Below are 110,925 nucleotides of genomic sequence, written 5' to 3'. Positions count from 1 at the left end.
GATCCCGCTCAGTCCGCCGCGGGGGGCTCCGGCTCGGCGAGGGGCTCCGTCTCGGCGGTGAGGATCGCGTCGACCAGGATGGGCGCGGTCAGCTCGACCTGCCACTCGCGGGCCCCGAGGGCGCGCAGCTGGTCGGCGACCGCGGGGGCGAGCGTCGCCTCGTCCCGGGAGCGCGGCGGCGTCCAGAGGGTGCGGCGCAGGTAGTCGGGGGTGAGCAGGTTCTCCACCGGCAGGTGGTGCTCCTCCGCGAGCGCCGACATGGCCGCGCGGGCCAGGGCCAGGCGGCGCGCCGCGACCGGGTCCTTCTCGGCCCAGGCGCGGGGCAGCGGCGGGCCGTCGCCGCGCGGCGAACGGGTCGGCAGGTCCTTCTCGTCCAGCGCGGCGGCCTCCTGCAGCGCGGCCACCCACCGGGCGGCGTAGCGCTCGGCGCCGCGGCCGTGGAAGCCCTTGGTCGCCAGCAGCGTGGCCCGGTCGGTCGGCAGCGCCTGCGCCGCGGCGACGATCGCAGAGTCGGGGAGGATGCGGCCGGGGGTGACGTCGCGGTGCTCGGCGATCTCGTCGCGGGTCTCCCACAGGGCCCGCACGGCGCCGAGGGCCCGCCGGCCGCGGACCCGGTGGAGGCCCGACGTACGACGCCACGCCTCGACCCGCTCGGCCTGCACGAAGCTGCGCAGCGCGTCGAACTCCTGGCGTGCCCACTCGGCCTTGCCGGTCGCCTCGAGCTCGGCCTCGAGCAGCGCCTTGAGCTCCACGAGGACCTCGACGTCGAGGGCGGCATACTCCAGCCACGGCTCCGGGAGCGGCCGGGTCGACCAGTCGACCGCCGAGTGCTCCTTGGCGAGACGGGCGCCGAGGAGGCTCTCGACCAGCGTCGCGAGGCCCACGCGGGGGTAGCCGAGCAGCCGGCCGGCCAGCTCGGTGTCGAACAGCTCGGTGGGCACCAGGCCGACCTCGGCAAGGCAGGGCAGGTCCTGGGTCGCGGCGTGCAGGATCCACTCGGTGCCCTCGAGCGCCTCCTGGAGCTGCGGGAGGATCACGAACGGGATCGGGTCGACCAGGAACGTGCCCGAGCCCTCCCGGCGCAGCTGGATCAGGTAGGCACGGGAGGAGTAGCGGTAGCCCGAGGCGCGCTCGGCGTCGATGGCGACCGGGCCGGTGCCGGCGACCAGCCGCTCGCACACCTCGGCGAGCCCCTCCGGGGTCTCGACGATGCGGGGCAGGCCGTCGCGCAGCGTCAGCAGCGGTCGCTCGGGTGCGGGGGGCGGCGCGGGCGTCTCGTCGGGAATCTCGTCGGGCGTCTCGGCGGGGGTCGGATCGGGGGGTGCAGAGGTCATGTCAGCGTCCCGAGCCCCGCTGTCCGCGGCGGCTCGGCATCACGGTGACACCCTCGGGCACCGGCGGCAGGCCCACGGCGGTGCAGAGCAGCTCGCCCCACGCCTCGACGTGCGGGGCCAGGTCGAGCGGGGCCAGGTCGTCGGGGACCAGCGGCGTCCAGGACGCCCGGATCTCGATCTGGGCGGTCCCGCCCTCGTCGGACATGCCGCCGAAGCTCTCGGTCGCGACCCGGGTGACCGTGCCGGAGGCCGCGGCGTACGACGCCCCGTGCGCCTCGAGCGCCTCGGTCAGCCAGGACCAGCCCACCGCAGCGAGCATCGGGTCGGTGATCAGCTCGAGGTCGATCTCGGCGCGGGCGTAGGCGACGCACCGGAAGCTGCCCTCCCAGGCGTCGTTGCCCGCGGGGTCGTGCAGCAGGATGATCCGGCCGGTCCCGACGTCGGTGTCGTCGACGGTGACGTCGGCGGAGAGCGCGGAGGCGTACGGCGCGATCCGCTGCGGCGCCGGCATCTCCTCGCAGAAGATCTCCGGGCGCAGCCGCGCGGCGTGCATGGTCGCCACCGCATCGCGGAACTCCGCGGGTGCCGCACCCGCACCCGTGCTCGGGTGCGTCTCCTGACCGACGACCATGGGGTCACAGTAGGTCGATCCTCCGATCCCGATGTGCGAACACGCCGGTTGACCTGCGAGGCTTCGCCCGTGAACGCCGATCCACGCCTCACCGACAGCGCTTTCCTGAGGGCCGTGCGGGGCGAGCCGGTGCCGCACACGCCGGTGTGGTTCATGCGCCAGGCGGGCCGCTCGCTGCCGGAGTACCTCGCGGTCCGTGAGGGCGTCGGCATGCTCGAGTCCTGCATGGACCCGGCCCTGGTCGTCGAGATCACCCTGCAGCCGGTCCGCCGCTACGGCGTCGACGCGGCCATCTTCTTCTCCGACATCGTGCTGCCCCTCAAGGCGGTCGACGTCGACCTCGACATCGTGCCCGGCGTCGGCCCGGTCGTCGCCCACCCGGTGCGGACGCTCGCGGACGTCGAGGCGATCCCGGACCTGACGCCCGAGCACGTGCCGTTCATCACCGAGGCGGTCCGCGGCCTGGTCGCCGAGCTCGGTGGCACGCCGCTGATCGGGTTCGCGGGCGCGCCGTTCACGGTCGCGTCGTACCTCGTCGAGGGCGGGCCCTCCAAGGAGCACGCGAAGACCAAGGCGATGATGTTCGGCGCCCCCGACGTGTGGGACGCGCTGCTGCGCAAGATCGCCGGCATCTCCGCGGCCTACCTCGAGGTGCAGGTCGCCGCGGGCGCCTCGGCCGTGCAGCTGTTCGACTCGTGGGCCGGTGCGCTGACTCCCGCTGACTACCGCGACCACGTCATGCCGCACTCCGCGCACGTGCTCGAGCGGGCCGGGGCGCTGGGCGTGCCGCGCATCCACTTCGGTGTCGGTACGTCGAACCTGCTCGGCCTCATGGGCGAGGCCGGCGCCGACGTGGTCGGCGTCGACTGGCGCACCCCGCTCGCGCACGCGATCCCGCTGGTGGGTGACCGGGCGGTGCAGGGCAACCTCGACCCGACGCTGGTCTTCGCGCCCACCGAGGTCATGACCGCCCGGGCCGCCGAGATCATCGAGGCCGGCCGGGCCGCCCGGGGCCACGTGTTCAACCTCGGCCACGGCGTCATCCCCTCCACCGACCCCGACCAGCTCAAGCGGCTCACGGAGTTCGTCCAGTCCTACCCCGTCTGAGGTCCCGGGGCGGTACTCCCTGACGATCGGGCCCCGTGGGAGCGCTCCCGAGGGGCCCGTTCGTCAGGGACTATCCCTCCGACGGCTCCGGGGCCGGATGCGGGCGACGACGACGGGTGGCCCGCAGGACGAGCAGGGTCGGGACGCCGAGGACGAGCAGCAGGACCATCCACGGCAGCAGGGCGCCGACCAGGGTGGCCATCGCGACGGCGAACGTCGCCAGGCCGTGCCAGCCGGCCGACAGCCCGGCGAGGAAGCCGGTGTCGTCGTCCTTCGGTTTGGTGGCCTTCTTCTCCGGGATCTGGTCGACGCTGACGACGATCGTGGACAGCGAGGTCTGGCTCTGCAGGTACGCCGCCTGCCGCTCGAGCGAGTCGAGGTCGGCCTGCCGGCGGGAGAGCTGGGCCTCGATGGCCATGATGTCGCGGATGCTCTGGGCCCGGTCGAAGAGCACGGTGATCCGCTCGATGCTCCGGCGCTGCACCTTGATCCGGGTCTGGGTGTCGATCAGCTTGGTGGTGACGTCCTCCTCGCTGGTGTTCGCCGACTCCAGCTCCGCGCCCTCGATGGTCTTGAGCTCCGTCATCGCGTCGTCGAAGTCTGCCGCGGGGATCCGCAGCACCATCCGGGTGTACGCCGGCGCCCCGGCGTCGTCGGTCGTGGTCTTCTCCTCGGTCACCGAGCCCCCGTGGGCATCCACGACGCCCTGCACCTCGAACTGGGTCTTGCCGACGTCGTCGGCCCGCAGCGCGACGTTGCCCTTCTTGATCAGTGCCTGCTGCGGGTCGGCCGGGTCCGGCTGCTCCGCTGTCGACAGGAGGTCGGCGCCGTCGCGCACCTCGAAGCCCGAGCGGTCGCTGTCGGCGACGTTGCCCTCGGCCTGGGCAGGGGCGGGTGCGCCGGCGACCGAGCCGCTCGAGTCGCCACCGGAGTCGCCGTTGCCGTCACCGGAGCATCCGGTGACGGCGACCGCCAGCACGAGGAGAGCGGGGACCAGGGTGCGGACCGGGGTGAGCCTCATACCGGCTGGGACGGCAGACCCGGCCGATCGGTTCCCGGGTCCTCTGGGAGACTCGCGGGGTGAGCAGGATCGTGGTCGTGGGTGCCGGCATCGCAGGTCTGAGCGCGGCACGTGACCTGGTCGCCGCGGGCCACGACGTGGTCGTGCTCGAGTCGTCCTCGCGCGTCGGCGGCAAGCTGCGGCGCGACGAGGTCGCCGGCGTCACGGTCGACGTGGGCGCGGAGGCGATGCTCAACCGCCGCCCCGAGGGGGTTGGGCTGGCCCGTGAGCTCGGCCTCCCGATCGAGCACCCCACGGTGGCCTCCTCGCGGATCTGGACCCGCGGCGAGCTGCGGCCGCTGCCGCGCTCGCTGATGGGGGTGCCGCTCGACGTGCGCGAGCTGGAGTACTCCGGAGTGCTCTCCCGCGAGGGCCTCGCCCGGGTGCGGGAGGAGCCGACGCTCTGGCCTGAGCGGGTCGACGACGACATCTCCGTCGGCGAGCTGGTCGACCGCCGGTTCGGGCCCGAGGTCACCGACCGGCTCGTCGAGCCGTTGCTCGGGGGCGTGTACGCCGGGCACGCGCGGCTGATCTCGGCCCGCGCGTCGGTGCCGCAGCTGCTGACCTACGCCTCGCGCGGCTCGATCCTCGAGCAGGCCGGTGCGATCCCCACGACCTACGCCGGCCCGGTGTTCGCCGGCGTCCCCGGCGGCATGGGCCTGCTGCCCGAGTCGCTCGCCGCCGGGCTGGACGTCCGCACCGGCGCGACCGTCCGCGAGCTGGTCCGCACCGCCACCGGCTTCGCGCTGACGGTCGGGCCGACCACCGCCCCCGAGATGGTCGAGGCGGACGCGGTCGTGCTCGCGACCCCGGCGGCGCCGACCGCCCGGCTCCTCGGCTCGGTCGCCCCGGTCGCCGCCGCCGAGCTGGCGGCCGTCGAGTCGGCCTCGATGGTCGTGGTCACGTTCGCGTTCCGCGGGGACGACGTACCGGACCTGGCGGCGACGGAGTCCTCGGGCTTCCTGGTCCCCGCCGTCGAGGGCCACCGGGTCAAGGCAGCGACGTTCTCGTTCGCCAAGTGGGGCTGGGTCCGCGAGGCCGGCGACGGGCTGCTGCTCCTGCGCACCTCGCTCGGCCGGCACCGCGAGGAGCTCGCGCTGCAGGCCACCGACGAGGAGCTGGTCGCGTGGTCGCTCGAGGACCTCGGCGCGGCCGTGGGTCTCACGGCCGTCCCGGTCGACACCCACGTGCAGCGCTGGGGCGGCGGGCTCCCGCAGTACGCCGTCGGCCACCTCGACCGCGTCGCCCGCATCCGCGCGGCCGTGGCCGAGGTCCCCGGCCTGGCCGTCTGCGGCGCGGCGTACGACGGCGTCGGCATCCCCGCGGTGATCGCCTCCGCCCACCGCGCCGCCGCTGCGGTAGTCCCTGACGATCGGGCCCTCCCCGAGCCGGGTTAGGGGCCCGATCGTCAGGGACTACCGTTCCGGGCCGCCCCGGGAGCGCGCGCAGGTCGTTGGCACAATGGGGGGCATGAGCACCAAGGCGCAGAAGGCCCGGGAGATCAACGAGACCATCCGCTACACGATGTGGTCGGTCTTCCGGCTGGCCCAGCCCCTGGGCTCTGCCGACTCCGGGGCGGACCGCGCCGCCGAGGGTGCCGAGGTCGAGAAGCTCTTCGCCGAGCTCGCCGAGGCCGACGTGGTCGTGCGCGGCGTCTACGACGTCGCCGGCCTGCGCGCCGACGCCGACCTGATGGTCTGGTGGCACGCCACCACCTCCGAGGAGCTCCAGGACGCCTACCACCGCTTCCGCCGCACCGCCCTCGGTCGCCGGCTGGCCCCGGTCTGGTCGCAGATGGCGCTGCACCGGCCCGCGGAGTTCAACAAGAGCCACGTGCCGGCGTTCCTCAGCGACGAGGAGCCCAAGAAGCACGTGTGCGTCTACCCGTTCATCCGCTCCTACGAGTGGTACCTCCTCGAGGACTCCGAGCGGCGCCGGATGCTCGCCGAGCACGGCAAGATGGCCCGCGACTACGCCGACGTCCGCGCCAACACCGTCGCGAGCTTCGCGCTCGGCGACTACGAGTGGCTGCTGGCCTTCGAGGCCGACGAGCTCCACCGCATCGTCGACCTGATGCGGCACCTGCGCGCCTCCGACGCACGCCGGCACGTCCGCGAGGAGGTGCCGTTCTACACCGGCGCGCTCGTCGGCGTCGCCGACCTGGTCGACCGCCTGCCCTGACCCGGACGGCGCCGCGGAACCGGTACGACGGGCGGCCCGTCGTACCGGCATGAGGACCCTGCTCGCCGCGGTCGCCCTCTTCCTGGTCGCCCCGCTCCTGGGGGCCTGCGGGGACGACGGCGACACCACGGCCACCGACCCCGGCGCCCACGGCGACCCGACAGCCGCGGCGACGCCCACCGCGATCCCGGCCGCCCGGGGCACCGTGCACACCCGCGGACTCGCGACCGTGATGGACCGGGGCGAGGGCGGCCCCGAGCTCTGCCTGGGCCCGGTTGCGGAGTCGTGGCCGCCGCAGTGCGGCGGGCCGGCGATCGACGGCTGGGACTGGGCCGACCGGCACGGCGTGTTCGAGCGTCAGGGGGAGATCCGGTGGGGGCAGTTCCTCGTCACGGGCACCTGGGACGGCACCACCTTCGGCTACCACGACGCGATCCCCGCAGCGCTCTACGACCCGATGCCGACCGAGCAGGTGACCTACCCGCCGCCCGCGGTCGAGCACACGCCGGCCGAGCTCGAGGACATCGCCGGGGAGGTCGGTGACCTCCCCGGCGCCCAGGGTGCGTACGCCGACGCCGGGCACGTGCTGGTCGACGTGGTCTACGACGACGGCTCGCTGCAGGCCTGGGCCGACGACACCTACGGCAAGGACGTCGTGATCGTCCGGCCGGCGCTGCTCGACCAGTAGTCGCTCAGCGCACCGGGTGGTTCGCGACGAAGACCCCCGCCGGGTCGACGGCGGCGCGGACCTCGCGGAGCCGCTCCCACCGTTCGCCGTACACCGTGCCCAGGTCGGCGCGGGTCTCGACGAAGGTCAGCACCCGGGTGCCCGTGCTCCACGGCTCCAGCGCCGCGCACAGGGCGCGCGCGTCCGCGCGGCCGCGCTCGGCGGCCTCGGGGAACGGCGCCATCGCCACGCACAGCAGCGCGAACGCCCCCTCGACATACGACGTGACGCCGCCGCCCTCGACCGGCCGGCCCAGCGCGCCGCCGAGCTGGCGCAGCTCGCCGAACAGCAGCGACGAGGTGGATCCGGGACCTACCTCGGCGAGGAAGGCCGCGATCGCCTCCTCCGGCAGGCCGCTGAGCACCGCGTGGTCGCCCACCGCCGGGACCGGGGCGGGCGGGTCCATGTGCACCGCCAGCATCCCGGCCGCGGGGATCCGCCCGAACGTGTCCATCTCGGGCGCGAGCGCGCGGAGCGGGGCGAGCAGCTCGGCGGCGCGGTCGTCGTCCTCGAGCACCGCGCCGTCGACCACGACGATCTGGCGGCCGCTGAGGAACGGCGGCAGGTCCGGCAACGGCGGGAAGCTCATCACCCGCACCGCGGTGGTGACCGAGTCCGGGGTCTCGGCCGCCCACGCCGCCCAGGCACGGACCACCTCGGGTGCCCGGTCGCGCGGCCAGAGCAGCATGCCGGCGTACACGTCGGCGTACGGCAGCAGGTCGATCTCGAGCGCGACGACCACGCCGAGGTTGCCGCTGCCGCCGCGCAGCGCCCAGAACAGGTCGGCGTTCTCGTCGGCGGTGGCGCGCACGACCTCGCCGTCGGCGGTGACGACCTCGGCGGACCGGATGCTGTTGGCCGCCAGACCGTGGGCGCGGCCGTAGAACGACATCCCACCGCCCAGGGCGTATCCGGCGACGGCCACGTCACCGGCGCTGCCGTGCAGCGCGGTCAGGCCGTGCGGTGCGGTCGCGGCGACGACGTCCTGCCACCGCGTGCCGCCGAGCACCCGGGCGGTGCGCGCGTCGGGGTCGACGGTGACGCCGGTCAGCTCGGAGAGCCGGACCAGGACGACGTCGTCGAGCGCCGACGCGCCGAGCGCCGCGGCGCCGTGGCCGGTGCTCTGCGGCGCCACACGGAGCCCGGCCGCGGCTGCGGCGCGGACGACGGCGGCGACCTCGGCGTCGGAGTGCGGCACCGCGACCGCGGCGGGTCGCTGGTCGACCGCGAGGTTCCAGGGGGTGCGGGCGGCGTCGTACCCGGCGTCGCCGGGCAGGTGGACCCGGCCTTCACACAGGCCGCGGAGCGTTTCGGCGGGCATGGTCGGGGAGGTGGTCATGACGGTCGTTCCTTCGTGACGGTGGTGTGGTGCGAGCCCGGTGGACTCGGGGGGCCGGCCGTCCAGCGCGGATCGCGCGCCGACACAACAGCCAGGTACGCCGCGACCGGGGCGCGACCCGGTCCAGGACCGTGAGCGCGGCGCGGGGCGTTGCCTCGTGGTCGGTCGTGCCCCGGGATCGTGATGACGCCGCAACCCTCACGCGTCGAGGGTCGGGCAGGCCAGGCCGTCCTGTCGGCCGATTTTCCGCCGCGTCACCTGGTGGTCTGGTCCACCCCGAAACGGGGCGGGGCCCCCCGCGTGCTGGCCCTGGATCGTCGAGGCACCAGGAATGGCTGTCTGGGAGCGCTCCCAACAGCCATTTCTGGTGCCTCGACGGTCGCCCACCCGCCGACCCCGGTCAGCTCTGGTCGACCGGCTCCAGCGTCAGGCTGATCGAGTTGATGCAGTAGCGGTCACCGGTGGGGGTGCCGTAGCCGTCGGGGAACACGTGGCCCAGGTGCGAGCCGCAGTTGGCACAGCGCACCTCGACCCGCTTCATCCCGTGGGAGGTGTCCTCGATGTACTCGATGGTGTCGCTCAGCGGCTGGTAGAACGACGGCCAGCCGCAGCCGGAGTGGAACTTCGTGTCGGACTCGAAGAGCTTGGCCTGGCATGCCTTGCAGCGGTAGATGCCGGTGGTCTCGGTGTCGGTGTACTCGCCGGTGAACGCCCGCTCGGTGCCGGCCTCGCGGAGTACGGCGTACTCCTCCGGCGAGAGCTCCGCGCGCCACTCCTCGTCGGACTTCTCCACGTTGTAGGCCATGGGGCCAACGGTAGTCGGCCGCGGCAACACGATCGCCGGGTGTCGACGTCACGGGCGACCCACGTCACCCCTAGGGGCGTTGACTCATTCGGAGAACAATTGTTCACTGAAACGCATGGCCGGAGCGACGACGATCCCGTGGAGCCGCCTGCGGGGCGCAGGCGACAAGCTCACAACCCCCCTGCACCCCGACGACTACCTGCGCCTGCTCAACCCGCTGTGGAGCGAGCGCGAGCTGCGCGGCCGGGTCGAGGAGGTCATCCCCGAGACCGACGACGCCGCCACGCTGGTGATCCGTCCCGGCTGGGGCTGGCGCTACGACCACCGGCCGGGGCAGTACGTCGGCATCGGCGTCCAGGTCGACGGCAAGTTCCAGTGGCGGTCCTACTCGGTCAGCTCGCCGCCGCGACGCAAGGGCCGCACGATCTCGATCACCGTGCGGGCGATGCCCGAGGGCAAGCTCTCCGCGCACCTGGTCAACGGCCTCGCGCCGGGCACCATCGTGCGGCTCGCACTGCCCGACGGCGACTTCGTGCTGCCGGACCCGCCGCCCGCCAAGATGCTGTTCCTGGTCGGAGGCAGCGGCGTCACCCCGGTGATGGCCATGCTGCGCACGATGGACCGGCGCGCCCAGAAGAACGGCAGAGCCCTCCCCGACGTCGTCATGCACTACTCCTCGCCGACCCCGGAGCGGATGATCTTCCGTGACGAGCTCGACGACCTCGAGGCCCGGCACGAGTCGCTGACCGTGCACCGGCTGCACACCGACCTCGACGGCATGCTCGACCTCGCCGACGCCGAGCGCGGCCTCGACGGGATCTGCCCCGACTGGCGCGAGCGCGAGACCTGGGCCTGCGGTCCCGGGCCGATGCTCGACGCGATCACCGAGCACTACCGGGCCGCCGGCCTCGAGGACCGCCTGCACCTCGAACGGTTCTCCCTCGAGCTCGGCGGCGAGGGCGGCGAGGGCGGCACCATCACGTTCCGCAACTCCGGCAAGACCATCGAGGCCGACGGGGCGACCACCGTCCTCGAGGCGGGGGAGGAGGCGGGTGTCGGTATGCCGTACGGCTGCCGGATGGGCATCTGCCACACCTGCACCCTGACCCTCGTCTCCGGCACCGTGCGCGACCTGCGCAGCGGCGCGGAGTTCGGCCAGCCCAACGAGCGTGTGCAGACCTGTGTCACCGCCGCGGTCGGCGACTGCACGCTCGACATCTGACCACTGACCCGCAGACCCACCGACGAAGGGACCGACATGGCCATCTCGGACGTCAAGGAGTACACCCACCTCACCGAGGAGGAGGTGGAGCAGATCGGCCGCGAGCTCGACGCGATCCGGGCCGAGATCGAGGACTCGCGCGGCGCCAAGGACGCGGCGTACATCAACCGGCTGATCAAGATCCAGCGCGGCCTCGCGGCTGCCGGCCGCGTCACGCTGCTCGCCTCGAGCGCGACCGGCAAGGCCAAGAAGCCCGCCTGGGTCGCCGGAGCGGCACTGCTCGGGGTGGCCAAGATCCTCGAGAACATGGAGATCGGCCACAACGTCATGCACGGCCAGTGGGACTGGATGAACGACCCCGAGATCCACTCCTCCAACTGGGAGTGGGACACCGCGCAGCCGGCCGAGCAGTGGAAGCACAGCCACAACTACATCCACCACCAGTTCACCAACGTGCTCGGCTACGACAACGACATCGGCTACGGCATCCTCCGGATGGCCCGCGAGCAGAAGTGGCACCCGGTCTACCTCGGACAGCCGATCTACAACGCGCTGCTGGCGAGCCTGTTCCAGTGGGGCGTCGCGCTGCACGACCTCGACCTGGAGCGGATCCGCAAGGGCCAGAAGGACCCGAAGGAGATGAAGCGGCAGCTGCGCCAGATCGCGCGCAAGGGCCGCAACCAGATCCTCAAGGACTACGTGGTCTACCCGGCGTTGTCGGGCAAGGGCTGGAAGTCCACGCTGACCGCGAACATGACCGCCAACCTGGCCCGCAACCTGTGGGCCTACGTGATCATCTTCTGCGGCCACTTCCCCGACGGGGCCCTGCACTTCACCGAGGAGGAGATCGAGGACGAGACCCGCTCGGAGTGGTACCTGCGCCAGATCCTCGGCGCCGCCAACTTCAACGGCGGCCCGCTGCTGCACATCATGAGCGGCAACCTCGGCTTCCAGATCGAGCACCACCTGTTCCCCGACCTGCCCAGCAACCGGTACGCCGACATCGCCGTCCGGGTGCGGGCGCTGTGCGAGAAGTACGACATCCCGTACACGACCGGTCCGCTCTACCAGCAGTACGGCCAGGCGCTGCGCACGATCATCAAGCTCTCGCTGCCCAACTCGATGACCTCCAGCGACCAGCCTCCCCCTATGACTGAGCCTCCCACTCCGGCCCACGACCGCAAGCGCCGCTCCGACGACGAGCGCCCGCCCCGACGCCGCGAGCTCGGCGGGTGGATGAGGAGCGCGTCGTGATCGCGGTCGCCGACGGGCGCGTCCCCGACGTCACCGCCGGCCGGTGGGTGACGCAGTGCGCGCTGAGCCGCATCTGCGGCTCGTGCGCGGAGTCCCTGGGACGCCCGGTGGCGTTCCTCGGCACGCCCGCCGAGGTGGCGCGCAACGCGTTCCACCTCCCGCCGATGCACGTCGCGTGCGCCGAGGACCTGCGGCGTACGCCGGATGCCGACCCGACCTGGCAGCTGACGCTGACCGCGGGCTTCGAGTTCGTGCGCCCGGCGCGCGAGGACGAGGACCGGCGCCCGACGTTCCAGCCCAACTCGCTGCTCTGAGGGCAGAAGTAGGAGCCCCGCTGCCGCCTTCTCGGACCCACCCGGGGGAGGCGGGCTCGAGCGCGCGGCAGCGGGGCTCTGCGGTGGCCGCATGTTTCACCGGCGTCCGGATCAGGCTTGGTCCGTGCGACCGATGACCTCACCTTCGGTCGGGCTCGACGGCACCTGAGGACTGGACCAGACCACTTGTCGGCACGCCCCGGCGTCCGGCGTCCAGCCGAGCTCGGTTCCCGGCGCACCGCGTGCGGACGGGGAGCCCCGAGGTCACCTGAGGGACGAGCGGGAGGGCCCTCCGGGTAGGCCCCGATGTGGCGTGAGGGCGTGCGCGGGCACCGTGGACGGGTGCCGATCGCCCGCCGCCGCCTCGTCCTCTGCGCCGCCACGCTGCTGGCCTGCGCACCGTACCTCGTCCTCAAGATCGCCTGGCTGGCCGGGAGCTCCGTCGGCATGGCCTCCGGGGCGGCCGGGGCGGAGATGCACGACCATCGGTACGTCGTCGGCAACCTCGTCACCGTCGCGATGGACCTGGCCGCGGTCGCACTGGTGCTGGCGCTGACCTTCCCGTGGGGCCGGCGGGTCCCCGGCTGGCTGCTCGCCGGGCCGGTCTGGGTCGCCGCCGGGCTGCTGGCACCGATCGCGGTGGGGTTGCCCGTCGGCCTCGTGCTCCAGGCGCTCGTCGGTGGCGCTCCGGCACCGGGGGACAACGGCCTCGCGGGCTGGGTCTACGCCGTGGTCTACGGCGGCTTCGTGCTGCAAGGGGTGGGGATCCTGGGGGCGTTCTGGTGGCACGCGAGCGAACGATGGCCGGCGTGGTGGCGGGCCGGCCGGCTGCCCGCGCGCCCGGCGACGATCGCCGCGACGGTCGCCGCCGTCGGGTTCGGCGGGCTGCACCTGGCGTGGGCCGTCGCCGGCAGCGCCGCGGCCGCACCGGGCGGGTTCGAGACCGCGGCCCAGCGGGCCTACCTGGGCGCCACCGGCGTGCTGATCCTCGCGGGGGTGGTGCTCGACCGGGCCGCGATCGCCTGGGTCGGAACCGCGGTGACGGTCTTCGCCGGGCCGACGAAGATCCTGCTCGCCCACGACGGGCGACCCGGCGCCGTCGTACTGGCGACCGGACTGCTCGGGACCGTCGCCGGCCTGTGGCTGGTGTGCTCGCTGGTGCGCTCCTCGGTCCGTTCGCCGCGCGCGGTCCTGCCCTAAGGTCGGTCCATGGCGAAGGTGAGTGCTGCCGAGGTCCAGGCGGGCGGTCGTGCCGTCCGCGTCTCGAGCCCCGACCGGGTCATCTACGAGTCGACCGAGCGCACGCCCGAGGTCACCAAGCTGATGGTCGCGGAGTACTTCGCGAGCGTCGAGGACGGGCTGATGCGGGCGCTGCGCGAGCGCCCGACCGCGCTGGAGCGCTGGACCTCCGGGGTGCGCGAGGGGATGAGGCTGGCGACGGGTCCGCAGGACAAGGACGCCGACGCGTTCTACCAGAAGCGGGTGCCGAAGGGCGCTCCCGACTACCTCGAGACCGTGCAGGTCACCTTCCCGTCCGGGCGTACGGCGGACGAGATCTGCCCCACCGAGATCGCGGTCCCGGTGTGGTGCGCGCACATGGGCACGCTGGTCTTCCACCCGTGGCCGGTGCGCCGTGCCGACGTGGACCACCCCGACGAGCTGCGCATCGACCTCGACCCGCAGCCCGGCACGACGTTCTCCGACGCCGTCCGGGTCGCCGGCGTCGCCCGCGAGCTCCTCGAGGAGCTCGGCCTCGTCGGCTACCCGAAGACCTCCGGCAACCGGGGGGTGCACATCTACGTGCGGATCAAGCCGGAGTGGGAGTTCACCGACGTGCGGCACGCCGCGATCGGGCTCGGCCGCGAGCTGGCCAGGCGCGACGACGGGGTGACCATGGACTGGTGGAAGGAGGAGCGCGGGGAGCGGATCTTCGTCGACTTCAACCAGAACAACCGCGACCGGACGATCGCCTCGGCGTACTCCCTGCGCCCGCTCCCGGGCGCACCCGTCTCCACGCCGGTCACCTGGGACGAGCTCGCCGGCATCACCGACCCCCGCGAGTACAACCTCTTCACGGTCCCCGACCGGGTCGCCGACGGCGACCCGTGGGCGAGCATCGACGACACCGCCTTCTCCCTCGACCCGCTGCTGCGGCTCTGGGAGGAGCTGCCCGGCGGAGAGATGAACTTCCCGCCGGACTACCCCAAGATGCCCGGCGAGCCGCCGCGGGTGCAGCCGAGCAAGAAGGTCGCGGCGCACTGGGACGAGGACGGCAACCGCATCGAGTCCTGACCTCCGGTGCCCCATCGGGTGCCCTCCGGATGCCCGTTCGGGCACGTTTGGTACAGGCGGACCCGGGGAATCTCGTCCCCTGTCGGGGATGAGAGGAGAGGGAACCGATGTCCGAGCCTGCGCGACCTATCTCGGTGGTAGTGCTGTCAGATCAACCCGTGATCGCCGCCGGGGTGGAGCGACTGCTCGAGCCCTATGCAAACCGCGTCGTGGTCGTGGACGACTCGTCCGCCGATGACGACGCGATCGTGCTGTACGACGTGTTCGGCCTCTACGTCGGGAAGGAGGAGGACTTCGAACGCGTGGTGAAGAAGCACCCCGACCGCGTGCTGGCGATGTCGCGCGTGCTCCAGCCGGGCCTGACCGCCCGGGCCCTCGACCTCGGGGCGGTCGCGTCGGTGTCCGTCGGCCTCGAGGCCCCCGACCTCGTCGCCGCGATCGAGGCCTTCGCCGCCGGACACCTCCAGGACGGCTCGCAGGCCGACCTCGACAACCAGGCGGACCGGCGCCGCCAGCTGGGCCGGGACGTCGACCTGACCCCCCGCGAGCAGGAGGTCCTCGGGCTGATCGTCCGGGGCCGGTCGAACGAGGAGCTCGCCGCCGAGCTCTACCTGAGCATCAACACCGTGAAGACGTTGATCCGGTCGATCTACCGCAAGATCGACGTCACCAGCCGCGCCCAGGCCGTCGCCTGGGGTGTCGAGCACGGCTTCCCGACCGGGGCCGAGTCGGCCGGGCCGTAGGGGCCGGCGGGCCTCGTGCGGCGCCTGCACGCGGCGGGGGAGCCCACCAGCGCGGTGCTCCGGGAGCTCCCGCGGGGCGCGAGGGCGTTACCCGTCGGCCGGTTCGCCGCCGGCCCACCCACGCTCGAGTGGATCCGCTTCCACATGCTCGCGGAGGACGCCCGGCATGCCGGCCACCGGCTGCGGACACGTGAAAGGCCCGCCCCGCCTTCGTGGCTGAGCCACGCGCGCGGAGCGGGCCTTGCGGACCGACCGATGGCGCTCCCCCCAGCGCGCCGGGCGGATCCCCACGTTCCGCTCGATCGGTCCACATGTCGCGACCGGTGGCCCATCTCCCCACAGATCCCGGGCCCCCGGTGCCGGCGGGTCGCCCTGCCGACAACCACAACACTAGGACCGGGTTCTCCACGCCCGGGTCACACCAGATCCACAGGACGGACAGAGAACACCCACGCGTTAGCCTCAGCCCGTGCTCCTCGCCTTCGACACCGCCACCCCGCTCGTCACGGTGGCGCTCCACGACGGCGCCGACGTCGTCGTCGAGCTCCGCGCCGACCGGCCGATGAAGCACGCCGAGCAGCTGGCGCCGCTGATCGAGCGGGCGCTGGCCGAGGCCGGTGTCGTCCGCCAGGACCTCACGGCGATCGCGGCCGGGGTCGGGCCGGGGCCGTTCACCGGCCTGCGCGTCGGCCTCGTCACGGCCCGGACCCTGGCGTTCGTCCTCGACATCCCGGTGTACGGCGTGTGCTCGCTCGACGTGCTCGCCGTCGAGGCGGTCGACTCCCGTGCGGTGTCCGGCCCGTTCGTCGTGGCCACCGACGCCCGGCGCAAGGAGGTCTACCTGGCGCGGTACGACGCCGACGGGGCCCGCCTCGACGGGCCGGTCGTCGGCAAGCCGGCCGACCTCGCCACCCAGGATCAGGTCGTCGGGGAGGGGGGCGCGCTCTACCCCGACTCGTTCCCGCACCGCACCGGCCCGGCGGCGCCGAGCGCCGGGTGGCTGGCGCGGGTCGTCGCGGAGGAGCGTGCCGAGCTGATGGACCCCGAGCCGCTCTACCTGCGGCGCCCCGACGCGATGACCCCGCACGCGCCGAAGCGCGTGTCGTGACCGTCCGACCCGCCGGGCCCGACGACGTACCGGCCATCGCCGCCCTCGAGCGCGACTGCCTGGGGGCGGACGCGTGGTCGGAGGGGCTGGTCGCGGAGGGCGTGGCCGGCACCCTGCCGACGATCAGCTACCTGGTCGCCGAGGCGGGCGGGCGGGTCGTCGGGCACGCGACCGCGAGCGTCGTCGAGGACATCGCCGAGCTCCAGCGGATCGCGGTCGATCCGGGACGGCGCCGGCTCGGGCTGGCCAGCGCGCTGCTCGAGGCGGTGGTGGACCTCGCCCGGGCCGGTGGCGCCGACCGGCTGCTGCTCGAGGTGCGGGAGGACAACGCGGGCGCGCTCGCGTTCTACGCCGCCCGCGGCTTCGTCGAGGTGGACCGGCGCCGCCGCTACTACCGCGACGGCGCGACCGCCGTGGTGATGCGCCGCAGCCTCGTCCGAGGCTGCGGCGCATCCGCCTGAACCCGTCAGGTCACGGCAGGTAGTACGTCGGGTTCGGCAGCTTGACGGCCCGGTCGGACGAGCCGCCGATCAGGTCGCTGAACTGGTCGCCGAAGTTCGCGACGATGTGCAGCCCGAGCTTGTCCTGGACGTACTTCCGGGTCGACGCCTTGTAGTCGATCGTCGAGTAGCCGTCCTTGCCGTCGAGCGTGGGGTCGACGTACGCCGGCGGCGTGTCGGTGCTCGTCCACTTCGTGAAGTAGTACGCCGACTTGAACAGCGGGTTGCCCTGGGCGTCGTGGTAGTAGCGGGCCAGGTTGTCCAGCGTCGCGAGCCGCTGGCCGTTGTTGCGGCCGGTCAGACCGACGACCTTGCAGCCGGCCCTGGCGGCGGCCGCGACGACCCGGGGCATCCGCGGCGTGGCCGGGAAGCGACCCTCCTGCACCCAGGTGTTCTGCAGGGCGGGGTCGAAGTTGAAGTGCATCGCCGCGTCCTCCATGTCGTAGGTCATCAGCGTGGTGTCATCCGCATCGAAGACGACCGCGGGACGCTGGTGGCGCTTGACGCCCTTGGTGCAGATGGTGGTCAACCGGTGCCGCCACTTCGTGGCGACGCGGGTCATCTGGGAGATGTAGGGCGAGGCGTCCTTGCTGGCGATGCCACCGGTGGCGCCGTAGTAGGCGCGGATCGCGCCCTTGACGTTGTCGATGTTGGGGATCTTGTCGCCGGGCGTCGTGAGCCCGCTCGAGCCGTCGGCGGCCATGTCGAACGACGTGGGCAGCGCGAGGTCGGCGTCGCCGGCCGGAGCGCCCTTGATGTCGGGACTCGGCAGGTAGTACGTCGGGTTGGGCAGCTTCACGCTGTTCAGCGCGTGCCCGCCCTGGAGGTCGGAGTACTGGTCGCCGATGTTGAGGGCGATCGTGTAGCCGAGGGACTCGATGTGGGCGCGGGTGCCGGACTTGTACTCGACGGTGTTGCACTTGGCCGGGTCGTCGTTCGGGTCGACGCTGGCATGGCAGTCGAGGTACGCCGGAGGCGTGGCGGGCTTGGTGTAGAAGTTGTCGGCGTCGAACTCGTCGTAGCCGACCTTGGTGAGGTTGTCGAGCGTCGCCTGCTCCTGGGCCTCGCCCCGGCCGGTGATGCCGAAGACGTGGTAGCCGCGCCGTTGGACCTCGTTGACGAAGTCGACCATCCCGGGGGTCGCCGGGAACTTGCCGGGTAGCACCCACTCGTCGTTCTGGACCTTGGGGTCGAAGTTGAAGTGCATCGCCCCGTCCTCCATGTCGTAGGTCCACAGTGTGGTGTCGTCGGCGTCGAAGACGACCGCGAGGTCGGCCGCGGGCGCGGGATCGGGGAGCCGGGCGAGGATGGCCTGCTCGATGCCGGTGATCTCGGTGATGTAGGGCGAGCTGGCCTTGTCGGCGATGCCGGCGCTGGAGGCGTTGTAGTACTTGCGGATCGTCGACTTGACCGAGTCGATGTTGGGGATCGCCTCCCCGTTGGGGGCGGGCGCCGGGGCGGTGCCGTCGGGGTTGAGCGGCTTCAGCACGAAGTGCGTGCGGGGGGTCAGGGTGGAGTCGTCGGTGCGGGCGTCGGCCGTGGCCGCCGTCCCCACCAGGAGGGTGATCGCCGAGGCTGCCGTGACGAGGGCGCGGGCCCGGGAGCGTCCCGAGTTTCGCATGCGTGCTCCTTGAGGTGCGAGGTGGACCGGCTCAAGGTACGCCCGGCCAGGGACGCTGGGAAGATGCCCTTATGGGTGGAGCCGGGCCCCCTTGACGACCTTGTCCACGGCGTTGCGCGGTGCGTGCACGGCCAGCCCGACCAGGTCCAGGTCGTCGCGCGCGACCGCCCGCACCGCGGCGCGGTTGTCCTCGTCGTTGCCGGTGCGGAACAGGTCGGAGGTGAAGACGCCGACGGTCAGCTCGCGCCGCAGCGCCCGGGTGTGCGCCTCGCGCAGCGTGGCGGCATCGCCCTCGAAGACGAGGATCGGCTGGCCCAGCATCGCGAGGTACGCCGTACCGTCCGCGTCGGCGTAGGGCTCCCCGACCAGCTGCGGCCAGGCGGCGGTCACGCCGCTGACCAGGAACGCGGCCGTGTTGAGCCGCTGCCACGGGGCCAGGTCGTCGCGGAGTAGCACGGCGATCTTGGTGTCGTTTGCCATGGGCTGATCGTCGGCCGTCCGGGTGAGGCCGGTCTTGTACGTTCTTTGCATGGTGACGGGCATGGCACCACGGCCGACGATCCGTGCCTGGCGGCCGCCGGTCGCCGGCGTCGCCGAGGTCCTGCACGCGCACTTCCCCGAGCACGCGTACCCGTCGCACACCCACGACACCTGGACGCTCCTGCTCGTCGACACCGGCACGGTCCGCTACGACCTGGAGCGGCACCAGCACGGTGCGCTCGGCGACCGGGTCACGCTGCTGCCGCCGCACGTGCCGCACGACGGCCGGTCGGTGGAGCCGACCGGCTTCCGCAAGCGCGTGGTCTACCTGGAGGAGCAGACGATCGACCTCGGCCTGGTGGGTGCGGCCGTCGACCACCCCGGGTGGGCGGAGGCGGGGCTGCGCCGGCAGGTGCACGAGCTGCACGGATCGCTTGACCAGCCCGGCGACGCGTTCGAGGCCGAGGTGCGGCTGGCGCTGGTCGTCGATGCGCTCGAGCAGCGGCTCGCCGGGACCGAGCCGCCCGCCGTACGCCGTGACCGGCCGCTGGCGTACCGGCTGCGCGACCTCCTCGACGCGCGGGTGACCGACGGGCTGACTCTGCCCGAGGCGTCCCGTGTGCTCGGCGCGCACCCGACCCACCTGGTGCGGGCGTTCAGCGGCGAGTTCGGCATCCCGCCGCACCGCTATCTCACCGGGCGGCGCCTCGACCGGGCCCGCCGGCTGCTGCTGGCGGGTGAGCGGGCCGCCGACGTCGCCGCGATCGTGGGCTTCCACGACCAGGCGCACCTGACCCGGCACTTCCGGCGGCTGCTGGGGGTGACGCCGGCGGCGTACGCCCGGTCGGCACAATGAGCAGGTGAGCAGCGAACGCAACGTGCCCCTGGTGCTGGGCATCGAGACCTCGTGCGACGAGACCGGTGTCGGCATCGTGCGCGGCCACACCCTGCTCGCGGACGCCGTGGCCAGCAGCGTCGACGAGCACGCCCGCTTCGGCGGCGTGGTGCCCGAGGTCGCCAGCCGGGCGCACCTCGAGGCGATGGTCCCGACGATCGAGCGGGCCTGCGAGACCGCGGGCATCCGCCTGTACGACGTCGACGCGATCGCCGTCACCAGCGGCCCCGGCCTCGCCGGAGCGCTGATGGTGGGCGTCGCGGCCGCCAAGGCGCTCGCCATCGGGCTCGGCAAGCCGATCTACGGCGTCAACCACCTGGCGGCGCACGTCGCCGTCGACCAGCTCGAGCACGGCCCGCTGCCCGAGCCGTGCCTGGCGATGCTGGTCAGCGGCGGCCACTCCAGCCTGCTGCGGGTCGAGGACGTGACCACCGGGGTCGACCCGATGGGCGCCACCATCGACGACGCGGCGGGGGAGGCGTTCGACAAGGTCGCCCGGCTGCTCGGCCTGCCGTTCCCCGGTGGCCCGCACATCGACCGCGCCGCCCGCGAGGGCAACAGCGCCTACGTCGACTTCCCGCGCGGCCTGACCAGCCGACGCGACCTCGAGCGGCACCGCTTCGACTTCTCGTTCTCCGGTCTCAAGACCGCGGTCGCGCGCTGGGTCGAGGCGCGCGAGCGGTCCGGGGAGCCGGTGCCGGTCAACGACGTCGCCGCGAGCTTCCAGGAGGCGGTGTGCGACGTGCTCACGCGCAAGGCGATCGACGCGGCCGTCAGCGAGGGCATCGAGGACATCCTCATCGGCGGCGGCGTCGCGGCGAACTCCCGCCTGCGCGCGATGGCCGAGGAGCGCGCTGCCGCGAAGGGCATCCGCGTCCGGGTGCCCCGGCCCGGCCTGTGCACCGACAACGGCGCGATGGTCGCCGCCCTCGGTGCCGAGATGGTCGCCCGCGGCCGCACCCCGTCCGCGCTCGACCTCCCCGCCGACTCCTCGCTGCCCGTCACCGACGTCCTGGTCTGACTGTCCGTCTGGGGTAGTCCCTGACGATCGGGCCCCGGATCTCGCCCGGAAGGGGCCCGTTCGTCAGGGAGTATCCCGGTGGTGGTCCCCCGGGACGTCGGCCAGAGCGTGGGGCGCCTGCTCGTCGCCGTGGCCGGGCCACCAGGCGGTGTGCCCGATCAGCGCGGTCAGGGCGGGGGTGAAGAACATCGCCATCACGAACGCCGCCACGAAGATGCCGAATGACAGGGCGAAGCCCATCGAGACGATCAGCGTGTTGCCGCCCAGCATCAGCGAGGCGAACGTGCCGGCGAGGATCACGCCCGCCGCGGCGATCGTGGGCCCGGCGTGCTTGACCGCCTCCGCGGCCGCGGTGTGGGGATCCTTGCCCTCGCGCGCCTCCTCGCGCAGGCGCGCGATCATCAGGATGTTGTAGTCCGTGCCGAGGGCGGTGACGAACAGGTAGATGTAGATCGGCAGCATGAAGATCAGGCCCTCGTGGCCGAGGACGTGCTGGAACATCACCACCGTGGCACCCAGGGTGGCCGCGAACCCCAGACCGACCGCCGCCATCAGGTACCACGGCGCGACCAGGCTGCGCAGCAGCAGCCCGAGGATCAGCATGATGATGAGGGCGGCGACCGGGAAGACCACGGAGTAGTCGCGGGCCATCGCCTTCTGGAGGTCGGCGAAGACCGACGGCGTACCGCCCACGTAGGCCTCCGTGCCGTCGGGCGCCGAGTCGTGGGCGGTGTCGCGCACCGGCCCCTTGACGTCGTTGAGCGCGGCGTCGGAGGCCGGGTCGTGGTCGAGCACGACGCTGAACTGCGCCGCGGTGCCGTCCTTCGAGACCTCGGCCGGGTAGACCTGCGTCACGCCCTGCGCGGCCTCCAGGTCGGAGCGGTAGGTCTCCAGTGCGGACTCGTCGAGCGGACCGTCGTCGGAGACCAGCACCACGGGGACCGGCTCGCTGGCGCCGGCGGCGAAGTGCTTCTGGAAGACCTCCAGGCCCTGGGTCGACTCGACGTCCTTGGGCAGGCTGGAGTTGAAGTCGAACGACGGGTTGAAGCTGAGCGCGAACGCCGCGAGCGCCACCATGACGGCTCCTGAGGCGAGCGCGAAGCGTCCGGGGCGTCGGCCGAGCGCGGCGCCGACCCGGCCGAACCGCGCCCCCTCGGGCTCGTGGCGCCACTTCCTCGACGGCCAGAACAGCGCCCGGCCGAGCACCGTGACCACGGCCGGGACGAGGGTGAGGGCGGCGAGCAGGGTGACCGCGACGGCGATCGCCAGCGCCGGCCCGATGGCCCGGAACAGGCTCAGCGAGCTCAGCAGCAGCGCCAGGAACGCGACGATGACGGCGCCGCCGGCCGACGCGATGGCCTCGCCTGCGCGCTCGAGGGCGTGCACGACCGACGGCCGGGTCTCCTCGCCCTGCCGGCGGCGCTCGCGGTAGCGGAACAGGAAGAACAGGATGTAGTCGGTGCCGATGCCGTAGAGCACCACGACGAGGATCGTCTGGATCGAGGAGTCCGCCTTGAGCCCGAACGCCTCGTTGGCCCACCCGATCAGCCCGGTGGCCACCGAGGACGCCAACGTGACGACCAGGATCGGCATCAGGCAGATGACCACGCTGCGGAAGATCACCGCGAGCAGGACGACGATCAGCACGACCGTCGCGATGGCGACGATCGCCAGCGTCCGGTCGCCCTCCTCCTGGGAGTCCAGGCTCTGGGGGACCGACCCGGTCGTGAGGACCTCGAGGTCCGAGCCCTCCATCAGGGGCTCGAGCTCCTTGCGCAGGTCCTTGCCGTCCTCGATGGCCTGGTCGTCGAAGCCGGTGGCGTTGTCGGCGAGGCCGATGATGCCGATCTGGACGAGGCCGTCCTGGGAGACGTTGGGGTTGCCCTCGGGGTCGGTGGTGGCGACCTGCTGCACGAAGGTCTTCTCGTTGAGCTTCGGCCCGAGCTCCTGCGCGACCTTGGCGACCGCCGCCTGGTCGTCGGCCGTGAGCTCGCCGCGGTCCTTGCGTTCGAAGACCAGGATCGCGCCCGGTGTCGTGGCGCCCGGGAACTTGTCGTCCTGGATCTTCGCGGCCCGGATCGACTCGTAGTGGTCGGGCAGGAAGTCCGACTCGTCCGAGGTCGTCTGCAGGGCTGGAGCGAACGCGATCACGAGTCCGGCGAGCAGCAGCCACGCCGCAATGACGAACCAGGCACGACGGGACACGAAGCGACCAAGGGCGGCGAACACGATTCCTGACCCTAGCCACGACGGGCGCTCCGATGCCTCCGACTTAAGTAGGCCTCTCTCACCCCGAGAAGAGGTACGCCGCGGACTCGGGGTTGATGCCCGGCCCCTGTGGGACGACCACCTGCGGGTCGTCCCAGCCGAGGCCGACGCGGACCACGCTCCAGGTGTTCGTCTTCCAGTTCGCCTCGGCGACGAGGACGTGTGTCGCGTCCGCCCAGCCGGCCCGGCTGATCACGTCGCCCTTCCCGGTGGACTCGAAGGAGCCCACCGGCTGGAGGTCCAGGTCGAGGATCGTGCCCTCGCCGAACATGTTGTTGTCGCCGCGCAGGCTGAGCACGTGCTGCCCGTCCGGGGAGAACTGCAGGCCCGAGACGTCGCAGGAGCGCGCCACCATCCGGCCGGCTTCGGGGTCGTACAGGCCCTCGCAGCCGTACATCTCGTTGTCGGTCGTGGGGATGAACGTGACCGCCCAGAGATCACCGTCCGGGCTCACGTCGATCACCCGGAACGGTTCGCTGGTCGTGAGGGGCTCGGTGCCTCCCGGCGTCAGGACCTCGGTCGTCGTCGTGTGGTCGCCGACGAGCAAGTGCTCGGCGTCGAGCACGGCGTCGATGCCGCCTGCGGCCTCACCGGGCATCGGGATGCCCGGCAGCGTGCGCGGCTCCGCCGACCCGCTGGCGAGCACGCGGACCGTGAGGTCCTTCGCGACCCAGGCGACCGCGTCGTCGAGGGCGCTCATCGTGATGATGTTGGCGCCCGCGGGGTACGTCGCCTGGACGGTGCCGTCCGCGGCGTAGACGCGGACGGCGTACGGCTGCTGCAGGGCCATCACGATCCGGCCGTCGGTGAGGACCCCCAGCTGCGAGACGTCCGCGTTGGCGACGTCCACCGACACGGTGTCCCCGTCGGGGCGGGTCAGGACCCCGTCGTGGAGCACGGATACTCCCGGCGCGGCGGGCGGCGCCGGTGCCGGGTCGGGACCCTGCGACCGGGGCGACCCGCCGGTCAGCACGGTCGGCACCAGGATCGCCACGGCGACGGCCGCAGCGACGGCTCCGGCGGCAGCAGCGCGGCGGCGCCGGCGGATGCCGTGCGCCTTGCTGCGCACGGACTCGAAGGTGAGCGGCGCACCGTGTGCCCCGTCGAACGCCTGGTCCGCGCGGCGCTCCAGCTCCCGGACGAAGCTCTCCTCGGTCATCGCTCCTCCTCCCGGTGGGTGGGGTTCAGGTCGGCGGGCGTTCGCTCGCGCAGTGCGGCGAGCGCCCGGCTGGTCTGGGACTTCACCGTGCCGACCGAGATGCCGAGCACGTCGGCGGTCTCGGCCTCGGTGAGCTGCTCGTAGTAGCGCAGCACCACCACGGCCCGCGCCTTGCGCGGGAGCGTCTGGACGACCTCCCACACGGCGGCGCCGACCCCCTCGTCGTACACGTCGTGGAACGGCGTCCCCTCGGGGACCGTGTCCGTGGGCGCCTCGCGGCGCTTCCAGCCGCGGCGCCACAGCGAGTTGTTCTCGTTGACCATGATCCGGCGCACGTAGGCGTCCACCGAGTCACGGTCACGCACCTTGTCCCACGCCAGGTAGAGCTTGGCCAGCGAGGTCTGGAGGAGGTCCTCCGCCTGGTGCTGGTCGCCCGTCAGCAGGTACGCGGTCCGGAGCAGCCGGCCCTGGCGGGCCTGGAGGTACGCCGTGAAGTCGGCGTCCCGCTCCGTCATCGTGGCTCCTCGAACTTCTGTCAGCACACACCCGAGACGCGATCGCCTGCGAGAGGGTTGCAATTCTGCACGCCCCGACCCCTGGTGATGGTCCCTGTCGACCGTGCCGTTCGGCCCTGGGCCCGGCGCGCCGATGGCTGGCAGCGTGCGTCGGGGAGTGACCTGACCACCCCGACCAGACACCGCGAGGAGCGCCTGTGCCGGCAACGACGACGTCCATCATCCAGGGCGGGATGGGGGTCGGCGTGTCCTCTTGGCAGCTCGCCCGCGCCGTCGCCCGGGCCGGCCAGCTCGGCGTGGTCTCCGGCGTCGCGCTCGACGCGACCGTGGCCCGCCGCCTCCAGGACGGAGACCCCGACGGGCACGTACGGCGTGCCCTCGCCGCGTTCCCCGACCAGGCGATGGCCGCGCGGGTGCTCGACCGCTACTTCCTCGCCGGCGGCCGCGAGCCGGGCCGCCCCTACCGGCCGACCCCGAAGCTCGCGTTGCGGCCCAGCCGCCACTCCCAGGAGCTCGCCGTCGTCGGCAACTTCGTCGAGGTCTGGCTCGCGAAGGAGGGCCACGGCGGCACCGTCGGCATCAACTACCTCGAGAAGATCCAGCTGGCGACCCCGGCCGCCGCGCTCGGCGCGATGCTCGCCGGCGTCGACGTCGTGCTGATGGGCGCCGGCGTGCCCCGCGAGACCCCTCAGCTGCTCACCGACCTCGCCGACGGACGGGTCGGCGGGGTGGGCGTGGACGTCGCCGGCGCGCCCGAGCGGTACCGCGTGGAGGTCGACCCGGTCGACCTGCTCGGGTCGAACCTGCCGCCGCTGACGCGGCCGCGCTTCCTCGCGATCGTCTCCGCCACCGTCCTGGCCGCGTACCTCGCCCGGGACGACTCGACCCGTCCCGACGGCTTCGTGATCGAGGGTCCGGTCGCCGGCGGGCACAACGCACCGCCGCGCGGCACCATGACGCTCGACGAGGACGGTGAGCCGGTGTACGGCGCCCGCGACGCGGTCGCCCTCGACAAGGTCGCGGCCCTCGGGCTGCCGTTCTGGCTGGCCGGGGCGTACGGCACCCCGGACGGCCTGGCCGCCGCCCGTGAGCTCGGCGCCGCGGGCGTCCAGGTCGGCACGCTGTTCGCGCTCGCGAGCGAGTCCGGGCTGCGTCCCGACCTCCTGGACCGGCTGCGCGGCGGGCTCGGCTCCGGGACGCTGCAGGTCCGCACCGGCGTGCGGACCTCGCCGACCGGCTTCCCGTTCAAGGTCGCCGAGCTCGACGGCACACTCGCCGACCCCGAGGTCTACGAGGCGCGTGACCGGCTGTGCGACCTCGGCTACCTGCGCACGCCGTACCTCACCCGGGCCGGCCGGGTCGGCTACCGGTGCCCCGGGGAGCCGGAGGACGCGTACGTGCGCAAGGGCGGCGACCTGGCGGACACGGTGGGCCGGATGTGCCTGTGCAACTCGCTCACCGCCGACATCGGGCTCGGGCAGACCCGTCCGGACGGCTACCAGGAGCCGGACCTGGTCACGCTGGGTGGTGACCTGGGCGGCCCGCGGCGGCTGCTCGAGCGGCACCCCGCGGGCTGGACGGCCGCCCAGGCGGTGGCCTGGCTCGAGGACCGGTGAAGAGGCGGTTCGGGCGCAGGGACGGCGCGACCAGGCATCCTGGGCGCATGACCCTTGCTGTCCCGCACGCCGGCGCCTCGCCGGACGCCTGGTTCCGGCGCCGTCCGCCCCTGACCTGGGCGGTCGTCGTGGCTCTGTTCGCGGGCATCTTCGCGCTGCGACTCTCCGGCGGCACCGTCGAGGACGCGTACTCCATGCTCTACGTCTTCCCGGTCGCGCTGGTCGCGGTCGCGTTCGGCCGTCGCGCGGGGACCGCGGCCGGCGTCGTCGCCGTGGCGCTGATCGTCGTGTGGGCGGTGACCCGCGACGTGGGGCTGGACCCGCTCGGGTGGGCGTCTCGGGTGCTGCCGATCCTGCTGCTCGGGCTCCTGGTCGGCGACGCGACCGACCGGGTCCGGCGGACCGAGTCCGAGCGCCGGCGGCTCGAGAGCGCCGCGCTGCTGCACCGGGACGCGATCGAGATCAACGACTCCCTGGTGCAGGGGATGGTCGCGGCCAAGTGGTCTCTCGAGGCCGGCAACCTGGACGCGGGACTGAGCACCCTCAACGCCACGATCACCCAGGCCCACGAGCTGGTGTCCGGGCTGATCCGACAGGCCGGCATGGGCGGACGGACCGAGCAGCTGCCTCCGCGCGAGTAGCTCCCGCAGTTCTCCCGCCCCTGCTCGACGGGTGCCCGCCTACGGTGGCATGGTCACCCCACGTCCGGCGAGAGGAAGCAGCATGCAGCAGGTCAAGGCCGTGGTCGCCCACGGCTTGGGACAGCCCGTCGAGGTCACCACGATCAACGTCCCGGACCCCGGTCCCGGCGAGGCGGTCGTGAAGGTGCAGGCGTGCGGGGTCTGCCACACCGACCTGCACTACCGCGAGGGCGGCATCAACGACGAGTTCCCGTTCCTGCTCGGCCACGAGGCCGCCGGCATCGTCGAGGCGGTCGGGCCCGACGTCACGTCGGTCGCGCCGGGCGACTTCGTGATCCTCAACTGGCGCGCGGTGTGCGGCGACTGCCGGGCCTGCCGGCGCGGCGCGCCGTGGTACTGCTTCGCCACCCACAACGCCACCCAGAGGATGACCCTCGCCGAGGGGCCCGACGCCGGGACTGAGCTCTCGCCCGCGCTGGGCATCGGCGCGTTCGCCGAGAAGACGCTCGTCGCCGCCGGCCAGTGCACCAAGGTCGACCCCTCCGCGCGGGCCGCGGCCGTCGGCCTGCTCGGCTGCGGCGTGATGGCCGGCATCGGTGCCGCGATCAACACCGGCGGGGTCACCCGCGGCACGTCCGTCGCCGTGATCGGCTGCGGTGGCGTCGGCGTCGCCGCGATCGCCGGCTCGGCGCTCGCCGGGGCGTTCCCGATCATCGCCGTCGACATCGACGCCAAGAAGCTCGAGGCCGCCCGGCGGCTCGGCGCCACGCACCTGGTCGACTCCAGCGGCACCGACCCGGTCGCCGCGATCCAGGAGCTCACCGGCGGCTTCGGTGCCGACGTGGTCATCGAGGCCGTGGGACGCCCCGAGACCTGGAAGCAGGCGTTCTACGCGCGCGACCTGGCCGGCACCGTGGTGCTCGTCGGCGTACCCACCCCGGACATGAAGGTCACTGACCTCCCGCTGATCGACGTCTTCGGCCGGGGCGGGTCGCTCAAGTCGAGCTGGTACGGCGACTGCCTGCCCAGCCGCGACTTCCCGATGCTCGTCGACCTCTACCAGCAGGGCCGCCTCGACCTCGACGCGTTCGTCACCGAGGAGATCGGCCTCGACGACGTGGAGGCGGCGTTCGAGCGCATGCACCACGGCGACGTGCTGCGCTCGGTGGTGATCCTCTGATGGCGGCGCGGGTCGACCACGGTGTCTCCTCCGGGACCTTCAGCCTCGACGGCGAGACGTTCGAGGTCGAGAACAACATCTGGGTCGTCGGCGACGACACCGAGTGCGTGGTGATCGACGCCCCGCACGACGTGGCCGACATCCTCGCGGTCGTGGGGGACCGCACGGTCAAGGCGATCGTGTGCACCCACGCCCACGACGACCATGTCCGGGTCGCCCCGGCACTGCGGGAGGAGGTCGTCGCGCCGATCATGCTGCACCCGGCGGACCGCCCGCTCTGGGAGCTCACCCACACCCGCTACCTCTGGGACCTCGACCTCGAGGACGGGCTCGAGATCCCGGTCGGCGGGACCTCCCTGCGGGTCCTGCACACCCCCGGCCACGCTCCGGGAGCGGTCTGCCTGTACGCCGCGGACCTCGGCTGCGTCTTCACCGGGGACACCCTGTTCCAGGGGGGTCCCGGTGCGACGGGACGCTCGTACTCCGACCCCGACCTGATCGTCGAGTCGATCCGCTCGTCGCTGTTCGCGCTGCCCGACGACACCGTCGTCCACCCCGGCCACGGGGCGGACACGACCATCGGTGCTGAGCTCTCGGGACTCGGGACCTGACCCGGCTTGGGACAGGTCCCGGGATCCGGTCGCCAAAGGTCCCGCAGATCGGGACCGATTGACCTCCTAGTCCGAGGACTCCGGCCCTGATTCGTTCAGGGTTCAAGTTCTTACGGTGGTGACACCAAAGCAGATGTGGCGGAGACACCGCCCCGAAACTAGGAGTCACCACGATGCGATCTGCATTCGACAAGCTCATCTCGTGGACGGGCCTGGCCCTCGCCGCCGTCCTTCTCATCGCAGGTGGCCTGCTCACCTGGGCGAACACCTTCATCGGCAACCAGGTCCACGACCAGTTCGCGATGCAGGACATCGTCATGCCGGAGGGCGAGGCTCTCGCCAGCCTGCCCAAGGCCGACGCCGACGCCCTCAAGGAGTTCGCCGGCAGCCCGCTCGACAGCGGCCCCGAGGCCCAGGCCTTCGCCGACCACTACATCCTCGCCCACATGAACGCCTCCTCGGAGGAGCTCGCCGGAGAGGTCATGTCCTACTCCGAGGTGAGCGGCAAGGCCCGCGCCCTCGCCGCCGCACTGGCCGAGAACCCCAACCCGACCCAGGCCGAGCAGGACGAGGTCGCCGCTTGGTCCGGCCTGAAGGCGACGCTGCTCGACGGCAACACGCTGCGCGGCCTGCTCCTCTACGGCTACGCGTTCGCCACCATCGGCACCATCGCCGGCATCGCCGCCATCGTCTCCTTCGTCGGAGCGGGCATCCTGCTGGTCCTGTTCGCCCTCGGTATCTGGCACGCCCGCAAGGTCGAGAAGACCGCTCCGGTCGGCGCCCGCGCCGCCGTCGCCTGATCGTCCTCGAGGACTGACTCAGTCGCCACACACCATCTCCCGGGAGCCCCCGTCGGCTCCCGGGAGATGGCTTATTTGCGCCTGGTTCGGGTCGTCCGCCTCAGCGCGGTCCATGCATCGCCGAGAGGCGGACGACCCGTCAATCAGAAGGGTCTGACGAGCAGCGCGACGCCGTGGCCGGCGACCCGGGTGAGCACGATCGTGGCCTCCTGGTCGCCGGAGAGGTCGAGGCGCTTGCGCAGCTGCTCGGGCACCACGTCGACGCCGCGCTTCTTGATCGTGAGCCGGCCGATCCGTCGCTCGCGCAGCGCCGCGCGGAGCGCCTTCTCGCGGTACGGCAGCTCCTCGAGCACCTCGTACCCCTTGGCGAACGGGGTGCGGAACGAGGCGTCGGAGGCGACGTACGCGATGTGCTCGTCCACCAGCCGTCCGCCGACGCCCGCCGCCACGGCGGTCACCAGACCGGCCCGGATCACGGCGCCGTCGGGCTCGTAGAGGAACGCACCCACGGGGCCGACCTCGGCGCCCGGGTCGTCTTCGTCGGTGAGCGTCGCGAGGCCGCCGTCGCCGATCACGGTCGCGCGGCGCTCCGTGGTCGCGAGCCGGCCCGACCAGAGCGCGGCCTCCTTGACGTCGCCGTGGTCGCTGACCCACTCCGCCTCGACGCCGGCCGGGACCAGGTCGTGGGGGATGCCCGGGGCGACCTTCACGCACGCGTCGCGGGTCAGCAGCGCCTCGACGAACGGCCACGGCGGGGTCCACCCGTCGACGTCGAAGACCCGGCCGCGGGCGGACCGGCGGGCCGGGTCGGCGAAGGCCACGTCGAACGGCGTCGTGTCGAGCGTGGTCGCGTCGGCGACCATCACCGCGCCGGCGAGGCCCAGCGCGTCGAGGTTGGCCTGCGCCACGGCCACGCGGACGTGGTCCAGGTCGACGCCGGCGGCGGTGAGCCCGGCGCGGGAGGCCGCGACGAGGTCGCCGCCGATCCCGCACCCGAGGTCGACCATGGTCGTGGCGGACGAGGCGACCAGCCGCGCGGCCCGGTGGGCGGCGACCCGCTGCCGGGTCGCCTGCTCGAGACCGTCGGGGGTGAAGTACATCCGGTCGGCGTCCTCGCCGAACTTCTCGCGGGCGCGCACCCGCAGTGTCGCCTGCGTCAGCGCCGCCGCGACGTGGGCGGGATCCGCCGTACGCCGCAGCCGGGTCTGGCAGGCGAGCGTGTCCTCGCCGGCCGCGACGGAGGCCGCCGTCGCGTCGAGCAGACGCGCGCCCTCGGCGGTCAGCAGCCAGCGGAACGCCTCGAGGTCCATCCCCGGATCCTGTCATCCGGGGGCCCGCTGGCACTCAGTTGCCGCGAGTGCTAGTTTCTGAGTTGGCACTCTCCTCGGGAGTGTGCCAGCGCTTGTCACCCGGCGCGGCCCCCGCGACGGCGTGCCGGACGGACAGGCACCAGACGTGCACCACCCACTACATCGAGTGCCAGAAAGTGGAGGTTGATCAGCAGTGTCGGTCAACATCAAGCCCCTCGAGGACCGGATCGTCGTCAAGCCCCTCGACGCCGAGCAGACCACGGCCTCCGGCCTGGTCATCCCGGACACCGCCAAGGAGAAGCCCCAGGAGGGCGAGGTCCTGGCCATCGGCCCGGGTCGCATCGACGACAACGGCAACCGCGTCCCGCTCGACGTCAGCGTCGGCGACAAGGTCATCTACAGCAAGTACGGCGGCACCGAGGTCAAGTACGCCGGCGAGGAGTACCTCATCCTCTCCGCGCGCGACGTCCTCGCAGTCGTTTCCTGATTTCCCGGGTCGTCCGCCCTACGCCTGTCTCGCGCACGGTGTGGGGCGGACGACCCGAACTCGTTAGAGGAGAGATATGCCCAAGATCCTGGAGTTCGACGAGAACGGTCGCCGCTCGCTCGAGCGCGGTGTCGACGCGCTCGCCAACGCCGTCAAGGTGACGCTCGGCCCCAAGGGTCGCTACGTCGTCCTCGACAAGAAGTGGGGCGCCCCGACCATCACCAACGACGGTGTGACCGTCGCCCGTGAGATCGAGCTGGACGACCCGTTCGAGAACCTCGGTGCCCAGCTCTGCAAGGAGGTGGCGACCAAGACCAACGACATCGCCGGTGACGGCACCACCACCGCCACCGTGCTCGCCCAGGCGATGGTCCACGAGGGCCTGCGCGCCGTCACCGCCGGCGCGAACCCGATGGGGCTCAAGCGCGGCATGGACGCCGCGGCCGAGGCCGTCGGCGACGCCCTCAAGGAGGCCGCCCGCGAGGTCGAGTCGCGCGAGGACATGGCGTCGGTGGCCACGATCTCGAGCCGCGACAGCATCATCGGCGACCTGCTCGCCGAGGCCTTCGACAAGGTCGGCAAGGACGGCGTGATCACGGTCGAGGAGTCCAACACCATGGGCACCGAGCTCGAGTTCACCGAGGGTATGCAGTTCGACAAGGGCTACATCAGCCAGTACTTCGTGACCGACCCCGAGCGCATGGAGGCGGTCCTCGAGGACCCCTACATCCTGCTGCACCAGGGCAAGATCTCGGCCGTCGCCGAGCTGCTCCCGCTGCTGGAGAAGGTCATCCAGTCCGGCAAGCCGCTGTTCATCCTGGCCGAGGACGTCGAGGGCGAGGCCCTCTCGACCCTGGTCGTGAACAAGATCCGCGGCACGTTCAACGCCGTCGCGGTCAAGAGCCCGGCGTTCGGTGACCGCCGCAAGGCGATGATGCAGGACATCGCGACCCTGACCGGTGGTCAGGTGGTCGCCCCCGAGGTCGGTCTCAAGCTCGACCAGGTCGGGCTCGAGGTGCTCGGCCAGGCGCGCCGCGTCGTGATCACCAAGGACGACACCACGATCGTGGACGGCGCCGGCGACCCCAAGGACGTCGAGGGCCGGGTCAACCAGATCAAGGCCGAGGTCGAGAACACCGACTCCGACTGGGACCGCGAGAAGCTCCAGGAGCGCCTCGCCAAGCTCGCCGGCGGTGTCTGCGTGATCAAGGTCGGCGCCGCCACCGAGGTGGAGCTCAAGGAGAAGAAGCACCGCATCGAGGACGCCGTCTCCGCGACGCGCGCCGCGATCGAGGAGGGCATCGTCGCCGGTGGCGGCTCCGCCCTCATCCACGCGGTGTCGGTCCTCTCCGACGACCTCGGCCTCACCGGTGACGAGGCGCTCGGCGTCCGCGTGGTCCGCAAGGCCGCCGACGAGCCGCTGCGCTGGATCGCCGAGAACGGCGGGGTCAACGGCTACGTCGTGACCACCAAGGTCCGCGAGCTCGGCGTCGGCCACGGCTACAACGCCGCGACCGAGGAGTACGGCGACCTGGTCGCCCAGGGTGTGCTCGACCCGGTGAAGGTGACCCGCTCCGCGCTGGTCAACGCCACCTCGATCGCGGGCATGCTGCTCACGACCGAGACCCTGGTCGTCGAGAAGCCCGAGGACGAGGACGACGCCCCGGCGGCCGGCCACGGCCACGGGCACGGGCACGGCCACTAGTCCCATCTGACGTCGACCCGCCCGAAAGTTTCGGGCGGGTCAACGTCATTTCTGGATCAGTCACGCAGGCGGCCCACCCACTGCGTCGCGCCGTTGCGGTGGTTGACCGGCGTGTGCCACATGACCTGTCGGGCGTCCCCGGTCGGACCGCCGAGACCCCACTGGGAGAGCCCGTCGCTGATGCGCAGGAACCGATCGCTGCTCAGGTCGTAGACGTAGGTGCCGCTCCGAGAGTCGTCGTCGCCGGCATAGACCGACGCGTTGACGACCTCGCTGCCGGAGGGCAGCACACCGTCCAGCCCGCTGCCCTGGAGGGTGACAACCTGAGCGCCGTCGGCGGTCAGGATCTGCACCCGGTCGTCCCGCACCCCGTCGTCGTAGGTGCCGCAGTACTCGCTCATCACCACCCGGTCGTCGGTCGCACCGAACCCCAGCAGGTTGCACCTCTCGCCCGCGTGCGGATCGAAGGAGTGCTCGTCGCCGCTCGCGAGGCCGCGCACGTGGACCGACCCTGCGTCGCCGTTGGTCCTGTCGGTCCACATCATCGAGGAGGCGGTGAACGCGACGTCACCGACGCTCAGCTGCTCGTCGCGGACGTCGGAGGATTCGGTGAGCGAGACCGACCACAGATGGAAGGTGTCACCCGCGGCGTCCGCATCGTCGGCCTCGCCGTCGCTCGCCGTCGGCCAGCCACCGGCGGGTGGCTCGCCCTGGGTCGCGGGGATCCTCACGTACAGCCGATGGTCGGGGCCCAGCTGCGCGCGGGGGAAGTCGGTCTTGGGGAGGCCCGGCCAGGTCAGCGTGCGCCACTCCTGGTCCGTGCGGTCGAACACGTGCGCCCTCATCGCACCGCGCAGGCCGTTCTCCAACGACACGAGGACCAGCTGGTCGGCGCCCAGTTCGACCGGCCACAGCTGGTCCTGACCAACCCCTTTCAGGTCGGGCAGCCAGTCCTTCTCGCCGGTCGCGGGGTCCATGAGTGCGTAGTGCTGCTGCCAGCCGGTGCCGTCCCGGGGACCGTTGCGGAAGAGGATCAGGCCGTCGTCGGTGACGCCGTCGAGGTACTGGCCGTTGTCCCTGTTCAGGTTCTCGTTCGTGTACGACGCCAGCACGTCGTAGTCGCGCCCCTCGACAGCCCGCTTGGCATCCGCGAGCCGCATGGTGGGTGCGTCCGGCCGGGGCGGCGTGCTCGCCGGCTCGGCGCGGTCCCCGCCGACGGATCCGACGAGGGACGCCGCAACGACGACTCCGGCGACGGCGAGCGCGACGCCGCCGAACGCCGTGGTCCGGCGTGCCCGGACCCGACGGTGCCCCGTCGCCACGATCGAGGCGAGGTCGAGATGGCCCGGCGGGGCGTCCGCGACGGTGTCGCGCAGCAGCTGTTTGAGGTCGTTCACCACGGCAGGTTCCTCTCTCCGATCACGGCGAGCTCGTCGCGTGACGCGCTCTCGAACATGGACCGCAGCGACGCGAGCGCCCGCGAGCTCTGGCTCTTCACGGTGCCCTCGCTGCAGCGCAGCGCGGCGGCCGTCTCCCGGACGTCGAGGTCCTCGAAGTACCGCAGCACCACGCACGCACGCTGCCGCTCCGGCAGCCGGGCCAGCGCCGCCATCAGAGCCGCCCGGTCCGACACCTGGGCGGCGACGTCCTCACCGGACGCCAGCTCGATGTCGGGCTCACGGGGCCGCTCGGTGCTCGAGCGCTTCCGGCTGGCGTCGAGGAACGCGCTCACCACCGCCTTGCGGGCGTAGGCCAGCTCGCCGCCGCGCCGGACGAGGCGCGGCCAGGCGACGTACACCCGGATCAGCCCCTCCTGCGCGTGGTCGGAGGCGCGGTCCCAGTCGCCGCACAGCAGGTACGCCGTGCTGCGGAGCCGGCTGTGCGAGGCGGCCGCGAACTCCGAGAACTCGGCATCCACCTGGCGTCGATCCATGCCAGTAGAACGAGGTGACCACGACATCGGTTGCACGGTATCCCCGATCGAGGCTCACTCAGTCGCAGCCGGGCTCGACGGCGCAGATACTCCACGGGCACCCTCTCAGGGAGACGTGATGTGCGCGAAACACGCACGATCCGGTGGCGCAACCTGCCCGGGCCACGCTGGGCCCATGTTGTGGAGAGTGCGTACGTCGCTGCCGGACCGGCCGGGCGCCTTGGCCCAGATCGCCGCGAGCTGTGGTGCGGCCGGCGTGAACATCCTGGGCCTGCAGATCTTCCCGGGCATCGAGTCCGTGACCGACGAGCTGGTGCTGCGCACCCCGGAGGGCTGGGACGACGACCGCGTCGTCGAGCTGCTCGAGGGCGCCGGTGGCCTCGCGGTGGTCGCGATGCGATGCGCCGAGGCCGCGCTGACCGACCAGCCGACCCGCTACGTCCAGGCCGCCCGCACGATCCTCACCCAGCCGATGTCGTTCCCGGAGGTGGTGGCGCGGCTCTTCGACGCCGAGGCCGACCCCGCCGACGACGGCCGCGCGCACCGGCAGGACGTCATGGAGATGGTCGTCGGTGACGTCCAGGTGCAGGTCCGGCGTACGGCACCGTTCACCGCCACCGAGCACGCCCGCGGCACCGCGATGGCCGACCTGGTCTCCGACGTGCTCGAGCGAGCGCGGGAGAGCGCGCACGCCCCCCACCTGGGGCGCCGGGTCGGCGGCGGCGCGACGCCGGAGTACGTCGCGGACGGCGACTCGGTCTCCGCGATCATCGACGGCGTCGCGGTCGGGCTGGCCGTGGTGCGGCCCGAGGCCGAGGAGCCCGGTGTCCGGCCGGTGACCCTGCGGGTCGACCCGGCCTGGCAGCGCCGAGGGATCGGCACCCGGCTGCTGGTCGACGCCGCCCGGCTGGCGACCACGCTGGGGGCCGACGAGGTCGTGCTCACCACCCGCTCGGACAACCAGGCGGTGCTGCCGATGGTGATGGCCGCGGGCCTGCGCGGCCGGATCCGGATGGCCGCCGACACCCTGGTGGTCCGGGTGCCCGTCCGCGACCTCAAGCCGCTGCCGGTCTAGCGGTCGCGCGCCGGTAGGCTGTGGGAGTGGAGCTGCCTGAGAAGTTCGCCGCCCTGGGCCTGACCTACGACGACGTCCTCCTGCTGCCGGGTCACTCCGACCTGGCGCCGTCGGACATCGACATGACCTCGCGGCTCACCCGCGAGATCTCGCTGAAGGTGCCGCTGGTCAGTGCCGCGATGGACACCGTGACCGAGTCGCGGATGGCGATCGCGATGGCCCGTCAGGGCGGCCTCGGCGTGCTGCACCGCAACCTCTCGATCGAGGACCAGGCCTACCAGGTCGACCTCGTGAAGCGCACCCAGACCGGCATCATCTCCAACCCGGTCACAATCGGCCCGGACGCGACGCTCGAGCAGCTCGACCAGCTGGCGGGGGAGTACCGCATCTCCGGCTTCCCGGTCGTGGACGCCGAGCACCGGCTGCTCGGCATGATCACCAACCGCGACCTGCGCTTCACGCCGGTCGCGGAGTGGGCCACCACCAAGGTCGACGAGGTGATGACGCCGATGCCGCTCATCACCGGCGACTCCGACATCTCCCGCGAGGACGCGACCGTGCTGCTGCGCCAGCACAAGCGGGAGCGGCTGCCGCTGGTCGACGAGGCCGGCCACCTCACCGGCCTGATCACCGTCAAGGACTTCGTCAAGGGCGAGCAGTTCCCCAACGCGTCGTACGACGCGGCCGGGCGCCTGATGGTCGGCGCCGCGATCGGCTACTTCGGCGACGCCTGGCAGCGCGCGACAACGTTGATCGAGGCCGGCGTCGACGTCCTCGTCGCCGACACCGCCCACGGACACGTGACGCTGCTGCTCGATATGGTCCGCCGGCTCAAGTCCGACCCCGCCACCAAGCACGTGCAGGTGATCGGCGGCAACGTCGCCACCCGCGAGGGCGCGCAGGCGTTCGTCGACGCCGGCGCCGATGCGGTCAAGGTGGGCTTCGGGCCCGGCTCGATCTGCACGACCCGGGTGGTCACCGGCTGCGGGGTGCCCCAGATCACCGCGGTCTACGAGGCGTCGCTGGCCTGCCAGCCCGCCGGCGTACCCGTGATCGCCGACGGCGGCCTCCAGCAGTCCGGCGACATCGCGAAGGCCATCGTCGCCGGCGCCGAGACCGTGATGATCGGCTCGCTGCTCGCCGGTTGCGAGGAGTCGCCCGGCGAGCTGATCTTCGTCAACGGCAAGCAGTACAAGTCCTACCGTGGCATGGGCTCGCTCGCGGCGATGTCGAGCCGCGGCAAGAAGTCCTACTCCAAGGACCGCTACTTCCAGGCCGAGGTCACCAGCGACGACAAGATCGTGCCGGAGGGCATCGAGGGCCAGGTCGCCTACCGCGGCCCGCTGGCCGCGGTCGCGCACCAGCTGATCGGCGGCCTCAACCAGTCGATGTTCTACGTCGGCGCGGCGACGATCCCGGAGCTGCAGAACAAGGGCTGCTTCGTGCGGATCACCTCCGCCTCGCTCAAGGAGAGCCACCCGCACGACGTGCAGATGACCGTCGAGGCGCCCAACTACACCGGACGCTAGCCCGTATCCCTAGAAGGCGTAGCCCATCTGGCCGATCCGCACGCGGGCGCGCTTGGCGAGCTGGGCGGTCAGTCTCGTCCGGGCCGCCACCGGCACCTCCAGCTGACGGGTGACGGTGCGCCGCCGCGGCACCTGCAGCGTCACGGTGCCGCGCCCGGCCGACAGCTTCAAGGTGGTGCCGCGCTGGGCGCCCGAGACGGTCACGTCGACCAGCACCGACTGGGCGGAGTCGGGGATCCGGAGGTCGATCCGCCGGGTGCCGGCGAACGCCGCGGAGAGCAGCGCCCGGGGCGCCGGCCGGAGGCAGTCGGACACGCGCGCCTCGATCGCGCGCAGGCCGATGGTCGTGGCGGCGGGGTCGAGGATCATCCCGCCGGCGACGGCGCACTGGTAGCCGCCGGTGATGGTGCTCGCCTCGAGCACGACCACCCGGCGGCCGACGGGGTAGGTGGTGTCGCCGATCGGCCGCAGCTGACCCGACAGCGCCGCGGTGCCGGTGACGACGAGCCGCTGCGGTGCGATCGTGTCGGTCCGGCTGATCGCCACCGTGGGCCGGTAGACGCCCGCGATGTTGGTGGTGAGGTCGCCGTCGACAGTGAGGATCCCGCTCGGGCGGATGTCGGCCGGGCCGGCCGGCACGTCGCCGGCGATCGTGCCCTCGCCGGTGATCCGGGCCCCGCTGACGAACGTCGTGCCCGCCAGGTCCCACGTCGACGCGCCGGCGTGGGCGACGGTGCCCTGGCCGCCGAGCTCGACCCAGCGCAGTACTGCGGGATCGCCGCCGTCCCCGCCGCCGACCTTCATCGTCGAGCCCTTCTGCAGGGTGACCCGCCCGGTGTCGGTGCAGCAGCCGCCGGAGTCGAGCACGGCCCCGGCCGGGACCTCGAGGGTGGCCTGGTCGGGCATCACCAGCCGCCCGCCGCCCCCCATCACCCGCAGCGTGGAGCCCGGCTCGACGCGCAGCCCACCGGCGGGCGTGAGCAGTCCGGTCTGCCCGGCCCGTGTCCGGTCCCAGACCTCGATGGTGGTCTGGGTGCCCGGCTCGGTCGTCGCCTTCACGGCGTCCGCCATCGTCAGCCGCCCGCGGACCCTGGCGCCGGCGAGCTCCACCGCGCCCTTCCCGACGATGCTCCCCACCCCGGACACCTCGGTGTACGGACCGAGCCGCAGCACCGTGTCGTCGTCGAGGCCCAGCTTCTCGCCGTCCTCGATGAACTTCAGGGTGCCGTCCGGTAGCAGCGGGTGGGCGGGGTCGTAGGCCTCGCCGTCGGTCTCGTTGATGTCGACGGTGCCGCCGCCCTTGAGGGCGGCGTCGCCCACGGTGCCGTTGACGGCATGCCCGCCCACCCGGATCGGCCCGCCGGTGATCTCCAGCGTGTTGCCCTTCGGGACGACCACGTCGCCGGCCAGGTCGATGCCGAGCTCGTCGAGGCGTGCGGTGGAGCCGGTCGCGCCGATCGCCGAGAACACCTCGAGCGTGCCGTCGACGATGACCGTCGACGTGGCGCCGCTGCAGCACCGGCTGCCCAGCACCTTCGCGGCGGGGTCGACCAGCAGCTTGCCGGTGCTCGCGATCCGCATGCTGCTGTCGAACATGAACGTGAGCCACGGGCCGTCCCCGGCGCCCAACGGCCCGGTCATCAGCGACAGCGTGCTGTTGATCGTGAGGGTCTGGTGGCCGGTCAGGCTGCTGGTGCCGTTGCCGAAGTGCATCGGCGTGTCGCTCATCATGATGTACGACGGGGTCGGGTCCAGCGGCGGCGCGGAGACCATCAGGTCGGTGTTGATGTCGCCGCCGTTCCACCGCAGGCTCCCGGTGATGACCTGGCCCTCACCCGTCATCGACACCAGGCCGTCGGTGGAGCCGGTGACGCTCAGGCTGGTGAGGGTGATGTCGGGGACGTCGGTGATCGTCGGCCGGGGTCCGGGGCCGAGCTCGACGGCGTCGCCATCCTTGGGCACGCCCTCGGGACGCCAGTTCTTCTTGTTGCCCCACACCGTGCTCTCGGCGCCGCTCCAGGTGTACGTCGTCGCGGCGCTCGCGGGCGGGACCGGGACGAGGAGGGTGACGACCAGCGTCGCGACGACGGCTCCGAGCAACGTGACCGGGCGCATGGAGCCTCCTCGAGAGTGGTGCGCCCGATCCTGCACCTGCGCCGCCGGCCGCGGAACGGCCCGGCCGGGCCATTGACTACACCGGGCGGTAGACCAGCAACCGCCCCTGTGCGTCCGGGCCCTCCAGGTGAAGCTGCACCGTGTGGTCACCGCTGAGCAGGACCGGGGCGTACATCACGCTCGGGGAGTCGGATGCCTGGCCGCTGGCGTTGGACCCGACCCAGCCTCCCTCGGGAGCGCCGTGCCAGGACAGGAACCCGCCGGTCGCGCCGACGTAAGCCGCTGCGACGAGGGCGTCGTCATCCGAGGTGTCCACCTCGTAGAAGTCACTCCCGTCCCAGCGCACGACGTCGGTGAGCTGCCAGGTGCGTCCGGCCTGTTCGAGCACGGGCGGGACGTCCGTGCCGAGCACCCGCGTCGGGGCGACGGTCTCCCGGTAGAGGGCGAGGCCGAACAGCACATCAACGCCGGCCGCGCGGGGGCCGTCCTCGCCCTGGGTGACGTAGACGGCCATGGAGCCGTCACCGGAGCGAGGCGGGGCCAAGGCCGACTCGTTCGCCGGTCCAGGGTCGGCGCCGGCGTCGAGGTCCTCGCAGGGGGTGGCGCCGGCCGTGAGACCGTCCTGGTGCAGCCAGAGCCCGGGTGTCGAAGACCGGCAGTACGCAGAGGTCTCCAAGCCGGCCAGGTCCTCCGGGGCGCTGATGCGTGCGTCGTCAGCGCCCCGGGAGAACGCTGCGGCGACGAGCTCGTGCCCGGCGTACTGCTGCCGGAAGACCACGCCGTCGGAGGAGATCCCCGGTGCGAGCTCGCCGGTGGGCTCGTAGACCGCCACCTCGGCCTCGGCGACGTCCGGGGTGCCGACGAACTCGACGCGCAGGCCGCTCGCCCCCACCCCGGTCGTGGCGGGGGAGACCTGCTCGCCGCCGCGCACCCGCGCGACCGGGTAGTAGCCCGACCAGAGGGTGGCCTCACCCGAGCCGAGGCCGGTCGACACGAGCCTCACAGCCGTGGGTCCCTCGGGCGCCGGGTCCAGCACAACGGTCCCGTCGCCCGCCACGCGGTGCGTGGAGGCGAGCTTGTACGGGAAGCCGTACACGTCGATTCGCTGCGGGACCTGGACGTCCTCGAGCGTCTCGGCCGGCTCCGGGGACGAGGGGCTGCGCAGCACCCCGACGCCGGCGGTGGCGGCGACCAGCATCACGGCGGCGGCCATCGCGACGGCGCCGGCCCGACGCCGGCGCACCGTTCGCACCCGCTGCCGGACGGCAGCCGGCCGGACGTGCCGCTCGGTGTCGTCGAAGGCCGCCTCCCGCTCGAGGATCGTGCGCAGGTCGTCGAGGGTGTTCATGAGGGCTCCTCCGTGGTCTCGGTCGCGAGCGCGGGGTCCACCCGCAGGTGGGCGAGCGCCCGGCTGGTCTGGCTCTTCACGGTGCCGGGGGAGATGCCGAGCAGGCGGGCGGTCTCGGCCTCGCTGAGGTCCTCGACGAACCGGAGCACGATCACCGCCCGCTGGCGGCGGGGCAGCCGGCCCATCGCGGTCCACAGGTCCTGGCGCTGGTCGGATTCGTCGTGCTCCCCGGAGCGGGCGACCTCGGGCGGCTCGGCGTACGCGTGCTCGCTGTTCCACTTGCGCCGCCACCAGGAGGCGAACGTGTTGACGAGCACCTTGCGGACGTACGGCTCCGGGTCCCCCTCGATCCGGGACCACGAGAACCACGCCTTCGTCAGCGCGGTCTGCAGCAGGTCCTCGGCGAGGGCGTGGTCGCGGGTCAGGAGGTACGCCGTGCGCAGCAGACGGCTCGAGCGGGCCGCGACGAACTCGTCGAAGTCCGTCCGAGTGCTCACCGCGCCTCCCGCGTCCGAGATCAGCCGCTCACCGGCCAGGGCATCCATACCAGGTCCGACCGCCTGGACCCCGCGCCCGGTTGCCGCGGACCTCGATAGAGTTCCTCGGTGACCGACATCGAGATCGGCCGGGCCAAGCGGGCCCGGCGCGCCTACTCCTTCGACGACATCGCGATCGTGCCGTCCCGGCGCACCCGCGACCCGGAGGAGGTCAGCACCGCCTGGCAGATCGACGCCTACCGGTTCGACATCCCCGTGCTGGCGGCGCCGATGGACTCCGTGATGTCGCCGGCCACGGCGATCGCGCTCGGGCGCTTCGGTGGTCTGGGTGTGCTCAACCTCGAGGGTCTGTGGACCCGCTACGAGGACCCCGACCCGCTGCTCGAGGAGGTCGCCGCGCTCCAGGGCAACGAGGGCACCCGCCGGCTCCAGCAGATCTACACCGAGCCGATCAAGCCCGAGCTGATCGCCGAGCGGCTGCGTGAGATCCGCGAGGCCGGCGTCACCGTCGCCGGGTCGCTCTCGCCGCAGCGCACCAAGGAGTTCGCCAAGACCGTGGTCGACGCGGGCGTCGACATGTTCGTGATCCGGGGTACGACGGTCTCCGCCGAGCACGTCTCCTCGCAGGCCGAGCCGTTGAACCTCAAGGAGTTCATCTACGAGCTCGACGTGCCGGTCATCGTGGGCGGCTGCGCCACCCACCAGGCCGCACTGCACCTGATGCGCACCGGCGCGGCCGGTGTCCTCGTCGGCTTCGGCGGGGGAGCGGCCCACACCACGCGCACCGTGCTCGGCGTCGCCGTGCCGATGGCCTCCGCGGTCGCCGACGTGGCGGCCGCGCGCCGCGACTACCTCGACGAGTCAGGCGGCCGCTACGTGCACGTGATCGCCGACGGCTCCATCGGCATGTCCGGCGACATCGCCAAGGCCATCGCGTGCGGCGCCGACGCCGTCATGGTCGGCTCGCCGTTCGCGCGCGCCACCGACGCGCCCGGCCGCGGCTTCCATTGGGGCACCGAGGCCCACCACCACGAGCTCCCGCGCGGCCAGCGGGTGCAGTTCGAGACCGTCGGCACCATCGAGGAGATCCTGTTCGGCCCCTCCCGGGTCGCCGACGGCACCATGAACCTCATGGGCGCGCTGCGCCGGTCGATGGCGACGACCGGCTACACCGAGCTCAAGGAGTTCCAGCGCGTCGAGGTGGTCGTCGAATGAGTCGCGCATGAGGTCCGCGTGATCGTCGCGGCCGGCCAGGCGGCCTCGGTGAGCGGCGACCTCACGGCCAACGTCCGCACCGCGGCCCGGCTCACCGGCCTCGCCGCCACCCAGGACGTCCGGCTGCTGGTGCTCCCGGAGGCGTTCCTCACCGGGTACGACGTCGCCGCGTTCGACGGCCCGCTGCCCGACGCCGGCGACCTCGGCGGGGCGTGGCTCGACCCGCTCCGCGAGCAGGCGGCGGCCGGGGTGACGGTCGTCGTCGGCACCGCGCTGCGGCGGGGTGCCGACCGGCGGCTGTCGCAGATCGTCGTCCGGCCCGACGGCACCGCGACCGCGCCGTACGACAAGCAGCATGTCGACAGCATGGAACGCGAGTTCTTCACCGTCGGCGACCACGGCACCTCGATCGTGGTCGACGGCCTCGAGCTGGGGCTCTCGATCTGCTACGACGGCTGCTTCCCGGAGCACGCCCAGGCGGCGGCCCGCGACGGCGCGGTCGGGTACCTGGCCTCGGCGGCGTACTTCCCCGGCGGGGGCGACCGGCGCGACCTCTACTACGCCACCCGCGCGCTCGAGAACGGCATGTACGTCGTGCTGTCGGCGCTCACCGGCCGCTGCGGTGCCTTCGACTTCATCGGTGGCTCGGCGGTCTACGACCCCGAGGGTCGGCCGGTCGCCCGGCTCGCCGAGGACGAGGGGCTCGCGATCGCGGACCTCGATCCGGCGCTGGTCGCGCAGACCCGGGCGACCCACACGATGGTCGGCGACCGCCGCGACGACCTGGGTCCGCGGGTGCGGGAGTGACCACCGACCTGGCGGTCGCCCTCGAGGCCGTGCGCGCGGGTGCCACGGCGCTCCTGGCGATGTACGGCCGGGACCTCGAGCGCACCTACAAGACCGACACCGACTTCGCGACCGCGGCCGACCTCGCCTCCGAGCGGGCGATCCTCGAGGTGATCCACCGGGCCCGGCCCGCCGACGGGTTCGTCGGCGAGGAGCTCGGCGACGCCGGCGCGTCCGGCAGCGACCGGGTCTGGCTGGTCGACCCGCTGTGCGGCACGTTGAACTACGCCGCAAGGACCCCGCTCTACTCGGTCAACGTCGCACTGCGGACCGCGGCCGGCACGCAGGTCGCGGCGGTCGCCCACCCGTCCGCCGGCGAGGTGTACTGGACGGGCGGTGACGCGTTCGGCATCGACGGTCGCGAGTCCGGAGCGGTGGCCGGCCCCACGGACCTGGTGGACATCGACGTCGACTGGGCGCGTGACGGCGCACCCCTCGGCCTGCGGCTGATGGCCGACCCCGGGTTCCGCTCCCGGTTCGGGGCTCGCGTGTCCTCGACCAGCCTGGCGCTCGCCTGGGTGGCCACCGGCCAGCGGGCGGGGTACCTCGTCGACGGGCGGCACGACGACAGCGTCCACTTCGCCGCCGGCCTCGCGCTCTGCGCGGCCGCCGGATGCGTGGTCACCGACCTCCGCGGCCGGCCCGTCCACACGGGGGAGGGGATCCTCGCCGCGGCCGACCCAGGGACGCACGCCGCTCTGCTCGAGCTGGTCGCGGCCCACCTCTGAGTCGGTGGCGGCGAAGATGTCCGCGATGTCTTTCAACCTTCCGGCGCCGGGCGGGCTCTTCCCCCGGTGATGGCACCCGACACCGAGTTCGCCGAGTACATGGCCGCCCGCTGGGCGGCGCTGTACCGCACGGCGTACCTCCTCACCGGCGAGCACCACCAGGCCGAGGACCTCCTCCAGGACGCCCTCGCCCGGACCTGCGTGCGGTGGCGCTCGATCCGCGACCGCCGCGCCACCGATGCGTACGTGCGCACGGTGATGCTCCACCAGGCGCAGCGCCAGTGGCGCCGGCGCGGGCGGGAGACCGTCGTCGCCGAGACGCCCGACACCGGACAGGGTGGGGGGCTCGACGTCCGGGCCGACCACCTGGCCCTGTGGGAGGGGATCCGGACGCTTCCGCCGCGGATGCGGGCGACGGTGGTGCTCAGGTACATCGAGGACCTGTCGGAACAGGAGACGGCCGAGGCGCTCGGCGTCTCCGTCGGATCGGTCAAGAGCCAGACCCACCACGCCCTCAGGCGGCTCCGCGCCGCCGTACCCGACCTGGAGATGAAGCCATGACGCCCACCGACCTCCGCGAGAGCCTGACCGAGATCCGCGACGCCGTCGCGGTGCCACCGGTCGACGTCGTGCGCTTCGACGATCGGGTGCGCCACCACCGCCGGCTCCTGCGGGCCCGGCGGACGGTCGCCGCCGCGAGCGCGATCGCCGCTGTCGCGGGCGTGGTCGCCGTGGTCCCGCACGTGCTGCCCCGTCCCGAGTCGATCCCGGTCGCGAGCGAGGGCTCGGCGGTGGGCGTGCCCGTCGTGCTCGACGGACGGGTGCAGGAGGTCGGCCCCGGCGGTTCGCTCACCGACACCGGGCTGTCCGGTCGCCCGCTCGGTCGGCTCGCCGGCCGGCTCGTGGTCCTCGACGGGCACCGCCTGCTCGGTGTCGGCGACGCTCCGATCGAGGACGTCGTCACGGCGTACGTCGACCCCACCGGCGTCACCTACCAGACCACCGACGGGCTCATCGTGTTCACCGGCGAGCACGGCCAGCGGAGCGCCCAGGGTCCGGGCACGCTCCTGGCGGGTAGCGCCACCCTCTACGTCGACGACGAGGGGCACGGCCCGCTGATCCACGCCGCCGATGGCATCCACCCCGTCGACCTCGGCAGCGACGGGACCCGCGTCGAGCTGGACCGCGTCGAGGCCGCCGGCCTCACGGTGGTGTTCGTCCACGACGGCCAGGTGGAGGTCTACGGCGCGGACGGCGAGCGCCGCGACGGCCCCCTCGGCGGCACCACGGGTGCGTTGTCGGCCGACGGCACCACCTACGCCTACGCGCCCGACGGCGACGAGCTCGCGAACGGCATGGCCGCCGGGCTCACGTTCTACGACACCCGGTCCAGCGAGGTCCGGCGCGTCCCGCTCGCCGACGCGGCCGTCGACCTCGCCTGGTACGACGGCGACCTCTACGTCCTCACCCAGGGCAACGGCGAGCGGGCACTGTGGCGCTGCGACACCGACGCCTGCGACCGGGTGCTGACCGCGCCCGGCTCGACCCTGAGCCTGGAGTGACCGCGTGCAGCGGCCAGGTGGGCTACTCCTCGACCAGTCCTGAGCGGTGGCCCACCCCGCGGACCGCCGCGCGGATGGACGCGAGGTGGGAGCCCGTGGCGTGCTCGATGCGGACCGGGTTCCCGGGGGTGTAGTGGTTCCACTGGGTCGGGAGGTAGGAGAGGCCGTCGATCCGCCAGCCGCCGCGCGGCTGCTCGGCGACCTGGACCTGGACCGTGATGCCCTCGTAGGCCTCCGGGCGCTCGAGCTCGCTCTGCGCGACCATGTTGCCCATGCCGTAGACGACCCACTTGCCGTGGACCTTGGTGATCGGCTGCACCACGTGGGCGTGCTCGCCGAGCACCAGGTCGACGTCGGGCGAGGCCGTCAGCTGCTCGGCCAGCGCGACCTGGGTGGCGTCGGGCAGGTGGCTGTACTCGGTGCCCCAGTGCACGTGGGCGATCACGATGTCGGCACCCGCCGCCCGCGCGCGGTGGGCCTGGGTGAGCAGGTCGTCGGCGTCGCCGAGCTGCGAGACCGCCCACTCCAGGCCGGCCGGAAGCACGTAGCCGTTGAGCCCGTACGTCGCCGCCACGATGCCGACGCGCAGCCCGTCATCGGTCGTCAGGATCACCGGTCGGCGGCGCTCGGCCGCGGTGCGGAACGTGCCCACGTGGGCCACGCCGGCGTCCTCGAGCAGGTCCGCGGTCTCGACGATCCCGTCGACGCCCGCGTCCATGGAGTGGTTGGACGCGGTGGTGCACGCGTCCCAGCCCATGCTCCCGATCCACGGGGCGATCTGGTGCGGCGCGGCGAAGACCGGATAGCTGCGCAACGGCTCGCCGGGCGCCGCGAACGGCACCTCCTCGTGGCACAGCGCCAGGTCCGCGGACTCGACGTACGGCCGCAACGTCGCGAACATCGGGTCGAAGTCGAAGCGGTCACCGGTGCCGGTGCGGGTGTGGTCCTCGGCGGCGCTCGCCCACACCGTGTTGTGCCACAGCAGGTCCCCGCCCATGAGGATCGTGGCGGCGCGCGGCGGGTCCGGGGGCTCCGGTGCGCTGCTCTCGCCGGCGTCGAGGGCGGTCGGGACCGCGGTGGCGCTCGGCGCCGGGGCCTCGTCGCCGAGGTACGCCGGCCCCGCGACCCCGACGGCCGCGACGAGCAGGACGGTCGCCGCGACCAGGGCAGCGGTGGCGGCGACCAGACGGAGCGGTCGACCGGCCATGCCTCCATTCAACCGGTCACGGGTGACCGGCGAGGACACAATCCGGATACGGCAGTTTGCGAGACTGCCCACATGAGCCACTCGAGCGCCCTCAGCCCCCAGGCCCGTGACCACGCGCTCGCGGCGATGCGGAGCACCCCGGGCACCCTGGCCCAGCCCGGGCAGCCGGAGCTGGACGTGCTCGTCGTCGGCGGCGGGGTGACCGGTGCCGGCACCGCCCTGGACGCCGTGACCCGTGGTCTGCACACCGGGCTGCTCGAGCAGCGCGACCTCGCGAGCGGCACCAGCAGCCGCAGCAGCAAGCTGGTCCACGGCGGCCTGCGCTACCTGGAGATGCTCGACTTCGGACTGGTCCGCGAGGCGCTGCAGGAGCGCGGGCTGCTGCTCACGCGGCTGGCGCCGCACCTGGTCCGTCCGGTGCCGTTCCTCTACCCGCTGACGCACCGCGGCTGGGAGCGGCCCTACATCGCGGCCGGGCTGACGATCTACGACGGCATGGCGGCCCTCGGCAAGTACGACGCCGGCGTCCCGCGCCACCAGCACCTCCTGCGCCGCCAGGTCGCCCGGATCGCCCCCGACTTCAAGGCCGAGACCATCGTCGGCGCGATCAAGTACTGGGACTGCCAGGTCGACGACGCGCGCCTGGTGGTCGGTCTGGCCCGCACCGCCGCGATCCACGGCGCGCACGTCGCGACGCGCGTCAAGGTGACCGGGTTCCTGCGCGAGGGTGAGCGGGTGGTCGGCGTACGTGCCCTGGATCTGGAGTCCCAGGAGGAGCTGGAGGTCCGGGCGCGGGTCGTGGTCAACGCCGCCGGGGTGTGGACCGACGAGATCCAGGAGATGGTCGGCGGCCGCGGGGCGCTGCACGTGCAGGCCAGCAAGGGCATCCACCTGGTCGTGCCGCGCGACCGGATCCGCTCGGAGGCGGGGTTCATCGTCCGCACCGCCACGTCGGTGCTGTTCGTGATCCCGTGGGGCCGGCACTGGATCATCGGCACCACCGACACCCCGTGGGACCACGACTTGGCGCACCCCGCGGCGTCGCGGGCCGACATCGAGTACATCCTCGAGCACGTCAACGCGATCCTGCGCGAACCGCTCGACCACGACGACGTCGAGGGCGTGTACGCCGGGCTCCGGCCGCTGCTGTCCGGGGAGTCCGAGCCGACCTCGCGGATCTCGCGCGAGCACACCGTTGTGACACCGGTGCCTGGTCTCGTGATGATCGCCGGGGGCAAGCTCACGACGTACCGCGTCATGGGCAAGGACGCCGTGGACGCCGCCGCGCACTCGCTCAAGACCACGGGGAGCCTCACCGTCCGCGACTCGATCACCGACCGGGTACCGCTCGTCGGTGCGGCCGACTGGGAGACCCGGTCCAACCAGCGGGTGCTGCTCGCCCGGCGCTCGGGCCTGCACGTCGCCCGGATCGACCACCTGCTCGGCCGCTACGGCGGCCTGGTCGACGACCTCCTCGAGCTCGTCGGGTCGGACCCTGCGCTCGGGCTGCCGCTGGAGGGCGCCGAGGACTACCTCGCAGCCGAGGTGGTCTACGCCGTGACCCACGAGGGCGCGCGACACCTCGACGACGTGCTGACCCGACGTACCCGCATCTCGATCGAGACCTTCGACCGCGGTGTCGGTGTGGCGCCCGAGGTGGCGCGGCTCATGGGGGAGCAGCTCGGCTGGGACGCGGCCCGCACCGCCGACGAGGTCGACCACTACCTGCGCCGCGTCGAGGCCGAGCGACGCAGCCAGCTCCAGCTCACGGACCAGGAGGCCGACGAGGCCCGGGTGCAGGCCACCGACATCGTCTGACGGCGTGTCTGCGGGGTTCGGCTGCCGGCAGCCGAACCCCGCACGACACGCCGAGGGCGCGCGGCGTGCCGTGCGGGTTTGGGCTGCCAGGTGATGCGAGCCGTCTCAGGCGGCGGACAAGCGGTGGCGGGCGGCGAAGGCGGCCCGGATGCGCGCCGCGGTTCGCTCGGGCTGGAAGAGGTCGGCCCAGACGATCCGGATGCACCGCCAGCCGGTGGCCTCCCGAATGGCGTCCTCCCGCTGCTTCTCGCGGAGCACAGCGTCCGCGACCGACTCCCCGGGACGGCGGTAGCGCTCGTACTTGAGCTTGCCGTCGAACTCCAGGAACACGCCGAGCTCCGGCCAGGCGAGGTCGACTCGGCCGATCAGGCGTCCGTTGCGGTCCCGGACCTCGAACTGGGGGATTGGCATCGGCAGCCCCTGGGCCCAGCAGAGGTAGACGGTCAGCGACTCGCCCGCGGACTCGGGGCGGGGATCGGCGAGATCGAGCACGATCCCGGTGTCGGCGGTGTGTGGGTCGTGCTGCATCCCGGCCGCGCGACGTTGGAGCAGCTCTGGAGTCGTCTCGCCGGCGTGCAGCAGGCCGTTGACCGTCACCAGGGCATGGGCGATGTCGCCGATCGCGATCATGTCGAGCGCGGTCCTCGTCCCGCTGGTGAGGGGCACCCCGTCCCGGACGGTGAGGTCCTCGACGAGGAGCGATCCTCGGTGCTGGGCCTTGTTGCACTTGCGACGATTGGCGAGCTGGTCGAGCCGGACCAGGTGCGTGGTGTCCCCCATGTCCCACACCGGGACCCCGAGGACGTCGGCTGCGCTCGGCCCGGCCAGAGCCGCGGGGGAGCGCGCGCTCCGCAGGGTGGCGTGGGCGACGAGCTTGCGGCGTTCGACCTGGTCGAGCTCCTTCCAGAGCGCCCCGAAGGTGTAGGCCCCGTGGCGGAGCCGGTGCAGCTCGCCGCTGCGGACCATGCGGGTGATGTCGCGGTCGTCGTAGCCGGCCGTCAGGAGCTCATGGGTCATGAGCACGTGGTCGTGTCGTAGCTGGATGCTGTTCAGGGAGAGGGTCGTCATGCTCGGTGTTCTCGCCACTCCAGCGGCGTCCCGACCAAGGCGCCCATGCGCCTGTGGACAACCCGGTCGCGCGTGCCGCTGTGGACGGCAACTGGTCCACCAGATGGCTGGGTCGACCGCGGGGTGGGGGCGCCCGCCCCCCCNAACCCCGCACGACACGCCGACAAGCCACGGCGTGTCGTGCGGGTTTGGGCTGTCAGCAGCCGAACCCGCGAAACCCGCCACCCGTTGACAACTAGAACACGTTCCACCGATGCTGAGACCCACGTCACAGCAAGCCTTTGGGAGGGGAACGTGACCCAGGCACCGCCGCCGGCCGACCTCACGCTGCAGCGGTCGAGCAGGGACCCGAGCGCCCTGCCGACCAGGCTGGCCGAGTGGTTGGCGGCGGTGCTGCCTCCGGGCGCCGACCCGGCCGTCACGCTGCACAGCGGCGTCGACGCCAACGGGATGTCCTCGGAGACCTTGATCCTCGACGTGACCTGGAGCGAGGCCGGTGAGCGCCGCCTGGGGGAGTACGTCGCCCGGGTCGCGCCGGCGCCGGAGGACCTGCCGGTCTTCCCGAGCTACGCCCTCCAGGAGCAGTACGACGCGATCCGGACCGTCGGCGAGCTGACCGACGTCCCGGTGCCGCAGGTGCGCTGGATGGAGCCGACCGGCGAGGTGCTCGGCAGGCCGTTCTTCCTCATGGACCGCATCGACGGCCTGGTCCCGCAGGACGTGCTGCCCTACAACTTCGGCGACAACTGGCTGCACGACGCCCCGCAGGAGCACCAGCGCAAGCTCCAGGACGCGACCGTCGACGTGATCGCCCGGCTGCACGCCATCCCCGACGCGGCCTCGACGTTCTCGTTCCTCGACCCGCCGCACCCGGGCGAGACCCCGCTCGCGCGCAACCTGGCCCGCACCCGCGCCTGGTACGACTTCGCGGTCGCCGACATCGGCCGCTCGCCCCTGGTCGAGCGCGGGCTCGCCTGGCTCGAGGCGCACCTGCCCGACACCGACGAGGCGGTGCTGTGCTGGGGCGACTCCCGCATCGGCAACGTGCTCTACCGTGACTTCGAGCCGGTCGGCGTCCTCGACTGGGAGATGGCCGCGCTCGGCCCGCGCGAGCTCGACCTGTCCTGGATCGTCTTCGCCCACCAGGTGTTCGAGACCATCACCGGCATGCTCGAGCTGCCCGGCATGCCGCACTTCCTGCGCGAGGAGGACGTGGTGGCGACGTACGTCGAGCGCACGGGCGCCGAGGTCGGCGACCTGCTCTGGTACCACGTCTACAACGCCGTCCAGTGGTGCATCGTGTTCATGCGCACCGGCGCCCGCCAGATCCACTTCGGCGAGATCGAGCGCCCCGACGACCTCGAGACGCTGTTCCACCACAAGCCGCTGATGGAGCGCCTCCTCGACGAAGCCGGAGCGTGACCGGGATGTCCTCCGGCATCGGCCCGCTCGACGAGTTCGCGCTCCACCAGGCCCCGCTGCCGCTGGCCTGGGCCGACAGCAGCGACCGCAACTTCTACGACCGGTGGTACTTCAACGCCCACGACCGCACCGGCGACATCATGGTGATCGCGGGCCTGGGCTACTACCCCAACCTCGGCACCAAGGACGCGTTCGTCCTCATCGCCCGGGGCGGACAGCAGACCGCGGTCCACCTCTCCGACCTGATCGACCAGGACCGGCTCAACCCCCACGTGGGCCGCTACCGCGTCGAGGTCCCCGAGCCGCTGCAGGAGATCCGGGTCGTGCTCGAGGAGACCGAGGGCATCGCCCTCGACCTCACCTGGGACGGCACCTGCCCCGTCGTGCAGGAGCAGCCCCACGTGCTGCGCTCGGGCAGCCGGGTCACGCTCGACGCTCAGCGCTTCGCCCAGCTCGGCACCTGGAGCGGCACGATCCAGCTCGACGGCGACGAGATCGCCGTCGACCCGGCCACCTGGCTCGGCAGCCGCGACCGCTCCTGGGGCATCCGGCCCGTCGGCGAGCCCGAGCCGCCGGGCGCGCCGAGCGACCCGCCGTTCGAGGGCATGTGGTGGCTCTACGTCCCGCTGCAGTTCGAGGACTTCGCGGTCGTGCTGATCGTCCAGGAGGACCCCGACGGGTTCCGCACCCTCAACGACTGCACCCGCGTCTGGAAGGACGGCCGCGTCGAGCAGCTCGGCTGGCCGCTGGTCGACGTCCACTACGCCTCCGGCACGCGTACGCCGACCGGCGCGACCATCCGCTGCACGACCCCCGAGGGCAAGCCGCTGGTGCTCGAGGTCGAGTCGCGGCTCGCCGTACCCCTCCACGTCGGCGGCGGCTACGGCGGCGACCCCGACTGGATCCACGGCTCCTGGAAGGGCGCCGACTTCGCCGAGCGGGTCACCTATGCCATGGACGACCCGGCCGTGCAGGGCCGGTTCATGTTCGGCTGCGTCGACCACGTCGGTCGGGCGACGGCCGACGGCCACGAGGGCTTCGGGCTCTTCGAGCACTTCTGCATCGGCCGCCACGACCCCTCCGGCTTCGCCGACTTCTTCAGCCTCGCCCCCTGAGACCACGGTGGTTGAGGTGCGAGCGCAGCGAGCCTCGAAACCCTTGGGTTGAGGCGCGAGCGAAGCGAGCCTCGAAACCACCGCACCGAAAGGACTCACCATGAGCCTCGACCGTTCTGCCTTCTTCATCGACGGAGGCTGGGCCGCACCGGCGACCTCGGCCACGCTCGAGGTCGTCTCGCCGCACACCGAGCAGGTCGTCGCCACGGTGCCCGAGGGCAGCCCCGCGGACATCGACGCCGCGGTCGCCGCGGCCCGCCGCGCCTTCGACGACGGTCCGTGGCCGCGGATGAGCCCGGAAGAGCGGATCGAGGTCGTGCAGGCGTTCTCGAACCTGTACGCCGGCAAGCTGGCCGAGATGGCCGAGCTGATCACCCTCGAGATGGGCTCGCCGACGTCGTTCTCCAACCTCGCCCAGTCGCCCGCGCCGTGGATGCAGATCGAGTCGTTCCTGACCGTCGCCCGGGCGTTCCCGTGGGAGGAGGCACGCGCCGGCATGCTCGGCACCGACGTGATCGTGCGGCGCGAGCCGATCGGCGTGGTGGCGGCGATCCCGCCGTGGAACGTCCCGCAGTTCACCACGATGTCCAAGGTCGTCCCGGCGCTGCTCGCCGGCTGCACGGTGGTGGTCAAGCCGGCTCCCGAGACCCCGCTGGACACCTACCTGATGGCCGAGCTGCTCGCCGAGGCCGGCGTACCGGCCGGCGTCGTCAACATCGTCGCCGCCGGCCGCGAGGTCGGCGAGCACCTCGTCGCCCACCCCGGCGTCGACAAGGTCGCGTTCACGGGCTCCACCGCCGCGGGCCGCAAGATCGCCGCGGTCTGCGGTGAGCAGCTCACGCGGGTCTCGCTCCAGCTCGGCGGCAAGTCGGCCGCGATCGTGCTCGACGACGCCGACCTGGCCGCCACGATGGAGGGCCTGAAGTTCACCGCACTGATGAACTCCGGGCAGGCGTGCGTCGCGCAGACCCGGATCCTCGCCTCCCGGGCGCGGTACGCCGAGGTGGTGGACGCGCTGGCCGCGACCGTGTCCGCGATGCAGGTCGGCGACCCGATGGACCCCGCCACCGAGGTCGGGCCGATGGTCGCCCAGCGCCAGCAGGAGCGCGTGGAGAAGTACATCGCGCTCGGCCAGGAGGAGGGCGCTCGCGTCGTCGTGGGCGGGAACGGCATGCCCGACGGGCTCACCTCGGGCTGGTACGTCCGGCCCACGGTCTTCGCCGACGTCGACAACCGGATGCGGATCGCCCAGGAGGAGATCTTCGGGCCGGTGCTCTCGGTGATCCCCTTCGACGACGTCGACGACGCGGTCCGGATCGCCAACGACTCCGACTACGGCCTGGCCGGCACCGTCTGGACCGGCGACGTCGCGGCCGGCGTGGACGTCGCCCGCCGGGTGCGCACCGGCACCTACGGCGTCAACACCTACACGATGGACTTCGCGGCGCCGTTCGGCGGCTACAAGTCCTCGGGCATCGGGCGGGAGTTCGGTCCCGAGGGCCTGGCGCAGTACACCGAGCTCAAGGCGATCTACACCCCCTGAGGGCGGCTCGCGAGCGTCTTGACATCCGGACGCATTGTGTCAAAACCCACTCGACGCTACCGAAGGGTAGTTTCAGAGACCCCCGTCACATACCCTCCCCCCTATGAGCGCGCAGAGCCCCTCTCCCGACAACACTCCGGGAGGTCCCGTCGTCGAGGGACCGTTCGACCCCGAGCACGACCCGACGGCGTCCTACGCCCTCGAGCCTGACGACGTCGCGGTCCTGACCCGGCGCCTGGTCGCGACCTCGGGCCGGACGGCCGAGGTGCGCTCGCCGCTCAACGACGCCCCCCTCGCCCACATCCCGCAGTCGACCGCGGCCGACGTCGAGACGGCGTTCGCGCGGGCCCGCAAGGCTCAGGTCGCCTGGGCCCGCACGCCGCTCGAGGAGCGCTCGGCGATGCTGCTGCGCCTGCACGACCTCGTGCTCGACCGCCAGCAGGAGATCATCGACCTGATCGTGTGGGAGAGCGGCAAGGCCCGCAAGCACGCCTTCGACGAGCCGCTGCACGTCGCGCTGACCGCCCGCTACTACGCGCGTACGGCGAAGCGGCACGTCGGCAACTCCCGCCGGATCGGCATCGTGCCGGGCCTCACCCGGGTCGACCTCAACCATGTCCCCAAGGGCGTCGTCGGGATCATCGCGCCCTGGAACTACCCCTTCAACCTCGCGCTCATCGACGGGATCGCGGCCCTGGCGGCCGGCAACGCGGTCGTCATCAAGCCCGACTCCCAGACCATGCTCTCGGCGCTGTTGGGCGCGCGGCTGCTCGAGGAGGCCGGGCTGCCGAGCGACCTGTGGCTGGTCGTCGCCGGACCCGGCTCCGAGATCGGCACCGCGATCGTCGAGCGCGCCGACTACGTCTGCTTCACCGGCTCGACCGCGACCGGCCGGATCATCGCCAAGGGCTGCGCCGACCGGCTCGTCGGCTGCTCGCTCGAGCTGGGCGGCAAGAACCCCCTCCTGGTGCTGCGCGACGCGGACATCGAGAAGGCCGCGGAGGGCGCCGTACGCGCGTCGTTCTCCAACTCCGGACAGCTGTGCGTGTCGATGGAGCGGATCTTCGTCGCCGACCAGGTCTACGACCGGTTCGTGGACCGGTTCGTGGCCCGCACCCAGGCGCTGACGCTCGGGGCGACCCACGACTGGGGCAACGACATGGGCCCGCTGATCTCCCAGGCCCAGCTCGACGCGGTCACCGCGCATGTCGACGACGCGGTCGCCAAGGGCGCCCGGGTGCTCGTCGGCGGGCGCGCGCGCCCCGACCTGGGGCCGTACTTCTTCGAGCCGACGATCCTCGAGGGCGTCAGCCCCGACATGGCCTGCTTCGGCAAGGAGACCTTCGGGCCGGTGGTCTCGCTCTACCGCTTCCACGACGAGGCCGACGCGGTGGCGCGTGCCAACGACGGCCAGTACGGCCTCAACGCGTCGATCTACAGCCAGGACGGCGCCCGGGCCCGGTCGATCGCCCGCCACCTCAAGGCCGGCACGGTCAACATCAACGAGGCCTTCGCCGCGACCTTCGCCAGCATCGACGCACCGATGGGCGGCATGCGGGAGTCCGGCACCGGCCGCCGCCAGGGCGCGGAGGGCATCCGGCGGTTCACCGAGACCCAGGCAGTCGCCACCCAGCGGCTGGTCCGGTTCGCCCCGCACTACGGCATGTCCGACGAGACCTACGCCAAGGTCATGAACGCCAACCTGCGGCTGATGAAGAAGGTGGGACGGGCATGAGCGCGCCCGAGAGCACGTACGACTACGACGTCCTGGTGGTGGGGTCCGGCTTCGGCGGGTCCGTCACGGCGCTGCGGCTCACCGAGAAGGGCTACCGGGTCGGCGTGATCGAGGCCGGCGCCCGCTTCGACGACACCGACTTCCCCGAGACGTCGTTCGAGGTCTCCAGGTACCTCTTCCGTCCCGAGGTCGGCTGCTACGGCATCCAGCGCATCGACGCGCTCAAGGACTGCCTGATCGTCTCCGGCGCGGGCGTCGGCGGTGGCTCCCTGGTCTACGCCAACACCCTCTACGAGCCGCTGCCGGCGTTCTACGCCGACGCGCAGTGGAGCCACATCACCGACTGGCGCGCCGAGCTCGCGCCGTACTACGACCAGGCCAAGCGGATGCTCGGCGTGGTCGAGAACCCGCTCCGCACCCCGTCGGACGACATCATGGAGAAGGTCGCGACCGAGATGGGCGTGGGCCACACGTTCCACCCGACCCCGGTCGGCGTGTTCTTCGGCGGCCCGGGCGCCGGCATGGGCCAGACCGTGGACGACCCGTTCTTCGGCGGCGTCGGCCCCGAGCGGCGTACCTGCATCGGCTGCGGCTCCTGCATGACCGGCTGCCGCCACAACGCCAAGAACACCCTGATGAAGAACTACCTCTACCTCGCCGAGCGCAACGGCGCGAAGGTGATGCCGTTGACGACGGTCACCCGGGTGCGGCCCCGCGACGGCGGCGGGTACGACGTGCACATCCGCTACACCAAGGCGAAGGTCAGCCGGCCGTCGGTGCGGCGGGTGCTGACCGCCGAGCAGGTGGTGTTCGCCGCGTCCGCGCTCGGCACCCAGCGGCTGCTGCACAAGATGAAGGACGAGGGCCACCTGCCGGGCCTGTCCGACCGACTCGGCTACCTCTCGCGCACCAACTCCGAGTCCATCGGCGGCGTGATCGCGCCGGACCTCTCGGTCGACTACAGCCAGGGCATCTCGATCACCAGCAGCTTCCACCCCGACCCCAACACCCACATCGAGCCGGTCCGCTACGGCCCGGGCAGCAACCTGATGTCGCTGCTCCAGTCCGTGCTCACCGACGGCGACGGCGACGAGCCGCGCTGGCGCACCTGGCTGCGGGAGCTCTGGAGGCAGCGCAAGGAGGTCCGCAACCTCTACGACATGAAGCACTGGTCCGAGCGCACGATCATCGCGCTGGTGATGCAGAGCCTCGACAACTCCATCACGCTGTACACCAAGCGGATCCCGGGCACCCGCAAGCGCTACGTCACCTCCAAGCAGGGCCACGGCGTGCCCAACCCGACCTGGATCCCGGCCGGCAACGAGGCGATCCGGATGATGGCCAAGATGACCGGAGGCTTCGCGGGCAGCGCCGTCGGCGACGCGTTCAACAAGCCGCTCACCGCGCACTTCCTCGGCGGCTGCGCGATCGGGGACTCCCGGGAGACCGGGGTCGTGGACCCCTACCAGCGGGTCTACGGCCACCCTGGCCTGCACATCGCGGACGGGTCCGCGATCTCGGCCAACCTCGGCGTGAACCCGTCGCTGACGATCACCGCCCAGGCCGAGCGCGCGATGTCGTTCTGGCCCAACAAGGGCCAGGCCGACCCGCGCCCGCCCCTGGGCTCGCCGTACCGCCGGATCGAGCCGGTCCAGCCGTCCGCGCCGGTGGTCCCGGACGACGCTCCCGGCGCGCTGCGGCTGCCGATCGTCGGCGTTTCCTGAGCCGAGAGGCTAACCGGACGGGCTCGGGACAAATTACCTGTGCATGGCCCGTGACCCGGGTCGGGACGCGTCGTTGAGCCAGCGGACCCGGTAATAACGCTCCCTCCCACCGCCGGGTCCCATGTCCAGGCTCTGTCCAGCAGATGCGTGGACGGTCAGGGCCCGGCCATCCCTCCCTCCCCGGCCGGGCCCTGATGCGTTTCGGCAGCCGGGTGCGGCGAAGCCGCACCCGGCGTCGCCGAAACGGGTTGTCCGAGCCTTCGGGGCGGTGAGCCTGCGAACCGGGCCGAAGAAGCAGCGAGGAGGTTGAGGAGGCCGAACCGGCCGGAGCGAAGCGACGGGGCGTTCAGGGCCGTCTCGAAACCCAGCCCCGTAGTGGAGCATGAGACCCGGCCCCCGATCGGATCGATAGGCTGTGCCGCATGAATCCGGCGGCGGAGCACGATCTAGTCCTGGTGGTCGACTTCGGGGCGCAGTACGCCCAGCTGATCGCCCGCCGGGTGCGCGAGGCACGGGTCTACTCCGAGATCGTGCCGCACACGATGCCGGTGGCCGAGATGCTGGCCCGCGAGCCGAAGGCGATCATCCTCTCCGGCGGGCCGTCCTCGGTCTACGAGCCCGGCGCCCCGACGATCGACGCCGCGATCTTCACGGCCGGCACCCCGGTCTTCGGCATGTGCTACGGCTTCCAGCTGATGGCCCAGGGGCTCGGCGGCGAGGTCGCCCACACCGGGGCCCGCGAGTACGGGCGTACGACGGTCACGGTCGGCCGACCCGGCACCCTGCTGGCCGAGATCCCCGGCACCCACACGGTCTGGATGTCCCACGGCGACTCGGTGGCGGCCGCACCGGCCGGCTTCGACGTGCTCGCCTCGACGGCGAGCACCCCGGTCGCGGCCTTCGAGGCGGTCGACCGCGGGCTGGCCGGCGTGCAGTGGCACCCCGAGGTGCTGCACACGGAGCACGGCCAGAAGGTGCTCGAGCACTTCCTGGTGCAGATCGCCCACTGCCGCCAGACCTGGACGATGGTGAACATCGTCGAGGAGCAGATCGAGGCGATCCGTGCCCAGATCGGCGACCGCGGCCAGGCGATCTGCGGCCTGTCCGGCGGCGTCGACTCCGCGGTGGCCGCCGCGATCGTGCAGCGCGCGATCGGCGACCGGCTGACCTGCGTGTACGTCGACCACGGCCTGATGCGGCAGGGCGAGACCGAGCAGGTGGAGCGCGACTTCGTGGGGGCCACCGGGGTCGACCTCAAGGTCGTCGACGCCGAGAAGCAGTTCCTCGACGCTCTCGCCGGGGTCACCGACCCCGAGGAGAAGCGCAAGATCATCGGCCGCGAGTTCATCCGGGTCTTCGAGGCGGCCGAGGCCGAGATCCTCGGCGACACCGTCACCGGCAGCGAGGGGGACAAGGTCGCCTTCCTCGTGCAGGGCACGCTCTACCCCGACGTGGTCGAGTCCGGCGGGGGAGCGGGCACCTCCAACATCAAGTCCCACCACAACGTCGGCGGCCTGCCCGACGACCTGGAGTTCGAGCTGGTCGAGCCGCTCCGCACGCTGTTCAAGGACGAGGTCCGCCTGGTCGGCGAGCAGCTCGGCCTGCCGGCCGAGATCGTCTGGCGCCACCCGTTCCCGGGCCCGGGTCTGGGCATCCGGATCATCGGCGAGGTCACCCGCGAGCGCCTCGACATCCTCCGCGAGGCCGACGCGATCGCCCGCGAGGAGCTGACCCGCGCCGGGCTCGACCGCGACATCTGGCAGTTCCCGGTCGTGCTCCTCGCCGACGTCCGCTCGGTCGGTGTCCAGGGCGACCAGCGCACCTACGGCCACCCGGTCGTGCTGCGCCCGGTCACCTCCGAGGACGCCATGACCGCCGACTGGGCACGGCTCCCCTACGACGTCCTCGAGCGGATCTCGACGCGCATCACCAACGAGGTCCGCGAGGTCAACCGGGTCACGGTCGACATCACCTCCAAGCCCCCAGGCACCATCGAGTGGGAGTAGCTCAGAGCAGGTGGGCGATGCTCGCGTAGTGCCGGCCGGCCTCCTCCTCGGTCGACGTGCCGTAGATCCGCACCACCTCGGCCAGCCCGGGGGAGACGTCGGAGAGTGCCGCAGCGGCCCGCTCGAGCTCCTGGCCCGACGCGACCGCGCGCAGCAGTCGGCGTACCAGCAACGCCGGTTCGGTGCCTCGGACGAACTGCCCGGTGGCCAGGGTCCCGTGGTGGTCGCGGATCTCCTCGAGCCGGCGGTTCACGGCGTCGCGGGGGAGGCTCGAGGCCTCCTCGACGAGGGCGAGGAGCGTCTGCAGGCGGGCCACGGCCAGCGGGTTGCCGATCTTGACCCGGTGGCCACTCACCAGCTGCGACAGCATCGGCGGGCTCACGCCGAGCACCTCGGCGACCCGAGCCTGGCTCAGCTCCAGGCCCGTCGTGACCCGGCGAACCAGGACGCCGATCGGCTCGCCGTACAGACGACGCTGTACGGCGATCTTGTCCGTCTCGGGTGGCTCCGAAGTCATGCGTTGCCCCTCTCCGGGGCCATGGTAGGCACGAGATGTTTCCGACAGCAACGTTGACATTCGCATTTGCAAATATCTACGGTAGGTGTCTCTCGACCGATATCCGGGAAGGACGAGTCTCATGCAGATCCGCCGCCACCTGATCACCCTGGCCGTGCTCGTGGTCGCCACGTGCACCGGGGCCATCGTCGCGACGACGCCCGCCCAGGGTGCCTCCGCCGGGTCCGTCGGCGCCACCGGCGCCCTCGCCTCGGCCGAGGACGACGGCTACGGCCGGATGATCCTGCTCCTGGACTCATCGGGTTCGATGGCCGAACCCGCCGGCGGCGGGCAGACCAAGATCCAGGCCGCACGCACGGCGCTCCACACCGTGGTGACGGGGCTGCCTGACGAGGCCCAGGTGGGCTTGCGTGTCTTCGGCGCCAAGGTGTTCTCGCGCAAGGATGCGGGCGCCTGCACCGACACCCAGCTCGTCGTCGAGCCCGGCACCGACAACCGCGACCAGCTCTCGGACGCCATCGACGACTACGAGCCGTACGGCGAGACGCCGATCCCGCACGCCTTGGAGGAGGCCGCGAAGGATCTCGGCAATGAGGGGGCGCGATCGATCGTGCTCGTCTCCGACGGCGAGTCGACCTGCGACCCCGATCCGTGCAAGGTCGCGGGACAGCTGCAGGGCAACGGCATCGACCTGCAGATCGACGTGGTCGGCCTCTCGGTCTCCGGCGACGCGCGCCGGCAGCTGCAGTGCATCGCCGAGAACGGCAACGGCACCTACTACGACGCCAACGACGCAGCCGACATCGAGAGCCGGCTGACGAGAGTCGCCGAACGCGCGATCCGGCCCTTCACGCTGACCGGCCAGCCGATCGTCGGCGGCCCCGAGACCTCGCCCACCCCGGTGACGGTGGGGGAGTACATCGACACCCTCGGACCGAACAACGCGTCGAAGAGCTACGTGTTCACGCGCACCACGGCCGGCACCACCCTCCGGGCATCGGCGCTCACCCAGGGCGAGCGCGGGTACGTCGACGGGCTGACCATCGAGATCTTCGGTCCCGACGGGCGCTGCGGCTACGGGTTGACGACTCGCACCCTCGACGTGCGTGAGATCACCGGCGTCGAGGCGATCGCGGGGGCCGAGGGTGGGGCGACGCTCGCCGAGGGCTGCGACCAGCCTGGTGACTACAGGGTCACGGTCACACGCAGCCAGGGCACCACCGCCAAGGTGCCGTTCGGGCTCCGCCTGACCGAGGAGCCCCCGGTCGAGGACGTCGGGTTCACCGCCCCGACCGCCGGCCAGGTCGACGTCACCCCGCCGCAGGTGAGCGGCGCGGCCCAGGGGGTGCAGGGCGGCGCCTCCTTCGCGAACGCGACGCCGATCGGCCCCGGCGCCTGGTCCAGCACGGTCGTGCCCGGCGAGTCCCTGCTCTACCGCCTGCCCCTCGAGTTCGGGCAGGCGGCCAAGATCGGCGTGGAGTTCCCGAAGGCGAAGGGCGCGACCGCCGGGCTCTTCGGGCGCTTCCCCCCTGGCGTCCACATCGCGCTTTACGACCCGATGGGCGGGCAGCTGGGCCATCCGTCGGGGGCGACGTTCGTCGGCAAGCCCGACGCCGTCCGCCTGCTGACGGCGACACCGCCCGTCAGCAGGGAGCTGACGGACCTGAGCGGCTTCAAGCTCAACGGTGGCGGTGACTTCACCACCTCGGGCGACTACTACCTCGGGGTCAGCGTGCAGAAGGAGGACTACACCGTCGAGCTCCCGTTCACGATCGACGTCGAGGTCGTCGGGGATGCGGCGCAGGCGCCGACGTACGCCGGCGGCGCCACCTGGACCGTCGCCGACGGCACCACGGAGGGCGAGGTGACGACGAGCCCGGACGCCTCCGAGTCCTCCGCGCCGGACGACACCGACGCAACGCCGGTGGCGGGCTCGGACGACGACTCCGACGGGTCGGCCACGATGCTGGGCGTCGGCGCCGGGGTGCTCGGTGTCGTGGCCCTGGTGGGGGCGCTGCTGCTCTGGCGCCGCAGACAGGCCTGACGCCGGGGCGTGTGCCCGCAGGGCGTCAGCGCCGGGAGCGCCGTCGCGACCGCCCTGCCGCCCACCTCTGCGCGGAGAGCTCGGACGTCGCCGGGTGCACCAGCGCGGCCGCCACCAGCAGGAGGATCCCGAGGATCGCGATGCCCGTGGCGGTGAAGGGTCGGGCGTCCGAGGAGGGGATGAGCCACAGCGGGGCGTAGTCCGAGGCGTCGGTGCAGCGGACCGACGCGCCGTCGCCGGACCGCCCGTACAGCGCGATCGCCGCGATCGACACGCCGTCGACCACCCGGGCGCCGTAGATGGTGAGGTCCTCGGGCTGCTCCGGAAGCTGCAGGCCGGTCTCGGGCAGGCAGCCGACGTCCGCGGCGCTCGGCGGACGGCGCGGGTCGTCGACCTGGCCGTAGAGGACCCAGGGGTTCTCGTAGAAGTGGGTGGCGGGCACCTCGGTCACACCCTCGGGGGCGAGCTGCACCGCGGCCGGCGGATCAGCGCGACCGGCCGCGATCCCGAACGCCAGGCACCCCAGGCCGACCACGAGCAGGGCCAGGCCCGCGATCGCGCGCCTGCGGCGGACGGCCGCAGAGTCCGTCAGACGTCTAGACCGGTTGGCCCGCGCCGCGGCGAGGCGCCCTCGAGAGAACCTCAACTGACCCTCCCTGGACTCCACGCGCGTCCTGGCCGACCCACCACCGCCACGATCGCGAGGAAACAGGGTAGCCGTCTGCCGGAGTCGGAAGTCGTGGGTTCGGGTGTGCCGAATCGGGGTAGTAGCCGCCCATGTCTCTTGTCGTCGCCATCATGAGCGAGCATCCAGCAGGCTCGTTCCGCGGTCCGGCCCCCTGGGGGGAGTGGCAGATCCACCCGCTCACCGACCCCACCGTGCTCGCGACCGACCTCGCCGTCCGCACCCACCAGACCAGCCATGTGCTGGTCCTCTCCACTACGGCCGCGACCCCTGCCGCGCAGATGGCCGCCTCCACGATCGCGGCCTCGCGGCCCGACCTGCCGGTGCGCGTGCTGTCGTTCCCGGTGAGCCCCACGGTCCTCACGCGGGCCGTCGAGCTGGTGCCGCCCGGCGTCACCACCGCGACCGGGGTCCACGACGCGATCGTCGCGGCCCTCGACACCGTCGTCTGGGGCGCGTGGCTGCCGACGGTCGCGAAGCTGTCGCGGCCGGCCCCGACGCTGCGCCAGCACGTCCGGTCCTGGTTCGCCGACGCCAACGGCTACCTCGCCGTGCACGGCGAGCCCGGATGGGTGGCGAGGCTTCCGATCGCCGAGCTGGCGCCCGAGCGCCGGCTCCGTCGGGTCCCGGCGCCGGGACTCGTCGCGTCGTCGTACGACTGCCACGCCTACGGCGAGCTGCCGGAGGCCGCGATCTCGGCCCTGTTCTCGATGGGGCTGGCCGCCCGGCCGACCCGCCGGGAGCCCGTCGCCGACGTCGCCGCCACCTGGGGCACCGCCAAGGCCGTCGAGTTCGTGATCTCGTGGCCGCCCGCACCGGTAACCCTCGCCCCGACCCACCGTTGTCCAGCGTGTGAGGAGCCGGTCTCCGGCGGGGCGTGCCCCTTCTGCCGGGTCGCGCCCGTGCGGGTCGGCCGCAACGAAGCCGCTGTCCAAGGAGTCGCGAGTTGAACGCCCGTCAACGCCGCGGTGTGCTCTTCCTCCTCGCGGCCGCGGGCCTTGCCGTCGCCGTGTTCATCGCCGTGAGCAACTATGTCTCCCAGGTCGAGAGCCAGGTCGGACCCAAGGTCACCGTCTACCAGGTCTCCAAGCCGGTCGACGCCTACCTGCCCCTCGGCGCCTCGAACGTCGAGGCGATCGAGGTGCCACGGCGGTGGGCGTCACCCACCGCGGTGACCAGCCTCCGCGAGCTCGAGGGGCGCCGCGTGGGCTTCCAGCTGGCCGCCGGCACCGTGGTCACCTCCGACATGCTGATCCCGTCGACCGATCTCAGCCCGACCGAGCGCGAGATCGCGGTCAACGTCGACAGCGTCACGGGCGTCGCTGGCCGGGTCAGGCCGGGTGACCGGGTCGACATCGTCGCTGTGTTCGCCGACGTCCCCGGCCTGCCGAAGCAGGCGCGGGTGCTCGTGCGCGATGTCCGGATCGTGTCCATCGGAGGCCAGCAGGCCGTCACGGTCGACACCGAGGAGAAGATCGGCGACACCCGCGACGTCGTGCCCGTGACCTTGGCACTCGAGCCCAAGGACGCGCTGTCGGTGACGTACGCCGCGGCGTTCGCCCAGGAGGTCCGGCTGGTCGCGCTGCCGGGCGACGTCGGGGCAAACCGCTCCGAGGAGGTCGACGAGTTCGACGCGAGCGATCTCGGCGGCAAGGCCGTGCGGGAGGAGGCACGATGACCAAGGTGGTGGTCGGCGCAGCCGACCAGGGGCTCGTGATGGAGCTCAGGAGCGTGCTCGCGGAGATCGAGGGCGCGGACATCCTGTCCTACGAGGAGTCGAGCCACGAGCTGTCGCTGGCGGTGGCTCGGCTCAAGCCGGACGTGGTCATCATCCACGACGCGCTCGGCCCGCAGTCGGCGCCGGAGGTGGTCCGTGAGATCGTGTTCCGCTCGCCGACGACCGGGGTCATGGTCGTCAACACGGCGATGGACGCCCAGGGTGCGCTGCTGGCGATGGAGGCCGGGGCGAAGGGCGTGGTCGGCTACCCGCTGTTCTTCGACGACGTGCTGTCGCGGTTCGAGGTCGCGCGGCAGTGGTCCGAGCGGATGACCGGCCTGATCTCGGGTGCGGTGGCCGACACGGCCCGTGACCTGGGCCGCCACGGCCGGGTGACGGTGTTCGCCGGCGCCAAGGGCGGCGTCGGCACGACCACGATCGCCACCCACATGGCCATCGACCTCCAGCGCAAGGTCAAGGGCAGCAAGGTCTGCCTCATCGACCTCGACCTCCTCGCCGGCGACGTCTCGGGCATCATCGAGGCGCGGCAGCGGGTGTCGATCGCCGACGTGGCGAAGGTCGCCGAGGACCTCTCCCCGGCCACGATCCTGGACGCGCTCGTCCGGCACGAGTCCGGCATCTCGCTGCTGCTGGCACCGGTGCAGGTCCAGGAGTCCGAGTACGTCACCGCCAGCGCGGTGCGGGCGATCCTCGGCCTGCTGCGGCAGGAGTTCGACGTGATCCTCGTCGACGGCGGCTCGCACGCGACCCCGGCCCAGGCTGCGGCCGTCGAGGTCGCGGACGCGGTCGTCGTCGTCGTGACACCCGACGTGCTCGCCATGCGGGCCTTCCGCCGCAACGTCTCGACCTGGGAGTCGCTGGGGGTGCGCTCGGAGCAGGAGCTGCACGTCGTGGTCAACCGGGTCTCCCGCGACGACGCCCTGCACTTCGACGCACTGAGCAAGCTGACCTCGGCGAGCGTCGTGTCGACCCGGCTGCCGACGGCGTTGCGCAGCCTCGAGCGCGGCGTCAACGCCCGCAACCCCGACGAGGTCCGTGAGGCGACCTGGTGGTCGGCCCTCGAGCGGATCGGCGCCGAGGTCGGGGTCAGCGGGCCGGCCGCGGTCCCGACCGTGGCGCCGGTGAAGCGCCGAGGTGGGCGACGAGCGAAGGTCGAGGCCGGACAGATCACCGTCGAGACCGTCGCGCTGGTCCCGGTGGTGGTGCTGATCTGTCTCATGGTGTGGCAGGTCGCGCTCACGGCGCTGGCCTTCGTCTGGAACGGGCACGCCGCGAATGCCGCCACCCGAGCGCAGTCGATCGGGGAGGACCCGCTCGAGGCGGCGCGCGACGCGATCCCCGACTCCATGCGCGACAGCGTCCACGTCACGGTGCTCAGTGACGGCTCGGTCAGGGTGTCGACCGACATCCCGGTGATGTGTCCCGGGTGTGCCGCGCTGCCGGGCGACATCTCCCAGACCAACGACGTCGTGGAGGAGCCATGAGCAGCTCACGATCCGGGCGCGGCCACGACGAGCGGGGCAGCGTCGCCCTCGAGGTGGTGGTGCTCGTGCCGATCCTGGTGCTGGTCGCGCTGCTGACCCTGCAGCTCGGCGTCGCCGGCTGGTCCGCGTCCCAGACCCAGCAGGCGGCCCGGGCCGCCGCCCGGGCGCAGAGCCTGGGCGAGGACCCGCTGGCCGCGGCGCAGGGCGCGTTGCCGGGCTCCCTCGAGGTCGACAAGATCGAGACCACCTCCGACTCGGTGACCTTGTGGGTCCGCGTCCCGCGGGTCTCGCCGCTCCCGACGTTCACCGTCTCGCGCGACGTGTCGATGGCGACGACGCCATGAGCGGCTACCGCGGGTTCGCCGGGGTCGACTCGGCGGGACCGGACACGGGTGCCGGTGAGACCTCCGACGAGCTGCTCGTCGGCCGGCTCAAGCGGCTGCTGCTCGAGGAGGTCGACCTCCACGAGCTCGGGCGGCTCGACGAGTCGCAGCGGCGTACCCGTCTGGAGCGCGTCCTCAACCACCTCGTCTCCACCGAGGGGATCATCCTCAGCACCCGCGAGCGCACCAGCCTGGTGCGCCGGGTGGTCGACGAAGCGGTCGGGCTCGGCGTCCTCGAGCCGATCCTCGCCGACCCCGCGGTCAGCGAGATCATGATCAACGGGCACGACACGGTGTACGTCGAGCGCTTCGGGGTGCTCGAGCGGATCCCGTCCGGGTTCACGAGCAACGAGCAGCTCCTCCAGACGATCGACCGGATCGTGTCGACGGTCAACCGGCGCGTGGACGAGTCCAGCCCCATGGTCGACGCGCGTCTGCCACCCGACACACGGCTGCCCCGCGGTGCCCGCGTCAACGTGGTGCTGCCCCCGCTGTCCCTGCGCGGCCCCACGGTGACCATCCGGCTCTTCCCACGCCGCTACGGCATGGACGAGCTGGTGCAGCGGGGCGCGATCGACCAACCCACGGTCGAGCTGCTGGCAGCGGCCGTTCGCGCGCGTCTCAACATCGTGGTCTCGGGTGGCACCGCCTCGGGCAAGACGACGATGCTGAACGCGCTCTCGGCGTTCATCCCCGAGCGCGAGCGCATCGTCACCATCGAGGATGCCGCCGAGCTGGCGCTCGTCCAGGAGCACGTCGTGCAGATGGAGACCCGACCCCCGAACGTCGAGGGGAGGGGCGCGGTCACGATCCGCGACCTGGTGCGCAACGCGCTGCGCATGCGACCCGACCGCATCGTCGTCGGCGAGTGCCGTGGTGGCGAGGCCCTCGACATGCTCCAGGCGATGAACACCGGGCACGAGGGCTCGCTGACCACCGTGCACGCGAACACCACCGACGACGCCCTCTCCCGGCTCGAGACGATGGCCTCGATGTCGGAGGTGGAGGTGCCGTTCCAAGCGCTCCGGGAGCAGGTCAACTCCTCGATCGACCTGGTCCTCCAGCTGGTCCGCACCGCGGACGGCACCCGTCGGGTGGTCGAGGTCAGCTATCTCTCCTCCCGTCGCCGGGAGGAGTTCGCCCTCAACCGCCTGGTCCACTGGGATCCGCGGACCCTCGGGCGCTCCGGCACACCGGGCGCCTTCGTCCGGCACCCGGTGCACCCGGCCCTGGCCGCCCGGCTCCAGGAGCGCGGCCAGTCGCTGCCCGACGGGTTCGTACGCGCCGGCGGCAGCCACGAGCTTGACGCGGGAGGGGGCGTGTCGTGGTCCTGACCGTCCTGCTCGGCTCGGCCGCGGCCGCGGTCTGCCTGCTCCTGGGCGTCGGCAACCTGATGTCGCTGGCCACCGATCGCCGGCGGATCGCGGCGGCGATCGCGGGGTACGACCGGATGGAGGACCAGCCGCTGTTCGAGCGGGCCAACCGGAAGTTCCGGCGGACCCGCCTCGGCCAGCTGGTCGAGCGGGAGCTGGTGCTGGCCGGGCTCGACCAGCGACCCCTCGGGGTGGTGCTGGTCGCCGCCGCGGTGGGTGCCACCACGGCGTACATCCTGTGGACCGCGCTGGCGCCGGTGTTCGGCATCCTCGGTCTCAGCGTCGGAGGCTTCGCCCTGCGGGCGTTCGTCCGGCGGGCGAAGGCGCGCCGGCTCGAGGCCTTCATCGTTCAGATGCCGGAGCTCGCCCGGGTGCTGGCCAACGCGACCAACGCCGGCCTCTCGATCGCGACGTCCATCGCGATCGCCGGTGAGGAGCTGGCGGCGCCGGCCGGGATCGAGCTGCGCAACGTCGCGAATGCGCTGCGATTCGGCACGGACCTCGAGACCGCCCTCGACTCGATGGGCGAGCGGCTGCCCTCGCGCGAGGTCGGGGTGCTGCTCTCGACGCTCGTGGTCTGCTCGCGCAGCGGTGGCTCGCTGGTCACCTCGCTGCGCGACATCGCCGACACGCTGGAGGCCCGCAAGGAGACGCGTCGCGAGATCCGCACGACGCTCGCCCAGGCCCTGGCGACCGGCTACCTGGTGATCATCCTCGGGGTCGGGATGCTGTTCCTGCTGAACTTGATCCAGCCCGGCTCCGTCGAGGCGATGACCGGCCACATCGTCGGACAGATCTCGCTGGTGATCTCGGGGTCGTTGTTCGCCCTCGGGTTCTACCTGATCCGCCGGATGACGAGGCTCGACGTATGAGCGTCATGGTCCTGCTGCCGGGCATCGCCCTCGCCACGGCGGTGCTGCTCGCGCTGCGCGGCTACCGGCTGCTGCGGGCGGACGCCACCGAGGGGCTGGGCCTCGAGGAGCTCATGGTGCTCCGGCCCGAGCAGCGCCGGGCGGCTCGCGGCGAGGCGCCGCTCGGGCGTCTCGCGACCCGCCTGGCGCCCGCCGTACGCCGACGGCTCCCGGCTCCCGTGGTCACCTGGCTCCAGACCCAGGTCGACTTCGCCGGCCGTCCCGGTGGGCTCACCGTCGACGGCGTGCTCCGCAGCATCCTGGTCTGGGCACTGATGCTGTCGCCGGCCACGCTCATCTGCCTGGTCTCCGGCAACCTGGTCGGGCTGGGACTGTGCCTCATCGCCCCGCTGATGATGCCGCTGTCGCGGCTGTCACGGCTGCGCCGGCTGCGCACGGAGGCCCTCGACCGCGACCTTCCGGACTTCCTGGACGTCCTGGCAGTCACGGTCACCGCCGGCGTGGGCTTCCGGCCCGCGCTCATGCGCGTCTCGGAGCGCTTCGGCGGCCCGCTCGCGGCCGAGATGCAGCTCGCGCTCAGCCAGGTCCAGCACGGTGCCTCCCTGCGCGGGGCGTTCGAGCAGCTGCGCGAGCGCAGCGACTCCGAGGCCCTCGCCCAGTTCGTGACGGCGTTCCTGCAGTCCGACGAGCTCGGCGCCCCCTTGGTGGACGCGCTCAACCAGATCGCGATCGACCAGCGCCGCGACCACGCCCAGCGGATGCGCCGCAAGGCCGCACAGATCGCGCCGCGAGTCACGTTGGTGACGACCATCGTGCTGGTCCCGGCCACGCTGATCCTGCTCCTCGTCGGCATCGTCCTCGGTGCCGACATCGACTTCGGCAACCTGTTCGGGGGATTCTCGGGATGACCACTGAAGCGATCGCCACCAGCGAGATACGCACGTTGGTGCGCGTCTCGTTCTTCCTGCGGATGCTGACGCTCTTCGCCAGCCTGACGGCGTACACCGACCAGCGGCTCACGGCGGGGGCGATCGCGGCGATCATCTTCCTCACCGCGAGCAGCATGGCCGGCATCGCGCTGCCGACGGCTCCGGCCTTCCTCGAGCGCCACCCGATCCTGGCCGCCTGCGACGCGCTCGTGATGACGGGCCTGATGGTGGCGCTCGGCACCGACAACCCACTGGTCCTCGTGGCCCTGAGCAGCTGCATCATCATCGGGGTGGTGCTGCCGCCCGCGGCCGCGGTGCTGTCGACGGTGACGATGGTGAGCGGCTACCTCGCCGGCAGCCTCGCCGACGACGGGCAGGAGCGCTCCTTCCTCGCCGACTACGGCTTCCCGGTCACGTTCGTCTGCGTGGTCGTGCTGGGGCAGGTGTTCCGCATCCTGGCCGAGCGCAAGCGCCAGTCCGAGCGCGCCTTCGCCGACCTGATCTCGGGCACGGTGACGGCCGAGGAGCGGGCGCGCCTGGCCCGCGAGCTGCACGACTCGACGGCCAAGACCCTCCAAGGACTGGTGCTCTCGGCGCAGGCACTGACGCATTGGATCCCCGTCGACCCGGCCCGGGCCTGCACCGAGGCGAAGGCGATCGCCGCCTCTGCGGACGACGCGATCGTGCGGCTGCGGAGCCTGCTCTCCACGCTGCGTCAGGACGACCTGAGCCAGCCCTTCCACGAGTCGCTGGCGGCGCTCGCCCGGGACTGCACCCAGGACGCGCTGCAGGTCCGGCTCCGGCTCGAGCTCGAGCCGGTCGAGCTCTCGGCCCCGGCGGTCCGCTACGAGCTGCTCGCCGCGGCGCGGGAGGCGATCTGCAACGCGGTCGCGCACGCGGACACCGACCGGATCACCGTGCGGCTGTACTCCACCGACGACGGCGAGGTGGCCATCGAGGTGTCCGACGGTGGCTGCGGCTTCTCGGTGGAGATCCTCCCCGAGCGTGAGCGGGCGGGACACTTCGGGGTGCGCGGCTACTCCGAGCGGCTCGCGTCGATCGGCGGCAGGGCCGACCTCTCGAGCACGCCGGGACGCGGGACCCGCGTGCGCTTCGTGGCCCCCGTGATGGGCCTGCGAGAAGGTGCCCATGTCTGAGGACCTGACCGTCGTCGCGCCTGCGGTCGCCACCGGACCCACGCGCACGCTGATCGTCGACGACAATCCGGTGGTGCGCACCGGCCTGCGCAGCCTGCTGGAGACCTCGGGTGACATCGAGATCGTCGGCGAGGCGGGCGACGGGATCCTCGCGGAGTCGATGGTGCACCAGCTGAAGCCGGACGTGGTCCTGCTCGACGTCAGGATGCCGCGCCGCGACGGTGTCCAGACGGCGCGCGCGATCGCCGGCGAGACGACGGTGATCATGCTGACGTTCACCGAGGAGCCGGAGCACATCCGGGCGGCGCTCGCCGCCGGCGCGAGCGGCTACCTCGTCCACGGCTCCTTCGACGCGTCGACGCTCGTGCACACCGTGCGCCAGGCGGCGCTGGGGGCGGGCGCGTTCTCCCGGCAGGCACTGGAGGCGATCCGAGGCGCGGGCGCCCACGACGACGCCGACGCGGAGCGCCGGCGGCGGCAGCAGGAGTTCGGGCTCAGCGAGCGGCAGGTGGAGCTGATGGACCTGATCGCCCGCGGTCTGACCAATGCGGAGATCGCCCGTGAGCTCTTCCTGGCCGAGAAGACCGTGAAGAACCACGTGAACGCCATCTTCGGCAAGCTCGTGGTCACCAACCGCAGCGAGGCCATCGCGGTCTGGCTCGGCACCCGGGCACTCGGATGACGCGCCCGGCACCGGGCCCGTGCGGGACCCGGGTCATGGGCCCGTCGATGGGCCCGGGAATGGGCCCATGGGTGGGCCCCGGGGCCCGCGAGGATTCCGCCCGATCCACCTAGATTTCTGGTCGTCGGGAGGTCCACCAAGACCGACACACCATCACTGGCTTGCGGCCCGCTTCGGGGGCGGAGCCGCCGGATTCACCAACAGGAAGAGGTTGATCAGGATGAACAAGGTTCTCGAGGCGCTGCTCGTCTTCCAGGCCCGGATGCTCACCGCTCGCGACGACGAGCGCGGCCAGGGCACCCTGGAGTACGTCGGCATGATCATCGTCGCGGCGGGCATCGTCGTGGCCGTGCTGCAGGCCGCCCAGGTGATCGACCTCGGCGCCGTGTTCACCGACGCGGTGAACCAGGTCACCGGCGGCTGAGCTTGACCGCCACTCGTCCCTGACGCGGGCCCCGGAGCAGTTGCTCCGGGGTCCGCGTCGACGTGTCCGTGCTCTCGGAAGGTCTCGCGTCATGCTCCTCCATCGCTCCGGCCGTCGCCCGCGTGACGAGGCCGGTCAGGTCACGACCGCGCTGGTGATCATCGTCAGCGTCGGCCTGATCGCGGTCGCGGTCTGGGGCGTCGCCCTGCTCTCCCGCGGCGTCGACGAGAAGTCGCAGGCGCAGAGCGCGGCCGACGCGGCGGCCCTGGCCGGCGCCGGGTCCCTCACCGACCTGCTGCCGGACCTGCTGGCCCTGATGACCGACAAGGGCGGCCTGGGCTCGACCGCGGGCTGCGGTCTGGGCCAGGACCGGGCCAGCACGTACGCCCAGAAGAACGACGCGACCCTCACGTCGTACTGCTTCGACTTCGCCCACGGCGAGGTGAGCGCGGACGTCGAGATGAACGAGCCGGTCAACGAGGACGTCGGTCCGGCCGTCGCGAGCGCCCGGGCGGAGACCGGGCTCGACCTCTCCTCCTGCTCGTGGACCGACGACGACCCTCCGCCGACCCCGACCCCGACGCCCACGCCCACGCCCACGCCGACGGATGGTCCGGGTCCGGGTGGACCACCGACTCCGCCGCCGCCCCCACCACCGCCGCCGGACCTCGGCACGACGCTGTCCTGCGGGCCCCTGACGGCACACTTCATGATCGACGGGGAGTCCGGCCTGCTCAGCTTCGTCGACCTCGAGCTCGACGGTCTCGAGCCCAGCCTGATCGAGTAGGGCCTCGGACCCCCGAGCCGGTCTGGGATCACGCGGTGTCGCGCCCGGTGAGCATGTCGGGGACGTCGGCACGTGCGGGGTGCCGCCGCGGGTGGTCAAGGCGGCGTACAGCTTGATCTGGAGCGGCCGACCTCCTCGGTCACCTAGGACGGGATGAGGACTCCGGCGTCGAGGTGATCTCCCCGGGCGTACCCGTGCCCGGCGAACCGGCCGGCGAACGCGGCAAGCCAGCCTTGGAGGCTCTCCTCACCCGCTGCCTGCGACCCTGCCGCGGGGGTCGAGGACCAGACTCGCGGCCGGCTTGACCAGCAGCCAGAAGTCGCTGAAGTCGCGGCGGCGCCACGCCGCCTGCACGCGCTTCCAGTCGACCGGCATCGCCGTCATCGCGCTGGCGCCGCGGCGCGGCGCGGCCGGAGCAGCAGCAGCCCGACCAGCCCGACCACGAAGAACGCCACGGTGCCCAGCACCGCGGCGACGCGCACCATCGTCCCGGCGCTCCCGAACGTGGAGGGCTGCGACAGCGCCAGGGGCGCCGCGGCCCGGGCCGAGGAGCACGCGAGGACCGAGCCGTCGGGGTAGGAGTCCACGGCGAAGAGTGCGCGCAGCTCCTGCCCGTCGACCGTCACCGGGTCGGTCCCGAGGACCCGGAGCTCCGACATCTTCGCGACGCTCTGCTCGTGGCCGCTGTCGGTGAGGAGTCGGCAGCCGAGGTCGGAGGGTGCGACGCCGTTGTCGGTCGAGGACCCGAAGACCACGACCTGCGCGCCGAACAGGCCCGGGTCGGGGAGCTCGACCGCCGTCGGGTCGTCGACGACGCTGACCCCGTCCGACCCCGGTGAGCCGGTGTCGACGGTGATCGCGACCACGGCGAGGATGACGGCGCCGATCAGACAGGCCACCGCCCCCAGGCGCAGTGCGACGGTCTGCGCGGCATTGATCCTCATGCGGACGAGGAGTCGTCCACGACGAACGTGCGCAGGATCTTGCTGACCTCCGAGGTCTCGAACTCGTCGGTGGGTGCCAGCGCGACCACGTTGAGGATCAGGTCGTCACCGACCTGCTGGAGGAGCTGCCAGTAGGTCACCTGTACCTGGTCGCCGTCGGCGGTGGCGCGCATCTCCTTCCACGTCACGAGGAAGGCCTGGTCGGCGCCCTCGCCCTGGGCCGGGAGCGCGATGCGCTGGACCTCACCCTCGGGTCCGCCTGCGGCCTTCGCGCTCTCCAGGGCGAAGGACTGCTCGGCGGCGGGCGTCGCGGGAGCGACGTCGCGGATGACGACGACACGCTGCGGCAGCGCGGGGACCTGGGAGGGCTTCTCGAGCACCAGCATCGGCTCGCCGTTCGAGCTCGTCTTGTGCTGCTGTTGGAACTCTCCCGGTGCGCTGATGGTGAAGCCGTCGCCCTCCACCTCGGAGTAGTCGGCTGGTGGGTCGATCATCGTGACCGTCACGGACGGGCTCCCCGTGGGCAGGTAGGCGGAGTCGGGATCGGAGCTGTCGTCGGACCCCCCGGCGCAGCCGGCGGTCGTGAGCGCCATGGTGCCGGACACCACGAGGGCGGCGAGACGTCGACGCCTCATGCGCTGCACTCCTCCCAGTCCACCCACTGCGTGCCGTCCCAGTATTGCGCTCCGGTGGTGGTCATCGAGTCCTCCTGGACGCTGGCGGACACCCCGAGCTCGATGCCGAGCTTGCCGCTGGCGTCGAGACCGAAGACGGTGTTGGAGCTGGTGTCGTAGTCCTGCTGGGTCACGGTGCCGCGGGACTGGGCCGCCTGGAAGAAGTTCTGGGTCATCAGCATTCCGGGCACCCCGAGCGCCGGGTTGCTCCAGCCTCCGAGTGCGCCCACGCCCTGTGCCAGCAGGAACTGGTTCGCGACGGACTGGTCGGCCGCCGAGTCGATCGGCAGGGTGGCCTGGTAGATCCGGAGCTTGCCCTCCTGGTTGGACAGCGCCGGGTCTGACTCGCCCCCGAAGATCGCGGACGCGACGCCGGCCGAGGACCCGGCGGCAGTCGCCGTGGCGCTCACCTTGACCATGTTGCCCTCGGAGTCGAAAGTGACGGCGGTGACGACCTCGGCCGATCCCTCCAGCCGGGCGCCCTGGAACTGGGGGTCGCCGTCGGTGTCGAAGCCCAGGCTCTGCAGACCGGCCTTCCCGGACACCTTGGTCTTGAGATAGACGGTGGTCGTGCCGTCGCGGTTCTTGCGGGTGCCGAGCAGCACCGATTCCGACACGCCGGCGCTGGCGGAGTCGGTCAGGCTGGTCGCCTCCGCGCTCGCGTTCAGAGAGATGCCGCCCTCGGCGTACACCTCGTCGGGGTCGGGGAGGTCGTTGCTCACTCCCACGAGGTCGGTGGCCTGATCGGTCAGCCAGCGGATCGGTCCGCTGTCACCGGCGACCGTGTCCTTCACCTGGTCCTGCAGCAGGGCGTCCATCAGGTCGCCGATGTTGTCCTTGTCGGCGTAGTAGACGTCGCCGTCGCGGATGCTGATCGACGCCCCCGCCTGAGCCGTCGCGCTGCCACCGACCTTGGTGTCGTTGACCGTGACGGTGAGGCCACCGCCGACGCCGACCTCGGCACCAGCGCCGCCGGTGTCGGTCACGGTGACGCGATACTCCCCGTTGCTGAGCTTCTGGATCTCGATGCGGCGCCCGTCCTCGGCGGTGACGACGATGACCGAGATCTTCTGGTTGCGCTCGACACCGTCTTGGGTGAGCACGCACGGGTCCGTCGGCTTGTGGGCATCGGGCGAGGACGACGGCGGCGTGCAGCCGCCCTGGCCCATCGTGACGACCTGGCAGACCCAATAGGAGAAGGTCTCGCCGATGACCTTGCCCTGCGGCACCGCGGCCATCATCAGGCCGAGGACGACCATGGCGGCGATGATGGTGACGCCGGTCGTCTCCAGGCTGGCGGCCCCTCGCTCGTGCCGCCCCGGGTCGTCTCCGCCGCGCATGGTCCTGCCTCTCCTGCTGGGGTGGTGCCGCCCGCGCACCCTCGTGCGCGCGTGCTCCCAGTCAACGGCTCGACCCCGGCGAGCTCGTAGGTCCACGGGCCTGGCCGCGGGCCCATCGGTGGGGCGCCTGCCGAACCTCACGGCGTCAGCTGAGCTGGTACGGCGCCGCTGTCGGCGACGCGGTGCGGGTGTCGGCGCTCTGGCCGGCGGCGACGACGACCGCGACCCACAGGACCAGGTCGAGGATCACCGTCGCGATGCCGGGATCGAGGAACAGCTGGGCCACCAATGCCCGTCCGGCCCAGGCAGCCGGCGAGATCGCGTAGGCCAGCGCAGCCGTGACGGCGACCCTGCCGAGCAGACCCGGCTCGCCGTACGCTCGCCGCATGACGATCCGGGTGAGCAGCACGAGGACGACGATCGTGAGGACGGTCCGCAGGACGACCGCGGCGGTCGGGCTCCCCGACGAGAGGCCGACGAAGAGCGCGGCGAGCCACGCGACCAGTGCCCCGGCCGCGAGGACGACGGCGAGGCGTGACATCAGGCGGAGGTCCATCGGCTGCCTCTGCGGTCCTTCCAGGCGTCGGTGCTTGCGAGCGGATCGTGCCACTCCTGCGTCCGGCGCAAACCTCCGATGACCCGGACCCCGAGGATCTTCGGGCCGGGTGGCCGCGTCCTGCTCTGCGACGGACGGCCGGTCGCACCCCTCGAGGTCGCCGACACCGCGCGATCGCGGCGCAAGGGCCTGCTCGGCACCGATGCCGTCGCGGGGGCGCTCTGGATCACCCGGTGCCCGTCGGTGCACATGGTCGGGATGCGCTACCCGATCGACGTGGCCGTCGTTGACCGGGACGGCACGGTCCTGCTCGTGAGGACGCTGTTGCCGCTGGTCGGCATGACGCGACCCCGGCGACGGGCCAGTGCCACGATCGAGGCCGCGGCTGGGGCGATGGCCTCGTGGGGAGTCCGTCCGGGCGCGGTGCTCGCGATCGCCGAGCGGGAGTGATCGCGCCGCGTTGCTCCGCGTCAGCGGACGACGTCGACGACCAGCGCCGCAGCGCCGAGCAGCACTGCGAGCACGACGGCGACCCGGCCCAGCACCCGCCGTGACGTCGCGAGGGCAACCACCGCCGCCAGCGCACCGAGGGCGGCGGGATAGCCGACGGCCTTGCCGGTCGCGGCGTCGCGGAGGGCCTGCGGGGTGTCCTCGATGTGGAAACCGAGCGCGAGCGCGTGCAGGACCAGGACGCCGCAGCCGATGAGACAGACCACGGCGATCGCCCGAACGACACCAGTACCCACTGCCCACCTCTCGTCGCTGGACGGCCACGATAGCCGCAGCCGGCGGCCGGACCGGGCAGCCGCTCCAGTGCTAGCGGTAGTGCGGGTGCTCCAGCTGCTGCTGGATCAGGTCGGCGATCGCCGCATGCCCCGCCGCGTTGGGGTGGAAGCTGCTGGGGTCGGCGATCATCAGACCGGGGCCGCCCATGTCGAGGTCGTTGATCCAGGGGTCGTCGCTCCCGATGCCGTGGCCGTGGAAGGCGTCGGTCGGGTCGACGAACTCCACGCCTGCCTCCGCTGCCGCATCGGCGAGCATCGAGTTCAGCAGCCCGGCCATCTCGTTCATCCACACCTGGTCCTCCGCGAACAGCAGGTCGTGGTAGTCGTCCGACGGGTTGTCGGGGAACAGCTGGGGGTAGCCGATGATGATCACCCGAGCGTTCGGGGCCTTCTCCTTGATCGCCAGGTAGCGCTCGATGAGCTCCTGCTCGAGCTCGGGGAGCCTGTCTCGGATCCGCTGGTCGTGCTTCTCCTGGCAGGTCGCGATGAACCCGACACCGCCCTCGCCGTTGAGGATGCAGTCCGTGACCACGTCGGCGAAGCCGATATCGTTGCCGCCCATCGTCATCGTGACGAGGGAGGTGTCCTCGTCGAGGGCGTCGAGCTGCGGGTCCTCGCCGGTGTTGCTGTGGTTGGAGTGGGACAGGTCGCCGGCCACGGCGCCCGAGCACGCCACGAACGTCAGGCCACCCTCGAAGTCGTTGTGGTCCGCCAGCACCTGGGAGTAGGCGTTGTGCGAGCGGTGGCAGCGGTTGTGGTCCTCCTCGTCGTCGTTGAAGGGCCACAGGTCGTCGCGGTCGTCGAAGTCGGTGCCCTCCTCGTAGTCCCACGCACCCTCGCCCGAGGAGTAGCTGTCCCCGAGGGCGACGTACTCGCCGCTGGTGGCCTGCTCGAGCGGGGTCCCGCCCGCGCCGGGTCCGACGGCACACCCCTCGCGCTCGATGACGCTGCAGATGGCCTCCGAGAACGAGTCGCGGATCGATGCGCCGGCCGGCGAGACGAGGAGGCCGATGGCGAGGACGGTCGCGACGATCGTCGCGCCGAGGTACTCGAGGGTGCCCGCCCCGCGCTCGTCGTTCCTCCGGTGGCGGCCCACCTGAGGGGTCGTCATCTCACTCGCCCTCCGGCACGGCCGCGGCTGCGGCGGCGAGGACAGCGGGGTCGGGGACCGCACGGATCGCGTAGGACATCAGCATCACCGCCGCGTCACCCCGCCGGATCAGCAGCAGGTCGGCGGTGATCGGGATCCGGCCCTGGCTCGTCTGACGCCACGCCACGCTGTCCTCGGGCGCCCCGTCGACGCTCAGGGGCTTGACGATGAACCTGGCCTCGGGGCTGTCGGGTCGGCTGCCGCTCGCGGTGTACCCGGTGCAGTCGGCGAGCGCGGCGCGGAGCTGGTCGATCACACCGGAGACGAGGTCGGAGTCGTACACCCGGACGTGCTCCTCCAGGAACGGACCGAGGGGGCCCTCGGAGAACCGCACGCTGGTGGCGCGGACCGGCGGCTCGGGTTCGAGGTCGACCCCGCAGACGTCGACCCGGTAGTCGACGCCCTGGGAGTTGCTGTCGCCCCACCCGGTCGGCAGCGACTCGGAGGTGATGAGGTAGTCCGTGCTCCGCGGGCCCGTGGTGTCGGTGGCGTCCCGGGCGGTGCTCTCGCCGCACGAGCACAGCAGCAGGGCGAGCCCGAGAGCCGCAGCGGTCCGGCGCAGCAGGCCGCGGTCCCGCGATGATCTGGTCATGCGCCGGACGCTACGTCCGCGTGGCGCCGTCGACCTGGGCCCCGGGACCCAGGTCCGGTACCAGAGACCCGGGACCGGACGGCGTCAGCGGAGCAGCAGGAGCGCCGAGAGCGTCAGCAGCAGGACGCCGAGCACCACCAGGACGACGATCGGCAGCGACCCGCCACGCGGCCTGGATGTGGTGTCAGCGACGTGCAGCACCGAGGTCGCGGCGACGAGCGGCCCGGGTTGGACGGCGGACGCCGTGCCGTCGAACCTGCCCTCGAAGTGGTCCAGCACCTCGACCTCCCCGGGGTTCCAGGCCGCGGGAGGCAGTGTCGTGCGCAGCTCGTCGAGCATGGCGCTCGCAGTGGCCGGCCGTCGATCCGGGTCGGGATCGCCCGATCGCGCCAGGAGCCGGCCGAGGGGCGTCGCCGGCATCTCCTCCTCGTGGAACGGCGGCGGGTGCCCGACGAGCATCTCGAGCCCGACCATCGCGGCGGCGTAGAGGTCCTGCCGGGGGTCGGGATCGCCGCCGAGGAGCTGTTCGGGGGCCATGTACCCGGGGGTGCCGAGGGTGGTCGACGAGAGCGTCATCCGGGGCTGGTCGACCGGCACCGCGATCCCGAAGTCGGTGAGCCGGACGTGCGGCCGGCCGGCGCCGGTCGGCTCGAGGAGGAGGTTGGCGGGCTTGACGTCACGGTGCACGACCCGCGCGGCGTGGACGGCCTCGAGTGCCGACAGGGTCTGCTCGAGCACGACGCCGACCCAGGCCTCGGGGAGGGGCCCCCAGTCCCCGACGAGCGTGGCGACCGACCCGCCGCGCACCAGCGGCATCGTGAACAGGACGGTGTCGTCCTCGCCCGCCCACGAGATCGGGGTGACGACGTGGGGGTGGTGGATCCGGGTCGACTGCTCACGCATGAACCGCAGCAGGGACCCGGCGTCGCTGTGCCGCAGGAGCTTGGCGACCTTGACCTGCCCGTCCTCCTGGTCTCGGACCAGCCAGACCGACCCCATCCCGCCCTCGGCGATCGGGTCGAGCAGTTCGTAGCGCCGCGCGAACACCTCGCTCACGCGGCCTCCCGCGGTCGACGGGCACGCGGCGCGCGACGCTCGGGGTCGACCATGGCGCGTATCGTACGCACGCCGCGGAGGGGTGGGCGTGCGTGATCGGTCACGGGTCGGCCGAGCATCGTGACAGACGTCTCACTTGTATTAGGACGTTTGCCTGGCGTTCACCCGATCGGATGGGTACAGTTTTCAACGAACCGCTGGGGACCCGAGACCCCAGCGGTTCTTCCATTTCCCGAATGGGTACGGCGCTGTCATGGCGATCAACACCCGCAGGATGAAGGCCACCCCCGAGCAGGTCTGGGACGTGCTGGCCGACGGCTGGCTCTACCCGCTCTGGGTGGTGGGCGCCTCCCGGATGCGCGAGGTCGATGACGGCTGGCCGGCGGTCGGCACGAAGCTGCACCACTCCGTTGGCACCTGGCCGGCGCTGCTCGACGACACCACCGAGGTCGTCGAGTCGACGCCCGGGTCCACCCTGGTGCTGCACGCGCGGGCATGGCCGACGGGCGCCGCGAAGGTGACGCTGAGGCTCGAGGCGGTCGGTGTCGAGACCGACGTGAGCATCGAGGAGGACGCGGTCAGCGGCCCGGCGCTGCTGATGCCCAAGCCGCTGCGCGACCTCCAGCTGACGTGGCGCAACACCGAGAGCCTGCGGCGGCTGGCGTACGTGGCGGAGCGGCGCAGCGCGGGCAGGACCTCGGCCTCGTAGACCACCCGGCTCTGGGGTCAGTGGCTGGCCTTGCCGCCCTTGCGGCCGGCCTCCTTCTTCTGGGCCGTGGTGCCGCCCTGCTTGCTGCTGCCGCCCTTGCCGGACTGCTGGCCGCCGTGCTTGGAGGAGTCCTTCGCGTTGGCGATCTTGGCCGCCCGCTCCTTCGACATGCCCTTGTCCTTGAGGGCCTCGTACTGCTTCTCGTTCTTGACGTTCGCCGACTTGCTGGGCATCGCATCCTCCTGACGTCGGATGATCTGGCTGACGTCGGGGAGGTACCCGGCTCGCGGAGCCACATTCCAGCTCAGCCGTTGACGGGCACCAACACGTCGCGGGCGAAGCGCTCCATGCTGTCGAGCTTCTGTTCCAGCGTGGCGTCGAGCCCGTGGTAGTACGCCCACGGCATCGTCCAGCAGTCGGTGACCCCGCCGGCCTCGGCGCGGGTGAAGTGCTCGGGCAGGAAGGCGTCGCTGAGCGCCGTGATCACCGAGAAGTCGCCGTTCGCGCCGGCCTCCCGGCGTACGTCGGCGATCCGGCCGGCCAGCGCGATCGCCTCGTCCGTCGGGTAGATGTCGCCGACCCACCCGTCCTGCCGTGCCGCGCGCCGGAACGCGATCTCGGAGAGGCCGCCGATCAGCACCGGGATGCGCTCGGTGGGCGTGGGCTCCATCGCGAGGCGGGGTGCGGTGTAGAACTCGCCCTCGAACTCCGTCCACCCCGGGGACCACAGCTGCGCCATCAGCGCGAGCGCCTCGTCGGTGCGCCGGCCCCGGGTCGAGAAGTCCTGCCCGAGCAGCTCGAACTCCTCGCGGCACCAGCCGATCCCGACGCCGAGGCTGACCCGGTTGCCCGACAGCACGGCCGCGGTGCCCACACTCTTGGCCACCTGGAACGGGCTGCGGATCGCGGGGACGTAGACGGAGGTGAAGAACCGCAGCCGGGTCGTCACGGCGGACAGCGCGCCGATCAGCACCCAGGGGTCCGGCCAGTCCGCGTCGGAGTCCCAGCGGCGGGCGCCGTCCGCGGTGTAGGGGTACGGCGTGGCCAGCTCCTCGAGGTCGACCACGTGATCGGGCACGGCCATGGAGTGGTAGCCGAGCTCGTCGGCCGCGCGGGCCAGGTGGGGCAGGTGGTCGACCGGCTGGAAGGCCGTGCTGATCGAGAAGCGCACCTCGGCAGCCTAGCCGGAACTAGAACGTGTTCTCGGACGTCCCTGCACGGTTTGACCGCCGCGGCCGGCGGGGTACCGACCGGCCATGTCCGAGCAGAGGCCCGGCGCTGCCCGTTGGGTGCCCGAGACGCTGAGCCGGCGCTCGCTGCGCGAGGCGGTGCAGGAGTGTCGGGGCTGCGAGCTCTACCGCGACGCGACGCAGGCGGTGATGGGCGACGGCGACCGCGACGCCGAGCTAATGCTGCTCGGTGAGCAGCCGGGGGATCGTGAGGACCGCGAGGGCGAGCCCTTCGTCGGTCCCGCGGGGAAGGTGCTGGACGAGGCCTTGGCGGAGGTCGGCATCTCGCCCGGCGACGTCTACATCACCAATGTCGTCAAGCACTTCCGCTGGTCGGGGACCCGCGGCAAGCAGCGGATCCACCAGTCACCGACCCGAGCCCAGGTCGCAGCGTGCGGGCCGTGGCTCGAGGCGGAGCTGCGGATGGTCCGGCCGACGGGTGTCGTCCTGCTCGGCGGGACGGCGGGTCAGGCCGTCTACGGAGCGGGCTTCCGCGTGGGCGAGGCCCGCGGCCGGCTCGAGGAGTGGCCGTCGTCGTTCGCGGTGGAGCGGCCGCCGGCATGGGTGCTGGCCACGACGCATCCGTCCGCGGTCCTGCGGTCGGACGACCGCAGGTCGGCGTACGACGGTCTCGTCGCCGACCTGCGGATCGCGGCCGAACAGCTTGCTACTTGAAGATGCTGTAGCCGCCGGGCCCGACGGCGAAGCCGACGATGATGAGCACGATGCCCCAGAGCATCTGACCCTTGAAGAGCTGGACGATGCCGGCGATCACGAGGATCACGGCCAGGATCCACAGCAAGAACAACATGGATGGTTCCTCCCTCTAGTAAGGAGGGGTCAGTGCCCAGTCCGGGACAGGTTCACTCCTCGCGGAAGTCCTCCACGATGTGCATGGCCGCCTCCTCGGCGGACGCGGCCGCGCCGTCGATGCCGACGTCGTCGCCCACGAGGTCCTTCTCCGTGTCCTCGCCGAGCCCCTCGTCGGGGCTCACCAGCCGGCCCGCTCGGGCGGTGCCGACCTCCCCGTCGTCGAGGACGTCCTCGTCGTCGGCGTCGGCGTACGGGTCGTTGTCGGGGACCTCCTGGCCGAGCCGTTGGTCGATCGTCTCGCGGTGCTCCTCCTCCCAGGGCGTGTTGCCGTAGCCCTGGCCCGCGGAGTAGCTCTCGGGCGGCGAGTAGCCGCGGTCCAGCTCGTCGGTGACGTCGCCGTCGCCGAGGTCGTCGATGTTCCCGGGCTGGTCCTCGTCGTCGACGCTGTAGTCGCCGTAGATCTCGGATTCACCTTCGCTGTGGCCGCCCACGTCTCCTCCTTCGTCAACCCTCACGCTAGCCCACGCGAAACAGGACTGATTCCCCCTTGCGTGGGGTGCGGGCAACCGGAACGGTAAAGCCATGGATGACTCGCTTCAGACACTCGACCGCTGGTGGCGCGCCGCGAACTACCTGTCCGTCGGCCAGATCTACCTGATGGACAACCCGCTGCTGCGCGAGCCGCTGGTGGCCGAGCACGTGAAGCCCCGCTTGCTGGGCCACTGGGGCACCACCCCGGGCCTGAACTTCATCTACGCGCACCTCAACCGCACGATCATGGCCCGCCGCCAGCGGATGATCTTCATCACCGGCCCCGGGCACGGCGGTCCCGGCCTGGTGGCGTCCGCCTACCTCGAGGGCACCTACTCCGAGGTCTACCCCGACGTGTCCCAGGACGCGGCCGGCCTGCAGCGGCTGTTCCAGCAGTTCTCCTTCCCCGGCGGCATTCCGAGCCACGTGGCCCCCGAGACGCCGGGCTCGATCCACGAGGGTGGCGAGCTCGGTTACGCGCTCTCGCACGCGTACGGCGCCGCCTTCGACAACCCCGACCTCGTGGTCGCGGCGGTGGTCGGCGACGGCGAGGCCGAGACCGGCCCGCTCGCGACGAGCTGGCACTCCACCAAGTTCGTCGACCCGCGGCGCGACGGCGCGGTGCTGCCGATCCTGCACCTCAACGGCTACAAGATCGCCAACCCGACGGTGCTGGCCCGCATCCCGGAGGACGAGCTGGTCTCGCTGCTGCGCGGCTACGGGCACACGCCGTACGTCGTGTCCGGCTCCGACCCCGAGCAGATGCACACCGAGTTCGCCGCGACGCTCGACCGCTGCCTCGACGAGATCGCGGAGATCCAGGCCGAGGCCCGCGGCTCGTCCGGCGCCGTCGCTCGTCGTCCGTGGCCGATGATCGTGCTCCGCTCGCCGAAGGGCTGGACCGGCCCGAAGGAGGTGGACGGCAAGTTGGTCGAGGGCTTCTGGCGCTCCCACCAGGTGCCGTTCGCCAACGCCCGCAGCGACGATTCCCATCGCGGGGTGCTCGAGGAGTGGCTGCGCAGCTATCGCCCCGAGGAGCTCTTCGGCGAGGACGGCGCCCCGGCCGAGGACATCCGGACGCTGCACCCCAAGGGCGACATGCGGATGAGCGCATCGCCGTTCGCGAACGGCGGCCTGCTGCTCAAGCCGCTGCGGATGCCCGACTTCCGCGACTACGCCGTGGAGGTCGATGCCCCCGGCACCGGCGCCGTCGAGGCGACCCGCGTGATGGGCGGCTTCCTGCGCGACGTGATGGCGCAGAACATGTACAACTTCCGGCTGTTCGCCCCCGACGAGAACTCCTCCAACCGGCTCCAGGACGTGATGGAGGTGACCAACCGGACCTGGAACGCCGAGATCCTCGACTACGACGACCACCTCGCGGCGGACGGCCGGATCATGGAGATCCTCTCCGAGCACACCTGCCAGGGCTGGCTCGAGGGCTACCTGCTCACCGGGCGGCACGGGCTGTTCTCCTGCTACGAGGCGTTCATCCACCTCGTCGACTCGATGTTCAACCAGCACGCGAAGTGGATGGAGTCGACGAACCGGATCGAGTGGCGCCGCCCGGTCGCCTCGCTGAACTACCTGCTCACCTCGCACGTGTGGCGCCAGGACCACAACGGCTTCTCCCACCAGGACCCCGGGTTCATCGACCACGTCGTGAACAAGAAGGCCAACGTGGTCCGCGTCTACCTTCCGCCGGACGCCAACACGCTGCTCTCGGTCACCGACCACTGCCTGCGCAGCAAGCAGTACGTCAACGTCGTGGTCGCGGGCAAGCAGCCGGCGCTGCAGTACCTCTCGATGGACGACGCGATCGTGCACTGCACCAAGGGCGCCGGCATCTGGGAGTGGGCGTCGAACGACAACGACGAAGGCCCCGACGTGGTCATGGCCTGTGCAGGGGACGTGCCCACGATGGAGACCCTGGCAGCGGTCGCCCTGTTGCGCGAGCACCTGCCCGACCTGCGGATCCGGTTCGTGAACGTCGTGGACCTGATGCGGCTGCAGCCCGCGAGCGAGCACCCGCACGGCTTCTCCGACGCGGACTTCGACGCGCTGTTCACCGCCGACCGGCCGGTGATCTTCGCCTACCACGGCTATCCGTGGCTGATCCACCGGCTGACCTACAAGCGCACCAACCACGCCAACATCCACGTGCGCGGCTACAAGGAGGAAGGCACCACCACGACGCCGTTCGACATGACGGTGCTCAACCACATGGACCGCTACAACCTCGCGATCGACGTGATCGACCGGGTGCCGCGGCTGCGGGCGACGTCGGGCGCCGCGCGCGAGGAGTTCAAGAACGCGCTGATCCGGCACAAGCAGTACATCCGCACCCACGGCGAGGACCTGCCCGAGGTGCGCGACTGGAGCTGGGAGGGGGCGTTCGGCCCCCAGCGGGCCACGAGCGCTCCGGAGCTCAACGCCCCGGAGGGATGACTCAGGCGGAGGGTCGTCGGGCGTACGTCGTGGTGCGCTCGACGACCGGCCGGCCGATGCCGGCGCCGATCTCGACCAGCTCGGCGACCGTCTTGGCCGAGCCGTGCTCGGAGCCGGCCATCCGCGAGATGGTCTCCTCCATCAGCGTGCCGCCGACGTCGTTCGCGCCCGCCCGGAGCATCGCGCGGGTGCCGTCGACGCCGAGCTTGACCCACGAGGTCTGGATGTTGCGGATCCGGCCGTGCAGCAGGATCCGCGCCATCGCGTGCACCGCGAGGTTGTCGCGCAGCGTCGGACCGGGGCGGGCCACGCCGGCGAGGTAGATCGGGGCGCTGGTGTGCACGAACGGCAGCGGCACGAACTCGGTGAAGCCGGTGCGGCCGGCCTCGAGAGACTCGTCCTGGATGCGGGAGAGGACCCGCAGGTGCGAGACCCAGTGGCGCGGGTTGTCGACGTGGCCGTACATCATCGTCGAGGTCGTGGGGATGCCGACCCGGTGGGCGGTGGACACCACCTCGATCCAGGTGCGGGTGGGCAGCTTGCCCTTGGTGAGCACCCAGCGCACCTCGTCGTCGAGGATCTCGGCGGCGGTGCCGGGCAGGGAGCCGAGACCCGCCTCGCGGGCCTTGATCAGGAAGTCCTCGATGGACAGCCCGGTGCGGGCGACCCCGTTGACGACCTCCATCGGGGAGAACGCGTGCACGTGCATGTCCGGGACCCGCTGCTTCACCGCGGTCACCAGGTCGAAGTACGCCGAGGCGGGCAGCTCGGGGTCGATCCCGCCCTGCATGCACACCTCGGTCGCGCCCAGGTCCCACGCCTCGGCCGCCCGGTCGGCGACCTCGTCGAGCGAGAGCGAGTAGGCGTCCGCGTCGGTGCGCCGCTGGGCGAACGCGCAGAACCGGCAGCCGACGTAGCAGACGTTGGTGAAGTTGATGTTCCGGTTGACGACGTAGGTGACCTCGTCGCCGACCGTCTCGCGGCGCAGGTCGTCGGCCAGCCGGCACACCTGCTCGAGCAGCTCGCCCTCAGCGGTCATCAGCGTCAGCGCGTGCGCGTCGGACAGGTTGCCCGGATCGGCCTCCGCGGCTCGCAGAGCGGCCAGCGCCTCCGCCGGCGCCGACGGCGGTTGAGGTGCGAGCGCAGCGAGCCTCGAAACCCCGTCGGCCGCAGCCTGCACCGCGTCCCAGTCGCCGTAGACGTTCGCGAAGTCCGAGCGCCGGTCGTCGGTGCGACCCTCGCTGTCGACGGCGGCGAACAGATCGGTGCGCCCGACCGATGCGAACCCACCGTCGGGCTCCTGCCACGGCAGACCGGTCGGGCGTACGCCCCGCCGCGCGAGACCGTCGTCGGTCGCCAACGCCGCCACGTGGGCGGACACCCGCGGGTCCAGCCACGGCTCGCCGGCCCGCACGTACTCGGGGTGCACCGTCAGGCGCGCAGTGAGGTCGAACCCGCAGGAGGCGGTGAGGTCGCGCAGCCGCTCCAGCGACGGCCAGGGACGCTCGGGGTTGACGTGGTCGGGCGTGAGCGGGGAGACGCCGCCCCAGTCGTCGACGCCCGCGGCCAGCAGGGCCCGGCACTCCTCGAGGTCGACGAGGTTGGGCGGCGCCTGCACCCGCGCCTTGGGCCCGAGCACGATGCGCGTGACCGCGATCGCGGCCCGGTACTCGTCGAGGGCCAGGTCGTCGGTGTGCCGCATCGCGGTGTCGGGCTTGGCCCTGAAGTTCTGGACGATCACCTCCTGGACCGCGCCGAAGGCCCGCGAGGTGGCCCGCAGCGCGAAGATCGTCTCCGCCCGCTCGGCCAGCGTCTCCCCGATGCCGACCAGCAGCCCGGTGGTGAACGGGATCGACAGGCGGCCGGCGTCCTCGAGCACCCGCAGCCGCACCGCCGGGTCCTTGTCGGGCGACCCGAAGTGGGCCTCGCCCCTGTCCTCGAACAGCCGGCGCGAGGTGGTCTCGAGCATCATCCCCATCGAGGGCGACACCGGCTTGAGCCGGTTCATCTCCTCCCACGACATCACGCCGGGGTTGAGGTGGGGGAGCAGCCCCGTCTCCTCGAGCACCCGCACCGCCATCGCGCGGACGTAGGAGAGCGTCGAGTCGTAGCCCTGCTCGTCGAGCCACGCCTGCGCCTCGGGCCAGCGGTCCTCGGGCCGGTCGCCGAGGGTGAACAGCGCCTCGAGGCAGCCGAGCTCGGCACCCTGGGCGGCGATCGCGAGGATCTCGTCGGGCGAGAGGTACGGCGCCCGACCGTCGCGCGCCGCCTGGGCGGGAGTCTCGACGAACGTGCAGTAGTGGCACCGGTCGCGGCACAGCCGGGTGACGGGGATGAACACCTTCGGGGAGTAGGTCACGACCCCGGGCCGTCCGGCGGCCACGAGCCCGGCGTCCCGGACCCGGCCGGCGACCGTCGTCAGGCGGTCGAGGTCGGGACCGGTCGCGGCGAGCAGCACCGTCGCCTCGGCGACGTCGAGTGCGGCGCCGCGCTCGGCGCGCGCGAGTGCCCGGCGGACCTGCTGCGGGGTCGGCTGCTCGTTCATCGAACCCAGGCTAGTGGCCGCCCCCTCGCGGGGGCGGCCAGCCCAGCTGATGGTCAGACCGGGGCCGCGGTCGGCGTCGCCTCGGGCTCCAGAGCCACCCCCGTCCGAGGGTCGACCGGGGGCTTGCGGTCCAGGGCGCTCGGCCACCAGATCTTGCCGCCCAGGTCGAGGTTGATCGCCGTCACCAGCACCGAGCGGACGATCATGGTGTCGAGCAGCACCCCGAGCGCGATCGTGGTGCCCAGCTGGAGGGTGAACGTCATCGGCATCGTCGCGAGCATCGCGAACGTCGCCGCGAGCACGATCCCCGCGGAGGTGATCACGCCACCCGTGGACGAGAGCGCGATCAGCGAGCCGCGCCGGGTGCCGTGGTTGGCGGTCTCCTCCCGGACCCGGGTCATCAGGAAGATGTTGTAGTCGATCCCGAGCGCCACCAGGAACACGAAGCTGAACAACGGGAACCCGGTGTCGGTGTGCTCGTGTCCGTAGATGAAGTCGAACACGAACCCGGAGATGCCGAGGGCGGCCCCGAAGGACAGGATCACCGTGCCGACCAGGATCAGCGGCGAGACCACCGAGCGCAGCAGGCCGACGAGGATCAGCAGCACCGCCAGCAGCACGATCGGGATGATCACCTTGTTGTCGCGCGAGGCTGCGTTCTCGACGTCGATCGAGACCGCTGACATGCCCGTGGTGAGCGCGTCGGCGCCGGCGACCTCGTGGGTCGCGTCGCGCACCTTCTCGACGGCGTCGTAGGAGGCCTGGGAGTAGGGGTCGTGAGTGAGGTTGGCGACGATCAGCGCCGCGCCGTCCTTGGCTCCTGCGACCACGGGGTCGGCGATCCCCTCGATGCCGGTCATGGCGGCCACGACATCCTGTGCCTTGTCCTCGTTGGCGACCACCTGGACCGGCGTGCTGGCGTCGAGGAGGCCGTGGTCGACGAGGATCCCCTGGCCGATCACCGAGTCCTGGTCGGTGGTGTACATCTCGTCGCTGGGGATGCCCGAGGTGTCGAGCCGGAAGAAGCCCAGGCACAGGGCGGCGAGCACGAGAGCGGTGCCCACCCAGACCGTGCGCGGCCGCGGGGCGATGCCCTTGCCGACGCGGGCCCAGAGACCCGACGCGGTGGGCTCCTCGGTCCCGAAGCGCGGGACGAGCGGCCAGAAGATCCACCGTCCGAAGATCACCAGCAGGGCGGGGAGCAGGGACACCATCACCACGAAGGTGACGGCCACGCCGATCGCGTTGGCCGGGCCCATGCCGGCGGTGGAGTTGAGCTCGGCGAAGGTCAGGCAGAGCAGGCCGACCACGACGGTGGCGGCGCTGGCCAGGATCGCCGGCGCGGCGCGGTGCAGGGCGAAGGCCATGGCCTCGTGCCGGTCCTCGTGACGGCGCAGCTCTTCTCGGTAGCGCGCGACGAGGAGCAGGGCGTAGTCGGTGCCCGCCCCGATCACCAGCACGGTCAGGATGAACTGGGTCTGGCCGTTGACCGTGAGGCCGGCGTACTTGGCGAGGAAGTACAGCAGACCCATGGTCGTGGCCAGTCCGACGGCGGCGCTGATGATCGGGAGCGCCCAGAGCAGCGGACTGCGGTAGCTGACCAACAGGATCAGGATCACGACGCCCAAGGTGACGAAGAGCAGCTTGCCGTCGAACGAGGTGAAGATCGTCGCCGCGTCGGCGCTCTGTCCGCCCGCGCCGGCGAGGTAGGTGTCGACCCCGTCGATCGCGGTGATGGCGTCGAGCCGGTCCTTGAGGTCGGGCAGCTCCTCCCACAGCTTGTCGCCGTAGTTCACCGTGAACTGCAGCTTGGCGACGTCTCCGTCCTCGGAGACGAACGGCGCCGGGATGCCGGCGGCCTCGGCGCGCTGGGGCGTCACCACGTCGGTGATGCCCTTGATGCCCTCGATCTCGGTCGCCTGGTCCTCGATGGCGGCGAGATCGGACTGCGAGAGCCCACCCTGCTTGTAGTAGACGACGGTGGTGCCCACGTCGTACTCGTCCTGGAACGCCTTGAGCTTCTCGAAGCCCTTGGTGGACTCGGCGCTGGAGGGCAGCCAGGACTCGGTCTCGTTGTTCTGGACGTCGGTGAGCTTGCCCGCGAAGGAGCCCATGATGGCTGCGACGAGAAGGATGGCGACGAGGACGAGCCACTTGGTGACTGGACCGGTCAGTTTGCCGGCGATCTGACGGTGCATGGTGGGACTCTCTCAGGGAGATGGGACAGTCTGCATCGGGGTTTTCCCCTAGTCCGACCCGGTCAGGGTCCAGGACTCATCGGACATCTGTACGACGAACGACCTAGGACCTTTGTGACAGGGATTGAGGACAGTCCCTGACCGCTTGCCTGACGGGTTTCGGGCGGCTCGGATGCGCTCCCAGCGGCGACCGTGTTGCTCCGGCTCTCAGCCGTACAGGCGGTCCAGCACGTCGGCGTACTTGGTGTTCACCACACGCCGCTTGAGCTTGAGGGTCGGCGTGAGCTCCTCGGACTCGGCGGTCCACTCTACCGGCAGCAGCTCGAACGACTTGACCTGTTCGGGGCGGGAGAGCCGGGCGTTGGCCTCGTCGACGGCCTTCTGTGCCATCGCCCGGATCTCGGGCTTCTCGGCGAGGTCGGCGAGGTCGGTGAACTCGATGCCCATCTGCTGGGCGACGATCGGGGCGATCTCGCCGTCGAGGGTGAGGATCGCAACGACGTACGGGCGCCCGTCTCCGATCGCCATCGCGTGGCCGACGATCGGGGACTCCTTGAGGTAGCCCTCGATGTTGGACGGCGCGATGTTCTTGCCGGCGGAGGTGATGATCAGCTCCTTCTTGCGGTCCACGATCGAGAAGAACCCGTGGTCGTCGAGGGTGCCGATGTCGCCGGTGTGCACCCAGCCGTCCTCGTCGATCAGCGACCGGGTGGCCTCATCCTGGAGGTGGTAGCCGGGTGTGATCACCGGCCCGCGCACCAGCACCTCGTTGTCCTCGCCGAGCCGGACCTCCATGCCGGGGGTGGCGCGCCCGACGGTGCCGAGCTTGAAGCCACCGGGACCGTTGGCCGTGACCGCCCCGCAGGTCTCGGTCATGCCGTAGACGTCGTACACCTTCAGGCCGAGGCCGGCCATGAACCGCGCGACCTCGATCGGCATCGGCGCCGCCGCCGACCCCGCCCAGGTGACCTGGTCGAGGCCGAGCAGCAGCTTGAGGAAGCCGAGGATCTGCTCGTCGGCCTTGCGGTAGGCGTCCTCGATCTCCGGGGTCATCGTGCCGCCGACCTCCTGGGCCGCGACCCAGGCCTGCGCTGCGGCCATCGCGTCCTGGACCATCTTCACGTTCGCGGGATCGGGGTCCGCGGCGAGCTTGGCGGACAGGCCGGTCTTGATCTTCTCCCAGACGCGGGGGACACCGAAGAAGCTCGTCGGGTGCACCTCGCCGAGCGCGGCCAGCAGACCGGACGGGTCGCCGATCGCGTGCATGTGGCTGCCCTGGATCTGCGGACCGTAGAGGCCCAGCACCCGCTCGGCGATGTGGGCGAGCGGCAGGTAGCTGATGGCGGTCTGCGCCTCGTGCAGGCCCGCGGCCTCGAGCGTGCTCAGCGCCTCGTACATCACGTTGTGGTGGGTGAGCACCACGCCCTTGGGGTTGCCGGTGGTGCCCGACGTGTAGAGGATCGTCGCCGGTGCGTCCGGCTCGAGGGCGGCCGCGCGGGCGTCCAGTTCGTCGTCGTGGGCGGCGCGGTAGGCCCGGCCCACGGCCACGAGGTCGTCCCAGTCCTGCCCGAGCATCACGACCTTGCGGATGCTGTCGGTCTCCGCGATCGCCTTGGCCCAGCGGGTCCGGTGGTCGTCGTTCTCCAGGATCACCACGGTCGGCCGAGCGTGGCTCGCGACGTACGCGACCTGCTCCGGGGAGAGCGTGTTGTAGATCGACATCGGCGTGGCCGCCGCATGCACGGCGCCCATGTCCGCGACGAAGTGCTCGATCCGGTTGGTCGCCATGATCGCGACCGTGTCGCCCGGCTGGACGCCGGCGTCCACGAGCCCGGCCGCGACGTCGAGTGCGAGCTCGCGGGTCTGCGCCCACGTGATCGTCCGCCAGGCCTCGCCCTCCGGCACCTCGTGCTTGTCGGAGTACGCCGGCCGGTCGGCGAACGACGTCGCCGTCTCGGCCAGCGCGTCCACGAGCGTCCGGCCGGCGACGGCGGCCTCGATCCTGGCGCGTTCGGAGAGGACGTCGTTGCTCATCTGTTGCTCCCTGGGTCGACGGGCGTGGCGTGGGTCACAGCCTCGCGTCTGGCAGGGAGCCTTGTCGAGCGTCAGTCCAGGCGCGACCGGACCAGGTGGTTGGGGAGGTTGCGCTGGCAACCGTCTCGAAACCACCGTCACCGGGCGATCTCGCCGAGGCCGCGCCGCAGGAGGTGGTGGTTTCGAGGCTCGCTTCGCTCGCACCTCAACCACCGGTCGGCGGTCAGTCGCTCAGGTGAGCGACGTCCACACCCTCGGCTCGCCTGCGACGGCGCTCATGCTGCCGAGCTTGACGGGCCGGTTCGACCTGCTCGGCGTGTAGGGGACCAGGACGACCGGAGCCACGCCGTCGCGATGCTCGAGCTCGACGCGGATCGCGTCCGACCTGCCGACGCGGACGTCGGCGACGAACGCCGCGGCCCGGAGCGACGCCGCGTCCCCCTGCACTCCCTGATAGAGGCCGGCCAGGACCTGGTCGGGCGGCGGGCGTCGTCCGAGTCCGGGATCGGCTCCAATCAGTGCCGTCGTACCGTCCATCGAGACCGTGGCGCCGAACGGGTAGAACTCACCGCGTCTGCGGAGCAGGTCCTCCGCGTGGGGCAGCACGAGGTTGAGCAGGCCGTCCAGGTCGTCCTGCGCCGACTGTGTTGCCGAGTCCCGCCATGAGGTCACGGAGTCCGATCCTGGCACGCCCTCCTGTCGGCAAACCAGGGCGGGGACTGGCCAGAAGGCACAACCAGAGCGGATGCTGGCTGCGTGCCTGATCTCGAGCTGACTCCCCGAGCGCCACGCATACAAGACATCGGTGCGCTGATCGGTCTCCTGGCGGTCCTGGAGGGCGAGCTCATGCCGTCAGGCGATGCCCTTCCGGACTGGGCCGATCACGTCGCGCGGCGCCTTGTCGCTGACGGTGCGGCACGGGAGGCGACGCGCCGCGGAGTGCGCCAGGGCCTCAACGACCTCAACCACCGGCTCCGCTACGTGCTGGGGGAGTACGACGAGCCGATCGACCCGCTACCAGTTGTCTGAGGAGCCAGTCATGGCGCTGCTGGAGGTTCCGCCTGGCCTGTACCGAGGCACTGTCGAGGGCGAGGAGAGCGGGCACTGTGTGTGCCGGATGGAGGTCCGCAGGCTGACCGAGCACGCGCTGAGCCTGGACTACGAAGCCGTCGGCGACGACGGTCTGCAGCACGTCGAGCACACGATCATCACGGCGTCGTCCCTCCACGTCGCGATGGGGGAGTTCTCGGAGGTCGTGGCGTTCCACGAAGGACTGGCCGGCGTCTTCACCGCCGCCGTGGCCGCCCCCATGCCCATGCAGATCCGCGCCGACTTCGCGGACGCCACCCTCACCTGGGTCTGGCACTGGGCGCCGCCGGGCGAGCCGCTGCGCGAGCAGTCCCGCGCCACAGCGTGGATAGGGCGCGCACGCACCTGAGGCGACCAACCACCTGCGATTCCAAGCAATCCTCTGGGGTCCGAAGGAGTTGTTCGACACCCTGTCCCGAGACGTCCGCGATGGACTTCGGAAGACAGCAGACTCCGTCAAGACGGAGATAGCATCCCGCCACGCCGCCCGGTGACCACCACGGACCGCAAACCACGCTCTTCGAAGACCAGGGAGCGGCATCACACGCCGGCCCGCAGCCCGCCTGACGACCGCAACTCCGAGCAGGTCCTCGGGCGCGATCGCCGCCGGTGGTTTCGAGGCTCAGGCGCTAGCGCCTTCGCGCCTCAACCACCGTTCGACCTCAGATGCCCAGCGAGCGGCCGATGATCTCCTTCTGGATCTCGGTGGTGCCGCCGTAGATCGTCTGGATGCGGCTGTCGACGTACGCCTTCGCGACGGGGTACTCCATCATGTAGCCGTAGCCGCCGTGGATCTGGACGGCCTGGTCGACGACCTTCTTCTGCAGCTCGGTGGTCCACCACTTCGCCATCGAGGCGAGGGCGGGGTCGACCTCGCCGGCGTTGAGCTTGAGCACACAGTCGTTCACGAAGACCCGCGCGATGTGGGCCTCGGTGGCCATCTCGGCGAGCAGGAACCGGTTGTGCTGGAAGCTGCCGATCGGCTTGCCGAAGGCCTGCCGCTCCTTGGCGTAGGACAGGGACAGCTCCAGCATCAGCTCGACGGCGGCGACCGCCATCACCGCGATCGAGATCCGCTCCTGGGCGAGGTTGACCATCAGCGAGATGAAGCCGGAGCCCTCGGCGCCGAGGAGGTTCTCCTTGGGCACCTCGACGTCGTCGAAGAACAGCTCGGCGGTGTCTTGGGCCTTCATGCCCATCTTGTCGAGGTTGCGGCCGCGCTCGAAGCCCTTCATCCCGCGCTCGACGACCAGCAGGCTGATGCCCTGGTGGCCGGCGTCGGGGTCGGTGCGGCACACGACGATGACCAGGTCGGCCAGGATGCCGTTGCTGATGAACGTCTTGGAGCCGTTGAGGACGTAGTGGTCGCCCTTGTCGATGGCCGAGGTCTTGATGCCCTGCAGGTCGGAGCCGGCGCCCGGCTCGGTCATCGCGATCGCGGAGATGATCTCGCCGCTGACCAGGCCGGGCAGCCAGCGGGCCTTCTGCTCCGGCGTCCCGAGCTGGCTGATGTAGGGGACGATGATGTCGGTGTGCACCGGGAAGCCCGGGCCGCTCGCGCCCACCCGGCACATCTCCTCGGCGACGACCATGTTGTAGCGGAAGTCGTGCACGCCGGCGCCGCCGTACTCCTCGTCGACGTCGAAGCAGAGCAGCCCGTGCTCGCCGGCCTTGCGCCAGACCTCGCGGCTGACCTGGCCGTCCTTCTCCCACTGGTCGTGGTGGGGGACGACCTCCTTGTCGAGGAAGGCGCGGACGGTGCCGCGGAAGTCCTCGTGCTCCTGTTCGAAGATGCTCGGCTTGTCAGGCATCAGGCCACCCACTCCTTGATCTGTGCGATGGTCGCGGCCGGGTCGTCCGACGCGGGGGACACTTGCAGGCTGGTCACGCCGGCCTCGCGGAACGCGGCGATGCGCTCCTGGACGTACGACGCGGGGCCGACCAGGTTGCCGGCCTCGAGCCACTCGAGCGGCACCTTGGCCTCGGCGTCGCGCTTGTGGCCGTCGAGGTAGAGGTCCTGGATCTCGCGTGCCTCCTTCTCGTAGCCGTACTGGCAGGCCAGCTCGTTGTAGAAGTTCTTGCCGCGGGCGCCCATGCCGCCGACGTACAGCGCGTACATCGGCCGCATGAAGTCGAGCATCCCCTTGACGTCCTCACCGATCGCGACCATGCCGCCGGCGCTGATCTCCAGCGGGCCGAGGTCGGCGGAGCGCTTCGCGGTGCCGCGGGCGAGCGAGTCGCCCCAGACCTCCTGGGCCTTCTCGGGCAGGAACAGGAACGGCAGCCAGCCGTCGGCGACCTCGGCGGTCATCGCGACGTTCTTGTCGCCGAGGGCCGCGACCCAGAGAGGGACGACGGGGCGCTCGGGCTTGTTGAGCAGCTTGAGCGGCTTGCCCAGGCCGAGTCCCTGGTCGGCCGGCAGCGGCAGCGTGAAGATGCCGTCGTGCACCAGCGACTCGCGGCGCAGGCCCATCCGGATGATCTCGATGACCTCGCGGGTGCGACCCAGCGGCTTGTCGTAGGGGAGGCCGTGGAAGCCCTCGATCACCTGCGGCCCCGAAGCGCCGAGACCGATGACCGCACGGCCGCCCGAGACGTTGTCGAGACCGGCGGCGGTCTGCAGCAGCGCACCGGGTGTGCGGGAGTAGACGTTGAGGATCCCGGCGCCGATCTCGACGGTCTCGGTCTTGGCGGCCAGGTAGCCCATCAGCGTGGGGGCGTCGAACCCGTAGGGCTCGGCCACCCAGATCGTGTCCAGCCCCGCCTTCTCGAGGCCGGCGACCTGGTCGGCGGTCTGGCGGGGGTTCCCGTCGTACATCAGCGGCATCGACAGCTTCATTGTGACAGCATAACTGTCACGGTCGTGCCGAGGTCAACGTCCCGTCTCGGCCGGGGTCACGCCGGCCGGTCGCCGCCCCGCCCGTGCCAGCTGTCCCACAATGCGGCGTAGGAGCCGCCGGCGGCGACCAGCTCGTCGTGCGAGCCGAGCTCGGAGATCCGGCCGTCCTCGACCACCGCCACCCGGTCGGCGTCGTGGGCGGAGAAGAGCCGGTGCGCGATCGCGATCACCGTGCGCCCCTCGAGTACGGCGGCGAGCGACCGCTCCAGGTGCCGGGCGGCCCGCGGGTCGATCAGCGAGGTGGCCTCGTCGAGCACCAGCGTGTGCGGGTCGGCCAGGACGAGGCGCGCGAGCGCGACCTGCTGGGCCTGTGCGGCCGTGACCGCACGCCCGCCCGAGCCGACCACCGTGTCGAGGCCGTCGGGCAGCGCGTCGACCCAGTCGAGCGCGTCGACGGCGGCCAGCGCGTCGCGGACGTCGTCGTCGGTGGCGCCGGGCCGGGCCAGCACGAGGTTCTCGCGCACGGTGCCGACGAACACGTGGTGCTCCTGGGTGACCAGGGCGACGTGGCCGCGCAGGTCGTCGAGCGGCAGCTCGACCAGGCCGACGCCGCCGACGGTCACCGAGCCGGTGCGCGGCGGGTGGATGCCGGCCAGCAGCCGGCCGAGCGTGGACTTGCCGGCACCCGACGGGCCGACCATCGCGATCCGCTCACCGACCCCGACGGTGAGGTCGACGCCGTGCAGTACGTCGCGCCCGTCGACGTACGAGAACCGCACGTCCTCGGCCGCGAGCTGCTCGCCGGTGGGCTCGCGGCCACTGACCTCGCGGTCGTCGGGCACGTGGGCGACGCCGAGCAGCCGGGCCAGCGAGGCCGCGCCGAGCTGCAGCTCGTCGAGGATCGACACGATCCGGTCGACCGGGTCGATGAGCATCTGCACGTACAGCGTCGCCGCGGTGACGTCGCCGAGCGAGACCTGGCCCTGCGTGTAGAGGTAGCCGCCGAACAGCAGCGTCGCGACGGTCGGGATCAGGTAGGCGATCTCCATGTTGGGGAAGAACACGGTGCGCAGGAACAGCGTGTAGCGCTCGGCCCGGTAGGACGCGTCGATGTCCCGGTCGATCGAGCGGATCCGCTCGCCGCCGAGGTCGAGCGCCTCGACCGTGCGAGCCCCCTCGACGGTCTCGGTGAGCGTGGCGTTGATCTGGGAGTACGTCGCGCTCTCGCGCAGGTAGCCGTCCTTGGCGCGGGCGAGGTACCACCGCAGCCCGATCACGAGCGGGGGGACGCCCAGCACGCAGGGCAGCGCGACCCACCAGCCGACGCTGATCGCGGCGACGAACGTCACGACCGCCGTGATCACCGCGATCGTCCACTCGGGCAGCGCCATCCGCACCGACCAGCCGAGCTGGTCGACGTCGCGGCTGGTGCGGGTCAGCAGGTCGCCGGAGCCGGCCGACTCCACGACCCCGACCGGGAGCGCGAGCGTGTTGCCGACGAAGTCCTCGCGCAGCTCGGCGAGCACCTGCTCGCCGAGGACCTGGCTGAGGTAGCGGGCGTAGCGGGTGAGCACGGTCTGGACGACCAGGAACCCCGCGAGGGCGGCCACCACCCGGTCGACGTGGCCGGTGGTGGTGCCGCCCTCGACGGCCTGCACCAGGTCGCCCAGCAGGCGGGGCGCGGCCAGCCCGGCCAGCGCGGCCAGCACGTGCAGGGCGACCGCCGACCACAGCATCCGCGGGTGACGGCGCGCCAGGTCGACGGCGTAGTGGCGTACGGCGCGCGTGTCGGCGACCGGGAGGTGCGCGGTGGCACTCATCGACCCACCTCCGTGAGGTCGGCGGACTCCCGGGTGACGACGAGGCGGTAGTCGGCGTCGGTCTCCAGCAGCTCGGCGTGCGTGCCGGTGGCGACGATCCGGCCGTCGCGCAGGAACGCGACCCGGTCGGCGGCGTCGAGCATCAGCGGGCTGCTGCTGGTGACCACGGTCGTCCGCCCGGCCCGGTGCCGGCGTAGCCGGGACGCGATCCGCGCCTCGGTGTGGGCGTCGACCGCCGAGGTCGGCTCGACCAGCACGAGGATCTCGGGGTCGGTGGCGAGCGCCCGCGCGAGCACCAGCCGCTGCCGCTGGCCGCCGGAGAAGCTGCGGCCCCGCTCGGCGACCTGAGTGTCGAGGCCCTCGGGCAGGGCATCGAGGATGTCGCCGGCCGACGCCGTCTCGAGCGCGGCGGCGACGTCGCCGCCGCCGGTCACGTCGAGCCGGTCGCCGAGGCGCCCGGAGAAGAACAGTGCCCCGGTGTCGGAGACCACGATCCGGTGCCGGACCTCGACCGGGGACAGGGCGGTGAGCGGTACGTCGCCGAGCCGCACGTCCTCGTCCAGCCGGCCGTCGACGGGCGCGGCGGCCATGCCCAGCCGGTCGGCGAGGGCGGCCGACTCGTCGGGCTGCTCGCTGACGACGGCTGTCAGCAGGCCGTGGCGCACCAGCAGGCCGGTGCGGGCGTCGTACAGGTCCGAGCCGACCGGCGGCGAGGGCGCCGCCTCGACCGGTTCGTGCACGTCGGGCTCGAGCGCGAGCACCCGGCACACGCGGACGGCGGCGACCCGCGCCCGGATGATCTTGTTGGCGTACTCGGTGGCGGTCCGCAGCGGGATCATCAGGAACGCGGAGTAGCCGTAGAACGCGACCAGCTCGCCCGGCGTGATCGTGCCGTCGACGGCGTACCGCGCGCCGATCCAGACGACCACCACGACGAACAGGCCGGGCAGCAGCACCTGGAGCGCGTCGAGCACCGACTGCAGCCGGGCGACCTGGACGCCGGCCGCCCGGGTGGTCTGCGACTCGCGGCGGTAGCGGTCGTGGAACACCTGCTCGCCGCCGATGCCGCGCAGCACCCGCAGCCCGCCGACGATGTCGCTGGCGGTGTTGGCCAGCTGGCCCATCAGGTGCCGCTGGTGCGCGCTGCGGCGCTGGAGCGGGCCGAGGATCGGCGCGACCCCGAGCATCAGCACGGGCACACCGATCAGCACCACGAGGCCGAGCGTGACGGAGGTCTGCAGCAGGATCACCGAGACGAGCACGAACGACACCACCGCACCGGCGAACCGCGCCGACACGTCCATCAGCTGACCCAGGTGGGAGAGGTCGCTGGTGCCGATCGCGACCACCTCGCCCGTGGATACCTGGCGCGGCAGCGCGCCGCCGAGCCGCACGGTCTGCCGGGTGACGAGCTGGACGGTGCGGTACGCCGCGATCAGCCAGTTCGTCACCGCGAACCGGTGCCGGACGATGCCGCTGGCGGCCTGGACGAGACCGATCGCGAACAGCACGCCGGCCCACTTCAGCAGCTCGCCGGTGTCCTTGTCGGCGATGCCGAGGTCGATCGCCCGGCCGATGACGGCGGGCATCACGGCCTGCGAGCTCATCCAGATGATGCCGAAGCACATGCCCCCGAGCAGCGTGGCCCACTGCCCCTTCGCCATCCACCACAGGAACCGTCCCGGCGAGCGGTGATCGGGGGTCCCGGGGTGGTCGAGGGGCAGGTGGCGCACTCGTCTCAGGGTACGGACCGGCGCTTGCGCCGAGCCATGGGTTTTCGGCTACGGCGAGGCGACGTCATCGCGCTTCATCAGGTGGTGGGGGAGCAGCACCAGCAGCGTCACCATCACCAGGGCCATCGTGCCCGCCGCGATGCTGGACCAGGTGCGGTCGATGACCATGTCGAAGATGAACATCACGATGCCGGTCACGAGCAGCGCGATCGCGGTGAGCACCCCCCACACCAGCACGTGTGCCGAGGCCACCAGGCGCTCCTTGACGTGTCGCCCGGACAGCCGGCGGTGGATCGCGATGGGACCCATGATCATCGCGGTCGTCAGGGTCGCCAGCAGCACTAGTGCCAGGTAGAGGCCCTTCTGGACGTCGTCCAGCGAGCCGAACCTGTCCTGGAACGGCAGCGTGAGCAGGAAGCCCGCGAGCAGCTGCGCCCCGGTCTGCATCACCCGCAGCTCCTGCAGCAGGTCCTCCCATTTGCGGTCGAGCCGCTCCTCCTCGGTCTCCCGGCGGCCCGACTTGGGGTTCTCCGGCAGCTCGTCGTCGCTCATGGCGACAGTGTGACCCAGCGTCACCCGCTCGCGCCCCAGTTCAGCCGGCCAGACCCTCGACGACCTCGGCGCCGGGCAGCTCGGCGGCGAGTGCGCCCGGCAGCAGCAGCTTGGAGCGGCGCACGCCGGAGCCGATCACCACCACGTCGATCTCGAGGACGCGCGGGTCGACCAGCAGCCGCCAGCCCGCGGGCAGGCCGATGGGCGTGATCCCGCCGTACTCCATCCCGGACTCCTCGACGGCACGGTCCATCGCCAGGAACGACGCCTTGCGCACGTCCAGGGTGCGCTTGACCAGGCCGTTGACGTCGGCCCGCGTGTCGGCCCGCACCAGGCAGGCCGCGACCCGCTCGGCCCCGTCGCGGCGACCCGCGACCACCACGCAGTTGGCGCCGGTCGACATCGGCAGGTCGTACGCCGCCGCCAGTGCCGCGGTGTCGGCGATCGCCGGGTCGATCTCCACGACGCCGATCGAGCCGGCGCCCGGCCACGCCCGCAGCGCGTCCACGACGGAGGGGGCCAGCAGGTCGGGTCGGTCGAGGGCCGGGACGGTCGTCAGGGAGCCGAGCGCGGGCGCAGTCACGTCGGTCATTCTGGCGGGTGTCACCCAGGGTTCATGTCGCTTCCGCTGCGGCGACACACTCCCGCGGTCTGCTGGGGGCATGCGCGAGCCGCTCGAGCTGCACGGGTTGCCACTGGTCATCGCCCACCGGGGCGCCTCCGGCTACCGGCCGGAGCACACGCTGGCGTCGTACCGCCTGGCGATCGCCCTCGGCGCCGACTACGTCGAGCCCGACCTGGTCAGCACCCGCGACGGCGTGCTGGTCGCGCGCCACGAGAACGAGATCAGCGCGACCACCGACATCGCCGACCATCCCGAGCTCGCCGACCGGATGACCACCAAGGAGGTGGACGGACGGGTCGTGACCGGCTGGTTCACCGAGGACCTCACGCTCGCCGAGCTCAAGACGCTGCGGGCGGTCGAGCGGCTGCCCGACCTGCGGCCCCGCAACACCCGCTACGACCGCCGCTACGACGTGCCGACGTTCGACGAGATCCTCACGCTGGTGGCCGAGGAGTCGGGGCGGCTGGGCCGCCCGGTCGGCGTGTACCCGGAGACCAAGCACCCCTCGCACTTCGCCTCGCTGGGGCTGGCGCTCGAGGAGCCGCTGCTCGACACGCTCGCCCGCCACGGGATGGGCGGCGCAGGCGCCCCGGTGTTCCTGCAGTCGTTCGAGCCCGGCAACCTGCGCTGGCTGCGGTCGCGGACCGCGCTGCCGCTGGTGCAGCTGGTGGCCGCCGACGGACGCGTCGACCTGGTCACGTCGCCGGGGCTGCGGCGGGTGGCGACGTACGCCGACGCGGTGGGGGTGGCCAAGGACCTCGTGCTCCCGCGGCACGCCGACACCGGCACCATCGGCGACCCCTCGCCGCTGGTGACCGATGCCCACGCCGCCGGCCTCCAGGTGCACGTCTGGACGCTGCGCGACGAGAACGCCTTCCTGCCGACGGGCTACCGCCGCGGGGCGGACCCCGCGGCGATCGGCGACTCGATCGAGGAGACCCAGGCCTTCCTCGACGCCGGCGTGGACGGCCTGTTCACCGACCACCCCGACACCACGCTCGAGGCGTGCCGGCTGCACGCCTCCGGCGCCCGGGTCCACGCCAGCTGAGCGCGCTCAGCGCTCCTCGTCCGGGGTCTCCTCGACGGTCGGCTCCGTCAGCGTGTCGGTCGGCTCCTGCTCGGGGTCGACCGGGGGTGTGTCACGGTCGGCGTCACTGCCGACCCACCCGGTCTGCCGGGTCGACCAGCGCTTGCCGCTCGAGAGCCCGACGGCGAGCAGGCCGGCCAGCCCGGCGAGCACCCACGGGACCGGCATCAGCCAGCGGACGTCACCGTCGCCGACGACGTCGCCCTGGATCAGGGCCCAGACGCCGACCAGGCCGAGGAACGCGATCCCCATGACCAGGTGGCCGACGTTGACCGGGTGCCGTCCCGACGGGCGCGCGGTCCCGGCCGTGCCGGAGGTGTCGTAGAAGGTGGTCGTGCTCATCGGTGCACCTCGATCTGTCCGACGCCCAGCTGGGTGTCGATGGTGATCCGCGGGTCGGTCTCGGCCCCGTCGGAGGAGTTGACGGTCGTGTCGATGCCGCCCCGCTCGAAGCCGAAGACCTCGATGTTGCCGGGGCCGTCCACGTCGGCGTGGACGACGGCGGTCAGACCGTCGGGGAGGATGATCTCGATGTGGCCGATGCCGCCCTCGACCTCGAGCGTGCGACCGTCGAGGTTCTGGAGGTCGGACACCTCCCGCAGGTCGATCAGCTGCTCACCGACACCGAGCCAATAGCGGTCGTCGACGAGCGCGGAGCTGGTGGGTGTCTCGGTGACCCGGTCGCCGTCCCAGCGGTCCGCCGCGGTCGCACCGGTCAGCACCACGGTCGAGATCAGGCCGAGCGCGATGATCCCACCGGCCCGCCCGTAGAACGCGCCGACCACGAGCATCAGGCCGCAGATCCCGACGGCGAGGGCGGGGTACGCCGCGTCCGCGACCGACGCGCCGGCCAGGTCGGCCATCCCGAGCACGCCCTCGGCGAGGGTGATCAGCGCCAGCGTGAACCAGAACAGGATCGGTCCCCGCTTGCGCGGGTTGGGCGGGCGGGGCGGAGGCGGGACGTACGTCGCCGGCGGGACGTAGGAGGGCGGCGGTGGGGAGTACGCCGGCTGGGTGGGCTGTGCGGACGGCGGCGGCGCGTACGGCGCGGCCGTGAAGCCCGGCGCGACCGGGGCCGACGGGTCCGGGGCCCACGGCACCGGTGGCACCGGGCGTGGCGGGTTGTTGCGGGTCAGCAGCCACAGCGCGACCAGCGCCACCACGGCGAGCGGCCACGGGAACCAGAACGCGCCCCAGGAGTCGCCGATCAGGGCGAGGGCGGCGACCACGCCGACGATCACCAGCGCGACCGAGCGGCTGCGCTCGTCGAGGTTGAACGGCGCCCGGGCCGCCCCGTCCTCGGGCACCAGGATCCAGCACGCGCCGTACAGGATCAGCCCGGCGCCGCCGAAGAACACGAGGACCACGAACGCCACCCGCAGGATCAGCGGGTCGATGTCGAGGTGCCGCGCGAGGCCGCCTGCCACGCCGGCCACCTTGCGATCGCTGACGGAGCGGCGCAGGCGGCCCAGGTCGCGGACCTGGTCGCGGTCGACGCGCGGGCCGGTGCCCCCGGTGGGGTGCTGTGGCTGCGGGCCTGATGGTGCCTCGGGCGGTGTCGTGGTCATGGCTCCAGCCTGGTCGGTCGTGCGAGCGCGCACCATCGGGGACAGCCCTGATCCTGCCCGGTGCCGCGGGTCGGGTGGCCGGGGGTGCGGTCAGGGGTGTGTCGGGGTTCGCCCTCATGGTCCGCGGTCACCCGCAATGAGACGATGAGGGGGAGATGAGCAGCGCACACGCCACCGCCGACGCCGGCCGGCCCGACCCGCGATCGGCGGCGGTCCCGCTCGGCGGGCGACGCGCGACCCGTGACACCCAGGAGCCGATCCTCGGCGGGGTGGCGGCCGGCCTGGCGCGGCACCTCGACTTCCCGGTCCTGTGGGTGCGTGCGGGCTTCGTGGTCGCCGCATTCCTCGGCGGTGCCGGCGTGGCCTTCTACGCCGGCCTGTGGTGGCTGCTGCCCTCCGACGCGCACTTCGAGACCGGTGCCCCCGGCATCGAGAGCGCCACCCGCGGCGGCCGGCGCCCGGGCCGGATGCGCCGGCTCGGGGACGTCGGCCCCGCGATCGCGCTGGCCGCGCTCGGGCTCGGCGCGATCCTGATGCTCGAGGCGGTGCTCGGCCGGGGCGCGATCTTCTGGCCCCTGGTGATCGCGATCGTCGGCGTCGCGCTGCTGTGGCGGCAGGCCGACGAGGCGCAGCGCGAGCGCTGGCTGGACAGCACCGGCCGGATCGATCCCGTGCGCGCGGTGTTCGGAAGCGGCGGCTGGGCGTCGTACGCCCGGGTCGGCGCTGGAGTTCTGCTGATCGTCGCGGCCTTGTTCCTGTACGCGGTGCGCGGCGGCTCGCTCAGCATGGCGCGCGACGTCACGGTGGTGGCGCTGCTGAGCATCGTGGGTCTCGCGATCGTGATCGGGCCGTGGATCTACCGCCTCGCCTCCGACCTCAGCGACGAGCGGGCCGAGCGGGTGCGCACCCAGGAGCGAGCCGACGTCGCCGCCCACCTGCACGACTCGGTGCTGCAGACGCTCGCCCTCATCCAGAAGAACGCCGACGACGCCACCACGGTCGCGCGGCTGGCCCGCGCCCAGGAGCGCGACCTGCGATCGTGGCTCTACGCCGGCGACTCCACCGACGAGCGCACGGTGGCGAGCGCGCTGCGGGGGGCCGCGGCGCGGGTCGAGGACGAGTACGCCGTGTCCGTCGACGTGGTCACGGTCGGCGACTGCGACTTCGAGGAGACGCTCCGGCCCGTGGTCAACGCGAGCGGCGAGGCGATGACCAACGCGGCGAAGCATGCGGGGACCGGCAAGGTCGACGTCTACGCCGAGGTCACCGAGACCGCGGTCGACGTCTTCGTCCGCGACCGCGGCCCGGGCTTCGACCCGGCGACGGTGCCCGCGGACCGGTACGGCGTCCGCCACAGCATCGTGGACCGGATGCAGCGTCACGGAGGCACGGCCGAGGTCCGGTCGGTGCTCGGCGAGGGGACCGAGGTGCGGCTGCACCTGTCCCGGCAGCCGCGACAGGAGGAGAACGATGAGTGAGCAGCGCCCGGCAGCACGCACTGCGGGACCGGTGGCGATCGTGATCGTCGACGACCATGCGATGTTCCGGCGCGGCGTGCGAGCGGAGCTCGAGACCGCCGGTCGCGGGCTGGTCAAGGTGCTGGCCGAGGCGGCCGACGTCGACGAGGCCGTGGCGGCGGTGTCGACGCACCGGCCCGACGTGGTGCTGCTCGACGTCCACCTGCCCGGTGGCGGCGGCGTGGAGGTGATGCGGCGGGTCGGACTCTCGGGTGCCTCGCCCGACACCCGCTACCTCGCGCTCTCGGTCAGCGACGCCGCCGAGGACGTCATCGGCACCATCCGCGGTGGTGCCCGCGGCTACGTCACCAAGACGATCACCGGTCCCGAGCTGGTGCAGGCGATCGGCCGCGTCTCCGAGGGCGACGCGGTGTTCTCGCCGCGGCTCGCGGGCTTCGTGCTGGACGCCTTCTCCGGCTCGATCGACGTGGCGGCCGTCGACGAGGACCTCGACCGGCTCACCGAGCGCGAGCGCGAGGTGATGCGGCTGATCGCCCGCGGCTACGCCTACAAGGAGGTCGCCAAGGAGCTGTTCATCTCGATCAAGACCGTCGAGACCCACATGTCCAGCGTGCTGCGCAAGCTGCAGCTCTCGTCCCGCCACGAGCTGACCCGCTGGGCGTCGGACCGCCGTCTGCTCTGAGCTGCCCTGGTCCGAGCTTGCGAGGGGGTGGTGCTGTTCCTCGGCGAGTACCTCGTCGGACGCCGGAACGGCCTCGGCACCCCGCCCGACGCCGAGGTGCAGATCGTTTGAGCAGCGTCCGGCCTCTAGGCTCCTGGCATGGAGTTCCTGCGTCACCTGCTGCTCGTGGTCCACATGCTCGGCTTCGCCGCGTTGCTGGGCGGTCTGCTGGTGCAGGCCCGCAGCCCTGAGAAGACCGCCAACGCGCTGATGCGCGACGGCGCGGGGACGGCGTTCCTCGCCGGGCTGCTGCTGGTCGGGGTGATCGAGGCCGATGACGGCGACCTCAACAACACCAAGGTCGCGGTCAAGGGCGTCATCGGCCTGGTGATCCTCGTGCTCGTGATGGCCAACCTCCGCAAGGAGCGGATCGCCAACGGTCTCTGGGCCCTGCTGCTGGCCCTCACCATCGCGAACATCTGCGTCGCCGTCTTCTGGGCCTCAGCCCACTCCTGAGACCTCCTCACGTCCCCGGGTGGCCACCAGGCTGGTCGCGGTCGTGATGCCGAGGACCGCGACGATCACCCCGAGGGACGCCAGCGTCGGCACATCCGGCACCGACGGCCAGGTCAGGTGCGCCCAGTGGAGCACCAGCTTCACGCCGATGAAGCCGAGGATGGCGGCCAGCCCGAAGCCGAGGTGCACCAGTCGGCTCAGCGCCCCCTGCACGACGAAGTAGAGGGCCCGGAGGCCGAGCAGCGCGAACGCGTTGGTGGCGAACACCAGGAACGGGTCGCCCGTGATGCCGTAGACGGCCGGGACCGAGTCGACGGCGAACACCACGTCGGTCGCCAGGACGGCGAAGACCACGACGGCCAGGGGGGTGAGCGCTCGACGGCCGGCGACGCGGGCGGTCAGGCGCGGGCCGTCGTACTCGCCCGTGACCGGCATGAGCCGCCGGATCAGGCGCACCGAGCGCATCCGGCTCACGTCCTTGCCCGCGTGGTCGGCGCCGGAGACGGCGTCGCGGAGCAGCTTCACCCCGGTCGCGAGCAGCACCAGCCCGAACACCGCGAAGACCCAGTCGAACGCCGACAGTGCGGCTGCGCCGAGCGCGATGAACACCCCGCGCAGGACGAGCGCGCCGACGATGCCGTAGAGCAGCACCCGTTGTTGGAGCGCGGCGGGCACCGCGAAGGCCGTCAGCAGCAGCATGAACACGAACAGGTTGTCCACGCTCAAGGTCTTCTCGACCAGGTAGCCGGTGTAGTACTCGACGCCGCGCTCGGCGCCGTGCCGGCTCCAGACCCAGCCGCCGAAGGCCAGGGGGAGCGCGACGTAGAACGCGGACCACGCCAGCGCCTCCCGCATCGACACCTCGTGCGGGCGCCGGGTCGCGACGAAGTCCAGGACGAGCAGCGCCAGGACCGCTCCGATGGTGACGGCCCACAGCGTCGGGGTGCCGATGGTGTCGATGGCAAGGGGAGTGAACATGGTGCTCCTCGAGTCGGTGCTCGAGGTCTCCCTCACCTGTTGTCAGGTGTCCCCCGGGGCGGCCGGTGGCGGCCGCCGTACTGACCGGGTGGTGCTTGGTCGAGGTACTCCCCTCAGCGGCGAGGATAGACGGCCCGGCAAAATGTCGGCACCATCCTCAGGTCCGTCGCCACCGGGCCGATCAAGCCCTCGTAGTCACCTGACGAGAGGCCGACACGGTGGAAGAGATCGATGAGATCGTCCAAGAGTTCCTCGTGGAGAGCCACGAGAACCTGGACCAGCTCGACCGCGACCTGGTTGCGCTCGAGCGGGAGCCCGGCTCCCGAGACCTGCTGGGCAGCATCTTCCGGACCATCCACACGATCAAGGGGACCAGCGGGTTCCTGGCGTTCGGGAAGCTGGAGGCCGTGACGCACGTCGGGGAGAACCTCCTCGCCAGGCTGCGTGACGGCAAGCTCTCGATGACGCCGCAGACGACCGACCCGCTGCTCGCCATGGTCGACACCGTGCGCGAGCTGCTCGCCTCGATCGAGGACAACGGCACCGAGGGCGACGTCGACGTGTCCGACGTCGTGGAGCGGATCACCGCCATCCTCGACGGCAACGAGGCCGCGCCCGCCCCGACACCCATCGCCGAGCTCCTCCCCGAGCCCGCCGCCGACCCGGAGCCCGAGCCCGAGCCCGCCAACGTCGTCGCCGAGCCCGCGACGGTCGCCGAGCCGGTCGTCGAGCCGGTCGCGGCACCCGCCCCGGTCGCGGCTGCTCCGCCGGCCCCGCCCGCCCGTCCCGTTCCGGCCGACACCGCCGAGGAGGGCGTGACGCGCCGCAACGTCGCGGACTCCTCGATCCGCGTGGACGTCGAGCTGCTCGACACCCTCATGCGCCTCGTGGGCGAGCTGGTGCTCACCCGCAACCAGATCGTCCGGCAGGCCGGAGACCAGGACGGGCTGGACCTGATGCGGTCCGCCCAGCGCCTCAACCTGATCGCGACCGAGCTGCAGGAGGGGGTCATGAAGACCCGCATGCAGCCGATCGACCACCTCTGGTCCAAGCTGCCCCGCGTCGTCCGCGACCTCGGCGCCGCCTGCGGCAAGGGCGTGAAGCTGGCCATGGTCGGCCGCGAGACCGAGCTGGACCGCTCGCTCCTGGAGTCGGTCAAGGACCCGCTGACCCACCTGGTGCGCAACGCCGTCGACCACGGGCTCGAGACGCCCGAGGGCCGGCGCGCGGCCGGCAAGCCCGCCGAGGGCGTGCTGACCCTCCGCGCCTACCACGAGGGCGGCCAGGTGGTCGTCGAGGTCTGCGACGACGGTGCCGGCATCGACGCCGACAAGATCGCCGACAAGGCGCTGGCCAGCGGCCTGCGCACCTCCGCCCAGCTCGCCCAGATGTCCTCGGCCGACATCCTGCAGCTGATCTTCCTGCCCGGCTTCTCCACCGCGCAGTCGGTCACCAACGTCTCCGGCCGCGGGGTCGGGATGGACGTGGTCAAGACCAACATCGAGAGCATCGGCGGGACCATCGAGGTCGAGTCCGTCGTCGGGCGCGGCACCACGTGCCGACTGCGGATCCCGCTGACGCTGGCGATCGTGCCGGCGCTCACCGTGGAGTGCGCGGGCGACCGCTACGCGATCCCGCAGGTCAGCCTGCTGGAGCTCGTCGCGCTCGACGCCGACCGGGCGGCCAGCGCCGTCGAGGACGTCAACGGCGCCTCGGTCTACCGGCTGCGCGGAGCCCTGCTCCCGCTCGTCCGGCTCACCGACGTGCTCGGTGTGGAGTCCGAGCGGTCGGACGGCCACGTGCTGATCGCGGTCCTGCAGGCCGAGGGCAAGCGCTTCGGTCTGGTGATCGACCGGGTGCTCAGCACCGAGGAGATCGTCGTCAAGCCGCTCACCTCGCGCCTGAAGTCGCTGGGCACCTACTCCGGCGCCACGATCCTCGGCGACGGCCGGGTCGCCCTGATCCTGGACGTCCAGGCCCTCGCCCGCCGGGCGCTCACGGCCGAGGCGCTCGAGCGCGGCGCCGGCGACGGGGGCGCCGAGGAGCAGCGCGCTGCCGGCGAGCACCTGCGGATGCTGGTCGCCGGCATCGGTGGTGGACGCCGGGTGGCGATCCCGCTGTCGTCGGTCACCCGACTCGAGAACATCGCCGCCAGCTCGGTCGAGGTGGTGGGCAGCCGCGAGGTCGTCCAGTACCGCGGCGCGATCCTGCCCCTGCTGCGGCTCGACCGGCACCTCGGTGCGGTCAGCGAGCGGGCCGGCGACGACCTGGTGGTCGTCGTCTACTCGGCCGGTGCCCGCAGCGTCGCGATCGTGGTCGACGAGATCATCGACATCGTCGACGAGGAGACCGAGGTCCACAGCGACATCGACGACCACGGCCTGGTCGGCTCCACGCTGATCCGGGACCGGATCGTCGAGGTCCTCGACGTACGCGCCGCGATCCTCGCGGCCGACCCGAAGTTCTACTCCGAGCCGGAGGTCGACCTCGACCTCCGCAACGAGCTCCAGGAGGCGGTGTGAGCACCCGGATGGTGACCTTCACCCTCGATGGACACCTCTACGGTGTCGACGTCGGGGCGGTCCAGGAAGTGCTGCGGGGCCAGACGCGGACTCGGATCCCGCTCTCGCCGCGCACGCTCGCCGGGCTGATCAATCTGCGCGGGCAGGTGCTCAGCGCGATCGACCTCCGGGCGCTTCTCGACATGCCGGCGCGGGCCGTGGACACCGAGCCCATGCTCGTGGTCATCCGCGTCGCCGGCGAGCCGATCGCGCTTCTCGTCGACTCCATCGGGTCGGTCGTCGACGTCGACGCCGACCAGTTCGAACCGCCGCCGGACACCCTCGCGGGCGTCTCGCGCGACCTCCTTCTCGGGGCATACAAGCTGGAGGACCAGCTGCTGCTGGCCCTCGACGTCGACCGCGCAGTCGCGGCCTGACGGCCAACCCTCAGAGAAGGCACGATCATGAAGTCACCCATCACCTGGACCGTCGGCCGCCGCCTGACCGCGATCGCGGGCATCGGCGTGCTCACGACCGTCGTCGTCGGCGGCGTCGCGCTCAACGGGCTCCGCAACACCGACTCGGACGCGAAGAGCCTCGCCAAGTACGAGGACGCCCGGTCGCTGTTCCACGCCCTCGACACCCGCTCCAGCGAGCTCAAGGTCGACGGGCTCAAGGCGATCACGTACACCGACAACGCGAGCATCGCCCAGGACGTCCAGGACGACATCGCGACGATCGACGGCTTGATGGCCGAGCTCGAGGCGGTCCAGCTGGACGCCACCGCGGAGCAGACCGCGGCGTTCAACGACGCCTGGACCCAGTACGAGACCGCGATCGCCGACTTCGTCGACGCTGCGATCAAGGACCCGGACGCGATGCGCGCCCGGGCCGACGAGATCCAGGCGGCCAACGATCAGATGGACGCCCTGCTCGGCGGTACCATCGATCAGATCGAAGAGGCCGCCCAGGCCGAGGAGGACCAGGCGAACTCCGACCGGTCCAGTGCGATCACGCTGTTCCTGATCGCCGGCGCGCTCGGCGTGCTGGCCATCGTCGTCCTCGCCTACTTGATCGCACGTTCGATCACCCGGCCGCTGCGCAGCAGCATCGACGTCCTCCGCGGGTTCGCCGACGGCGACCTGACCCAGCGGGCCGAGGAGCGCTCCAGCGCCGAGCTCGGCGAGCTCGAGCGGGCCCTGAACTCCTCGATCGAGTCCGTGGGCAGCGTCATCGGCACGGTGGTGGGTTCGGCGGATGCGGTGGCGGCTGCGTCGGAGGAGTTGTCGGCGTCGTCGCAGCAGATTGCGGCGGGTGCGGAGGAGACGTCGGTGCAGGCGGGTGTGGTGTCGGGTGCTGCTGAGGAGGTGTCGCGCAACGTGCAGAC

At 72.0% G+C, this 110,925-nt stretch carries 106 protein-coding genes; 60 read left to right on the top strand and 46 right to left on the bottom strand.

Annotated features, from left to right (window positions below):
- Window positions 1-8: 8 nt before the first annotated feature.
- Window positions 9-1,334, bottom strand: a complete 1,326-nt coding sequence (locus tag QQZ14_RS18610) for an HRDC domain-containing protein (protein WP_284535896.1) — start codon at window positions 1,332-1,334, stop codon at window positions 9-11.
- 1 nt (window position 1,335) lies between these two features.
- Window positions 1,336-1,965, bottom strand: coding sequence for a DUF3000 domain-containing protein (locus QQZ14_RS18605; RefSeq protein ID WP_284535895.1), 630 nt, complete (start codon window positions 1,963-1,965; stop codon window positions 1,336-1,338).
- A gap of 69 nt (window positions 1,966-2,034) precedes the next feature.
- Here QQZ14_RS18605 and hemE point away from each other — a divergent pair, with 69 nt between their 5' ends.
- The gene (hemE, locus tag QQZ14_RS18600) at window positions 2,035-3,072 is read left to right on the top strand and encodes a uroporphyrinogen decarboxylase (RefSeq protein ID WP_284535894.1); all 1,038 of its coding nucleotides are present in this window, start codon (window positions 2,035-2,037) and stop codon (window positions 3,070-3,072) included.
- 70 nt (window positions 3,073-3,142) lie between these two features.
- Here the strand turns inward: hemE and QQZ14_RS18595 are convergent, their stop codons facing one another.
- Window positions 3,143-4,093 (bottom strand): DUF4349 domain-containing protein, encoded by a 951-nt coding sequence (locus tag QQZ14_RS18595; RefSeq protein WP_284535893.1) that lies wholly within the window; start codon window positions 4,091-4,093, stop codon window positions 3,143-3,145.
- A gap of 59 nt (window positions 4,094-4,152) precedes the next feature.
- Between QQZ14_RS18595 and hemG the strand changes: the two genes are divergently transcribed.
- The 3 genes from hemG (at window position 4,153) to QQZ14_RS18580 (ending at window position 7,001) form a co-directional block, all read left to right on the top strand.
- The gene (hemG, locus tag QQZ14_RS18590) at window positions 4,153-5,529 is read left to right on the top strand and encodes a protoporphyrinogen oxidase (RefSeq protein ID WP_284535892.1); all 1,377 of its coding nucleotides are present in this window, start codon (window positions 4,153-4,155) and stop codon (window positions 5,527-5,529) included.
- A 64-nt stretch (window positions 5,530-5,593) separates the two neighbouring features.
- Window positions 5,594-6,313 (top strand): hydrogen peroxide-dependent heme synthase, encoded by a 720-nt coding sequence (gene hemQ, locus QQZ14_RS18585; protein WP_284535891.1) that lies wholly within the window; start codon window positions 5,594-5,596, stop codon window positions 6,311-6,313.
- A 49-nt stretch (window positions 6,314-6,362) separates the two neighbouring features.
- Entirely contained in the window at window positions 6,363-7,001 is a 639-nt protein-coding gene (locus QQZ14_RS18580) for a hypothetical protein (protein WP_284535890.1), read from the top strand.
- Between the two features lie 4 nt (window positions 7,002-7,005).
- Here QQZ14_RS18580 and QQZ14_RS18575 read toward each other — a convergent pair whose 3' ends face one another.
- Window positions 7,006-8,379: an FAD-binding oxidoreductase gene (locus QQZ14_RS18575; RefSeq protein WP_284535889.1), complete on the bottom strand. Its 1,374-nt coding sequence runs from the start codon at window positions 8,377-8,379 to the stop codon at window positions 7,006-7,008.
- A 400-nt stretch (window positions 8,380-8,779) separates the two neighbouring features.
- Window positions 8,780-9,184: a peptide-methionine (R)-S-oxide reductase MsrB gene (gene msrB / locus QQZ14_RS18570; RefSeq protein WP_284535888.1), complete on the bottom strand. Its 405-nt coding sequence runs from the start codon at window positions 9,182-9,184 to the stop codon at window positions 8,780-8,782.
- Window positions 9,185-9,299: 115 nt separating this feature from the next.
- Here msrB and QQZ14_RS18565 point away from each other — a divergent pair, with 115 nt between their 5' ends.
- From QQZ14_RS18565 to rimI, 8 genes are all read left to right on the top strand, one after another.
- The gene (locus QQZ14_RS18565) at window positions 9,300-10,406 is read left to right on the top strand and encodes a ferredoxin reductase (RefSeq protein WP_284535887.1); all 1,107 of its coding nucleotides are present in this window, start codon (window positions 9,300-9,302) and stop codon (window positions 10,404-10,406) included.
- A gap of 36 nt (window positions 10,407-10,442) precedes the next feature.
- Window positions 10,443-11,660, top strand: a complete 1,218-nt coding sequence (locus QQZ14_RS18560) for a fatty acid desaturase family protein (protein ID WP_284535886.1) — start codon at window positions 10,443-10,445, stop codon at window positions 11,658-11,660.
- A complete protein-coding gene (locus tag QQZ14_RS18555; protein ID WP_284535885.1) occupies window positions 11,657-11,974 on the top strand; it encodes a hypothetical protein in 318 nt (105 codons plus the stop codon). Before QQZ14_RS18560 ends, QQZ14_RS18555 begins: the two co-directional genes overlap by 4 nt.
- Window positions 11,975-12,316: 342 nt before the next feature.
- Window positions 12,317-13,174 carry a hypothetical protein gene (locus QQZ14_RS18550; protein WP_284535884.1) on the top strand — a complete coding sequence of 286 codons (858 nt, stop codon included), beginning with the start codon at window positions 12,317-12,319 and terminating at the stop codon, window positions 13,172-13,174.
- A gap of 9 nt (window positions 13,175-13,183) precedes the next feature.
- Complete coding sequence (locus tag QQZ14_RS18545; RefSeq protein WP_284535883.1) at window positions 13,184-14,266, top strand: DNA polymerase domain-containing protein; 1,083 nt, start codon at window positions 13,184-13,186, stop codon at window positions 14,264-14,266.
- Window positions 14,267-14,424: 158 nt separating this feature from the next.
- Window positions 14,425-15,009 carry a helix-turn-helix transcriptional regulator gene (locus tag QQZ14_RS18540; RefSeq protein WP_284535882.1) on the top strand — a complete coding sequence of 195 codons (585 nt, stop codon included), beginning with the start codon at window positions 14,425-14,427 and terminating at the stop codon, window positions 15,007-15,009.
- Window positions 15,010-15,478: 469 nt separating this feature from the next.
- Entirely contained in the window at window positions 15,479-16,117 is a 639-nt protein-coding gene (gene tsaB, locus QQZ14_RS18530) for a tRNA (adenosine(37)-N6)-threonylcarbamoyltransferase complex dimerization subunit type 1 TsaB (RefSeq protein WP_284535881.1), read from the top strand.
- Window positions 16,114-16,578, top strand: coding sequence for a ribosomal protein S18-alanine N-acetyltransferase (gene rimI, locus QQZ14_RS18525; protein ID WP_284536218.1), 465 nt, complete (start codon window positions 16,114-16,116; stop codon window positions 16,576-16,578). The genes tsaB and rimI overlap by 4 nt, the downstream gene beginning before the upstream one ends.
- A 10-nt stretch (window positions 16,579-16,588) precedes the next feature.
- Here the strand turns inward: rimI and QQZ14_RS18520 are convergent, their stop codons facing one another.
- Together QQZ14_RS18520 and QQZ14_RS18515 are read right to left on the bottom strand one after the other, a co-directional pair.
- Window positions 16,589-18,238 carry an HAD family acid phosphatase gene (locus QQZ14_RS18520; protein WP_284535880.1) on the bottom strand — a complete coding sequence of 550 codons (1,650 nt, stop codon included), beginning with the start codon at window positions 18,236-18,238 and terminating at the stop codon, window positions 16,589-16,591.
- A gap of 69 nt (window positions 18,239-18,307) precedes the next feature.
- A complete protein-coding gene (locus QQZ14_RS18515; protein WP_284535879.1) occupies window positions 18,308-18,718 on the bottom strand; it encodes a DUF2000 domain-containing protein in 411 nt (136 codons plus the stop codon).
- Between the two features lie 61 nt (window positions 18,719-18,779).
- Between QQZ14_RS18515 and QQZ14_RS18510 the strand changes: the two genes are divergently transcribed.
- Together QQZ14_RS18510 and tsaD are read left to right on the top strand one after the other, a co-directional pair.
- Window positions 18,780-19,574, top strand: coding sequence for a helix-turn-helix domain-containing protein (locus QQZ14_RS18510; RefSeq protein WP_284535878.1), 795 nt, complete (start codon window positions 18,780-18,782; stop codon window positions 19,572-19,574).
- A gap of 4 nt (window positions 19,575-19,578) precedes the next feature.
- Window positions 19,579-20,634 carry a tRNA (adenosine(37)-N6)-threonylcarbamoyltransferase complex transferase subunit TsaD gene (tsaD, locus tag QQZ14_RS18505; protein ID WP_284535877.1) on the top strand — a complete coding sequence of 352 codons (1,056 nt, stop codon included), beginning with the start codon at window positions 19,579-19,581 and terminating at the stop codon, window positions 20,632-20,634.
- 63 nt (window positions 20,635-20,697) lie between these two features.
- Here tsaD and QQZ14_RS18500 read toward each other — a convergent pair whose 3' ends face one another.
- Genes QQZ14_RS18500 through QQZ14_RS18490 form a run of 3 tightly spaced genes read right to left on the bottom strand, consistent with a single transcriptional unit; the run spans window position 20,698 to window position 24,576 of the window.
- Window positions 20,698-22,863 carry an MMPL family transporter gene (locus QQZ14_RS18500; protein ID WP_284535876.1) on the bottom strand — a complete coding sequence of 722 codons (2,166 nt, stop codon included), beginning with the start codon at window positions 22,861-22,863 and terminating at the stop codon, window positions 20,698-20,700.
- Between the two features lie 58 nt (window positions 22,864-22,921).
- Window positions 22,922-24,061 (bottom strand): hypothetical protein, encoded by a 1,140-nt coding sequence (locus tag QQZ14_RS18495; protein ID WP_284535875.1) that lies wholly within the window; start codon window positions 24,059-24,061, stop codon window positions 22,922-22,924.
- The gene (locus QQZ14_RS18490; protein WP_284535874.1) at window positions 24,058-24,576 is read right to left on the bottom strand and encodes a SigE family RNA polymerase sigma factor; all 519 of its coding nucleotides are present in this window, start codon (window positions 24,574-24,576) and stop codon (window positions 24,058-24,060) included. Before QQZ14_RS18490 ends, QQZ14_RS18495 begins: the two co-directional genes overlap by 4 nt.
- Window positions 24,577-24,773: 197 nt before the next feature.
- Here QQZ14_RS18490 and QQZ14_RS18485 point away from each other — a divergent pair, with 197 nt between their 5' ends.
- From QQZ14_RS18485 to QQZ14_RS18465, 5 genes are all read left to right on the top strand, one after another.
- Entirely contained in the window at window positions 24,774-26,192 is a 1,419-nt protein-coding gene (locus QQZ14_RS18485; RefSeq protein ID WP_284535873.1) for a nitronate monooxygenase, read from the top strand.
- 47 nt (window positions 26,193-26,239) lie between these two features.
- A complete protein-coding gene (locus QQZ14_RS18480) occupies window positions 26,240-26,833 on the top strand; it encodes a hypothetical protein (protein WP_284535872.1) in 594 nt (197 codons plus the stop codon).
- An 82-nt stretch (window positions 26,834-26,915) separates the two neighbouring features.
- Complete coding sequence (locus QQZ14_RS18475) at window positions 26,916-28,013, top strand: S-(hydroxymethyl)mycothiol dehydrogenase (protein ID WP_284535871.1); 1,098 nt, start codon at window positions 26,916-26,918, stop codon at window positions 28,011-28,013.
- On the top strand, window positions 28,013-28,624 hold the full coding sequence (locus QQZ14_RS18470; RefSeq protein ID WP_284535870.1) for an MBL fold metallo-hydrolase: 612 nt from the start codon (window positions 28,013-28,015) through the stop codon (window positions 28,622-28,624). Before QQZ14_RS18475 ends, QQZ14_RS18470 begins: the two co-directional genes overlap by 1 nt.
- Before the next feature lie 173 nt (window positions 28,625-28,797).
- On the top strand, window positions 28,798-29,424 hold the full coding sequence (locus QQZ14_RS18465) for a hypothetical protein (RefSeq protein ID WP_284535869.1): 627 nt from the start codon (window positions 28,798-28,800) through the stop codon (window positions 29,422-29,424).
- A gap of 143 nt (window positions 29,425-29,567) precedes the next feature.
- Here QQZ14_RS18465 and QQZ14_RS18460 read toward each other — a convergent pair whose 3' ends face one another.
- The gene (locus tag QQZ14_RS18460) at window positions 29,568-30,734 is read right to left on the bottom strand and encodes a class I SAM-dependent methyltransferase (protein WP_284535868.1); all 1,167 of its coding nucleotides are present in this window, start codon (window positions 30,732-30,734) and stop codon (window positions 29,568-29,570) included.
- A 193-nt stretch (window positions 30,735-30,927) separates the two neighbouring features.
- Here QQZ14_RS18460 and groES point away from each other — a divergent pair, with 193 nt between their 5' ends.
- Complete coding sequence (groES, locus tag QQZ14_RS18455; RefSeq protein ID WP_183592203.1) at window positions 30,928-31,221, top strand: co-chaperone GroES; 294 nt, start codon at window positions 30,928-30,930, stop codon at window positions 31,219-31,221.
- A 76-nt stretch (window positions 31,222-31,297) separates the two neighbouring features.
- Window positions 31,298-32,926: a chaperonin GroEL gene (gene groL / locus QQZ14_RS18450; RefSeq protein ID WP_284535867.1), complete on the top strand. Its 1,629-nt coding sequence runs from the start codon at window positions 31,298-31,300 to the stop codon at window positions 32,924-32,926.
- A 56-nt stretch (window positions 32,927-32,982) separates the two neighbouring features.
- Here the strand turns inward: groL and QQZ14_RS18445 are convergent, their stop codons facing one another.
- Both QQZ14_RS18445 and QQZ14_RS18440 read right to left on the bottom strand, forming a co-directional pair.
- On the bottom strand, window positions 32,983-34,326 hold the full coding sequence (locus tag QQZ14_RS18445) for a hypothetical protein (protein WP_284535866.1): 1,344 nt from the start codon (window positions 34,324-34,326) through the stop codon (window positions 32,983-32,985).
- On the bottom strand, window positions 34,320-34,859 hold the full coding sequence (locus tag QQZ14_RS18440) for a SigE family RNA polymerase sigma factor (RefSeq protein WP_284535865.1): 540 nt from the start codon (window positions 34,857-34,859) through the stop codon (window positions 34,320-34,322). Before QQZ14_RS18440 ends, QQZ14_RS18445 begins: the two co-directional genes overlap by 7 nt.
- A 175-nt stretch (window positions 34,860-35,034) precedes the next feature.
- On the opposite strand from QQZ14_RS18440, the gene QQZ14_RS18435 reads away from it, so the two are divergent.
- Complete coding sequence (locus QQZ14_RS18435; RefSeq protein ID WP_284535864.1) at window positions 35,035-35,934, top strand: GNAT family N-acetyltransferase; 900 nt, start codon at window positions 35,035-35,037, stop codon at window positions 35,932-35,934.
- A 26-nt stretch (window positions 35,935-35,960) separates the two neighbouring features.
- The gene (gene guaB, locus QQZ14_RS18430; RefSeq protein ID WP_284535863.1) at window positions 35,961-37,463 is read left to right on the top strand and encodes an IMP dehydrogenase; all 1,503 of its coding nucleotides are present in this window, start codon (window positions 35,961-35,963) and stop codon (window positions 37,461-37,463) included.
- Window positions 37,464-37,472: 9 nt separating this feature from the next.
- Here the strand turns inward: guaB and QQZ14_RS18425 are convergent, their stop codons facing one another.
- The 3 genes from QQZ14_RS18425 to QQZ14_RS18415 form a co-directional block, all read right to left on the bottom strand.
- Window positions 37,473-39,578 (bottom strand): hypothetical protein, encoded by a 2,106-nt coding sequence (locus QQZ14_RS18425; RefSeq protein ID WP_284535862.1) that lies wholly within the window; start codon window positions 39,576-39,578, stop codon window positions 37,473-37,475.
- 76 nt (window positions 39,579-39,654) lie between these two features.
- Window positions 39,655-40,926, bottom strand: a complete 1,272-nt coding sequence (locus QQZ14_RS18420) for a hypothetical protein (RefSeq protein WP_284535861.1) — start codon at window positions 40,924-40,926, stop codon at window positions 39,655-39,657.
- Window positions 40,923-41,423 (bottom strand): SigE family RNA polymerase sigma factor, encoded by a 501-nt coding sequence (locus QQZ14_RS18415; protein WP_284535860.1) that lies wholly within the window; start codon window positions 41,421-41,423, stop codon window positions 40,923-40,925. The genes QQZ14_RS18420 and QQZ14_RS18415 overlap by 4 nt, the downstream gene beginning before the upstream one ends.
- 108 nt (window positions 41,424-41,531) lie before the next feature.
- Here QQZ14_RS18415 and QQZ14_RS18410 point away from each other — a divergent pair, with 108 nt between their 5' ends.
- The 5 genes from QQZ14_RS18410 to QQZ14_RS18390 all read left to right on the top strand — a co-directional run bounded on the left by QQZ14_RS18410 (window position 41,532) and on the right by QQZ14_RS18390 (window position 45,774).
- On the top strand, window positions 41,532-42,638 hold the full coding sequence (locus QQZ14_RS18410) for a GuaB3 family IMP dehydrogenase-related protein (protein ID WP_284535859.1): 1,107 nt from the start codon (window positions 41,532-41,534) through the stop codon (window positions 42,636-42,638).
- Between the two features lie 18 nt (window positions 42,639-42,656).
- A complete protein-coding gene (locus tag QQZ14_RS18405; protein ID WP_284535858.1) occupies window positions 42,657-43,445 on the top strand; it encodes a carbon-nitrogen hydrolase family protein in 789 nt (262 codons plus the stop codon).
- Window positions 43,442-44,212, top strand: a complete 771-nt coding sequence (locus QQZ14_RS18400) for an inositol monophosphatase family protein (protein WP_284535857.1) — start codon at window positions 43,442-43,444, stop codon at window positions 44,210-44,212. Before QQZ14_RS18405 ends, QQZ14_RS18400 begins: the two co-directional genes overlap by 4 nt.
- A 69-nt stretch (window positions 44,213-44,281) precedes the next feature.
- A complete protein-coding gene (locus tag QQZ14_RS18395; protein WP_284535856.1) occupies window positions 44,282-44,773 on the top strand; it encodes a SigE family RNA polymerase sigma factor in 492 nt (163 codons plus the stop codon).
- Window positions 44,770-45,774, top strand: coding sequence for a hypothetical protein (locus tag QQZ14_RS18390; protein ID WP_284535855.1), 1,005 nt, complete (start codon window positions 44,770-44,772; stop codon window positions 45,772-45,774). The genes QQZ14_RS18395 and QQZ14_RS18390 overlap by 4 nt, the downstream gene beginning before the upstream one ends.
- A gap of 22 nt (window positions 45,775-45,796) precedes the next feature.
- Here QQZ14_RS18390 and QQZ14_RS18385 read toward each other — a convergent pair whose 3' ends face one another.
- Window positions 45,797-46,981 (bottom strand): CapA family protein, encoded by a 1,185-nt coding sequence (locus tag QQZ14_RS18385; protein WP_284535854.1) that lies wholly within the window; start codon window positions 46,979-46,981, stop codon window positions 45,797-45,799.
- Window positions 46,982-47,053: 72 nt separating this feature from the next.
- Here QQZ14_RS18385 and QQZ14_RS18380 point away from each other — a divergent pair, with 72 nt between their 5' ends.
- Window positions 47,054-48,799 (top strand): glycerol-3-phosphate dehydrogenase/oxidase, encoded by a 1,746-nt coding sequence (locus QQZ14_RS18380; protein WP_284535853.1) that lies wholly within the window; start codon window positions 47,054-47,056, stop codon window positions 48,797-48,799.
- 105 nt (window positions 48,800-48,904) lie between these two features.
- On the opposite strand, the gene QQZ14_RS18375 is transcribed toward QQZ14_RS18380, so the two are convergent.
- Window positions 48,905-49,867: a type IV toxin-antitoxin system AbiEi family antitoxin domain-containing protein gene (locus QQZ14_RS18375; RefSeq protein WP_284535852.1), complete on the bottom strand. Its 963-nt coding sequence runs from the start codon at window positions 49,865-49,867 to the stop codon at window positions 48,905-48,907.
- 294 nt (window positions 49,868-50,161) lie between these two features.
- Between QQZ14_RS18375 and QQZ14_RS18370 the strand changes: the two genes are divergently transcribed.
- The 6 genes from QQZ14_RS18370 (at window position 50,162) to guaA (ending at window position 59,412) form a co-directional block, all read left to right on the top strand.
- Entirely contained in the window at window positions 50,162-51,289 is a 1,128-nt protein-coding gene (locus QQZ14_RS18370) for a phosphotransferase family protein (protein ID WP_284535851.1), read from the top strand.
- Between the two features lie 5 nt (window positions 51,290-51,294).
- Window positions 51,295-52,404 carry a DUF7064 domain-containing protein gene (locus tag QQZ14_RS18365; RefSeq protein ID WP_284535850.1) on the top strand — a complete coding sequence of 370 codons (1,110 nt, stop codon included), beginning with the start codon at window positions 51,295-51,297 and terminating at the stop codon, window positions 52,402-52,404.
- A gap of 100 nt (window positions 52,405-52,504) precedes the next feature.
- A complete protein-coding gene (locus tag QQZ14_RS18360) occupies window positions 52,505-53,947 on the top strand; it encodes an aldehyde dehydrogenase (protein WP_284535849.1) in 1,443 nt (480 codons plus the stop codon).
- Between the two features lie 103 nt (window positions 53,948-54,050).
- On the top strand, window positions 54,051-55,682 hold the full coding sequence (locus QQZ14_RS18355; protein ID WP_284535848.1) for a succinic semialdehyde dehydrogenase: 1,632 nt from the start codon (window positions 54,051-54,053) through the stop codon (window positions 55,680-55,682).
- A complete protein-coding gene (locus QQZ14_RS18350; RefSeq protein ID WP_284535847.1) occupies window positions 55,679-57,406 on the top strand; it encodes a GMC oxidoreductase in 1,728 nt (575 codons plus the stop codon). Before QQZ14_RS18355 ends, QQZ14_RS18350 begins: the two co-directional genes overlap by 4 nt.
- A gap of 422 nt (window positions 57,407-57,828) precedes the next feature.
- Window positions 57,829-59,412, top strand: a complete 1,584-nt coding sequence (gene guaA / locus QQZ14_RS18345; RefSeq protein ID WP_284535846.1) for a glutamine-hydrolyzing GMP synthase — start codon at window positions 57,829-57,831, stop codon at window positions 59,410-59,412.
- Window position 59,413: 1 nt separating this feature from the next.
- On the opposite strand, the gene QQZ14_RS18340 is transcribed toward guaA, so the two are convergent.
- Window positions 59,414-59,929 (bottom strand): DNA-binding protein, encoded by a 516-nt coding sequence (locus QQZ14_RS18340; RefSeq protein ID WP_284535845.1) that lies wholly within the window; start codon window positions 59,927-59,929, stop codon window positions 59,414-59,416.
- Between the two features lie 121 nt (window positions 59,930-60,050).
- Between QQZ14_RS18340 and QQZ14_RS18335 the strand changes: the two genes are divergently transcribed.
- Entirely contained in the window at window positions 60,051-61,973 is a 1,923-nt protein-coding gene (locus QQZ14_RS18335) for a vWA domain-containing protein (protein ID WP_284535844.1), read from the top strand.
- Between the two features lie 25 nt (window positions 61,974-61,998).
- On the opposite strand, the gene QQZ14_RS18330 is transcribed toward QQZ14_RS18335, so the two are convergent.
- Window positions 61,999-62,619 (bottom strand): hypothetical protein, encoded by a 621-nt coding sequence (locus tag QQZ14_RS18330; protein WP_284535843.1) that lies wholly within the window; start codon window positions 62,617-62,619, stop codon window positions 61,999-62,001.
- A gap of 131 nt (window positions 62,620-62,750) precedes the next feature.
- Between QQZ14_RS18330 and QQZ14_RS18325 the strand changes: the two genes are divergently transcribed.
- The 11 genes from QQZ14_RS18325 to QQZ14_RS18275 all read left to right on the top strand — a co-directional run bounded on the left by QQZ14_RS18325 (window position 62,751) and on the right by QQZ14_RS18275 (window position 72,487).
- Complete coding sequence (locus tag QQZ14_RS18325; protein WP_284535842.1) at window positions 62,751-63,608, top strand: hypothetical protein; 858 nt, start codon at window positions 62,751-62,753, stop codon at window positions 63,606-63,608.
- Window positions 63,605-64,336 carry a Flp pilus assembly protein CpaB gene (gene cpaB / locus QQZ14_RS18320; RefSeq protein ID WP_284535841.1) on the top strand — a complete coding sequence of 244 codons (732 nt, stop codon included), beginning with the start codon at window positions 63,605-63,607 and terminating at the stop codon, window positions 64,334-64,336. Before QQZ14_RS18325 ends, cpaB begins: the two co-directional genes overlap by 4 nt.
- Complete coding sequence (locus QQZ14_RS18315; RefSeq protein WP_284535840.1) at window positions 64,333-65,880, top strand: AAA family ATPase; 1,548 nt, start codon at window positions 64,333-64,335, stop codon at window positions 65,878-65,880. Before cpaB ends, QQZ14_RS18315 begins: the two co-directional genes overlap by 4 nt.
- On the top strand, window positions 65,877-66,224 hold the full coding sequence (locus QQZ14_RS18310) for a TadE/TadG family type IV pilus assembly protein (RefSeq protein WP_284535839.1): 348 nt from the start codon (window positions 65,877-65,879) through the stop codon (window positions 66,222-66,224). The genes QQZ14_RS18315 and QQZ14_RS18310 overlap by 4 nt, the downstream gene beginning before the upstream one ends.
- On the top strand, window positions 66,221-67,597 hold the full coding sequence (locus tag QQZ14_RS18305) for a CpaF family protein (RefSeq protein WP_284535838.1): 1,377 nt from the start codon (window positions 66,221-66,223) through the stop codon (window positions 67,595-67,597). Before QQZ14_RS18310 ends, QQZ14_RS18305 begins: the two co-directional genes overlap by 4 nt.
- A complete protein-coding gene (locus QQZ14_RS18300; protein ID WP_284535837.1) occupies window positions 67,588-68,508 on the top strand; it encodes a type II secretion system F family protein in 921 nt (306 codons plus the stop codon). Before QQZ14_RS18305 ends, QQZ14_RS18300 begins: the two co-directional genes overlap by 10 nt.
- Window positions 68,505-69,416 carry a type II secretion system F family protein gene (locus QQZ14_RS18295; RefSeq protein WP_284535836.1) on the top strand — a complete coding sequence of 304 codons (912 nt, stop codon included), beginning with the start codon at window positions 68,505-68,507 and terminating at the stop codon, window positions 69,414-69,416. Before QQZ14_RS18300 ends, QQZ14_RS18295 begins: the two co-directional genes overlap by 4 nt.
- Entirely contained in the window at window positions 69,413-70,594 is a 1,182-nt protein-coding gene (locus tag QQZ14_RS18290) for a sensor histidine kinase (RefSeq protein WP_284535835.1), read from the top strand. Before QQZ14_RS18295 ends, QQZ14_RS18290 begins: the two co-directional genes overlap by 4 nt.
- Window positions 70,587-71,276: a response regulator gene (locus tag QQZ14_RS18285; protein WP_284535834.1), complete on the top strand. Its 690-nt coding sequence runs from the start codon at window positions 70,587-70,589 to the stop codon at window positions 71,274-71,276. Before QQZ14_RS18290 ends, QQZ14_RS18285 begins: the two co-directional genes overlap by 8 nt.
- 220 nt (window positions 71,277-71,496) lie before the next feature.
- Complete coding sequence (locus tag QQZ14_RS18280; RefSeq protein ID WP_284535833.1) at window positions 71,497-71,700, top strand: hypothetical protein; 204 nt, start codon at window positions 71,497-71,499, stop codon at window positions 71,698-71,700.
- 91 nt (window positions 71,701-71,791) lie between these two features.
- Window positions 71,792-72,487: a pilus assembly protein TadG-related protein gene (locus QQZ14_RS18275; RefSeq protein WP_284535832.1), complete on the top strand. Its 696-nt coding sequence runs from the start codon at window positions 71,792-71,794 to the stop codon at window positions 72,485-72,487.
- Between the two features lie 246 nt (window positions 72,488-72,733).
- Here the strand turns inward: QQZ14_RS18275 and QQZ14_RS18270 are convergent, their stop codons facing one another.
- From QQZ14_RS18270 to QQZ14_RS18250, 5 genes are all read right to left on the bottom strand, one after another.
- Window positions 72,734-72,871, bottom strand: a complete 138-nt coding sequence (locus QQZ14_RS18270) for a hypothetical protein (RefSeq protein ID WP_284535831.1) — start codon at window positions 72,869-72,871, stop codon at window positions 72,734-72,736.
- On the bottom strand, window positions 72,868-73,431 hold the full coding sequence (locus QQZ14_RS18265) for a hypothetical protein (protein WP_284535830.1): 564 nt from the start codon (window positions 73,429-73,431) through the stop codon (window positions 72,868-72,870). The genes QQZ14_RS18270 and QQZ14_RS18265 overlap by 4 nt, the downstream gene beginning before the upstream one ends.
- Window positions 73,428-74,066 carry a hypothetical protein gene (locus QQZ14_RS18260; RefSeq protein ID WP_284535829.1) on the bottom strand — a complete coding sequence of 213 codons (639 nt, stop codon included), beginning with the start codon at window positions 74,064-74,066 and terminating at the stop codon, window positions 73,428-73,430. The genes QQZ14_RS18265 and QQZ14_RS18260 overlap by 4 nt, the downstream gene beginning before the upstream one ends.
- Window positions 74,063-75,445, bottom strand: coding sequence for a hypothetical protein (locus QQZ14_RS18255; protein WP_284535828.1), 1,383 nt, complete (start codon window positions 75,443-75,445; stop codon window positions 74,063-74,065). The genes QQZ14_RS18260 and QQZ14_RS18255 overlap by 4 nt, the downstream gene beginning before the upstream one ends.
- Before the next feature lie 145 nt (window positions 75,446-75,590).
- Entirely contained in the window at window positions 75,591-76,001 is a 411-nt protein-coding gene (locus tag QQZ14_RS18250) for a hypothetical protein (protein ID WP_284535827.1), read from the bottom strand.
- Window positions 76,002-76,079: 78 nt separating this feature from the next.
- Here QQZ14_RS18250 and QQZ14_RS18245 point away from each other — a divergent pair, with 78 nt between their 5' ends.
- Window positions 76,080-76,451: a DUF192 domain-containing protein gene (locus tag QQZ14_RS18245; protein WP_284535826.1), complete on the top strand. Its 372-nt coding sequence runs from the start codon at window positions 76,080-76,082 to the stop codon at window positions 76,449-76,451.
- 20 nt (window positions 76,452-76,471) lie between these two features.
- Here the strand turns inward: QQZ14_RS18245 and QQZ14_RS18240 are convergent, their stop codons facing one another.
- The 4 genes from QQZ14_RS18240 to QQZ14_RS18225 all read right to left on the bottom strand — a co-directional run bounded on the left by QQZ14_RS18240 (window position 76,472) and on the right by QQZ14_RS18225 (window position 79,584).
- Window positions 76,472-76,717 carry a hypothetical protein gene (locus QQZ14_RS18240; protein WP_284535825.1) on the bottom strand — a complete coding sequence of 82 codons (246 nt, stop codon included), beginning with the start codon at window positions 76,715-76,717 and terminating at the stop codon, window positions 76,472-76,474.
- 100 nt (window positions 76,718-76,817) lie between these two features.
- A complete protein-coding gene (locus tag QQZ14_RS18235) occupies window positions 76,818-77,897 on the bottom strand; it encodes an SGNH/GDSL hydrolase family protein (protein WP_284535824.1) in 1,080 nt (359 codons plus the stop codon).
- Window position 77,898: 1 nt separating this feature from the next.
- On the bottom strand, window positions 77,899-78,528 hold the full coding sequence (locus QQZ14_RS18230) for a hypothetical protein (protein ID WP_284535823.1): 630 nt from the start codon (window positions 78,526-78,528) through the stop codon (window positions 77,899-77,901).
- An 84-nt stretch (window positions 78,529-78,612) separates the two neighbouring features.
- Entirely contained in the window at window positions 78,613-79,584 is a 972-nt protein-coding gene (locus QQZ14_RS18225) for a serine/threonine-protein kinase (protein WP_284535822.1), read from the bottom strand.
- Window positions 79,585-79,837: 253 nt separating this feature from the next.
- On the opposite strand from QQZ14_RS18225, the gene QQZ14_RS18220 reads away from it, so the two are divergent.
- On the top strand, window positions 79,838-80,293 hold the full coding sequence (locus tag QQZ14_RS18220) for an SRPBCC family protein (RefSeq protein ID WP_284535821.1): 456 nt from the start codon (window positions 79,838-79,840) through the stop codon (window positions 80,291-80,293).
- Window positions 80,294-80,310: 17 nt separating this feature from the next.
- Here QQZ14_RS18220 and QQZ14_RS18215 read toward each other — a convergent pair whose 3' ends face one another.
- Window positions 80,311-80,526 carry a DUF7218 family protein gene (locus QQZ14_RS18215; RefSeq protein ID WP_284535820.1) on the bottom strand — a complete coding sequence of 72 codons (216 nt, stop codon included), beginning with the start codon at window positions 80,524-80,526 and terminating at the stop codon, window positions 80,311-80,313.
- Between the two features lie 71 nt (window positions 80,527-80,597).
- Entirely contained in the window at window positions 80,598-81,464 is an 867-nt protein-coding gene (locus QQZ14_RS18210; RefSeq protein ID WP_284535819.1) for a TIGR03619 family F420-dependent LLM class oxidoreductase, read from the bottom strand.
- An 85-nt stretch (window positions 81,465-81,549) separates the two neighbouring features.
- On the opposite strand from QQZ14_RS18210, the gene QQZ14_RS18205 reads away from it, so the two are divergent.
- Window positions 81,550-82,197 carry a UdgX family uracil-DNA binding protein gene (locus QQZ14_RS18205; protein ID WP_284535818.1) on the top strand — a complete coding sequence of 216 codons (648 nt, stop codon included), beginning with the start codon at window positions 81,550-81,552 and terminating at the stop codon, window positions 82,195-82,197.
- Here QQZ14_RS18205 and QQZ14_RS18200 read toward each other — a convergent pair.
- Together QQZ14_RS18200 and QQZ14_RS18195 are read right to left on the bottom strand one after the other, a co-directional pair.
- Window positions 82,190-82,333: a GPGG-motif small membrane protein gene (locus QQZ14_RS18200; RefSeq protein WP_284535817.1), complete on the bottom strand. Its 144-nt coding sequence runs from the start codon at window positions 82,331-82,333 to the stop codon at window positions 82,190-82,192. The two genes, QQZ14_RS18205 and QQZ14_RS18200, sit on opposite strands and share 8 nt — an antisense overlap.
- A 52-nt stretch (window positions 82,334-82,385) precedes the next feature.
- Complete coding sequence (locus tag QQZ14_RS18195; RefSeq protein ID WP_284535816.1) at window positions 82,386-82,826, bottom strand: DUF5709 domain-containing protein; 441 nt, start codon at window positions 82,824-82,826, stop codon at window positions 82,386-82,388.
- 91 nt (window positions 82,827-82,917) lie between these two features.
- Between QQZ14_RS18195 and QQZ14_RS18190 the strand changes: the two genes are divergently transcribed.
- Complete coding sequence (locus tag QQZ14_RS18190; protein WP_284535815.1) at window positions 82,918-85,314, top strand: phosphoketolase family protein; 2,397 nt, start codon at window positions 82,918-82,920, stop codon at window positions 85,312-85,314.
- 1 nt (window position 85,315) lies between these two features.
- Here the strand turns inward: QQZ14_RS18190 and QQZ14_RS18185 are convergent, their stop codons facing one another.
- The 4 genes from QQZ14_RS18185 to QQZ14_RS18170 form a co-directional block, all read right to left on the bottom strand.
- Entirely contained in the window at window positions 85,316-87,859 is a 2,544-nt protein-coding gene (locus QQZ14_RS18185; protein ID WP_284535814.1) for a bifunctional FO biosynthesis protein CofGH, read from the bottom strand.
- Between the two features lie 53 nt (window positions 87,860-87,912).
- Window positions 87,913-90,057 carry an MMPL family transporter gene (locus tag QQZ14_RS18180; protein ID WP_284535813.1) on the bottom strand — a complete coding sequence of 715 codons (2,145 nt, stop codon included), beginning with the start codon at window positions 90,055-90,057 and terminating at the stop codon, window positions 87,913-87,915.
- A gap of 207 nt (window positions 90,058-90,264) precedes the next feature.
- The gene (locus QQZ14_RS18175; RefSeq protein ID WP_284535812.1) at window positions 90,265-92,091 is read right to left on the bottom strand and encodes an AMP-dependent synthetase/ligase; all 1,827 of its coding nucleotides are present in this window, start codon (window positions 92,089-92,091) and stop codon (window positions 90,265-90,267) included.
- A gap of 231 nt (window positions 92,092-92,322) precedes the next feature.
- Window positions 92,323-92,763: a hypothetical protein gene (locus QQZ14_RS18170; RefSeq protein WP_284535811.1), complete on the bottom strand. Its 441-nt coding sequence runs from the start codon at window positions 92,761-92,763 to the stop codon at window positions 92,323-92,325.
- Between the two features lie 84 nt (window positions 92,764-92,847).
- Here QQZ14_RS18170 and QQZ14_RS18165 point away from each other — a divergent pair, with 84 nt between their 5' ends.
- Together QQZ14_RS18165 and QQZ14_RS18160 are read left to right on the top strand one after the other, a co-directional pair.
- Window positions 92,848-93,120, top strand: a complete 273-nt coding sequence (locus tag QQZ14_RS18165) for a hypothetical protein (protein ID WP_284535810.1) — start codon at window positions 92,848-92,850, stop codon at window positions 93,118-93,120.
- Window positions 93,121-93,130: 10 nt separating this feature from the next.
- Entirely contained in the window at window positions 93,131-93,529 is a 399-nt protein-coding gene (locus tag QQZ14_RS18160; protein WP_284535808.1) for a hypothetical protein, read from the top strand.
- A gap of 313 nt (window positions 93,530-93,842) precedes the next feature.
- Here the strand turns inward: QQZ14_RS18160 and QQZ14_RS18155 are convergent, their stop codons facing one another.
- Genes QQZ14_RS18155 through QQZ14_RS18130 form a run of 6 tightly spaced genes read right to left on the bottom strand, consistent with a single transcriptional unit; the run spans window position 93,843 to window position 100,716 of the window.
- Complete coding sequence (locus QQZ14_RS18155) at window positions 93,843-94,991, bottom strand: acyl-CoA dehydrogenase family protein (protein ID WP_284535807.1); 1,149 nt, start codon at window positions 94,989-94,991, stop codon at window positions 93,843-93,845.
- A complete protein-coding gene (locus QQZ14_RS18150; RefSeq protein WP_284535806.1) occupies window positions 94,991-96,019 on the bottom strand; it encodes an LLM class F420-dependent oxidoreductase in 1,029 nt (342 codons plus the stop codon). The genes QQZ14_RS18155 and QQZ14_RS18150 overlap by 1 nt, the downstream gene beginning before the upstream one ends.
- 56 nt (window positions 96,020-96,075) lie before the next feature.
- Window positions 96,076-97,839 carry an ABC transporter ATP-binding protein gene (locus QQZ14_RS18145; protein ID WP_284535805.1) on the bottom strand — a complete coding sequence of 588 codons (1,764 nt, stop codon included), beginning with the start codon at window positions 97,837-97,839 and terminating at the stop codon, window positions 96,076-96,078.
- Window positions 97,836-99,572, bottom strand: coding sequence for an ABC transporter ATP-binding protein (locus QQZ14_RS18140; RefSeq protein ID WP_284535804.1), 1,737 nt, complete (start codon window positions 99,570-99,572; stop codon window positions 97,836-97,838). The genes QQZ14_RS18145 and QQZ14_RS18140 overlap by 4 nt, the downstream gene beginning before the upstream one ends.
- 48 nt (window positions 99,573-99,620) lie before the next feature.
- Window positions 99,621-100,124, bottom strand: a complete 504-nt coding sequence (locus QQZ14_RS18135) for a DUF6328 family protein (RefSeq protein WP_284535803.1) — start codon at window positions 100,122-100,124, stop codon at window positions 99,621-99,623.
- 40 nt (window positions 100,125-100,164) lie between these two features.
- On the bottom strand, window positions 100,165-100,716 hold the full coding sequence (locus tag QQZ14_RS18130; protein ID WP_284535802.1) for a YbaK/EbsC family protein: 552 nt from the start codon (window positions 100,714-100,716) through the stop codon (window positions 100,165-100,167).
- 70 nt (window positions 100,717-100,786) lie between these two features.
- Here QQZ14_RS18130 and QQZ14_RS18125 point away from each other — a divergent pair, with 70 nt between their 5' ends.
- The gene (locus QQZ14_RS18125; RefSeq protein WP_284535801.1) at window positions 100,787-101,797 is read left to right on the top strand and encodes a glycerophosphodiester phosphodiesterase; all 1,011 of its coding nucleotides are present in this window, start codon (window positions 100,787-100,789) and stop codon (window positions 101,795-101,797) included.
- Between the two features lie 6 nt (window positions 101,798-101,803).
- On the opposite strand, the gene QQZ14_RS18120 is transcribed toward QQZ14_RS18125, so the two are convergent.
- On the bottom strand, window positions 101,804-102,178 hold the full coding sequence (locus QQZ14_RS18120; protein ID WP_284535800.1) for a hypothetical protein: 375 nt from the start codon (window positions 102,176-102,178) through the stop codon (window positions 101,804-101,806).
- Window positions 102,175-103,404, bottom strand: coding sequence for a PspC domain-containing protein (locus QQZ14_RS18115; protein ID WP_284535799.1), 1,230 nt, complete (start codon window positions 103,402-103,404; stop codon window positions 102,175-102,177). Before QQZ14_RS18115 ends, QQZ14_RS18120 begins: the two co-directional genes overlap by 4 nt.
- Window positions 103,405-103,559: 155 nt before the next feature.
- Here QQZ14_RS18115 and QQZ14_RS18110 point away from each other — a divergent pair, with 155 nt between their 5' ends.
- The 3 genes from QQZ14_RS18110 to QQZ14_RS18100 all read left to right on the top strand — a co-directional run bounded on the left by QQZ14_RS18110 (window position 103,560) and on the right by QQZ14_RS18100 (window position 106,059).
- Window positions 103,560-104,882 (top strand): ATP-binding protein, encoded by a 1,323-nt coding sequence (locus tag QQZ14_RS18110; RefSeq protein WP_284535798.1) that lies wholly within the window; start codon window positions 103,560-103,562, stop codon window positions 104,880-104,882.
- Window positions 104,875-105,564: a response regulator gene (locus QQZ14_RS18105; protein WP_284535797.1), complete on the top strand. Its 690-nt coding sequence runs from the start codon at window positions 104,875-104,877 to the stop codon at window positions 105,562-105,564. The genes QQZ14_RS18110 and QQZ14_RS18105 overlap by 8 nt, the downstream gene beginning before the upstream one ends.
- Window positions 105,565-105,702: 138 nt before the next feature.
- Window positions 105,703-106,059 (top strand): hypothetical protein, encoded by a 357-nt coding sequence (locus tag QQZ14_RS18100; RefSeq protein WP_284535796.1) that lies wholly within the window; start codon window positions 105,703-105,705, stop codon window positions 106,057-106,059.
- Here QQZ14_RS18100 and QQZ14_RS18095 read toward each other — a convergent pair.
- Window positions 106,045-107,037, bottom strand: coding sequence for a TerC family protein (locus QQZ14_RS18095; protein WP_284535795.1), 993 nt, complete (start codon window positions 107,035-107,037; stop codon window positions 106,045-106,047). The two genes, QQZ14_RS18100 and QQZ14_RS18095, sit on opposite strands and share 15 nt — an antisense overlap.
- Before the next feature lie 218 nt (window positions 107,038-107,255).
- On the opposite strand from QQZ14_RS18095, the gene QQZ14_RS18090 reads away from it, so the two are divergent.
- The 3 genes from QQZ14_RS18090 to QQZ14_RS18080 form a co-directional block, all read left to right on the top strand.
- Entirely contained in the window at window positions 107,256-109,559 is a 2,304-nt protein-coding gene (locus QQZ14_RS18090) for a chemotaxis protein CheW (RefSeq protein WP_284535794.1), read from the top strand.
- Window positions 109,556-109,975 (top strand): chemotaxis protein CheW, encoded by a 420-nt coding sequence (locus QQZ14_RS18085; protein ID WP_284535793.1) that lies wholly within the window; start codon window positions 109,556-109,558, stop codon window positions 109,973-109,975. Before QQZ14_RS18090 ends, QQZ14_RS18085 begins: the two co-directional genes overlap by 4 nt.
- A 27-nt stretch (window positions 109,976-110,002) precedes the next feature.
- Window positions 110,003-110,925, top strand: a 923-nt coding sequence (locus QQZ14_RS18080; RefSeq protein ID WP_284535792.1) for a HAMP domain-containing protein, incomplete at its 3' end; no start/stop codon positions are given.

Origin of the sequence: Nocardioides sp. T2.26MG-1 (assembly GCF_950101795.1) — a bacterium.
Taxonomy (GTDB): domain Bacteria; phylum Actinomycetota; class Actinomycetes; order Propionibacteriales; family Nocardioidaceae; genus Nocardioides.
The sequence above is the reverse complement of the archived record's forward strand: the minus strand, read 5'-3'. Positions and strand labels throughout refer to the sequence as shown.

What these genes read in the sequence shown, in the direction of transcription:
- QQZ14_RS18610 (WP_284535896.1), bottom strand. Translation starts at nt 1,334, where the DNA reads ATGACCTCTGCACCCCCCGATCCGACCCCCGCCGAGACGCCCGACGAG.
- QQZ14_RS18605 (WP_284535895.1), bottom strand. Translation starts at nt 1,965, where the DNA reads ATGGTCGTCGGTCAGGAGACGCACCCGAGCACGGGTGCGGGTGCGGCA.
- QQZ14_RS18595 (WP_284535893.1), bottom strand. Translation starts at nt 4,093, where the DNA reads ATGAGGCTCACCCCGGTCCGCACCCTGGTCCCCGCTCTCCTCGTGCTG.
- hemQ (WP_284535891.1), top strand. Translation starts at nt 5,594, where the DNA reads ATGGGGGGCATGAGCACCAAGGCGCAGAAGGCCCGGGAGATCAACGAG.
- QQZ14_RS18580 (WP_284535890.1), top strand. Translation starts at nt 6,363, where the DNA reads ATGAGGACCCTGCTCGCCGCGGTCGCCCTCTTCCTGGTCGCCCCGCTC.
- QQZ14_RS18575 (WP_284535889.1), bottom strand. Translation starts at nt 8,379, where the DNA reads ATGACCACCTCCCCGACCATGCCCGCCGAAACGCTCCGCGGCCTGTGT.
- msrB (WP_284535888.1), bottom strand. Translation starts at nt 9,184, where the DNA reads ATGGCCTACAACGTGGAGAAGTCCGACGAGGAGTGGCGCGCGGAGCTC.
- QQZ14_RS18565 (WP_284535887.1), top strand. Translation starts at nt 9,300, where the DNA reads ATGGCCGGAGCGACGACGATCCCGTGGAGCCGCCTGCGGGGCGCAGGC.
- QQZ14_RS18560 (WP_284535886.1), top strand. Translation starts at nt 10,443, where the DNA reads ATGGCCATCTCGGACGTCAAGGAGTACACCCACCTCACCGAGGAGGAG.
- QQZ14_RS18545 (WP_284535883.1), top strand. Translation starts at nt 13,184, where the DNA reads ATGGCGAAGGTGAGTGCTGCCGAGGTCCAGGCGGGCGGTCGTGCCGTC.
- QQZ14_RS18520 (WP_284535880.1), bottom strand. Translation starts at nt 18,238, where the DNA reads ATGCGAAACTCGGGACGCTCCCGGGCCCGCGCCCTCGTCACGGCAGCC.
- QQZ14_RS18515 (WP_284535879.1), bottom strand. Translation starts at nt 18,718, where the DNA reads ATGGCAAACGACACCAAGATCGCCGTGCTACTCCGCGACGACCTGGCC.
- QQZ14_RS18510 (WP_284535878.1), top strand. Translation starts at nt 18,780, where the DNA reads ATGGCACCACGGCCGACGATCCGTGCCTGGCGGCCGCCGGTCGCCGGC.
- QQZ14_RS18495 (WP_284535875.1), bottom strand. Translation starts at nt 24,061, where the DNA reads ATGACCGAGGAGAGCTTCGTCCGGGAGCTGGAGCGCCGCGCGGACCAG.
- QQZ14_RS18490 (WP_284535874.1), bottom strand. Translation starts at nt 24,576, where the DNA reads ATGACGGAGCGGGACGCCGACTTCACGGCGTACCTCCAGGCCCGCCAG.
- QQZ14_RS18480 (WP_284535872.1), top strand. Translation starts at nt 26,240, where the DNA reads ATGACCCTTGCTGTCCCGCACGCCGGCGCCTCGCCGGACGCCTGGTTC.
- QQZ14_RS18475 (WP_284535871.1), top strand. Translation starts at nt 26,916, where the DNA reads ATGCAGCAGGTCAAGGCCGTGGTCGCCCACGGCTTGGGACAGCCCGTC.
- QQZ14_RS18470 (WP_284535870.1), top strand. Translation starts at nt 28,013, where the DNA reads ATGGCGGCGCGGGTCGACCACGGTGTCTCCTCCGGGACCTTCAGCCTC.
- QQZ14_RS18465 (WP_284535869.1), top strand. Translation starts at nt 28,798, where the DNA reads ATGCGATCTGCATTCGACAAGCTCATCTCGTGGACGGGCCTGGCCCTC.
- QQZ14_RS18460 (WP_284535868.1), bottom strand. Translation starts at nt 30,734, where the DNA reads ATGGACCTCGAGGCGTTCCGCTGGCTGCTGACCGCCGAGGGCGCGCGT.
- groL (WP_284535867.1), top strand. Translation starts at nt 31,298, where the DNA reads ATGCCCAAGATCCTGGAGTTCGACGAGAACGGTCGCCGCTCGCTCGAG.
- QQZ14_RS18440 (WP_284535865.1), bottom strand. Translation starts at nt 34,859, where the DNA reads ATGGATCGACGCCAGGTGGATGCCGAGTTCTCGGAGTTCGCGGCCGCC.
- QQZ14_RS18435 (WP_284535864.1), top strand. Translation starts at nt 35,035, where the DNA reads ATGTTGTGGAGAGTGCGTACGTCGCTGCCGGACCGGCCGGGCGCCTTG.
- QQZ14_RS18425 (WP_284535862.1), bottom strand. Translation starts at nt 39,578, where the DNA reads ATGCGCCCGGTCACGTTGCTCGGAGCCGTCGTCGCGACGCTGGTCGTC.
- QQZ14_RS18420 (WP_284535861.1), bottom strand. Translation starts at nt 40,926, where the DNA reads ATGAACACCCTCGACGACCTGCGCACGATCCTCGAGCGGGAGGCGGCC.
- QQZ14_RS18395 (WP_284535856.1), top strand. Translation starts at nt 44,282, where the DNA reads ATGGCACCCGACACCGAGTTCGCCGAGTACATGGCCGCCCGCTGGGCG.
- QQZ14_RS18390 (WP_284535855.1), top strand. Translation starts at nt 44,770, where the DNA reads ATGACGCCCACCGACCTCCGCGAGAGCCTGACCGAGATCCGCGACGCC.
- QQZ14_RS18385 (WP_284535854.1), bottom strand. Translation starts at nt 46,981, where the DNA reads ATGGCCGGTCGACCGCTCCGTCTGGTCGCCGCCACCGCTGCCCTGGTC.
- QQZ14_RS18380 (WP_284535853.1), top strand. Translation starts at nt 47,054, where the DNA reads ATGAGCCACTCGAGCGCCCTCAGCCCCCAGGCCCGTGACCACGCGCTC.
- QQZ14_RS18375 (WP_284535852.1), bottom strand. Translation starts at nt 49,867, where the DNA reads ATGACGACCCTCTCCCTGAACAGCATCCAGCTACGACACGACCACGTG.
- QQZ14_RS18365 (WP_284535850.1), top strand. Translation starts at nt 51,295, where the DNA reads ATGTCCTCCGGCATCGGCCCGCTCGACGAGTTCGCGCTCCACCAGGCC.
- QQZ14_RS18360 (WP_284535849.1), top strand. Translation starts at nt 52,505, where the DNA reads ATGAGCCTCGACCGTTCTGCCTTCTTCATCGACGGAGGCTGGGCCGCA.
- QQZ14_RS18355 (WP_284535848.1), top strand. Translation starts at nt 54,051, where the DNA reads ATGAGCGCGCAGAGCCCCTCTCCCGACAACACTCCGGGAGGTCCCGTC.
- QQZ14_RS18350 (WP_284535847.1), top strand. Translation starts at nt 55,679, where the DNA reads ATGAGCGCGCCCGAGAGCACGTACGACTACGACGTCCTGGTGGTGGGG.
- guaA (WP_284535846.1), top strand. Translation starts at nt 57,829, where the DNA reads ATGAATCCGGCGGCGGAGCACGATCTAGTCCTGGTGGTCGACTTCGGG.
- QQZ14_RS18340 (WP_284535845.1), bottom strand. Translation starts at nt 59,929, where the DNA reads ATGACTTCGGAGCCACCCGAGACGGACAAGATCGCCGTACAGCGTCGT.
- QQZ14_RS18335 (WP_284535844.1), top strand. Translation starts at nt 60,051, where the DNA reads ATGCAGATCCGCCGCCACCTGATCACCCTGGCCGTGCTCGTGGTCGCC.
- QQZ14_RS18325 (WP_284535842.1), top strand. Translation starts at nt 62,751, where the DNA reads ATGTCTCTTGTCGTCGCCATCATGAGCGAGCATCCAGCAGGCTCGTTC.
- QQZ14_RS18315 (WP_284535840.1), top strand. Translation starts at nt 64,333, where the DNA reads ATGACCAAGGTGGTGGTCGGCGCAGCCGACCAGGGGCTCGTGATGGAG.
- QQZ14_RS18310 (WP_284535839.1), top strand. Translation starts at nt 65,877, where the DNA reads ATGAGCAGCTCACGATCCGGGCGCGGCCACGACGAGCGGGGCAGCGTC.
- QQZ14_RS18305 (WP_284535838.1), top strand. Translation starts at nt 66,221, where the DNA reads ATGAGCGGCTACCGCGGGTTCGCCGGGGTCGACTCGGCGGGACCGGAC.
- QQZ14_RS18295 (WP_284535836.1), top strand. Translation starts at nt 68,505, where the DNA reads ATGAGCGTCATGGTCCTGCTGCCGGGCATCGCCCTCGCCACGGCGGTG.
- QQZ14_RS18290 (WP_284535835.1), top strand. Translation starts at nt 69,413, where the DNA reads ATGACCACTGAAGCGATCGCCACCAGCGAGATACGCACGTTGGTGCGC.
- QQZ14_RS18285 (WP_284535834.1), top strand. Translation starts at nt 70,587, where the DNA reads ATGTCTGAGGACCTGACCGTCGTCGCGCCTGCGGTCGCCACCGGACCC.
- QQZ14_RS18280 (WP_284535833.1), top strand. Translation starts at nt 71,497, where the DNA reads ATGAACAAGGTTCTCGAGGCGCTGCTCGTCTTCCAGGCCCGGATGCTC.
- QQZ14_RS18275 (WP_284535832.1), top strand. Translation starts at nt 71,792, where the DNA reads ATGCTCCTCCATCGCTCCGGCCGTCGCCCGCGTGACGAGGCCGGTCAG.
- QQZ14_RS18270 (WP_284535831.1), bottom strand. Translation starts at nt 72,871, where the DNA reads ATGACGGCGATGCCGGTCGACTGGAAGCGCGTGCAGGCGGCGTGGCGC.
- QQZ14_RS18265 (WP_284535830.1), bottom strand. Translation starts at nt 73,431, where the DNA reads ATGAGGATCAATGCCGCGCAGACCGTCGCACTGCGCCTGGGGGCGGTG.
- QQZ14_RS18260 (WP_284535829.1), bottom strand. Translation starts at nt 74,066, where the DNA reads ATGAGGCGTCGACGTCTCGCCGCCCTCGTGGTGTCCGGCACCATGGCG.
- QQZ14_RS18255 (WP_284535828.1), bottom strand. Translation starts at nt 75,445, where the DNA reads ATGCGCGGCGGAGACGACCCGGGGCGGCACGAGCGAGGGGCCGCCAGC.
- QQZ14_RS18250 (WP_284535827.1), bottom strand. Translation starts at nt 76,001, where the DNA reads ATGGACCTCCGCCTGATGTCACGCCTCGCCGTCGTCCTCGCGGCCGGG.
- QQZ14_RS18245 (WP_284535826.1), top strand. Translation starts at nt 76,080, where the DNA reads ATGACCCGGACCCCGAGGATCTTCGGGCCGGGTGGCCGCGTCCTGCTC.
- QQZ14_RS18235 (WP_284535824.1), bottom strand. Translation starts at nt 77,897, where the DNA reads ATGACGACCCCTCAGGTGGGCCGCCACCGGAGGAACGACGAGCGCGGG.
- QQZ14_RS18230 (WP_284535823.1), bottom strand. Translation starts at nt 78,528, where the DNA reads ATGACCAGATCATCGCGGGACCGCGGCCTGCTGCGCCGGACCGCTGCG.
- QQZ14_RS18220 (WP_284535821.1), top strand. Translation starts at nt 79,838, where the DNA reads ATGGCGATCAACACCCGCAGGATGAAGGCCACCCCCGAGCAGGTCTGG.
- QQZ14_RS18215 (WP_284535820.1), bottom strand. Translation starts at nt 80,526, where the DNA reads ATGCCCAGCAAGTCGGCGAACGTCAAGAACGAGAAGCAGTACGAGGCC.
- QQZ14_RS18205 (WP_284535818.1), top strand. Translation starts at nt 81,550, where the DNA reads ATGTCCGAGCAGAGGCCCGGCGCTGCCCGTTGGGTGCCCGAGACGCTG.
- QQZ14_RS18200 (WP_284535817.1), bottom strand. Translation starts at nt 82,333, where the DNA reads ATGTTGTTCTTGCTGTGGATCCTGGCCGTGATCCTCGTGATCGCCGGC.
- QQZ14_RS18190 (WP_284535815.1), top strand. Translation starts at nt 82,918, where the DNA reads ATGGATGACTCGCTTCAGACACTCGACCGCTGGTGGCGCGCCGCGAAC.
- QQZ14_RS18185 (WP_284535814.1), bottom strand. Translation starts at nt 87,859, where the DNA reads ATGAACGAGCAGCCGACCCCGCAGCAGGTCCGCCGGGCACTCGCGCGC.
- QQZ14_RS18180 (WP_284535813.1), bottom strand. Translation starts at nt 90,057, where the DNA reads ATGCACCGTCAGATCGCCGGCAAACTGACCGGTCCAGTCACCAAGTGG.
- QQZ14_RS18175 (WP_284535812.1), bottom strand. Translation starts at nt 92,091, where the DNA reads ATGAGCAACGACGTCCTCTCCGAACGCGCCAGGATCGAGGCCGCCGTC.
- QQZ14_RS18160 (WP_284535808.1), top strand. Translation starts at nt 93,131, where the DNA reads ATGGCGCTGCTGGAGGTTCCGCCTGGCCTGTACCGAGGCACTGTCGAG.
- QQZ14_RS18155 (WP_284535807.1), bottom strand. Translation starts at nt 94,991, where the DNA reads ATGCCTGACAAGCCGAGCATCTTCGAACAGGAGCACGAGGACTTCCGC.
- QQZ14_RS18150 (WP_284535806.1), bottom strand. Translation starts at nt 96,019, where the DNA reads ATGAAGCTGTCGATGCCGCTGATGTACGACGGGAACCCCCGCCAGACC.
- QQZ14_RS18145 (WP_284535805.1), bottom strand. Translation starts at nt 97,839, where the DNA reads ATGAGTGCCACCGCGCACCTCCCGGTCGCCGACACGCGCGCCGTACGC.
- QQZ14_RS18135 (WP_284535803.1), bottom strand. Translation starts at nt 100,124, where the DNA reads ATGAGCGACGACGAGCTGCCGGAGAACCCCAAGTCGGGCCGCCGGGAG.
- QQZ14_RS18130 (WP_284535802.1), bottom strand. Translation starts at nt 100,716, where the DNA reads ATGACCGACGTGACTGCGCCCGCGCTCGGCTCCCTGACGACCGTCCCG.
- QQZ14_RS18125 (WP_284535801.1), top strand. Translation starts at nt 100,787, where the DNA reads ATGCGCGAGCCGCTCGAGCTGCACGGGTTGCCACTGGTCATCGCCCAC.
- QQZ14_RS18120 (WP_284535800.1), bottom strand. Translation starts at nt 102,178, where the DNA reads ATGAGCACGACCACCTTCTACGACACCTCCGGCACGGCCGGGACCGCG.
- QQZ14_RS18115 (WP_284535799.1), bottom strand. Translation starts at nt 103,404, where the DNA reads ATGACCACGACACCGCCCGAGGCACCATCAGGCCCGCAGCCACAGCAC.
- QQZ14_RS18110 (WP_284535798.1), top strand. Translation starts at nt 103,560, where the DNA reads ATGAGCAGCGCACACGCCACCGCCGACGCCGGCCGGCCCGACCCGCGA.
- QQZ14_RS18105 (WP_284535797.1), top strand. Translation starts at nt 104,875, where the DNA reads ATGAGTGAGCAGCGCCCGGCAGCACGCACTGCGGGACCGGTGGCGATC.
- QQZ14_RS18100 (WP_284535796.1), top strand. Translation starts at nt 105,703, where the DNA reads ATGGAGTTCCTGCGTCACCTGCTGCTCGTGGTCCACATGCTCGGCTTC.
- QQZ14_RS18095 (WP_284535795.1), bottom strand. Translation starts at nt 107,037, where the DNA reads ATGTTCACTCCCCTTGCCATCGACACCATCGGCACCCCGACGCTGTGG.